The organism is Nonomuraea sp. NPDC049624, assembly GCF_040675255.1.
GTDB lineage: Bacteria > Actinomycetota > Actinomycetes > Streptosporangiales > Streptosporangiaceae > Nonomuraea.
In genome coordinates, this window is sequence record NZ_JBFAOR010000002.1 from 449,985 (window position 1) to 565,327 (window position 115,343).

Genomic DNA, 115,343 nt, shown 5'->3' on the forward strand with positions numbered 1-115,343 from the left:
CAGCGCGCCCCTGGACAGTGCGACCAGGATGTCGGCGCACTCGTCCAGGTCGGGGTAGCGGCCTTCGAGGTGGCCGATGGCCAGGGCGTTCGTGGCCGCGTTGACGCCCTCGGCGATCATCTCCAGGCGGCGCCGGTCCCGTTCGTCCCCCGCCGTGTAGCCGAGCGCGGCCAGGTCGGCCGCGTGGTGCTCGCGGTAGGCCGCGGCCGTACGGGCGGCGAAGTCGCGCAGCGAGGAGGACGGGTCGTGCCGCGCGCGCAGCTGGATGCGCAGCAGCTCGGGGTGGCGGCAGATCGCCTCCAGCGGGATGCGGAAGGTGTCGCGGTGGCGTTCGAGGTCGCCGGGCGCCTCGCGGGCCCTGCGCCGGGCCTCCCGCATCTCGCCGCGCAGCCGGTCGCCGCTCTCCTCGGCGAGCACCCGCAGCAGCTCCTGCATGTCCTTGAAGTGCACGTAGAAGCTCGACTGGGCGATGCCGGCGGCCTTGGCGACCTTGCCCGTGGTCAGGCCGGTCTCGCCCTCCTCGTCGAGGATGGTCAGGGCCGCCCCGAGCAGCCTGCGCCGGGTCAGGTCCTTCGCCTCGCTCCTGCTGAGCGGTGTGCTGGTCACGATCGCCTCACGGGACTTGTGCCTGATTTCACCGATAGTACTATCGGTGAAATCGCCGAAGGAGAGTCATGGCCATCGATTTCACTCTCGCCCCCGAGCACGAGGAGATCCGCAAGCGGGTCAGGTCCTTCGTCCAGGAGACCGTGATCCCCGCGATGTCCGGCGTGGAGGAGGGCGACCGGGACGCCTACCTCCGCACGATCTTCGAGCTGCGCCGCCGGGCCAGGGCCGAGGGCCTGTGGCTGCCGCACATGCCGAAGGAGTGGGGCGGCATGGGCCTCGGCCACGTCGAGCTGGCCATGGTGCAGTCGGAGGCGGCCAAGACCCGCATCGGCCCGTGGGTGCTCAACTGCCAGGCCCCCGACGAGGGCAACATGCACACGCTGCTCCACTGGGCGGACGACGAGCAGAAGGAGAAGTACCTGCGGCCGCTGCTGGACGGCGTCCAGATGTCGTGCTTCGCGATGACCGAGCCCGAGGTCGCCGGGTCCGACCCGACCCTGATCCGCACCGAGGCGGTCAAGGACGGCGACGAGTGGGTGATCAACGGCCACAAGTGGTTCATCTCCAACGCCCGCCGGGCGAGCTTCGCCATCCTCATCGCGCGCACCGAGCAGGACGTGCCCGAGGGCTCGCGCGGCGCGAACACGGCCTTCCTGGTGGACCTGCCCAACCCGGGCTGGAAGGACGTGCGCGAGGTCGAGACGATGCACGGCTCGACCGGCCACAGCGAGATCGTGATCGAGGACCTGCGGGTGCCCGACAGCGCGATCCTCGGCGGCCGGGGCAACGGCCACCGGCTGGGCCAGTACCGGCTGGGCCCGGCGCGGCTCGCCCACTGCATGCGGTGGATCTCGCAGGCCGAGACGGCGCTGGACATGATGGTGGACCGGGCGCTCAACCGCTACAGCCACGGCTCGCTGCTGGCCGAGAAGCAGGGCGTGCAGTGGCTGATCGCCGACTCGGCCATGGAGCTCTACCAGTGCAAGCTCATGGTCCTGCACGCCGCCTCCAAGATCGACCGGGGCGAGGACTTCCGTACGGAGGTGTCGATGGCCAAGCATTTCGTGGCCAACAGCCTCAACCGCATCGTCGACCGGGCGATCCAGGTGCACGGCGCGCTCGGCTACTCCACCGACACGCCGCTGGCGAGCATGTTCCAGCACGCCCGCTGGGCCCGCTTCGCCGACGGCGCCGACGAGATCCACCAGATGCGCATCGCCGAGCGCACGATCGCGGCCTACCAGGCGACCGGTTCGACGAGCGCGGCGACCGGCGGCCTGCCGCTATAGCGCAAGATATCCCCGCATGACGGGCTGCCAGCGGTTGGCCGGGACGCCCCGGAGCGCGGCCACCGCCAGGCAGTACTTGCTCACGCTGACCGGCCGCACCCCCAGCCCGCGCAGCACCCGGTCCACCAGCGCCCGCCCGTCGGCCGACTTCGACTCCAGCAGCACCCGGTCGCGGCGGGCGGGCACCCGGCGGCCGCCGTCGTGGCAGAGCAGGCCGGTGTCGCAGGTCAGCCGGGCCTGCCCGGCCCGGTCGACGAGCGTGACCCGCCGGTAGTCGGTGGACAGCACGGGCCCGAGCGCGTCGGGCACGACGACGCTCAGCTCGCTGCTCAGCGTGTCGCCGACGAACTCCATGGCCTCGCGGGTCAGCTCGCCGGCCGGTGCGGCGTCGTACGGGATGCGGTGTTTGTCGGTGTTGCCGCGGGTGCCGTTCAGTTTCAGCTCCAGCCACCGCCCGCCCCCGTCCAGGTACGTACGGGTGCGCAGCTTGAAACGGCGCCGCCGGTCCTGCCGGTGCTGGCGGAAGGTCAGCAGGTCGGGCGTGTCGAAGTAGGTCGAGGTGTAGCGGAACTGGCGCAACGCCCCGATCCGCAGCACCGACAACCGGTCACCGAGCACGGCCACCAGCTCGGCCATGGCCGGGACGCTGACCACGTACTTGCGGTCCACCCGCCTCATCAGCTCCGGCACGTCGTCCAGCCCGACCGGCGGCAGCCCGGCCGCGACGCCCGCCATCAGCGCGCCCGCGTCCCTCATGGGGCCACCTCGGCGATCTGGAAGCGCACGTCCACGACGGTCACGTCGCGCACGTAGTCCACCTGGGTGACGACGCAGTGCAGGACGCGGCCCCGCAACCGGCTCTCCAGGTCGGCCCTGAGGAGCTCGGGGTCGGCGTGCACGACGTCCAGCGTCACCACCTGCTGCCTGGTGCGGCCCAGCAGGCGGGGATGGTCGGCGACGTGCACGACGGCCAGCAGCACGCCGTCCAGGAGCAGCGCGGTCAGCGGCAGCTGGGAGGCGATGCCGTTCACCAGCCCGAGGACGATGGCCACGAAGTAGTAGGCGATCTCCTGCTGGGTGATCTCGCTGGACCGCAGCCGGATGATCGACAACACCCCGAACAGCCCGAACCCGACCGCCAGGTCCACCCGCTGGACCAGCAGCAGGGAGACCACCGCGAAGATGCCCACGTTCAGCGCCACGTAGGCGAACAGCAGGTCGCGCCGGTGGTGCCGCCGGTAGTACAGGCCGTAGGCGAGGACGGTGATCGCCGCCAGGTCCATCGCCAGTCCGGCCGTCACGGTGTCTTGCCCCTCGTTCTCATGTCCACCAGCCTGCGGCCCGCCGGTGAGGGAGCCGTGAGGCGCCCATTAGGCGGCTCTCATCCGGTAGCCGGTGCCGCGCACGGTCTCGATCCGGTCGGGGCCGATCTTCCTGCGCAGGTAGCGGACGTAGACGTCCACGACGTTCGAGCCGGGGTCGAAGTCGAAGCCCCAGACGTGGCTGAGCAGCTGCTCACGGGTCAGCACCTGGTCGGGGTGCCGGCAGAAGATCTCCGCCAGCGCGAACTCCCTGGTGGACAGGTCCACCACGCGGTCGCCGACGTGCGCCCGCCGGGTCCGCAGGTCGAGCGCCAGGTCCCCGACCCGCAACACGGTCGGCTCGGGCGTGCGGTCGGCCCGCAGCCGCAACCTGACCCGGGCGAGCAGTTCCTCGAAGGCGAAGGGCTTGGCGATGTAGTCGTCGGCGCCCCCTTCGAGCCCGGCGACCGTGTCGGTCACGCCGCCCCGGGCGGTCAGGATGATCACCGGGATGGCCACCTTCGCCTCCCGCAGCCGCCGCAGCACGGTGAACCCGTCGCTGAGCGGCAGCCCGATGTCCAGCAGTAACAGGTCGAACCCGCCCGAACCGGCCAGGTCGTAGGCCGCGACGCCGTCCGTGACCACGGCCGTGACGAAGCCGTTCCCGCGCAGGCCCTTCTCCAGGAAGGCCGCGATCCTGCTCTCGTCCTCGGCGATCAGGATCCGGTTCATGTCCTGGCCAGCGGCAACGTCATCACGAAACAAGCGCCCCCCGCCGGGACGTCCGCCACTCTCACTCCGCCTCCGTGCGCCTCGGCGATCGACCTGACGATCGCCAGCCCCAGTCCTGCCCCGTCGTGCCCGCCCGTACGTCCCGCCCCCCTGACGAACCGGCGGAAGATGCGCTCCCGGTCGGCGGGCGCGACGCCCGGCCCGCTGTCGCGCACCCACAACTCGGCCCGCCCGTCCCGCACGGCCGACCCGACCGCGATGAGGTCGTCGTCCATGGTGTGGCGGACGGCGTTCACCACCAGCTGCATGAGCGCCTGCGTGAGCCGTTGCCGGTCGGCCGGGATCCGGGCCTCGGCCACCTGGTCGACCCGCCACCGCCGGTCGCCCAGCGGCCGGGCCTTGGCCACCACGCTCACCGTCAGGTCGGCCAGCTCGACCTCCTCGACCGCGAGAAAGCCGGGCTGCTCGGCCTTGGCCAGGGTGAGGAGGTCGTCCACGATCCGGTTCATCCGGTCCAGCTCGTCGGTGACCAGGGCGAGGGTCTCCGCCCGTTCGGCCGGGTCGTCCCCCATCAGCTCCAGATGCCCGCGGATGACCGTGATGGGGGTGCGCAGCTCGTGCCCCGCGTCGTCCACGAACGTGCGCTGGACGGCGAAGGAACGTTCCAAACGGTCGAGCATGTGGTTGAACGTGGCGGCCAGCGCGGCCACGTCGTCGTCGCCGGTCACCTTGAGCCTGCGGGTGAGGTCGGCCGAGTCGCTGATCTGCTCGGCCGTCTGGCTCACCAGCCGCACCGGGGCCAGCACCCGCCCCGCCACGAACCATCCCGCCGCCCCCGCCAGAGCCAGCGCGGCCAGCGCCGACAGCCCGAGCACGCCGACCGCGTCCACGATCTCGCCCCGGTGGCGGTCGTAGAAGACGGCGGCGACGAAATGGCCGGGGCGGGGGTCGGCCGCCACCCTGACCGGGATGACGGCGTACCTGACCGTGCCCTCGACGCTCTCGGTGTCGCCGTAGGCGGGCCTGGTGGCCGCGGCCAGCGCCTTGACCAGCTTCTCGTCGGTGTCGAGCCGGGCCGGGGGCGTGACGGCGGTGATGCGGTCGGCCCGGCCGCCCACCATGGTGAAGAAGGTCTCCCAGCGGTCGGGCGCGTTGATCGCCAGGTAGCCGGTGAGCAGTTCCCGCACGTCGGAGACCGGCCGGCCGTTACGGGGATCGTGGGCGGTGGCGGCGTACCTGCGCAGTTTCTCGGCCTCGTTGGTGAACTCCAGGTTCATCCGGTCGTCGAGGCGGGCGAGCAGGACGGTCCAGGTCGCGAAGATCGAGACCGTCAGGGCCAGGCCGACGACGGCGAGCATCCAGCCCACGATCCGGGCGCGGGCACTCACCCGCATCCGGCTCCCCGCTCAGTCGTCGTCATCGTCGTCGTCGCGGTCGTCATCGTCATCGTCGTCTTCGCGATCGTCATCGTCGGCGTCTCCGCCCGCCCAGGCGCGATGGTGGTCGTCATCGCCATCATCATCGCCGCCTCCGGGCTTCGGCGCGGGCGGCTTGACGGGTTCCGCCTCGGTTCCCGGCGACGTGAACGGCCGTGCGTCGCCGGCCGACGTCCCCGGCGAGGTCGAGACCGTGACGGACTCCCCCAGATCGGGCCCGTCGCCGGCAGCCCGTACCCAGCCGGCCGAGAGGAACCCCGCCGCCGTCAGCGCTACGAGAATGAGCATCACGCGTTTCATGAGGTAGAGCGTCTGCCGCGCCGAGGAGACCACCCTGAGGCCAGGATGAGGAACTTCTCATCCCTTCCCATCCGGCCCGTCGTCATTAGAATCATGTTCTGATACCGGCTGGTCGGTCAGGAGGTTCTCATGCGGGTGCGGGACAAGGTGATCGTCGTGACGGGCGCCGCCGGCGGCATCGGACGGGCGATGGCCCTGCGCTTCGCCGCCGAGGGAGCCGCCGGCATCGTCCTGGCCGACCTGGACGAAGCCGGCGCGAGGGCCGTGGCCGACGAGATCGGCGAGCGGGCGGTGGCCGTCCGCGCGGACGTCTCCGTCGAGTCCGACGTGGCCGCGCTGGCCGAGCCCACCCCGTTCGGCCCGGTGGACGTCTTCTGCTCCAACGCCGGCATCATCGGCGGCTCCGGCCTCGACGCCCCCCTCCGGGAATGGACCTCCCTGTACGCGGTCAACGTCCTGGCCCACGTGCACGCCGCCCGCGCCGTCATCCCCGGCATGATCGCCCGCGGCGGCGGCTACCTGCTGAACACCTGCTCGGCGGCCGGCCTGGTGAGCTGCCCCGGCGACGCGCCGTACGCCGTCACCAAGGCCGCGGCCATCGCCTTCGCCGAGTGGGTGGCCATCCACTACGCCGCGCAGGGCATCAAGGTCAGCGTGCTGTGCCCGCAGGGCGTGCGCACCGGGATGCTGGAACGCGGCGTCGAGGAGGACCATCTGACCGCGCGCGCCGTGGGGGCGTCGGGCGCGATCCTCGACCCCGCCGACGTGGCGACCGCCGTGATCGACGGCCTGGCCGCCGAACGTTTCCACATCCTGCCCCACCCCGAGGTGGCCGACTTCTACCGCCGCAAGGCCGAAGCCCCGGACAGATGGCTAGCCGGAATGTCCGCCTTCATCACCACCCTCCAATCCCCTCCGACCACCTGACCACGGCCGAACTCCTCCACCTCCCGCACCCCGCACCCCGCACCCCGCACCCCGCACCCGGCAAGCGCTCCCACCAGGGGCTCCCCCTCGCCGTCGCCCTTCGCGAAAGGCCCGCCCGACCATGGACCAGCACCTCGCCCGGACCGCCCGCCAAGCCTGGCGCCGCCTGGAACCCGTCCACGGGATGATCTACTTCGTCCCCGAGGCCACCACCCGGTACGCCGCCCTCGGCCTCACCGGTATGTCCGGATATTTCACCTCACGCTCCGCCCCCTTGGGCCCCGCCCCCGCCGACCTCGTCATCGCCACGTTCTACAACTTCAACCCCGACCTCGTACGCCGCTCCCTCCCCTGGGACAAGGTCACCCCCGCCCAGGTCCTGCAGGCCCGCCTCGAAGCCGCCGGAGAAGCCCTCCGCCGGGCCGCCGTGCACGAACTGCCCGACCTCGTCCCCGTACTGACCCTGGCCAGGCGCGCCGCCGAGGCCGCCTGCGACCACCCCCAGGGCCGCCCCCTGTTCGCCGCCCACGCCGCCCTCCCCTGGCCCGACGACCCCGTCCTCCAGCTCTGGCACGCCCAGACCCTCCTGCGCGAGTTCCGCGGCGACGGCCACGTGGCGACACTGCTGGCCGAGGGCATCACCGGCCTCGAAGCCCTCGTCCTGCACGCGGCCAGCGGCGAGGTCGCCAAGCCGTTCCTCACCATGAGCCGCGCCTGGCCCCCGGACCAGTGGGCCCACGCCGAGACCGCCCTCCGCACCCGCGGCCTCCTGACCCCCGACAACGACCTGACCCCCGAAGGCAAGTCCCTGCGCCACCACCTCGAAACCCGCACCGACACCCTGGCCATGCCCGCGTACGGCGCCCTGGGTGAGCCCGGCTGCGAACGCCTCGCCGAACTCGCCCGCCCCTTCGGCCGCCGAGTGGTGGACGCCGGCCTCCTCAAGCTCACCTGATCACCTGCGCCCCGGCCGGCGCCCGATCTACGCTGATCCTCCCGATCCAGGATCCAAGGTCCAGGCGCCAGGAATCAGGAGGCAGCGACCCGTGCCCGACACCCCCGTCCCCGGCCTGTACGACTCGCTGCTCACCCGCGGACTCCAGGAGCGCGCGGCCGCGTGGCGGGACGCGGATCACCTCGTCGAGATCTCCCCCGTCGACAAGGAGGAGGTCAGCCACCTGCTGGGCCGGTTCCTGGGCGAGACGGCCACCCGGGCGTTCGCCGCGCTCAAGGACCCCGACGACCAGGTGCGGCTGGCCAACCGGCTGCTCGGCCTGCTCGCGGACGCCGAGGTGGAGGTCGTCTCCGACGGGCCCGCCCGCCTGCTGTCCGTCGTCAGGAACGAGCCCGGCGCGACCGCCCCCGCCAGGCCGCTGACGTCGCTCTCCGAGGCCGCCCTGCTCACCAACGCCCGCGAGGACCCCAACCTGGCCCACGAGCTGGCCACCGAGCTGGCCAGCGCCGACCGGGTCGACCTGCTGTGCGCGTTCGTCAAGTGGTCGGGGCTGCGCATCCTCGAACGTGCGCTGGCCGAGCTGGGGCGGCGCGGCGTGCCGGTGCGGGTCATCACCACGACCTACATGGGCGCGACCGAACGCCGGGCGCTCGACCGGCTGGTCCGCGACTTCGGCGCCGAGGTCCGTGTCAGTTACGAGCAGAACTCGACCCGGCTGCACGCCAAGGCGTGGCTGCTGCGCCGCCGTACGGGCTTCGACACCGCGTACGTCGGCAGCTCGAACCTGTCCCGCGCGGCCCTGCTGGACGGGCTGGAATGGAACGTGCGCCTGTCGTCGGTCACGACGCCCCGGCTGCTGGACAAGTTCGAGGCGACCTTCGACTCCTACTGGAACCGTCCCGAGTTCGAGCCGTACGACCCGGAGACGGACGGCGGCCGGCTGGCCGAGGCGCTGTCCCGGTCGCGGAGCGGTGAACGGATCTTCGACATCCCGGCCCTGGTCCCGCATCCCTTCCCGCACCAGCGGGAGATGCTGGAGGACCTCGACGTCGAACGGACCGTCCACGACCGGCACCGGAACCTGCTCGTGGCCGCGACCGGCACGGGCAAGACCGTCGTCGCCGCGTTCGACTACCGCAACCTGCAACGGCGTCTCGGCCGCCGGCCGAGCCTGCTGTTCGTGGCGCACCGCAGGGAGATCCTGGCCCAGGCCATGCACACCTACCGGCAGGTGCTGGCCGTCCCGGACTTCGGCGAGCTGCACGTCGGCGACGAACGATCCCGGCACTGGCAGCACGTCTTCGCCTCGGTCCAGTCCCTCAGCAGGATCATCGACACCTTCGCCCCCGACCGTTTCGACGTGGTCGTCATCGACGAGTTCCACCATGCGGCCGCCCGCACGTACCGCCAGATCATCGGCCGTCTCCGGCCCAGGGAGCTCCTCGGCCTGACCGCCACCCCCGAACGCGCGGACGGCACCTGGGTGCAGGACGAGTTCTTCGACGGCCGCATCGCCTCGGAGCTGCGCCTGTGGGACGCCCTCGACGCCGACCTGCTCTGCCCGTTCCACTATTTCGGCATCAACGACGAGACCGACCTCAGCACGGTGAAGTGGTCGCGCGGCTCCTACGACCTGGCGTCGCTGGACAACGTCCTCACCGGCGACACCGCGCGGGCGCGGCTGGTGTTCAACGCGCTCCTGGACAAGGTCAGCGACGTGGCGGCGGTGCGTGGGCTCGGATTCTGCGTCTCGGTGGGACACGCGCGTTTCATGGCCGACTTCTTCACCAAGGCGGGGCTGCCCTCCCGGGCGGTGGACAGCGGCACCGACGACCTGTCGCGCAAGGACGCGCTGAAGGCCCTGCGCGAGGGGAAGGTCACCTTCCTGTTCGCCGTGGACCTGTTCAACGAGGGCCTCGACGTGCCCGACGTCAACACCCTGCTCCTGCTGCGTCCGACCGAGAGCGCCACCGTCTTCCTGCAGCAGCTCGGCCGCGGCCTGCGCCGCACGCCCGACAAGGACGTGCTGACCGTCCTCGACTTCGTCGGCCAGCACCGCAAGGAGTACCGCTTCGGCAACCGCTTCCAGGCGCTCACCGGCTTCGTCCGAGGGCGGCTGGAGACGCAGGTCAGGAACGACTTCCCGCTGCTGCCGTCGGGCTCGCAGATCGTCCTGGACCGGGTCACCAAAGACCGCCTGCTCGACGAGCTGCGGATCCATCTGAGCGCGACGGTCACCATGGTCACGCAGGAGATCCGGTCGCTCGCCGAGACGTCGCTCGTGAAGTACCTGGAGGCGAGCGGCCGCGACATCGACGACCTGTACCGCAACCGCCGCTACTGGACCGACCTGCTGCGCCGGTCCGGCCTGCTCACCGCCCCCGCCTCCCCGCTGGAGAACGCCCTGGGCCGCCGGGTCCGCGCGCTGCTCCACGTCGACGACCGCCCGCGGGCCGCGGCCTACGCCGGCCTGCTGCGTCCCGACGGGCCCCGCTACGACGACTGCCCGCCGATCACGCAGGCGTTCGCCCGCATGTTGTTCTTCTCCTTCTGGCGGGACGGCGGCGGCTTCGCCACCTACGACGAGGGCCTGGACCGGTTGCGGGCCGAGCCGGACCTGTGCGCGGAGATCCTGGACGTCCTCGCCTACGGCGTGGAGCGCCCGCGCCACGTGACCAAGCCGCTCCCCGCGACGCTCGCCGGCGTGCCGCTGGTCCTCAACGGCCACTACTCGGCCGACGAGGTCCTGGCCGCTCTGGGCTGGGCGAGCCTCGGCGGTTCGGTGCCCGCCACCATGCGGGAGGGCGTGGCGTGGTGCCCGGCCACCCGCTGCGACGCCCTCTTCGTCACCCTGCGCAAGAACGAGAAGGAGTTCTCCCCGCAGACCATGTACCGCGACTACGCCCTGACCCCGGAGCTGTTCCACTGGGAGTCCCAGAACCGGACCGGGGCGGGGTCGGCCACCGGCCTGCGCTATCAGAGGCACGAGCAAACCGGCAGCCACGTCCTGCTGTTCACCAGGGAACGCACGGAGAACGACCACCGTCACCCCGAGCCGTACGTCTTCCACGGCACGGCCCGCTACGTCGAGCACAAGGGCGAACGCCCGATGGCCGTCACCTGGAGGCTGGACGAGGAGATGCCCGCGGACCTGTTCCGGCGCGCGGCCATCGCCGGCTGACCGCCCCAGCCCTTCCAGAAGGGGTGATCTGGGCAAAGCATGACGTTACCGATACCCCGTCGAGGGAAGATCGCCGGACATGTCGGAGACACCACCACCCCAGACCCAGCCGTACCCGGGCCGTACGGACGAGATGTCCCCCGAGCCGCGCGACGAGATGCGCGGCTACGAGGGCAGGAACCTGCTGGCGGGCAAGAAGGCGCTGATCACCGGCGGTGACTCGGGCATCGGCCGGGCGGTCGCGGTGGCGTTCGCCAAGGAGGGCGCGGACGTCGCCATCGCCTACCTCGACGAGCACGACGACGCCAACCACACCCGCGGCCTGGTCGAGCAGGAGGGACGGCGCTGCGTGCTGCTGCCCGGCGACCTGGGCGACCGCGACCACTGCGCGACGGTCGTGGAGCAGGCGGTCGCCGAGCTGGGCGGCCTGGACGTCCTGGTCAACAACGTGGCCTTCCAGGCGCCGGTCGACTCCCTGGAGGAGCTGACGGACGAGCAGTGGGAGCACACGTTCGCGGTCAACATCCACAGCTACTACCGCGTCACCAAGGCCGCGCTGCCGCACCTGCGGGAGGGCAGCGCGATCGTGAACACCTCCTCGATCAACGGCCTGCGCGGCAACAAGACCCTCATCGACTACGCCGCGACGAAGGGCGCGATCAACGCCTTCACCTACTCCATGGCCCAGAACCTGGTCGAGCGCGGCATCAGGATCAACGCCGTCGCCCCCGGCCCGGTCTGGACGCCGCTGATCCCGGCCACGATGCCGGAGGAGAAGGTGGAGAAGTTCGGCGCGCAGGTGCCCATGAAGCGGGCCGCCGACCCCGACGAGATCGCCCCTTCGTACGTGTTCTTCGCCGCCGACCGGCTGTCCTCGTACTACACGGGCGAGGTGCTGGCCCCGATCGGCGGCGAGACGCTCCCGGGCTGACCGCGCGGGCCGGCCCCCGGGCTTCACGAAAATCAGAGGTAGATCGAGCCGCCCTTCCCGAGGAACTCGGCCGCCTTGTCCGCCATGCCCGCCCGCACCTCGTGGCTGAGCTTCATCGAGCAGAACTTCGGGCCGCACATCGAGCAGAAGTGCGCGGTCTTGGCGGGTGCGGCCGGCAGGGTCTCGTCGTGGAAGGCGCGGGCGGTGTCCGGGTCGAGCGACAGGTCGAACTGGTCCTCCCAGCGGAACTCGAACCGGGCGTCCGACAGGGCGTCGTCCCACGCCTGGGCCTGCGGGTGCCCCTTGGCCAGGTCCGCCGCGTGCGCCGCGATCTTGTACGTGATCACGCCGGTCTTGACGTCGTCGCGGTTGGGCAGGCCGAGGTGCTCCTTGGGGGTGACGTAGCAGAGCATGGCGGTGCCGTACCAGGCGATCATGGCGGCGCCGATGCCCGAGGTGATGTGGTCGTAGCCGGGGGCGATGTCGGTGACGAGCGGGCCGAGGGTGTAGAAGGGCACGTCGTCGCAGAGCTCGCGCTGGAGGTCGACGTTCTCCTTGATCTTGTGCATGGGCACGTGGCCGGGGCCCTCGATCATCACCTGCACGTCGTGCGCATGTGCGATCTTGGTCAGCTCGCCCAAGGTGCGCAGTTCGGCGAACTGGGCCTCGTCGTTGGCGTCCGCGATCGACCCGGGGCGCAGCCCGTCGCCCAGCGAGAACGTCACGTCGTAGCGGGCCAGCAGGGCGCACATCTCGTCGAAGTGCTCGTACAGGAAGCTCTCGCGGTGGTGGGCCAGGCACCAGGCGGCCATGATCGAGCCCCCGCGCGAGACGATCCCGGTCTTGCGGCGGGCGGTCAGCGGGACGTGCGCCAGCCGCACGCCCGCGTGCACCGTCACGTAGTCGACGCCCTGCTCGCACTGCTCGATCAGGGTGTCGCGGTAGACCTCCCACGACAGCGCCTCCGGACGCCCGCCCACCTTCTCCAGCGCCTGGTAGACGGGCACGGTCCCGACCGGGACGGGCGAGCTGCGGATGATCTGCTCGCGGGTCTCGTGGATGTTCGGCCCGGTGGACAGGTCCATGACGGTGTCGGCGCCCCACCGGGTGGCCCACGTCATCTTCTCGACCTCCTCCTCGATCGAGGAGGTGACGGCGGAGTTGCCGATGTTGGCGTTGATCTTTACCAGGAAGTTCCGGCCGATCGCCATCGGCTCGGACTCGGGATGGTTGACGTTGGCGGGGATGACCGCCCGCCCGGCCGCGACCTCCTGCCGGACGAACTCGGGGGTCATACCCTCCCGGACGGCCACGAACTCCATCTCCTTGGTCACCAAGCCGCGCCGCGCGGCGCCGAGCTGGGTGACCGGCGACCCCCACGCCGAGCGGTCGGTGCGCGACGGCCCCGAGGTGTCGTAGAGCCGCACCGACGTGCCGTTCGACAGCCTGACCTCGCGCATCGGCACCTGAAGGTCACCGATGTGGATCTTGGAAAAGCGCGCGTCGCTCATCGCGCAAACTCCCTTCGCCGGCATTATCCGGAGCAGGTTCTGGCGGTCGGCGGCTGACAGCCGTCCTCTCAGCCCGGTCCGCACCGGGCTCCCGCGTTGGTCACCGCGATCATAACCCCGCGCGTGGCAGGATCAAGGGGATGTCTGATCCCATTGCGCACACGACCGCCACCTACGACCGCATCGCGCGCCAGTACGACGAGCAGGTCGCCGATCCGTCACCCTCCGTCGCGGGCTTCCGCGACCGGTTCGTCTCAGCCCTGCCCGCCGGAGCCACGGTCGCCGACCTGGGATGCGGCCCGGGGCGCGAGTCTGCCTGGTTCGCCGGACGCGGCCTGACCACCGTGGCCGTGGACCTGTCGCTCGAGATGGCCAGGCTCGCCACCGGGCGCGGCGTGCCCACCGTCCTGGGCGATCTGCGGCGGCCGCCGCTGTCGCCGGCGTCCCTGGACGGCGTCTGGTCGGCCGCGGCCCTCGTGCACGTGCCGTCCGAGCAGACCGAGGCGACGCTGCGCGCCTGGCACGCGGCGCTGCGCCCCGGCGGGGTGCTCGCGCTGATCACCGCCCTGGGCGACAACGAGGGCTGGGAGCCGGTGCCGTACCGGACGGAGTACGAGCGCTGGTTCGTCCACCGCGACGCGGGCGACCTGCTCGCGGTGCTGGACGCGGCCGGGTTCGCGGTCGCCTGGCACGAGACGAACGTCACCCACCGCACGTGGTTCAGCGTGCTGGCGACAGCGCGCAGCTCCCCGCTGCCCTAGTCCCCCCAGGTCGAGCTCTCCCCTGGTCTGGTCTCCAGGGCGCGCTCTCCCCTGCCCTGGCCTCCAGGGCGACCTTTCCTCTCGTCCTCTCGCCTGGTCTCCAGGCGAGCTTTCCTCTGGCCTGATCTCCAGGGCGAGTGCGAACCCGGGGCCGCGCAGCCGCGCGGTCCCGCCGCGCGCCGACACCGGCCTGACCTCGACCGGCACGCCGTCCGCCCAGGTCAGCCGTCCGGCCTCGGCCGTCATCTCGTCCTCACCGCCGTCATGCGCAATGCCAATGCGCAACATGAACCCCACCGGTCCCGGAAGTCGCGCCGTCAGCCTGCCGACGATGGCGTGCGCCGGGTAGGAGGCGAAATTCCCCGTGCTGTAGGACGGGTTTCCCAGGATCGCGGCCACCTCGCGGCCACCTCCTCCGGCGCCATCGAACCCCGCTCGTCGATGACCCGCCGCACGCCGCCCGGAGCGCCGGGACGGTCCGTCGGCCAGTTGCCGGATCCGCCGGGCTCCGCGCTGCCCGGACCGCCGGTCCGCAACGGCTTCTCGTCGAGCTGGACGCGCTCGGTCGCAAGCGCCCCGAACACGCACGCGCCGAGCGCTCCGTTGCCGATCGGCAGGACGTGTCCTTCCCAACCGGGGGCGGGCTCGTCGCACCGGAGCGTCAGCATGGCGATCACCCCAAGGTTTGGCGATCGCCCCTGGCGGTACGGACTCCCTCAGGGGAACTATGATGAAGATCGCCGCTGTGGCCGCGATCGTGGCTCTCACCACGATCGGACCGGCTGCCGCCTCTGGGGACGGCATCGAGCAGCAGGAAGTGAGCAAGCAGCAATACCGGACGCTGACCGCCCAGTGCCGCTACGCCGACACACAGGCCCTGCGCCAGAAGTGCAGGCAGGCGGTCAAGGACAACTACCGTATCGGCCGGCGCAACCGTTCACTCGACTGCCGGACGTACTCCGGCGTGACGGTCTGCGGCGAACTGCTCCTCAGCAAGGCCGAGCGCGCGTGCATCGACGAGTCCACCAGACAGGGCTTGGCCTATCGCCGCGCCGAAGTGGAATGTTACGTGGCCTGACCATGATCGTCGCAGGTGTCGACGGCTCGCCGACCGGACTGCTGTCCGTCGACTGGGCCGCCAAGGAGGCAGTGCTGCGCGGGGTGTCGCTGACCGTGGCCCACGTGGTGCCCGACTGGGTCTGCCGCCCCATCTCCGGCCGGTACGCGGAGGTGGGCAAGTGGATGCGCGACGGCGCCAAGGAGGTGCTCGCGGCCGCCGAACGGCGGGCCCGCGAACTGGGCGCCGAGGTGACCACGGAACTCGTGCCCGGCGATCCCCGCGCCGCGCTGATAAAGGCCGCCGAAGAGGCCGACCTGCTCGTCGTCGGCAGTCGTGGCCTGGGCGGCGTACGCGGGCTGCTGCTCGGCTCGGTCGCCCACGGGGTGGCCGCGCACGCCCAGATGGACGTCGTCCTGGTCCGCGACCCGCCGACCGTTCCGCGCGGTGAGCTGGTGGTCGGCGTCGACCGTTCCGAGGGCAGCCTGCGCGCGCTGAAGTTCGCCTTCGCCGAGGCCGAGCTGCGCGGCGCCAGGCTGCGCGCGGTGGAGGCCTTCGCCTGGCCGCGCCCCTCGGGTTTCGGGCCCGCCGATCCGGAGGCCGAACGCGAGACCCGCGAGGCCCTGCGGACCTTCCTCGCCATACCTCGGCAATGCCATCCCGGCGTGGAGGTGATCGAGGACGTCGTGCACGGCCACCCCGTCGAGGTGCTGCGCGAGGTGGCGGCCGGGGCCGACCTGCTGGTCGTCGGCAGCCGAGGCCACGGCACGCTGAAGGGCATGCTCATCGGCTCGGTCAGCCAGGCCATGCTGCACCACGCGCCCGGCCCGCTCGCGATCGTGAAGGCCACCTCCGCCTAGGGGACGTTCCCCCAGGTCACGGCCTTCGCCGTCTCCTCCGCCCGCTCCCGTCCTCCTGGACCGCCCCCCTCACCTGCACCTGCATGTGCCCCCCGGTCGCCCCGGGCGTCCGCCGGCGGCTAACCGGCGGATGGCACCGCCGCCGCCACGATGCCGGCCACGCGGGGCGCGGCCAGCCGTACGTAGTCGTCGGTGGCGAGCGCCAGGGAGCGGTCGAGGCGCGCGGCGTTGAAGTAGATCTCCGGCAGCTCCAGCAGCGAAGGATCGACCACCAGCTCAAGACGGGGGTCGTAGCTGAACGGCAACACCGTCCCGCTGACGCTGCCCGCCAGCTCCTCGGCCCGGTCCTTGTCGGCGAAGGCCACGTACGTGCCCTCCAGCAGCCCCTTGACCGCCTGCAGATCCAGCCGCGCGTCCCCCGGCACGACGGCCAGCACGTGCCGGGTGCGCTTCTTGCCGATCTTGACCATCACGATCAGGCACTTGGCCGCCTGCTCGACACCGTGCCCGCGCAGGGCGCTCACCTGCTCGGTACGCCCCTCCGCCGGATGGTCGATCACCCGGTACCGCGCCCCGCCGGCATCGAGCTCGGCGATCAGACGCTCATAGGCGTCCGGCCGCCGGTCGCCCTCAGGGCCTTCGGCGACCTCGAAACCTCTGGCGGCATCGGGACCTCCGTCGGCATCGGGACGTTCGTAGGCGTCAGCCGCGTCACCAGTCACTGCTCAACATCTCCTTGGCCTCGGCGATCCGGCCCTCGTCGCGCTGGTAGAACACCCACTGCTTGATCTTCGTGCCCCGGATCAGCCCCGCCTGGGCCAGCACCTTGAGATGCTCGCCGCACGTGGGCCGGCTCACGCCCAGCTTCTCGGCGATGAACAACGAACAGACGCCGTCGCGTACGAGATCGCCGTCACGCTGCGGGCCGAAGTGCCGCTCGGGGTCGCGCAGCCACTCAAGGATGAGCAGCCGTTTCTCACTGGCCAGCGCCTTGACCAGATCCACATCCACCGAGCCAGTATGGCAATAAGCTAATTACCTGTCCACGCCCGGCGAGCCCCCTGAGCCGTACGGCCTCAGGACGTCTGCACCACCGGCGCCCCTTCGCTGGCCTGCACCAGGACGAACCCCTGCCCCCGGAACGCCAGCTGCATGGCCTCGCCGCTCCCCCGCCCGATCAACGCCCCGACCTTCATCGTGCGGTTGACCCCGACCTGCAACCCCGTGCTCCAGCACACCGCCGCCTGCCCGTCCACGAACGTCGGCATCCGCGCCACGTCCAGCAGCACCGGCGTGCCGTGCGTGGTCACCGCCACCCAGCCCGTGCCCGTCACCGTGGTGTTGAACAGCCCGCCGGCCGCGACCCCGGCCCCCTGCACCCGCTGGATGTCCCATCTGAGCTCCGGCCCGAACGCCAGCAGGTTCCGCCCGTTGACCGTCAGCCCCTCGTTCTCCAGGTAGAAGAGGTGGATGTCGTCGGCGTTGTCGGCCAGATAGAGCTGCCCCTGGCCGCGTACCCGCATCAGGGAGGCCCCCTCCCCCGTCACGGCCTTCTTCAGCAGCCTGCCGAGCCCGCCGCCCTCGTAGTCGAAGTCCATCTGCCCCTGGAAGGCGACCATGGACCCCTGCTTGGCGAGCACCTCGTGCGGCAACTGGACCCGCAGCATCTTGTGGTTCTCCAGCGCGAACCCGCCGGGAAGCGGCTGGCCGGCCAGGTTGCCGAAGATCGAACTACGCACGTCGTGCCTCTCACGTCGATGGTCGTGGCCGCCGACGTGCATCCGGAGCCGGCCCGAGCGGCGTCACCTCCGCCGCTCCACCGCCACCTCCGGCACACCACCCCGGCGCCGTTCTACAAACCCATCAACTCTGCGCCCCGGAAGCGAGTTCCCGCACCACCTGTATGAGCTCGGCCGGATCGAACGGCTTTGTCAGGTACGCGTCGACCCCGATCCCCAGCCCCCGCCTCCGGTCGTCGTCCTGCGCCCGCGCCGTGATCAGGACGACCTTGATGTGACGGGTCGCCTCCTCCGTACGCAACTTCTCCGCCGTCGCCCACCCGTCCAGACAGGGCATCATCACGTCCAGCGTGATCACATCCGGCATGACGTCCATCACGCGATCCAGACAGTCCTGCCCATCGGTGGCGGTCGACACCTCGAACCCCTCAAGGTTCAGGTTGACCGCGATGAGCTGCCGGATGACCTCGTCGTCATCCACGACCAGTACTTTGCCAAGAACGTCGCTCACGGGCGCAAAGCTAGCCCGTAGCGGGCCGGTCACGTGGGGTTTTCGCGGGATGCGTTCAAGGAGCGTTATCTGGTGCCGAGTGGTCCCCGGATGCTGATAGCCTTATCACTCGTCGCCCCCTTAGCTCAGGGGATAGAGCACCGGCCTCCGGAGCCGGGTGCGTAGGTTCGAATCCTACAGGGGGCACAAGATCTTGATCAGCGGTTCAGGCCGCTGACCAGGGAAAAGAGCGTACGAACGGGCGGGCCTCCAGTCTCACGGAGTCCCGCCCGTTCTCGTTGAAGTTCACCGACCGTGAGTCGATCGGCGTCGGGAAGCGGTCGCGACCGCCCCGAGGAAGACCCCATGCCCTGCGGGTGAGCTTGGGCAGCCGCGGCCGCCACCAGGTGGCGGAGGCCGGCAGGCCGGGGCTCACTCTGACCCCCGGCCGCAGCGGCATCGCTTGGCGGCCCACGAACTCCGGCTCACCTGCAAATCTCACCTCATCTCGTGCCGAGGTCACCAAGGGCGCCGGAATTTCCGGGGGACGGAAACGGTGCCGCGAATTGGTTCACGTTTCCCGGGACGCGGATCCGGAAGACGCGTCGCTTCCCAGATTCCGCGCAATAAGCAGAAGGAGCGCCCGACGAGGACGTTCGCCGCGCTTTCTCTCCGGAGTACGACCCGGCACTCCATCGCCTTGCTTCTTGAGCGCATCATCACAGAAACCGAGCGCGGCCACAGAGTATGCCAGCTATTCCGGCGGACCTCGCCGATGAAGAGAGCCTTCCCAGGTGAGCAGGCACTGTCAGCCGTGGGGCCGTTTACTCCAGCCACAAGGAATGCAGTCTCGACGAGGCGCTGAAGCTGTACCACTTGCAGGACAACGGCAAGAAAATGGCCGACGTCGGCTACAATTGATCACCTTTGCCGCGAAACTCGTGCGGCGAGTTCTTCCAAGCGGCCGGAGACCCTGCCTGACAATGAGGTACGAGAAACAGGGGCCCATGCGGTACGCCGGCGCCGGTTCGACGGAGGCGCGGGCGCATTTTCGCCGGACCCTCGGTTGCGGGGGTGTTCTGGTGGCGGTCGTGCTGCTCGCCGCCGCGGTCGCGTGGGCGGACAGCCGGCTCGTCGACAGCGCGCTCTCGTACTGTTTCGGCGATCTCGACGGAGGCCAAGCGCTGGCCGGGCTGATTTTTCTCGGCGGCAGGTGGCTGCTTTTCATGGCCGTCTTCCTGTGCGGCGCGCTTCTCCTCGCCGGGTTCCGCTTGTGAGGCGGGCCGACGGCAGAGCCGCCGTCGTGGCCTTCCGGGTGGGCTTCTGGGTCACCGCCCCGCTGCTGGTGGTCGTCCCGGCCGGCCTGATCCTCTACGATTTCGCGACGACCGGCACGCCTACCGGCGCGACAGGGCTCAATTGCGGCGTGGGCAACGTGCCGCCCTGGTGGCCGGACTGGCTGCCGCCCTGAGGGCGGCCGGTGATTGCCGGGAAGCGCGGCGTGTTCTCAACTCGGAAGACGCCAGTGGCAGACCTCGCCGTTGATGCACAACTCAGTTGTCGTGTCGCGAGGGTTCGGCGGCTTGACGGACACCTTTTCACCCCACCCCTGGTACTGGGTGTCGGCGGAGAAGGTTCTGCCCACCAATTCATCAAGGCCGCCGGCGAGGGTGTACCTGCTCTGCACTCTGCTGATCGATCCCGTCGGGGTCAGCGTGAGGGTGTAGGAGACCTTCGTACCGACGAGGCCCCATGAACCCTGGGTGGAATGGCGGAACCAGACGGAGCGAGCCTTGCCGAGCTGCTTGAAGGTGATCACGCCGGTGACGCTGTTCCCGTTCCTGTGGCCGTTCTTCAGCAGGGCCGCCACGGTGGCCGGCTCTGTCGGATTGAGAAGCTGCTCATCGTATCCGAGCAGCTCGGTGTGCCAGAGGTACAACTGGTGAGAGTTCTCCCACCAGACCTTGCCGTCTTTCAGCCACTTCCCGATGAGCCCACCGGATTGGTAGCTGGTGCCGCCGGGCTCGTGATTGAAACCAATGCCGCGTTCGGTTCCATGAGCGCCTCCGGTCGTGGTGACGTCCAACGCCTTGACGCCTCCGTTGGGCGCGTTGAACTCGAAGGTGCCTTCACGTCGGCGTTCAGTGACTTTCTTCGTGCCCTTCGAGACGATGGCAGTTTCGGTGAAACGCACGCCGTCTCCGCTTGCCAGAACGCTTTTCAGTGCCTGGACAGGCTCTTGGGATACTTCTCGCTCCGAGGAAGCCTGGGCTGGAGCAATCCCTGCCAGCAGAGCACCGCAGGCCACCAACGTCATGAGCGTGTTTCTCATGATGAAGAGAATGCCTCCATCAGGACACGCGCGGAACACGGACCGGATGCGACTGCCGAAACACGACGGGGAGGCCGGTGGACGTGCTGGGTTCGGCGGGCCGATCGCCTTGAGGTCTTGCCCTTCTCCGCAAAGCGGGACACAGCGGGAGGTCCATGTCAGTATGACCATGGGTCCCCTCCGAGGAGTGTCCGATGTGTGACGATGCGTTGCTTCCTGGCCCTGTATCCGCTGCCCTGGCTGACTACCGCGCGCTCCGTGACGCGCACGGTCCCTGTTGGGGCGAACCGTCTCTGTCCTACGTCGTCCAGGCATGGGCGACCGTCTTCCTCGACCGCCGCTACGACTTCTACAACACCGGGCTGCGCCAGCTGGCCGGACGCCACCCCGACCTGCCCGCCGCCGAGCTGGAGGATCACCTCGGCGAGGTGGACCCCGACCGGGTGGTGCGTGACGCGCTCGCCGGCGACGTCGTGGACAACCTGCCCGTGCTGCGCCTGACGCCCGGCGGCTGCGCGGTGGAGGCCGTCACGCGCACCGTGCTGGAGGGCGAGCCGTTCCGTACGGCGTTGTTGCTCGACTCCAGCAGGGACGAACCGGTCACCGTGCTCGTGGACGGCACCTGGTGCACGGTGGAGGCGCGCGGGGCCAAGGTGGTCGAGGTCGCCGAGTCCGTCGTCGTCGACGGGCGGCCGGTCGACCTGGCGCCGCTGAGCAGGCGGGTGGCGGCGGCCGGCGTGCGGTTGCGCGCGGGGTTCCCGTGCCGGTGGAGCGTGACGAGCGCGAACGGCCAGGGATGGTACCCCGGCGGCGCGCCGCCCAAGCTGGACGCGCATCGCCGGCCGTTCTTCCACGGTGACGACCTCGTGGTCCCCGTCCCCGCCGAGCCCGTCACCGTGACCGTGGCCAGGGGGATGGAGTACGGCACCGCCGACGTGACCATCACTCCGCAGGCCGGTGCGGAGACGCTGGTGGAGCTGACGCCCGAACGGCTGTACGACGCGGCCGCCCGCGGCTGGTACGGCGGCGACCTGCACGTGCACCTCAACTGGATGGGCGAGGAGCCCGCCGCGCCCGAGCTGGCCGCCGCCGCGCAGCACGGCGAGGACCTCCACGTGCTCAACCTGGTGGCGGGCAACGTGGCGAGCGAGCGTGTCTACGACGCGGAGGCGCTGGAGCAGTGGGTGGGCAAGGACCTGCCGTGGTCCGACGCCCGGCACGTGGCCAGGATCGGCGTCGAGTACCGCAACGACGTGCTCGGCCACTGCACGGCGTTCGGGCTGCGCGGGCTGCCGGGCCGCTACCACACGGGGTTCGGCGGCACGGCCGACTGGCCGCCCAACGCGGCGGCGTGCGAGGAGCTGAGGGCGCTCGGCGGGATCGTGTCCTACGGTCACCCGTTCCACACCGCGTTCGGCGACGACGACCCGCCGGACGTCGTACTCGATCGCGGGCGGTCCTGCGCGGCCAGGGAGATCGTGGCCGACGCCGCGCTGGGCCTGATCGACTCCCTTGACGTGCTCAACCACTCCTCCGTCCTGGCCACGGCGGCCGTGTACCGCCGTCTCATCGGCGCGGGCAACAGGCTGGCGGTGACGGCGGGGACCGACGCCGTGCTGTCCTTCTGCCGCCGCGGCACCGCCTCCGCCCCGCCCGGCTGGGAGCGGGTGTACGCCAACGTCGCCGGCCCCCTCACCACCGAGTCCTACGCCGAGGCGATCCAGCTCGGGCGTACGTTCGCCACCACCGGGCCGTGGCTGGAGCTCACGGTGAACGGGCACGGCCCCGGCGACACGCTGGTGCTGCCGCCGGGCCAGGAGGTGGAGATCGTGGTCTCCACGATCGGGCCGGAGGTCGAGGAACTGGAGATCCGCACCGCTGCGGGCGTGCTCGCGCAGGGGCCACCCGGGCGGCTGGTGGCCACGCTGACGGCGGACGAACCGACGTACGTGGTGGCTGTGGCGACCGGCGGCCCGCATCCGCGCTCCCAGCACCGGCGCGGCGCCTACGCCCACACCAGCCCCGTGTACCTGGACGTCGCGGGCGGCCACGTGGCCAGGGAGGCGGACGTGCGCTGGTGCCTGGCCTGGCTGGACCGGCTGGAGTCGATCCTGCGCGAGTCCGGCCGCTTCGACACCCCCGCCCAGGTGGACGACCACCTGGCCCTGTACGAGCGAGCGAGGCAGGTCTACCGCAACCGCCTGCCCTGACCTCGCCCAGCCAGGTGTGCTAGCGGGATCAGGGCCTCCCCAGGCGGGCACGCAGGTTTGAATTGCCCCGGAGGCACAAGATCGTGACCGGCGGCTCTCTCACCAGCGGCCAGGGCAAACATCACAGGTACGGGCGGGCCCCAGTCTCACGAAGCCCCGCCCGTTCTCGTTGACACTCGCCGGTTGCGGGGCTCACAGCTGGAACATTCGTGGGGGAGCGGTTACCCCTGCCCCCGGACACCCTCGCTTTCCGAGGATGCCGGGCAGTACTGCCAGACGAATTCCAGCCACGGCGGGGCCACCCCCGTGAAGTGCGCCCAACTGCCCGGTTCCGCCCCCGGGTAGTCACCTCGGACCTCGGAAAGGAGCCTCAGCAGGAAGCCTTCCCGGATCAGGCTGTTGACTATCCGGCTCAGTGTCTGCCTGTACTCCAGGGGTTCGCGAATGTGGCGGCCGGCCGGCTTGCGGTCGTAGACCCAGTCCTGGTCGGGATAGCAGGTCGCGGCCTCGTCCGTGTAGGGGTGCTTCAGCGTGTAGCCCTCCCCGTTCCACGAGTGGTGAGTGAGCCCGGAGAAGAACGGGTTGGCGCACATCAGGTAGTAGTAGCCGCCTTCGTCGACGACCCTCGCGACCTCACGAAAAACGATCCGGGAGTCTGGGACGAAGGTCAGCGAGTACGGATGCCAGACCAGATCGAACGAGGAGTCGTCAAGGGCCGACAGGTCCCGCATGTCTCCCTGGATCGTGCGGATGTCGACGCTGTAGTGCTCGGCGGCCAGGCGGTCCCGCTCCAGCTGCCCGGACGAGATGTCGAGAACCGTCACGTCGGCCCCGAGCAGAGCGAAGGCCGCAGACTGCTGCCCGCCCCCTCCCGCCAGGCAGAGCACCTTCCGGCCCGCCAGGTCGCCGGGGATGCCCAGCCTCTCCAGACCCAGATAGGCCTGAGCCTTCTCCGCGTCCAGGTCGAGCATAGGACGGGTGAACAACGCCTCCGCCCCCGCAAGGGCTTCCCAGCGTTCCTTGTTGTAGTGGTAGACCTCGTCCTGCATGGCGGACACCCTAGCTGTCGTCCAACGGCCGGGACGAACCATATTCGGTCGGGCCTTGTTCCTCCGCCGTCCTCCTCCACCAGTCCATCCGCCATGAACTGCCACTTTCGGATGAAAAAGCCTCATTGAGGCATCGCGGTAACGACCAGAGAAACATAGCGGCCAACGCGAAAAAGGAGATGGCGAAACCAGAACGGTCGTCACTATCGTCACCATGCTGGAGTCGCGCCAGTCCGGCACGGCCGGATCCCAATCCTGATTAGCAGGCAAGAGGCTGGCCACACACGCAAGCAACCCAAGCATCCTGTGAACACACCCATGGCGATGCGCGTCACCCTGGAGCTTTCATGTGCCGCCACCAGGCGACGCCACTCTTCCAATTCCCAACGATCGGCCGAATCGGATAAGTCATCAAATGACGCCAAGCCTTCTCCTGGTATTTCGATCCGGCGCCTTGCAATAATCAGAGCCTCGACCGGCGGGTTTCAGGTCACCGACCAACATAAGCGACGTGCCTTCAAAGGTGTGAACAACCGCCGTAAAGGCCACTGAAGGGACCGAACGCCCGACTCCCTTGCCGACGTGGCCCAGCCGGCGTATGCGTGGGACATCGCCTACTGGAGGAAACTTGGCTTCCAACCGATGGCCGCTCGGCACCTTCATGCACCGGCTGACGGATGAGCTCCGCTCGGAGCTCATCGGGCTCGGGACCTTGTGCACGGTCCCTCCCGGACACGTGCTGATCAGGCAGGGAGATCGCGGCACATCGGTGTGGATTCTGCTGGATGCGCTGGTCAAGGTGACCGGAGGTGTTGAGAACGGTGTTGAGGCGACCCTGGCGATCCGGGTGTCGGGCGACGTCGTGGGCGACATGGCGGCCATGGACGGGTCGCCGCGGTCAGCGACCGTGACCACCTGCGGACGCGCAGTTCTCCAACAGGTCAAAGGCCCGGTCTTCCGCTCTTTCGTGACCCGGCGGCCGGCGGCGGCACTGGCGTTGACGCAGGTCGTGGCCGAGCGCCTACGTTGGGCCAATCAGCGCCGCCTCGACTTCGCCGGCTACGAAACGAAGATCTGCCTGGCACGGGTGCTGATCGCCTTGGTCGCGCGGCACGGCTGCACCACGGACGACGGCGTGAGCATCGGAGTACCGCTCACAAGAGCCGAGCTCGGCATGCTGGTGGGCGCCAAGGAGATCACGACGCAGAAGGCGCTGCGCGAGCTGGCCGCGGAAGGGGTCATCCGGCGAGGTCACCGTGACGTCGTGGTGAAAGATCTGGCGGGACTGACCGCGCTCGCCGACCTGCCGATCCTCGCCAAACCATATTTCTAAGGCTTCTCCCACCGGGTCGTGCCGCACTGTTGAGCGCACCCGCTCATTGGAGATGCCATGGTCACGCACGATTACCGCGTCCTGCTCACAGCCGACGTCGAGAACTACGGCGGCCGTACCGACGCCCAGCAGCGAAACCTTCAGTTCGGACTGATCAGCACCATCGAGACTGCGGCGGACCGCGTCCAGCTGGACCATGGGGCGTGGGAGCGTCAGGTGGGCGGCGATTCGCTGACTGTCCGTCTTCCCGCCGAGCCGGGCCCCTTCGTCACGATTCCTCTCCTCCTCGACCAGTTCCTGACCGAGCTGGATCTGGCCATCGCGGCCCACAACAGTCAACGCTCCGATCCCAGCTGGGCCCGGATGAGAATGAGGCTCGCCGTACATGTCGGACCGCTGCAGCTGGACGGCGCGGCCGGGTGGCCTGGGCAGCATGCGGTACAGCCCGCGAGGTTGCGTGACTCGGCACCGATCCGGACCGCTCTCGACACCTTCCGCGACGCCGATCTGGCGCTGATCGTCTCCCGTGAGGTCTTCCGCGACTACGTGTCACAGGGGCCGGGGCGGCCTAGACCGTCGGAGTTCCTGGAGGTCGCGGTGGCGGAGAAGAAGCAGGAGTACACGGCGTACGTGTACGTGCCGCACTTCGACGTCCACGCCATGGAGATTCCGGCGTCTCCGCCGTCCGGCAACAACACCCCGTCGTCACCGCCGCCGAGCACCGGGTCGATCAAGAACCGGGTCAAGAAGGGCGAGATCTTCTTCGCACAGGGAGACATGCACGTCACTCGTGAACCGAAGCGGAGGGAGAAATGAGCGACTCTCCACCTGAGGAATCGACGTCCAGCCCCTCGCAGCAGCAACTCCCGGCGATCGAGGCCGCCGTTCCAGATGGAGCAGACGAGGCATCGCAGGAGTCCGACAACCAATCGATCCGCACCGAGATGACCGCCTCTGGGCAGGAGTGGCTGGAACGTGAGCAGAGCCTGGACGACCTGTTCGCCGACGAGCGGCCCAGCGCCGGCACCCGGGATCTGTTCGGCCGCGTGCACAACCGCGTCAAGAAGGGGAACGTCTGGTTCGCCCAAGGCGACATCCACGTAAATCAGGGACGGGCCCAACCGACCGCGACGATTCACGAGCTGACGGAGAACGAGATCGAGGGCCTACGGCGAACGCTGGTACCGACCCGGTCGCAAGCCGAAACACGCAGGCTGCTGGACAGCGAACGCCTCGTCCTGCTCGGCGGCCCGGCGGAGACCGGAAAGGCGACCACGGCCGCGGCGGCGCTGCTCGACTGGTGCGGCAGGGCGAGCTGGATCAGTCCGCACGGAGCGAGCACGCCGGACCCCCGCGAGTGGAAACTGGAAGCGGGACACGGCTATTTGCTCGACCTGGTCGATTCGCCCGACGCCGTGGACAAGGTGACCACGACTCTCAAGCGGGCCGGCGTCAACGCGGACTGCAGGGTGATCGTCCTGGTGCCGGGGCACATCAGCTCCACCGTCGCGCCCGTGATCGAGCATGACGCCCCGCCGAACGCCCAGATCTTCGCCAGGCACCTGTCCGTTCAGACCTCAGGCACGCGGCTCGGCCCGGACGATCAGCGGCTTCTGGACGAGGAACTCCGCGCCCACTCCGCTCCCTGGCAGGTGGTCGAACTGGCCAAGCAGGTGGCCGCCACCTTGGAGGCCGGCACGTCCATCGAGGTCATGCTGAACCGGCGGTTCCACCGGATGCGCGCGAAGGTCGGCGAAGACCTGGAGAAGCGAAGGCCGACCTTGGGCCGGTGCTTCATGACGAGCATCGCCGTCCTCCATGGGCTGCCCGAGGCGGAGATCTCCGGCGCGGCGCTGGCTCTGGCCGAACGGCTCGACGAGAAGTGGCGCCGTGACCACTCTCCGAAACCGGTCCAGCTCTGGGAGAAGCTCCCTCTCTGGTTGCGTTACGTGGATGCCGAGGCCACACCCGCCGGGCCCGGTGGCGGACGGACCATCAGGCTGAGACGTCCCCAACTGGCGGCCGTCATGCTGCGGGTGATCTGGGAAGACCAGCCGACCATTCGCGACTCCCTGGTCGACTGGCTGCTCTGGCTCGGCGGCGAGGGCTCGTCGCACACCAGGATCAAGGTCGGGCACGCGGTCGGGAAACTTGCGACCTTCGACTTCGCCCTCGTGAACGAGCGGTTCCTCCAGGTGTGGAGCCGGTCCCGCCGCATGCGGGATCACCAGCTCGCTGCTCTGGCGCTGGAGGCCGCCGCCGAAGACCCGTCGATGACCCGCCGCGTTCACCTCCATCTCCGTTCGATGATCCAAGGCAACGACGTGACGAAGGCGATCGCCATCCGCGCCTATGCCTCCTCTGTCGGCCTCTCCGCCCCCGACCAGGCCCTCGCCGCGTTCAGAACCCTGGTCCTCACCAGGGGCGACAAGTTCCACCAAGACGTGGCTCAGTCCGTCGCCTATCTGTATCGCACGGACACCGCACACACCATCCTGAACAACCTCGCCGATTGGGTCGACGAAGGAGGACCCGCAGGTCATCGCAGCGCCGCCGTCGCCTTCGGACGGCTGACGGCGCTACCCGTCCCGAGCCCTGAACGGCCGCATCTGAGCCGGCTGGATCCTCATCCCTCGCTGGTGACGCTCTGGCGCAACGCGCTCAGCCATGAGGTCGATGGCCGCCTGGTCGTGCCCGAGTCCTGGGACCTGCTGCTGAGCGAATGGCTGCGTCACTACGACGAGCGGCGCACCGTACGGGAGATCACGGACCAGGTCTTCAGCCTGATCGACGGGCGGAACGCCAAGCGGGCCCTGCTCTACCTCCGGCTCTGGCGGCACCAGGGCGAGATCGCCGCCGATCTTTACCATCACCTGCGTCAACTCGTTCACAGGAGCTGATCCCATGCGCAAATGGCTGGCCCCCATGCTTTATCACGTCCAGCAGAACGAGCCCGAGCCCGAACCGCCCGTCAACATCGAGCCGTTCGTCCTGACCGCGCCCGCCAAGGGCGACGCCTACGACTTCTCCGTCACCCTGTTCCGGACCGCGGCCTCAGCCGGGAAACTGGCCCACGCTCTGCTCAACGACGAAGTGCCCGAAGCGGAAGCGGTTCTCCAGCGCGCCTGCCAGGAGATACGTGTGATCACCCGGCAGTTCGACATCACCGAGCCGGGTGCGGCAGAGCGGGCCGCGAACGAGAAATTCCGATCGATCTCCGGCGCGATGACGGGTGTCTTCAGATGGACGGTCCGCGCCGAGGTGGACGTGCCCGACGAGGTCCGCCAGCTCAACCGCGACAGCCACAGGAAGCTGCACGGCATCAGATCCGACGCCGACGCGGCTCTGCTGCATATCAGCAGCACCGACGAGGTCCGGCAGAAGTGGCAGGAGTTCCTCGCCGCCGTGGAGGGAAGCGCCCGCGTGGTGCACGCGATCCAACTGGCTGTCGCTCCAGAGCAACTGCCGCAGATCATCGCGAAGCTCGACGAGCAGCGGCAGCAGGGCGCGCAGAAACTGCTCGACACGGTCGACAAGATCATGCAGAGCTACGAGAAGGTGGACATGCTCGACTTCGTCGTCCGGAACGAATCGGTGCTCCGCAGCACTCTGGAACTCCTCGGCCTTCCCGTGCCTCCGCTGGAGGACAACACCCTGCTGGACGGCAGGGCGTGACCCACCGTGCAGGCGCTGTACTTACGCCTGCACGGTCACGACGGGAAACCGGTGAGCACCACGTCGATGAGCGCCGCGCTCACCGTGGCCGCCATTCCCCCCAAGAGCAGCCAGAACCCCCAGCGGATGAGACGATACTTCTGCCCCACAATGTGACTGACCCGATACAGCTGATCAGCGACTCGCTCCAGGTCGAGTGCCGATGACCGCATCAGAGCGCCGGCGACGGTCGCCGTGGAGTCGAGGTGAAGGACATCGGCGTAGTACATGACGGCGCGGCTTCCCTTCCGCCGATCCAGGCGCGGATAGACCGCACCGGCGAGCACGACCACGGACGCCACAGCTGCCGCTGCCCCTGCCCACCACAGCCACTCGACGGCGTTGGACATCTCGAAAGGTGACCAGCTACCCGCGAGCAGGCCGCCTGCGACAGCGCCGAGAGCGATGCCGACGATGCCGAGAAGGACCTGGGCCTTGGTGTCCGCCCGGTTGAGCTCCTCACGGGCTTCTGTGAGTAACTGTGTTCCGTAGGCACACGCGTCGTCCTCGGCTGTCTGCCGTTCGTCCGCGGGGGACTGGGTGAAGGCTCGCACGATCTTGCGGAACACGAGAAACCTCCTCGCCGGGGGCGATCACAACGCAGAGCATTCCACGACTGGCATCAGAGTTCGCAAGGGTTCTGTACGCTGACGCCCATGCCTGTCGGCCTGGCCGCGTGCCACTGCGTTCTCTGCAGCGACCGTGGCGACCTGGATCGTCGTACCCACGCCACGGTCGAGAAGGTTCAGCGGTACGGCTGGCAGGTCGTGATGGTCCCTCATGACGAGTCCGGGCCGGGCTGGGCCTTCACCATCGGGCTGTGGCACAACCATCGTTCGCCCGAGCTGGCCATGTTCTGCCTGGACATCCACGACATGCAGACCTGCCTCAACGCCCTCGGCGAGAAGGTGGTCGCCGGCCTGGCGCTGGAGGCCGACCAGGAGTGGGAGGACGTCATCGACCACCATTCCGTCGCTCTCAAGGCCGTCGACTATCGCTGGTACCGGGCCTTCTTCGGCACAGCCATCGGGTTCTACCGACAGCCTCCCTTCCCGTTCCTCCAGGTCGTCTGGCCTGACCGGGATGGCACGTTTCCCTGGCAGTCGGACGGCAATGATCACGGCCACCAGCCACAACTGTGGTTGAGGCCGGACGAACACCCTCCTGGCATATGGACACAGGACTTGTAAAGGCCGATGCGGGCAGCACCGACGCGCCTGGCGCTGGCGGCTCTGTCGACACCATCGTGTGGCGCTACGCCCAGAAAGCGTGCCGCGCGCCAACTGGTGTGGGCCTCGCCAACACTGCCTGGCTGGAATCGCTTCTCGGCCGGAGTGTCGCAAGGGTACGGCGGCGATGAAGTCCCTGGGTTCGCAGATGATCGCGGCGAGCGTTGTATGAGACGTTCGGCGTCACGCTGCCGCTGAACCAATGAAAGAACCCTGGCGTGCCGAGGAGCCTTCGGCTTCCGCGGACACCTCGCATGTTGCCTATGAAAGCCCCAGGATGGACTCGCAGACGGGGTAGGACTACGACCTGTGTAACCATGCGCCAAGGGAGGGTTAGCATGCCTAGCGCAGCGGAGTCGTCAGCCGGCGGAGCCCGAGCGGCCCGCGGCTTCGGCTTTCAGGCACAGGTCTTCGCCTGGTGGGCCGTACTGGCAGTCTGCGACCTGCCCCCGGGTCTTGGGCTGGATAGCCGCATACGGATCAGGTCAGTCGGCAGCGAGACAGCGTTGGCGCTGGACGATGTCACCGTGGAGCTCACCAGCGGCTTTCTCCTGCTGCAAGCGAAGAAGGGGATGCAAGCAGTCTCCCCCTCATGCAATCCCCTCGCACAGGCGATCGAACAGGTCGTCCAGGCCATGATCACCGGAATTCCTACACAGCATGGTCCACGGCCGGTCGATGCCGCCCTCGACCGACTGGTGATCGCAACCAGCGAGGACGGCAGCAAGAGTTTTGATGAATTAGGGACGGTTTGCAGACGACTGCAAGGACATCCCTTCTCCATTCCCTTGGAGTATGCAGCGAAGACAGTCGTCCAGAGACGAGCGTTGCGGACGATAATCGAGATGATCACACGCGAGTGGTCTCGAGCGACCGGGAGCCCGCCAACCGAGGTCGAACTGCGACAGCTTCTCAAGGTTCTCGAAGTCGTCCGGTACGACTTCGCCGAGGAAGGGGGAGCTGATCTTGCCAGGCTACGAATGATTCTCCGGAACTGCACCGATTTCCCCATGATCGATCGCCCCCTCGAGACCTTGACCCAGTTGGGGCATGCATCGCAGCAGAAACAAACATGGTTCCCTCTGGAAGACCTTCGGCGTGCCGTCCAAGCGACCCCGGCGGCAGGTAACAAATCTTACACAAATCACCTTCGCCCCATGCCGGATCCATACATTCCGCGCACCGAGTATGTTGCCGAGTTTCCGGACGGACAGGTCATCGTCTTCTCCGGCGGCGCCGGCTGCGGGAAGACGACTCTGGCCCTTCATCTCGCCCATCACTCCATCGAAGACTTTCCGGACGCGCAGCTTATGGTCGACATGCGCGGTTACGGGACCGGGATCCCGATGTCGTCAAAGGAGTGCGTGGATACTCTCCTGGCGCAGCTCGGAGAAGAACCGACCAATGACTGTACGGATATCCAGAAGCGTCAACTTCTCATCAACCTCCTGAACGACAAACGGTGCATCGTTGTTCTGGACAACGTCGCCGAATCTCCCGACATTGTTTTCCAATTGCTACGGAAAGGATCAAGCAAGATAATCCTCACCAGCCGAAGGGCGCTCGCCAACCTGTCCCGGGAGAGCGGAGTGAGAAGTGTTCAGGTGGATGCCCTTCAAGCGGTCGAGGCATACAGGTTGTTCGCCGCTTATGTCGATGAAGAACGTATCGCCAAAGAACCGGAAAGCGCACAGAGGATCCTCGACATCTGCGGCAACCTGCCCTTGGCGGTCGAGATCGCCGGCGCGCACGTCCGTAGCCTCGGTCACCAGAGCCTAGCTCGGATCGCTACAGGACTTACGGATTCAGAAGCCCGCCTCGACTTCCTGGACCTGGGCGAACCAGCCAGCTCGATCGGCACCATCTTCTCGTGGACCTACGACACCCTGAGTGATGCGCAAAAGACGACCTTCGTCATGGTCGGGAACGCGTTGGGACCCGATCTGCCCTCCGAAGCGGTTGCGGCGCTCCTTGGTACCGGCCGAGCCATCGGGCGCCTTCGCGAGCTTCGGCACCTCAACCTCGTGCAGGAGGATGCGGACGGCGTCTTTCACATGCACGATCTGTTACGAGACTATGCGTGCTCCCTGGCGCGGCAAGACCGCCAGCTTTTCGAGGCAAGCAGCAGAGCCAACCGCGAGCTGGTGCGGTGCTACACGGAGTACGTCAAGGAGTCGCTGCCCTCAGCAAGAGTCGAAGGCAAGGCTGAGATGTGGCTGGACAAGAATGTGGAGCGAGTCCTTTGCGCCATCATTCAGGGCGTGAAGCGTGATGGCCTCTTGGACTGCATGGCACTCGCGGACGCGCTCATCGAACACATGTGGCGCTGCGGCCGGTCGTCTGAGTACGTCGATATCCTCCGGGCCTGCGTGTCCCTGTCCCGGGAGGCCGGCGATATCAAGAGCGCAGAGTATTTCCTGCGGCAAGCCGCCATCACACTTCGCCGCATCGGCAGTCACGAGGAGTGTGTTGAGCATGCGGAAGCAGCGCTCGACCTGGTCGCCCCGCACACACTCGAGGCCGCGGACAGTCATGGAATCATCGCGGCCGCGCACTCCTACGCCGGGAATCACGAGGCAGCGCTGGCGAACTATTACAAAGCGCTGGCCCTCTTCGGTCAACTCGACCAGGACGAAGCCGCAGGCGACATTCACAATGGCCTGGGGTGGAGTCTCCTCCAACTCGGCCGCACAACGGAAGCCCTGTACCACTGCGATGAGGCACTGACCATTCATCGGGCTGTCGGAAACCTCAACAGCATGGCCGCCGACCTGGACAGTCTCGCTTTCATCCGGCGGGAGATGGGGGATCGGGAGGCAGCGCTCAGGCATTTCGAGGAGTGTCTGAGCATCTATCGACGGCTCCGGTACACCACAAATACGGTACGTACCCTTGACTCCATGGGCGACCTGCACGAAACAGCAGGTCACCTCCGGGAGGCCCGTGACCACTGGAGCGAGGCTTTGAAGATCACGAAAGACGCCGGGCTCGCGGAGCTCCCAGAGGCTGTCGCCCTCAGCCGAAAGCTGAAAGCCTTGGAAGGCAAGAATGTCACACCCTCTTGATATGCTCGTTGCGCAAACGAAGGAGGGAGAAACATGCCACATTTGCGACGCCCCACTAATCCGAAGCGTCCCCCGGCTTAGCTTGCGGGTGATTTGTTAATCGATTTCATGTCTCCAGCCGCCCGGGAGCGCGGAACGCGGGCCCGGGCGGCCGGAGAAATGTCAACCCTACCGGCTGCGACGGCGGCCAGACCCGTTGTTGTACGTTCTGAACGCTGCACGGGCCTCTTCGAGAAAGCTGTCATCTCTTGCGATTCCGTTTCCCCGGCACCTCGTGATCATGTCCTCCCACAACAGCTTCGCGTGATCAAAGTCATCGCTCTCCAAGAAGATCCTGATCCCACGGGCCAGCAGCCTGCGGACATCGGTACCGGCGACCCCCTGTGCCGCCTCCACCATGGCCAGCATCCGCTTGATCAGCCCCCATCCTTCTTCCTGCCGGCCCGCCTTCAAGAGATCGCTCACGTTGCGCAGATTCTCAATGAACGCCGTTGGTTCCACCCTGACCGCGCCGACGGTCACAGGCGGTAGCGTCCGGTCTCGGCTCGTGCCGGCGATGTCTTCCGGTGGACGGCACGGATCTCGGAACGGAAGGGTGAGATCGTAGGGCCGAACGCGTTCGATGCCTTCGGGCACGGGGCCTGGAAGCAGAGAGCGTAGGTGGGCGAAGACCTCGTGGGCGCTGCCGGGACGCTGCGCGGGCTGCTTTTCCAACAGTCGCATGACCAGCCGGTTGATCTCCTCGGGAACCGCAGAATTTCGGGCCTTCAATGAAGGAGGCTTCTCCTTGCGGTGGGCCTGGTCCAGGTCACTGTCGTTCTCGTAGACGAACACCGGGCCGGCCAGCGCCTCATAGATGATGCAGCCGAGAGCGTACAGGTCACTCAACGCCGCTGGGCCCGTTCTGCCTTCCAGGACCTCGGGGGCGGTGTAGCCACTAGTGCCAGGCGCGATCCTGCTGCGGGTAGTCACCCGAGGTTGATGTGGATCCATGATGAACGCCGACCCGAAGTCGATGAGGCTTACCCTGCCACCATCGGTGACCATGATGTTTCCGGGCTTGAGGTCGCGATGGAGAATACCGCCACCGGCGCCGTGCATCGCCGCCAGGCTCGAGCTGAGCTGTGCGCCCAGGCACACTGCCTCCACTACGGTAAGACGTCCGCCGACCTCCTCCTCCAGCACTGCCTGCAGCGTCTTTCCCACGACATACTGCATCGCGAGATAGGGCGGCTCGCCTGTTTCTGGGTCTCCGCTCGACCAGTCGTATACGGCGGGAATTCCGGGATGGTCGAGACCGGCGACCGCCCGGGCCTCGACCGCGAACCTTTTGAGTAGTTCGCCCTTTTTCCAGCGGTCCTCGTCCGAATCCTGGCCATCCAGATCAAGAAGCACCTTTACCGCCACCAAACGGTCAAGGCGCTTCTCTTGTGCGAGCCAGACACGCCCGATCCCCCCCTTGCCCAACTCCCGGACGAGGCGGAAACGGCCCCCGATGGTCTCTCCAGCCTTGAACTTCATCACTGCCCTCAAGTACGGAATCGCATCACTTGCACTGCGTATCAACAACTATCGGAAAAACTCACCGCGCCGTGGCATTCTCCTGTCGAAGGAGGGAGCCATGCCTGTGTCGTCCCACGATCACCCAACAAGGGCGGTCCGCATCTACAGCAGTGCGGTGCGCGGCGACTCCGAAGATCATGACGGTCCAGAGCAGGCCAAGGTTCTCGGATGCTCGATGTTCCACGTGTTGAAGGCCGACACCGCTCGTCCCCGTCCTCGATCGCGCCGAGCACGGCACGTGGAGATGCTCTTCGAGCCGTTCAACCAGGTTCTCGATCTGATGGAGTTCGGTCAGCGCATCAGCGAGGCCGAGGCACTGGACCAACTGTCACCACCGAACCGGATCGGCTCCGAGCTCGTGCACGAGGGTCTGGCGACCTGGGTCAGGCAGGCTGTATCCCGATACCACACCAGGCTGACCTCCGACATGGCAGAGATGAATGCCCGGAACGTGGTCGCCGTTCGGCCGTGGGTGCACCAGATCCTTGCTGACGACCCACGCTCCCGGACGCACGAACTGTGTGTGTGGGGGCGGGCCTACAGCTACCAGACGCCAGGCGGCGTCGTGCGCGAACTGCGTGTCCCGGTCGTGGGATCAGCAGGAGAGAGAACACGCAGTGACGCCGAGAAGTCCGTCATGGCCTATGTGGTGGCAGTCGGCGCGCTGATCGATTCGGTCAGGTTCGAGGAGGCCAGAGGGCTCTACTGGGGCGGCAGGCCCTTTCCGCTGGTGCCAGGCTCCACGAGCGAGCCGACCGACCAGGTGCGCGTCCTGGAAGTCGGTTGTTCCACCGGCAGGGCGGTCGCTCCTCTGTTCCAGGGCAGTGTCGAAGAGGCCACGGCATATTTCGCCGACCATGGACGACAGGCGATCCGCGAGTTGTTCCGGTCTCCCGAGCGGACGCCGGGCTATGACTGCCTTTCCTGCAAGGAGCGGGACGTGTGTGCCCGGTTGCCTCGAGGCACGGGGATGCTCGGTATCCGCGACAGGCGTCGCCCCCGGCGGATATTCACAGTCACCAGCGGGCGCTACCAGACTGAGTGCGCCGCCAAAGAACACTTTCGTGCTCTTCGGCTGCCCGTGGATCAGACCAGGGAGAACACGCCTGCCGTGCGGCTGGGAAAAGGGGTTCACGCCTGGCTGCAGCGCCTTCACGATCGTTCCCCCCGCCGCCCTTGCACAATCACCGACCTTCCGGAGGACTCAGGGCACTGGCAAGCGAGCCGATGGCATTTCGACGGCGACGAGGCGCGGGAAGGCGCTGCCATGCTCGCCGCCCACCTTGAAGTGTGCCCATACATCGGCGTCTCACCGGACACGCTCGCCCATACCGAGCAGGTAATCGTCGCGGATGACGCAGACTGCGACACACTGGTTGTCGCCCATGCGGACCTGGTCTACCAGCGGAATGGTTCATGGTGTTATCGCGAGGTCAAAACAACCTCCGCCGAAAAGATCATTGATGGCGAGCGATTGCTGAGCCGGTATCCACAAGCGGCGCTGGCGGTCCTGCTCTATAGGGCGGGCGCGATCCCACTCGGCCCGCTTTCTGCCATAGAGGTGGAGATCCTGACCCCGAACGGCGCCGATCTGCGCGTTCTCGACCCCAGATCACCCGCACTGCTCGACGTAGCTCGCCAGAAGATCCTTCCTATGGCGGTCGCCTGGCACGGGGATGCCGACCACCTTCCCAATCCCGGCAAGAATTGCCGGCGTTGCCCCTACCCCCAGTGGTGTCCGTCCGCTCAGAACGCCTCTGGGGAGACCAACGATGACCGATGAGGAGAACTTCTGGGAAGAGGAAACAGAGCCCCAACCTGCCAATCCGCTGGAGCAGTTGACAGGACCGGCGTTCAACCAAGACGAATCTCTTCGCATTCTCGGTCTGGTGGCCGTTACTGTGGTCCGGCTCGCGGAATGGCCGTCCGCCAAGGAGTTCACCGCTCCCTACGACTCGGTGGCCCAAATGGCGGTTGACCGCATTTCTCTGGCTGGGCTGCAGCGGTTTCCTGGCGACCAACCGGGCAGAGAGCAGCGGTATCCCCGCTCCCTGCCAGATCTGCTCGCGTGGTGCCGTGACCGCGAGGTTCAGACCTGGAACTTTCTTGACCTACCTGCCGGCCTCTCCATCCGCGGGAGACTGCTGGACCGGGACACCGCCGCGCCGACACGACTGTGCCAGGAGCTCGCGCTTCGATCGGAGGACCCGGATCCGGCCGGAAAGAGCGTCCAAGATCTCCTTTTGGCGAGAATCCGCGAGATATATGAACAGGCCGGCAATCCGGGAGGTCATGTGGCCTTCATTGGCAAACTCGTAGAGTCACCCGTCCTCTCCTCCGCCGACATCGCACGTCTCAAGATCAGCAGGATGCGCATCCCGGCTGATGCCGTTGCCACCTGCTATGTCGCAGTCCACGACCGGTACTTCGACAGGCAGGAACGTGCCAATATCTGCTGGTACTGCGGGCTCCTCCGGATCCCCATGGAGAAGGGGTGGCGATGCGAGATTCACAACTGTCCGGATCATCGCTGGCGCCGCGGCGGCAAGGAGTTGGACAGGGCCGATGGCCTGTACCACGTGGCCCGGCCGCTACGAGAGTTTCTCGTCGCACCACGACGGATCAAGTCATCGAATCAACGGTCACCGATGGCGCCTGACTCGCCGCGGGACGTAGAGTGGCGGTAAAACATGCGTAGCATGGGGGCTCACCTTACTCAGGCGCTCGGCAATGTGTCGAAGTCCGAGGCGGACGAGTTTCGGGAACTTACCCAAGCCGCCCTCGATTATCAGGTCGAACTGGGGCTCCGTCTCATCTCTCGAGTGGACGAGAAGCTGAGCCCGGTCGATGGATGGACGCTCTTCGGCGGTTATCCATTCGCCCGTGTCCACCGTTTGGAGCAGGACGTGCGGGGGGCCGAACTCGACGTCATGCTGCGCGCGGCCAGGTACCACCTGGAACCGATGCACAGACGCGCGGTTTGGGTGTCTGCCCTGCTCAACTACCTCCGCCGGGTTCCACGACGGCATCGCCTGTACGACTTCCCGGCCGGCCTAGGAGTGCCGGCCATCCAGGGGCAGCCTTCCATGGCCGCCAACCGAGTCGTCGTCTACGATCATCTGCTGAGCACCGACGCCCCTTTCGTCAAGAGCGACATGAAAATCGCCGAGCCGGGCGAGTACCGGTTCTTCGGACGTCGTATCGGTGTTCAGAGCGTCGTCGTTCCAGATCGGCTGGCGGAACTCGACGCGGAGGCACAGGTTCATATGAACCTGGGTTTGCGCCCTGATCGCGTCCCCTTCAACCAGCCCATTGAGGAACTCGAGGAAACCGCCCGCAGGATGGCCGAGCTTGACGAGATCGATCTGCCGGGCGAGTTCGAGCGAAAGCCCGACGATTGGGAGAGCCGCTTTCAGGCGATGGAGCTCTTCGTCCACCGTGACGGGAACGACCGGTTTGAGAAAGCCGACGGTCTAGTCATCGACGGGCTGCTCAATCTCATAGGCATCCCGGGAGTCGGCAAGAGCACCTTACGTGACATTGTCACCACGCATGCGGTGACAATGCTCAACCAGCATGTCGTTATCGTCGTCGGTGACGTCGCGGAGGCATTGCGCACCGTCCAGCGCTTCAACCGGCTTCGGGAAGCCGCCTCGCAACGTACGGGCGACTCCCGGTTCTCGGGATTCACCCGGATGCGAGCGGCACCGCTGATCGGAACCAGCACTCGCGAGCAACACCTGGGGCGTTTGCACCGTAGGGTGTCGCGACGATATCCGCTTCCCTTGCTGCAACACGACCCGGCCTTCGCCTTCCTGAGTACAGCTTGTCCTCTTAGTGCTTCACGTGGTTCGGAGGCCGACGAGCCGCTTCCCTATGAGGAGGCACCCTGCACGGACCTGCGACCGGTCAAGTTCCCCCTGGAGCAGGCCGCCACCTTGGAGGATCTGGTTCTCTCGACGGCGAAGGTGCATCGAGGCTGCCCGCTGTGGTCGTCCTGTCCTCGCCACGATATGGAGCGCGAACTGCTGAAGGCCGCCATCTGGGTGGCCACACCGGAGTCACTGGCCGCGACCTCCTTGCCACGGCATCTGAATCCCGAACGGCTCCGCTACCTGGAACTGGCCTGCCGACGCAGCGACCTGATCATCGTTGATGAGGCAGACCAGGTGCAAATCCGCTTGGATCAGGTGTTCGCGCCGACCGCGACGCTCTACAAAGCCGGCACCGACTCGTGGCTGGACGAGCTTCACCGACACAACGTGGCCGAGCTGGCCCGGGAAGGGCGAATCCAGCTGAGCGACACTGTAGTAAAGCAGTGGACTGCGGCGCTCGACATGGTGTCGGTCAGCGCGAACCGGATCTATTCCATGCTGGTGGATGACGCACAGCTCCGCGACTGGGTGGGAACGGATTTCTTCAGCGCGTGGACCCTTCAGCAGGAACTCCTCAGCAGATGGCCGGCCACTCTTGTCCCCAAGAAAGAAAGGCCACCCGCAGAGAACAACCCGAAACGCAAAAAGAAGAAGATCTCCCCACGCGCCCTGAGTGCACATCTGCTTGCCCTCCTGGACGCCCAGCCAGATCAGCCACCCGAGGCGAGATCCGAACGGCGCAAGACCGTGCAGGCAATCCTCGACGCCTTCCGCGACGATCCGCTCGATGACGACGGCGCAGAATCAACGGACGAAGTCATCCGGACGGAAGTCCGCCGGTTGACGGACCAGACCCGGAGGCTGATCACCAACACGCCTGGCAGTTCCCAGGTCGAACGTGGCGTGCGAGCCGTCCTCCAGTCCCTCTCCGGACTGCGTGACCCCTCGGCCGACAACGACGACTCGAAACCCACCGGCACTGAGGACGAGACGTCACATCAAGACCTGGTCGACGAGTTCGAGCGAGAACGGCGCCGGTTCGAGTTCACGCTGCTCCTGTCGGTCATGCATGACCAGCTGAACGTCCTGACCGGCCTATGGGGACGGGTCGAGACCGCACTGCGGCTGGCTCCCGCCGCGAATGCGCTGTACCACCGGACGCCACTCGACTATGCACCGGTCATCCCTGAGTCCCCCATGGGGAACGTGCTGGCATTTCAGTTCGCGCGTGACGGGCGTGCCGACTACACCCGCACCGGCGAGCTGCGCTTCGTCCGATGCCAGGGAGTTGGCAGGGAACTCCTCCGCGCCCTCCCCACCCTCCACTCGGTGGAGGGCAGCCGAGGCCCGAACATCCTGCTCATGTCCGGGACGAGCTGGGCCGGCTTGTCGACTCGCTACCACATCGCGGAGCCGGTGGGAGCTGTCCTGCGCGCCGCCGGAGGCGGCGCCGACCAGCGGGGTACCGAGGCGCCCTCCTCCATCACCATGATCGAGAACTATGTATACGACCTCGACGACGACACCGGGCAGCTGACGCCTCTCCAGGCATCCGGGGCAGGAGAGCGGCGGACGGACGTCGTACAGAGGATGGTCCGCAGGCTCGCCGAGCCGAAGCCCGACGGCATGGAGGCCCCGCTCCTGCAAGAACTCCACCATCTGAGGGAGCATCGGGTCGATCGTGCCAACCTCCTTCTGCTTACCGGGAGCTACGCTCAGGCGCGCCTCGCTGCACAGACCCTGCACGACTACCCGTTCTGGAAGGGACGCGTCTGCGTCCTCATTTCGGACGATATGGACATTACGTCGATGAGTGCGGCGCCGGGCACCGACGACGCCGTCCCAGTGCTACGGCGCGGAGACGTCGCCAGCCTGCGCGAAACCCCGTACACCGTCCTGGTGGCCCCGCTGCTGGCGGTCGAACGAGGGCACAATATTCTCAACACTCTAGACGAGGCGTTCTTCGGGTCGGTGTTCTTCCTCATGCGGCCATTTCCGGTCCCGTCCGACACGAATGTGCTCATCCACTCGCTCAACGACTGGACCGTTCGCGCGACTCGTCCCGGCGGCGACTTCGGGAAGATCGTCCACAGGAGCGAATCGCTGGACGCCGCAGGCTTGGAGTGGCGGCACGAAGCCCGACAACGCCTGCACACGCTGGCCAATCGCGAGATGTCATGGCGACGGTTGTCGCCGGCCGACCGTGAACGGCTGACATGGGATCTGCTCGTGGTGCTGTGGCAGGTGATCGGGCGGCTGACCCGGGGTGGTGTGGATGCTCGGGTTCACTTCGTGGACTCCGCCTTCGCGCCGAACCGGGCACTCGGACGAAGGAGAGAAACGGCCGGCAGCAGTCTTCTGGTCAGCATGCACGACGTACTCGCTCCGTACCTCGGCCAGCCGTGCATCTCCACAGTGAAGCCGGTTCCCGAGCGGCCTCCCGCAAATGTGTCCAACAGGTACCTTGTTGAGGCGCTCTACCGGCCGCTGTACAACGCGCTGCACGCACTGCTCACATCCCCTCCCCCTGTGCTGAAGAAGGCCTCATAACCGCGATGACCTACAACGCGATAAAGCTGGCGGCCTATCAGCCGACGGGCGAGATTCCCTGGCCGGTCCACATCATGCGTGTACCCGCCGAACTGCGGGCGGCCCTGGAAGAGCTGTATCGCTCCGGCCTTCCCGAACACCTCGCCAAGTCCACGCGAACGTTTCCGATCCGGTCGCTCAACGCCCTGCTTCCGCTCGCGGCGCCGGACGTCCTGTCGGTGGGCCGCCGAGTGTCGATCGAAGACGACGTGCCGTGGCTCTACTCTTTGCAGCCGGTGGATGCTGACCTGATACGTGACCTGATCGGGATCTGGTCTCTCGGCCTCAAGGGCGACGCCGCCTGCCGGGAAGAAGCCGACCGCGTTCTCGACGAAGTTCCCCTTGCTTGGGAGGAGAGACCACTCGATCTGGCGCAAGCAGCGGTTGGTCCCGGTGGAACGGCTGAACCGGCTGACCATGTCTATCCTCTGCTGACGGCATTCATCGCCCGGCAGATCAGGTTGAAGGCCGATCTGTCGTCGGGAAACGGTGACCGTCTCGCTTTCATGGAATCTCCTTGGCGGGGACGAGCGGCAGAACTGGTCTCCTGGCCGCCCAGGCAGGGCCTCCCCGAAGAACCTGACAGCTGGTTCTCCTACGTCATCGTCCTGAGCGTTCAGACCCTTCCCTTCCAACCGACGTTCCGTATCCACGTCCGAACGGGGGTCAGGCGATGGGTGACGAGTACCGGTTCGCAAGGATTGGTCTACACCGCCGGACGCTCGGTGTCGGTGTATCTGGCGACCACGACGGCGTGGCCTGGAATGGCCGACGTACGCAGCCGGTTGGCGGTTCATCGGCTTCGTTACGACGCCAAGGCCGCTCAGCATGTGTGGCACTCGATCGATCAGCACGAGTTGCTTCCGCACGCCAGTCTGATCCGTTCTCCTGTGGACGCGGCGGACCTCAGCGCTGACCCTCTCAAGCACCTGACCGGCTCGGGCGAGGTGCGCGCGGCCATCCCGTACAGCACCAGCATGGGGAGGCACACGGTGGGCGCAGGGCTCATGGCGGGCGACCGCGTGCCGTTCCTCGAAGGGATCGACCAAGTCGTCTCAGAAGTGTTGGAACGAGTGGGAGCCAGATGCCGGGTCGAGCTTCCCGACAGGCCTACGAACCACCAGTCTCGGCCGACCTTTTCCACGAAGCTCTCCAAGGAGGAGCGAGATCGCCGTTCGGAGGAAGAGAAGAGCAGGCGGAGGGCTGAGGCAGCTCAGACGCGACGAGCCGCGCTCCGATCCGTGCTCTCGAGCGGCACCTTCACAGCGCGGGTCCTCTGGCAGGACCCCGCCACCCGTGACGCCCTGGTCCAGGGGCTGTGCGACGTATTGGGCCTCATGCCCATGGATGCCTCGGAGGCCGAAACTCTACGGTGGAGCACATCGGAGATCGAGGTCGTCCTCGGCCTCGCGTGCAGCGGCGACCTCTGTGGCGGACTGGACGTGGATGTGAACCGCCCGTCGCGTGCCGACGTCGACCAGGCCGTCCAGGCACGCCGCACGGCGGCGGCACTGACCTTCCGGCACTCAGCTGCGGACGCGGCTGTCGTGGAGATCGACCGTGTCTTCAAGTCCGCGCATCTCGACCCCAAATTCGCCATCCGGCTGGGTTCGGCCGACGCCGGCGTACTGACGCAGTTCGTCCAGACGGCCGAGCAGGGAAGCGCTCTCGCCAAGAACCGGTCCCACCGGGCGCAGCAGGCATCGCTTGATCTGCTTAGGCAGCTTGGCGCGGCACGGCTGCCGCTTCCCTCTCTCTACGACAGGTTCGGGGGCGATATCCAGTTCATCGCTGTGTGGGCGGTCAACCGTCAGCGGCGGAGCCTGATCAACTCCCGGCTGTGGCGGCCAATCGCCATCAAATACCAGCCGCGTTCCACGCAACCCATCACAGGATGGCGTGATGACATCAGGCAATGGACGCCCTACCGGGAATTCTTGCTCTGGCTGGCCCAAGATGCCCAAGCAGGGACACCGGACGATGACCTTGAGGAGAGCGAAGGCGAGCCGGAGGGCCAGCGAACCGGCCGATGGCGGCTTGAGGACCGCCAGCGCGAGACGATGTCCTTCATCCGTCCCCTGCTCTCCGCCCAGAGAGGCCGGCCGACGGTATTGCTGGTACATGCACAGAACCTCCGTTCCGACTGGCCGTGGATCAGCAACACGAATCTCATCCCGGATCGCCTCGATGTCGGTGATGGCGAAGACGTTCCTGTGGCGCTCTGGGACGCTGGGCTTCGCGTCGTCCGGGTACGGGACAGTCAGAGAGACGAAACACCGCAACACTATGGAGCCGACGGCAATCACGGGTTGCCCATGGGGCTCTGGAGAGAGCTCTCGATTCCAGAGAATCGGCTCTACTACTCCACCGGTGAACGAGCAGCGACGGGAAGCAACGCTGCGATCGGAGCCCGGAGGGAAGGCGTGCGGGTCACCGCGAGCAAGCGGGAGATCATTGACACAGGCACACCGGCTTACAACCCTAATCTGCTGGAAATCTGCGTCACGGCCTGTCAGGAAGGCGACGAGCCCGCCGAGTTGGCGTCCTTGGCTCACCAGTTACGCTATGCGCCGGAGCTCGACAAGTGGCTGACCCTGCCCTACCCACTCCATTTGGCCATGAAGGCAGCTGAATACGCGACGCCAATCGCCGCCGATTAGCCCATATCGCGGAATGTGCGGACGCCATCCGTTGGCGCGGCGGCAACCGTGACCGCGGCTTGGTTGTATGGCAGCTCCTGTGGCGGCACATGGCCCAGGACCGACGTCACCACTGGGATGAGGGAGGCGAGGCGACCTCGGGTAGGAGCCAGGCCTCCCTCCGCGACACGGCGATCGTCGCCCGGTCCGGCATCGCCCTGCTGAATCTTTCCCGGCCGGCGGCCGTTCGTCAGGGCGTCATTCGCGCAGGAAGGTCAGCAGGGAGGCGGCGAGTTCGTCCGGGGCCTCTTCGGCCACGTGGTGGCCGCTGTCGATCGGGTGGCCGGTCACGTCGTCGGCCCAGGTGCGCCAGATCGCCAGCGGGTCGCCGTACAGGTCCTCCATGTCGTCCTTGGACGTCCAGAGGAACAGGGTGGGGCAGGTGAGGCGGCGGGAGGCGGCGCGGTCGGCGTCGTCGGCCGCGCGATCCACGGTCAGGCCGGCGCGGTAGTCCTCGCACATCGCGTGGACGGTCTCCGGGTCGTGGATGGCCCGGCGGTAGTCCTCGTACGCCTCCTGGCCCATCTGCTCGGCGCTGCCCTGGTACCAGGCGTCGGGGTCGGCGTTGATGACGCGTTCGGCGGGTTTGGCGGTCTGGCCGAGGAAGAACCAGTGCCACCAGGCCGCCGCGAAGCGGGCGTCGGCCCTGGCCAGCGCCTCGCCGATGGGGATGCCGTCCATCACGACCAGGCGGGTGACGGCGTCCGGGTGGTCGGCGGCCACGCGGTGGGCGACGTAGGCGCCGCGGTCGTGGCCGGCGACGGCGAAACGTTCGTGGCCCAGCGAACGCATGAGGGCGACCATGTCGCGGGCCATGGCGCGTTTGGAGTAGGGGGCGTGGTCGGGGGTGGTGGGCGGCTTGCCCGAGCGGCCGTACCCGCGCAGATCGGGGCAGACCACCGTGTGGTGGGGGGCCAGGAGGGGCGCGACGCGGTGCCAGGTCGCGTGGGTGCGGGGGTGGCCGTGGAGCAGCAGGAGGGGCGTGCCGGTGCCGCCGTACCGGACGAACAGCTCGGTCTCGCCTACGTCGATCATGCCGGCCGTGAAGTCGTCGAACATCGGCCCCCTCTACCCGGGACCGTCTTGGATCAACACCGGCGTTCCGCCGCATCAGGGGACGTTCTAGGATCGGGCCATGCCTTTGACCGTGGACGACGTCGACCGGTTCGTGGCCGCCAGACCCCGTCTGGAGGCCATCGCCTACCGCCTGCTCGGCTCGGCCGCGGAGGCCGAGGACGCCGTGCAGGAGACGTTCCTGCGCTGGCAGTCCGCCGACGCCGGCCACATCGAGGTGCCCGAGGCGTGGCTGACCAAGGTGCTCACCAACCTGTGCCTCAACCAGCTCGGCTCCGCGCGGGCCCGCCGCGAGACCTACGTCGGGGAGTGGCTGCCCGAGCCGCTGCTCGCCGGCGACCCGATGCTCGGCCCGGCCGAGACCGCCGAGCAGCGCGAGTCGGTCTCGTACGCCGTCCTCACGCTGATGGAACGCCTGTCTCCCAACGAGCGGGCGGTCTACGTGCTGCGGGCCGCCTTCGACCACTCCCACCGGGAGATCGCCGAGATCCTCGACATCACCGAGGCGGCCAGCCAGCAGATCTTCCACCGCGCCAAGAAGCACGTCGCCGACGGCCGGGCCCGCACCGAGGTCGACGAGGCCGCCGCCCGGCGGATCGTCGAGGAGTTCCTGGCCGCCGCCACCAGCGGGCAGACCGAGCCGCTGGTCCGCCTGCTCACCGAGGACGCCGTCGCGATCGGCGACGGCGGCGGGAAGGTCCCGGCCCGCGCCAAGGCGTTCGTGGGCGCCGTCGCGGTCGCGAAGTTCCTGTGGGGCCTGGTCAAGCCCGGAAAGGCCAAGCGGACCATCATCGGCGGCTCGCCCGAGATCTACCCCTGGACGGCCAACGGCGAGCCGGCCGTCGTCGCCGTCCTGGACGGCCGGGTCGTCTGCGTCATGTGCCTGGAGGTCACCGCGGAGGGCATCGCCGCGTTCCGCAACCAGATCAACCCCGACAAGCTGGACCGCGCGACCGCGCGCTGGGCGGCCAGCGACCACGGGGAGCCGGTGTTCAGAGCCTTCTGAGACACGGTGTGACGCGGTGTGACGCGCTTCACACCGTGATCCTGTCAGGAAAGCGCGGGCCGTCCGGTTCAGGTGGCGAACCCGCGTCAGACAGGAGCGAGGAAATGCAGCACCGCATCATCGTCCTCGGAGCCGGCTACACCGGAGCCGTCGCCGCCGGCCGCCTGGCCAGGCAGCTGAGCCGCGAGGACGTCGCCATCACCCTCGTCAACGCCGAGCCCGACTTCGTGGAGCGCGTCCGGCTGCACCAGGTGGCGACCGGGCAGGACCTCAGGCCCAGGCCGTTCCGCGAGATGTTCGCCGGCACCGGCGTCGAGCTGCGGCTCGGGACGGTCACCGGCCTCGACGCCGACCGCGGGACCGTCACCGTCGCCGGCGCGGACGGCGCCGAGGAGCTGGCCTACGACACGCTGGTCTACGCGCTCGGCAGCGGCTGGAACGCCGAGGGCGTGCCCGGGACCGCCGAGCACGCCTACGACATCGCCGGCCGGCCGGGGGCGCTGCGGCTGCGCGAGCGGCTGGCCCGGCTCGACGCCGGTCAGCGCGTGGTCGTCGTCGGCGGCGGGCTCACCGGGCTGGAGGCCGCGGCCGAGATCGCAGAGGCCCGTCCCGACCTCGACGTCGCCCTCGCCGCCCGCGGCGCTCTCGGCGACTGGCTCTCGCCGAAGGGCCGCGCGCACGTGCGCAAGGTCCTGGACGGGCTCGGGGTGAGCGTGCACGAGCACACGGTCGTCACCGGCGTCGAGGCCGACCGCGTCACCACCGACGGCGAGCCCATCCCGGCCGAGGTGACCGTCTGGACGGCCGGCTTCGCCGTGCACCCGATCGCGCGCGCGACCACCCTGGAGGTCGCCGGCACCGGCCAGATCGTGGTCGACGGGACCATGCGCTCGGTCTCGCACCCGAACGTGTACGCCGTCGGCGACGCCGCCATGGCGATGGGCCCTGGCGACAAGCCGCTGCGCATGTCGTGCGCGTCGGGCATCCCGACCGCCTGTCTGGCCGCCGACTCGATCGCGGCCCGGCTGACCGGCGGGAAACTGCCGAACACCACGCCGCACTACTTCAACCAGTGCGTCTCGCTGGGCCGGGGCAACGGCCTGATCCAGTTCGTCACCGCCGACGACCGCGCCCTGCCCAGGGTGCTGACCGGGCGGGTCGCCGCCGTCTACAAGGAGCTGATCTGCAAGAGCGCCGCCTGGGGCGTCGCCAACCCGATGATGGGCAAGCCGGCCCGGCGGCGCCGCGTCGTCCGCCCGAACGCCCCGGCCGGCCCCGCCGCCGCCAGGGCGCGTGCGTGACGACGGACGGCGCGGCGCACCCGGCGGCGGGCCCCCGTCAGGGGGTCGTGAGGACGACGAGCTGCCGGGTCGCCCGGGTCATCGCCACGTAACGGTCGACAGCGCCCTCGACGCCCTCGACGCCCTCGCCGAACCGGTCCGGATCGACCAGGACGACCAGGTCGAACTCCAGCCCCTTCGACAGCTCCGGCGTCAGCGACCGGACCCGGGGCCGCTCCCGGAAAGCCGGGTCCCCGATCACGCAGGCGATCCCCTCGGGGTTCGCGGCGAGCCAGGCGTCGAGGATCGCATCCAGCTCGGCGACCGGCCCGCGCGTGACCGGGATGCCGCTCTCCCGGATGGAGACCGGCACGTTGGCGTCCGGCAGGGCGGCCCTGATGACCGGCTCGGCCACGGCCATGATCTCCGCCGGGGTCCGGTAGTTGACGCTCAGGCCGGCCAGCTCGACGCGGTCGATGCCGACCCGGGCGAGCCGTTCCGCCCACGACTCGGTGAACCCGTGCCTGGCCTGGGCGCGGTCACCGACGATGGTGAAGCTCCTGGACGGGCAGCGCAGCAGCAACATCTGCCATTCCGCGTCGGTCAGCTCCTGGGCCTCGTCCACGACGACGTGCGCGAACGGCCCGGCGAGCAGGTCCGGCTCGACGGTGGGCAGCTCCGACTCGTCCACCAGGTTGCGCTGGAGGTCCGCCCGGCGGAGCTGGGTCACCAGGCCCTCGCCGTCGTCGTCGGCCTCGATCAGGTTGTCGACGACCTGGGCCATGCGCTCGCGCTGGACGGCCAGGGCGGCCTCCTGCCGGCGCTGCCGGCGGGACGCCTCCGGGTCGCCGAGGCGCTGGCGGGCCGCGTCCAGGAGCGGCAGGTCGGAGACCGTCCAGGACTGCGCGTCGGCGCGCTGGAGCCGCCGGATCTCCTCCGGGGCGAGCCAGGGGGCGCACAGCCGCAGGTAGGCGGGGACCGTCCACAGGTCGCCGACGAGGTCGGCGGGCTCGATCAGCGGCCAGGCGCGGTTGAAGGCGGCCAGCAGCTCCCGGTTCGCCCGCAGCGACCTGCGCAGCAGCTCCGGCGAGACGACGTCCTCGCCGTGCCGGTCGTGCGGGTCGTGCTTGTCGTGCTTGTCGTGCTTGTCGTGCTTGTCGTGCTTGTCGATGAGGATCGTGAGCAGTTCCTCCCAGATCTGGTCGCGGGCCTCGTTGTGCGGGGTGCCGGGGTCGGGGGCCTGGAACGCCTCGATCCAGTCCTCGACGCTCAGCCAGACGTCCGACCAGTGCGTGCTGACCGTCATGCCCTTGGCGGGCGGGTTCTCGTAGAACCGGACGGCCGGCTCGATCGCCTTCACCATGTCCGCGGACGCCTTCAGCCGCGCCACCTCCGGGTCCCGCTCGGGGCCCGCCGCCGCCCCCTCGGGCACGAGGTCGCGCAGGGTGCAGGTGCGCACGCCGTCCTCCCCCAGGCTGGGCAGCACGTCGGCGACGTAGGCCAGGTAGGGCTGGTGCGGGCCGACGAACAGCACGCCGCCCTTGTTGTGGCCGAGCCGGGGGTCGGAGTAGAGCAGGTAGGCCGAGCGGTGGAGGGCGACGACGGTCTTGCCGGTGCCGGGGCCGCCGTCCACGACGAGGGCGCCGCGGGAGCCGGCCCGGATGATGGCGTCCTGGTCGGCCTGGATGGTGCCGAGCACGTCGCGCATCCTGGGCGAACGGTTGCCGCCGAGGCTGGCGATGAAGGCGGACTGGTCGTCGAGCGCGGCGTGGCCGTCGAAGCCGTCGGGGGTGAACACCTCGTCCCAGTAGTCGCTGATCCGGCCGCGGGTCCAGCGGTACCGGCGGCGGCTGGCCAGGCCCATGGGGTTGGCGTGGGTGGCGCCGAAGAACGGCTCGGCCGCGGGCGAACGCCAGTCGAGCAGCAGGCGGCGGCCGTCCTTGTCGGTGAGGCCGAGCCGTCCGATGTACACCGGTTCGGGGTGGTCGGCGGTGACCATGTGGCCGAGGCACAGGTCCAGGCCGAACCGGCGCAGCGTCCGCAGGCGGGCGGACAGGCGGTGGATCTCCAGGTCGCGGTCGAGCGCCTGCCGGCCCTTGCCGCCGGGGGCCATGCGTTCGGCGTCGAGGCGGGCGGACAGGTCGGCGATCGACTGCTCCAGGCTCTCGGCGAGGGCCGCGAAGTGTCGCTCGTCGACGGCGATCAGCGCCGGGTCGGCCTTGGCGGCGAGGTTGCCGGGCAGGTCGAACACGCCGGTGGTCAGGGGATTCATGTATGTGGCTCCGCAACGAGGTCGGTCTTCGCGTGGCAAGGCTTCTGGCCTCGGCGGACGATTCTGCGCCACGACGGGGGTCTTGCCGCAAGCCCCCCGGTGCGCTATACGTTAAGAGTGGAAAGGAGTAGAAGCTCCTTTTTCTGCCACTTTGCTCCGCGACACAGGCCCTGCCCCGGCGATGCCGGCTTCGCTTCGCGGTCCAGGCTTCGTTTCCCGGCACGGCGGAACCGGGGTGACCCGCCCGTGACGGGCGGATCACCGGTCGAGCGTCACCAGTCGCCGTCGCCGCCCTCGTCCTCGTCGCCCTCGAAGATCTCTTCGACGATCTCACCCGCCACCAGGCCGCCGACCACGCCGGCGGCGCCGGCCGCGGCCACCGCGCCCCAGCCCGGCCCGCCGTGGTGCTGCTCGTGATGACCATAACCATGGTGACCGTGGTGGTCGCCGTACGCGTGGTGGTCGCCGTGGCCGAAGCCCGCGTGGGCGTGCGCGGCCAGGCCGGACAGCCAGCGGTCGAGCTCGGCGGCCCAGTCCGTCTGCAGGGCGTCGGCGTGGCTGACGGTGAAGCGGCCGATCGCGTCGCCGGAGTAGCGGCCGGCCCGCTTGTCGGCCTCCAGGACCACCTCCAGCCCCGCCGGGTCGGCCACGAAGGTCACTTCGAGCTCGCCGAGCACGCCGGCGTACCGGCCGGCCGGGTAGAACTCGATCTCCTGGTAGAACGGCAGCTCCTGGCGCACGCCGTACAGGCGGCCGGCCTCCAGGTCGGCGGACTTGAACGCGAAGCCGAGCTGCAGCAGCGCCTCCAGGATGCGCAGCTGGGAGGGCAGCGGCTCGACCGCGACCTCGTCGAGGTCACCCTTGTCGACCGCCTTGGCGATGGCGAGCTCGGTGCGCACGCCCAGCGCCATGCCGTGCAGCGGCTGCCCGCCGATCTGGCTGATCGGCGCCTCCCACGGCACGCCGACCTGGAACGGGATGGTGCGCTCCTCGCCCTGGCGCAGCACGAACGGCCCCGACACCTGGACGCGGGAGAACTCCCCGGCCCCCGCGTGCTCGCCGTCGCCGTGCTCGAACTCCACGCGGGCGACCAGGCCGAGGGTGACGTGCTCGATCTCGGCGTCGAAGTCGCCGCCCTTGAGCCGCACCTCGCCGGACAGCGTGCCGCCCGGCTGGACGCGCGGTGTCGCCAGAACGGTGTCCACCGAGGGCGCGCCGACGCCGAAGGCACCCAGCATGCGTTTGAAGACCACGGCTTGTTCTCCCTGTCGAAGATCGAATGTGTGCAGCCGACCCGCACAACGATCTCCGTCCGGCCCCGGTTCCGGCCATGCCGAAAACGTCATGCCGAAGACGTCTGCCGCGCAGGGGGCGGGAACGGCGGGATCCCGGAGTGCGGCGCGTTCGCCGCTCTCCGGGATCCCGGCGCGTTCCGCTCTACCGGACGCTGCGTCTGCCGTAGAGGCCCGCCGCCAGGGCCACCCCCAGACCGGCGAGGACCACCTGGATGACCAGTTCGATCCAGTCGATGCCGCGGGTGTCCGCGACGCCGACCGCGGCGGCGATCGCGGTGCCGATGAGGGCGGCGACGATGCCGATCACGATGGTGAGCCAGATGGGGATGCTCTGACGGCCCGGCACGACCAGCCGGCCGAGGACGCCGATGACGAGCCCGATGATGAGGGCGGAGATGATGCCGGTGACTTCCACGCTTCACACTCCCGTTCTGCCGCGCCGGGTGTCGCCACCCCTCGTGGGGGAGGAGTGCCCCCGGCCTGACAGGGCCATTGCTTCCCAGCAGCATCACGAAGAAACCGCACCACTCAGCCTGATATCGGTTCATGACGGACGGGTTCCATGGAGGTGTGCCGTTCGCGGTGGTGGCGCGGGCGGCCTCGCGGTGCCTACACTGCGGGCACACCCCACGAACAGCAGACGCGAACGAACGGCGCACCGAACCCCCCTCAGGAGCCCTTTGTGACCGTCAGACGAATCGTGCTGCACGCCCTGCTCGCCGCGACGACCGCCACTGCCGCCGCTGCCGTCACTGCCGTCACGACGACCGCCGCGACGCCGGCGAACGCCACGGCCTTCACCCTCACCAGCACCGCCTTCCCCCAGGGCGGGATCATCCCGAAGGTGCACGAGTGCACCAGCGGCGGCCAGACCGACCCCGGCCGGCGCAACGAGTCACCGCCCCTGACCTGGAGCGGCGGCCCGGCCGGGACCCGCGGCTACGCCCTGGTGATGCGGGACCTCGACAACAACAACCTCATCCACTGGGTGATCTACGACATCCCGGCGGACGTGACCTCGCTGCCGCAGAACGTCGAGCACGCCTACCGTCCCGCGGCCCCCGCCGGGGCCCGGCAGATCTACTACCGCGGCAGCGCCAGCCTGTACGGCTATCAGGGGCCGTGCTCCCCCTGGTCGGTCAACACCTACCAGTTCACCGTGCACGCCCTCGACCGGGCCGCCCTGACCGAACTGGGCTCCGGTTCGTCCACGACGACCGCGGCGAGGGTGATCTCCAGCGCGTCCCTGGGGACGGCCGTGCTGTCCGGCGAGTCCTGAACGTTCAGGAGCGCCAGGTCCAGCCCGGCAGACCCGGCACCGGCCCGGCCGGACGGCGAGGCCCGGCGGTGAGGCCCCGGGCGGGCGGCACCGCCGGGCAGTGGGCGCCGGGGGCGGGCAGGGCCAGCGTGGTCAGGTAACGGTCCACGGCCCCGGTCAGGCAGGGGCTGCGGCCGTAGGCGCCGTGGCCCCAGCCGTCGTACGTCAGCAGCCGGGCCTCCCGGCCGATCTGGCGGGCGGTGCTCAGCGCCCACGGGTAGCCGGTCGCCGGGTCGTGCAGGCCGTTGACGAGCAGCAGCGGCGGCGTGCCCGAGACGCGCAGCCGGTGTTGCGGGTCGGGGATCGGCGTGGGCTGGCCCAGGCAGGCGACGGTGAGCGAGACCGAGATCGGGCTCATCCGCATGTCGGGCGCGATGGCCGCCAGCCGCCGCAGGTGCCGCTCGAAGGCCCGCTGGTCGCGTACGGGGAGCAGGTAGTCCTCGCAGATCACCTGCGTGACGTCGTTGAACACCTCCTGGTCAGGGCCGGGCGGCGCGAGCGGCGGCACGGCGCCGGAGCCGGCGTCGAGGTCGCGCAGGAACGTGGCCAGGCCGGCCCAGTCGGGGGCGTAGAAGGTGCTGAACGTCAGGTAGAGCAGCGTCGACGGGGTGAGCGGGCCGTCGGGCAGGCGCAGCTCGCCGCGTCCGGCCCGGGCCAGCAGGTCTCCCAGCAGCGCCCGCACGTCACGTCCGCGCAGCACGCAGGCGGGGGCCGTCGCGCACCACGAGACGAACGCGTCGAAGGAGTCCTGGGTGGTCCAGGTGTCGGTGTCGAGCATCTCGGCGGTGCCGAGGCTGTGGTCCATGTTGCTGTCCAGGGCCAGCGCGCGGACCCGCCCGGGGAAACGTTCGGCGTAGAGCTGGCCGATGAGGGTGCCGTAGGAGATGCCGTAGAAGGTGAGGCGTTCCTCGCCGAGCGCCGCCCGCAGCGCCTCCAGGTCGCGGACGACGGACGCGCTGTCCACGTGGTCGTAGAGCGGCCCGGTACGGGCCCGGCAGTCCTGCCGGTAGCGGGCGTTGTACGCCAGCCGCCGGTCGAAGCCCGCCTGGTCGCGTGTCAGCGGGTCGGGGGCCTGCCGGGCCAGCGGCAGCGAGCAGAGCACCGGATGGCTGCGGGCGACGCCGCGCGGGTCGAAGCCGACCACGTCGAAGCGGGCCGTCAGCTCCGGGCTGAGCCGCAGGTCGTCGCGCAGGACGGCGTCCACGCCCGAGTTGCCGGGGCCGCCCGGATTGATCACCAGGGAGCCGATCCGGGCGGCGGGATGGGTGGCCGGACGCCGCGCCACGGCCAGGTCGAACGCCGGACCGCCGGGACGGGCCCAGTCGACCGGCAGGGTGAGCCGGGCGCACTGGGCGGCCGGATCCTCCGGGCACGGGGACCAGCCGGCGCCCGGGGTCGCGGCGACGGGCGGGGTGGCGGCGGCGGGCGGGGTGGCGGCGACGGGCGGGGTGGCGGCGACGGGCGGGGTGGCGGCGACGGGCGGGGTGGCGGCGGCGGGCGGGGTGGCGGCGGCGGGCGGTAACGGGACGAGCACGGCCACGAGGAGGGCCAGTGCCGCAAGGATCGGTCGCAGCATGAGATGTCCCATCGGGTCGGGGGGTGACACCGATCATGAGCTTCCGGCGGCTCCCCCGATACCCCCGGGTCACGCCTTGGGATCCCCGCGGTCAGCCGAGGGCGCGGTCCAGGTTGAAGGCGGCGCTGATCAAGGCCAGGTGGGTGAACGCCTGCGGGAAGTTGCCCTGCTGCTCGCCCGTACGGCCGATCTCCTCGGCGTACAGGCCGAGGTGGTTGGCGTAGGTCAGCATCTTCTCGAAGGCCAGGCGGGCCTCCTCCACCCGGCCGGCGCGGACCAGCGCCTCGACGTACCAGAAGGAGCAGATGGAGAACGTGCCCTCCTGGCCGCGCAGGCCGTCGGGGCTGGCGTCCGGGTCGTAGCGGTAGACCAGCGAGTCGGACACCAGGTCGGCGGTGAGCGCGTCGAGCGTGGACAGCCACTTCGGGTCGGTGGGCGAGACGAACTTGGCCAGCGGCATCATCAGCAGCGCCGCGTCGAGCACGTCGCCGTCCTCGTGCTGGACGAACGCCTGCCGCACGTCGGACCAGCCGTGGGCCATGATCTGCCGGTAGAGGTCGTCGCGCGCCCCGCGCCAGTGGGGGATGTCGGCGGGCAGGCCGCGGCGGGCGGCCATGCGCATGGCGCGTTCGATGGCGACCCAGCACATCAGCCGGGAGTACAGGAACTTCTTGCGCCCGCCCCTGGTCTCCCAGACGCCCTCGTCGGGCTGGTCCCAGTTGTCGCAGACCCAGTCGACCAGGGCGCAGACGGCGTCCCAGTGGTCGCTGGAGATGGGCTTGCCCCATTTGTCGTAGAGGTAGACGGAGTCGAGCAGGGCGCCGTAGATGTCGAGCTGGAGCTGGCCGGCGGCGGCGTTGCCGACGCGTACCGGGGCCGAGCCGCGGTAGCCCTCCAGGTGGTCGAGCTGCCGTTCGGGCAGGTCGGTACGGCCGTCGATGCCGTACATGATCTGGAGGGGGCCGTTGGGGCCGGCGGGGCACAGGCTGACGTGCCGGGTAAGGAACGACATGAACGCCTCGGCCTCGCCGGTGAAGCCCAGCCGGAGCAGGGCGTAGACGCAGAAGGCGGCGTCGCGGACCCAGAGGTAGCGGTAGTCCCAGTTGCGCTCGCCGCCGATCAGCTCGGGCAGGCTGGTGGTCGGGGCGGCGACGATCGCGCCGGTCGGCGCGTACGTCAGCAGCTTGAGCGTCAGGGCCGAGCGGTGGACCATCTCCCGCCACCTGCCCCGGTAGCGGGAGGCCGACAGCCACTTGCGCCAGAACGCGACCGTGGCGGTCAGCTCCTCCTCCGCCTCGACGTGCGGGCAGCCGCGGGGCGGGATCTCGGCCTCGACCCGGTCCAGCGCGAAGACCTCCGACTCGCCCTCCACGAGGGTGAAGCACGCCCGCACGTCCCTGCCGTCGCACTCGACCGGCACGGTGGCGCTCAGCGCGAGCGTCAGGTCGGCGGACTCGAAGACGGTCAGGCCGTCGGCCTCGCGCACGACGTGCGGCTGGGCCCCGTAGCCGAAGCGGGGGGCCACCCGCGCGTGGAACGGCAGCGAGCCGCGCACGCAGAGCACCCGGCGGATCAGCCGCTGCCGGCCGCTGCCGCCCTGCTCGCCGATGATCGGCATGAAGTCCTGGATCTCGCCCACCCCGCTCTCGGTGAAGAAGCGGGTGATGAGCACGTTGGTGTCGGGGAAGTAGAACTGCTTGGTGCGCGCCGGCACGTCGGTGGCCAGCTCGAACGCCCCGCCGCGGTCGGCGTCGAGGATCGCGGCGAACACGCTGGGCGAGTCGAAGGCCGGGCAGCAGTACCAGTCGATGGTGCCGTCGGTGCCGACCAGGGCCACGCTGCGCAGATCGCCGATGAGGCCGTGCTCGGCGATCGGCAGGTAGCGGTCACCGTCTGCTCCACCCATCGCAGCAGTTCTCCCTGGTCAGGGCGGTGCTCAAACCTCGTGCCCGGCCTCCTCCAGCGCGGCCAGGCGGCGGCGGACGTGGGCGCGCTCGGGCTCGCTCCCGGCCGTCCGGAGCGCGGCGCGGTACGCCTCGGCGGCCTCGGGCAGCCGGCCGAGCCGGTGCAGCAGGTCGGCGCGGGCCAGCAGGTACGGGTGGTAGTCGCGCAGCCGCCGGGCCCCGGCCGGCTCCTCCAGCAGCGCCAGCCCGGCCTCGGGCCCGTCGCGCATGGCCACGGCCGCCGCCCGGTTCAGCGCCACCACCGGGGAGGGGTCGAGCGCGAGCAGCACGTCGTACAGGGCCACGACCTGCGGCCAGTCGGTCGTGGCCAGGTCCGGGGCCTCGTCGTGCAGCGCCGCGATCGCGGCCTGGACGCCGTACGGGCCGGGCGGGCCGCCGCTGAGCGCGGTCACCACCAGCGCCGAGCCCTCCTCGATCATGGCCCGGTCCCAGAGGCCGCGGTCCTGCTCGCCGAGCAGCACCGGCTCCCCCTCGGGCCCGGTACGGGCGGCGCGCCGCGCGTGCACCAGCAGCAGCAGCGCCAGCAGCCCGGCGACCTCCCGCTCGGCGGGCAGCAGCCGGCGCAGGATCCGGGCCAGCCTGATCGCCTCCTCGGCCAGGTCGAGCCGCTGGAGGAAGGGCCCGGAGCTGGCCGCGTAGCCCTCGGTGAAGATCGAGTAGATCACCTGGAGCACGCCGGGCACCCGTTCCGGCAGCTCGTGGGCCTCCGGCACGCGGAACGGGACGCGGGCCTGCCTGATCTTCTTCTTGGCCCGGACGATGCGCTTGGCCATCGTCTGGGCCGGCACCAGGTAGGCCCGCGCCACCTCGGGGGTGGTCAGGCCGGCCAGGCAGCGCAACGTCAGCGCCCCGCGGTCCTCGGCCGGCAGCGCGGGGTGGGCGCAGGTGAAGAAGAGCCGCAGCCGTTCGTCGGGCAGGCCGCCGTCCTCGCCGGGGGGCGCTTCCGGAGCGGCCCGCTCGGCCTCCGCCGCCAGGACGGCCAGCCGGGTGGCGAGCGCCTGCTCGCGTCTGAGCCGGTCGACCGCCTTGCGCCGCGCGGTGGTCATCAGCCACGCGCCCGGGTTGGGCGGCACGCCCTCGGCGGGCCAGTGCCTCAGCGCCGCCTCGACGGCGTCGGAGGTGACCTCCTCGGCGAGGTCGAGGTCGCCGAAGCGGCGGACGAGCGCGGCCAGCAGCCGGCCGCGCTCCTCACGGAAGACGGCCTCGATCTCACGCATCGAAGTCGGCGACCGGGCGCACCACCACCGAGCCGCCGCCGCGCGCACCCGGGCAGCGCACGGCCCAGTCGAGGGCGGCGTCGAGGTCGGGCACGTCGATCACGTAGAAGCCGCCCAGGACCTCGCGCGTCTCGGCGTACGGGCCGTCGGTGACGGTGGGCGTGCCGTCGGCGCTCACCCGTACGGTGGTGGCGGTCACCAGGTCGGCCAGCGACTCGCCGGAGACCAGGATGCCCGCCTCCCGGACGGACTTGTCGTAGGCCATCCACTCCTGGAAGTCGCCCGGCTCCTGCTCGTCGGAGGTGCCGGCGTTGATCAGCAGCATGTACTTCACGGTGTTCCCCTTCACGGTCGGCGTACGGCGGGGCCGCCGTACGCCTTCACCACGAACGGGACCCGCCCGGATGGACACGCCACGACGATGAGTTTTCCGGGTCCGTCCGGTCATTGTCACGACACGTCACATCAGGTGGACCGACGAGCGTACTGCGAGCATGTCCGGACCGTGACGTACACCTCCATCGACCAGCACCTCAGCCCGTTTTCCGGCAGATAAGGTTGACATGCGGCGTTTCGGGGGTTTCGCCGCTCACGATGCTGAGGGGGACGGGTGGCGGAGTCGTTCGGCACGATGCTGCGGAGCCTGAGACACGCCGCCGGGCTGACCATCGAGGAGCTCTCCCACGCCTCCGGCGTCAGCGTGCGCGCCATCGGCGACATGGAGCGGGGGGCCAGCCGGGGCCCGCAGCGGCGCACCGTCGAGGCCCTGGCCGAGGCGCTGCGGCTGGACGAGCCGCGGCGCACGGCGCTGTCCGACGCCGCCCGCGCCGGCCGCCCCCGCCAGGACGCCGCGCCGGGCGCCTGCGAGCCGCCCCGCGGCGTGGGCGACTTCACCGGCCGCGAACGTGAGCTGCGCCTGCTGCGCGACCTGGCCGCCCGCACGACCGACCGCACCGCCGAGGACGCGCCCGCCGTCGTCGCCGCCGTCTCCGGAGCCGCCGGCATCGGCAAGACCGCCCTTGCCGTACGCGCCACCGCCCACCTGGCCGACCTGTTCCCCGACGGCCGCTTCTACCTGGACCTGCGCGGCATGGACCCGGTCCCGCTGGACCCCGGCACGGCGCTGTCCCGGCTGCTCAACGCCCTTGGCGTGGCCGAGCGGCGCATCCCGGCCGACGAGGAGGACCGCGCCGGCCAGTACCGCGCCCTGCTGCGCGGCCGGCGCTGCCTGGTCGTCCTGGACAACGCCGCGCACGAGGCCCAGGTGCGCCCGCTGCTGCCGGCCGAGGGCCCGGCGATGACGCTGGTCACCGGCCGCCGCCCGCTGGCCGGGCTGGAGGGCGTGCACCAGGTGCCGCTGGCGCACCTGGCGGCCGGGGAGTCGGCCGCGCTGCTGCGCGCGATCGTCGGCGCCGAGCGCGCCGACGCCGACCCGGACGGGGTCGCGCGGGTGGCCGACCTGTGCGGGAACCTGCCGCTGGCGCTGCGCATCGCCGGGAACCGGCTGCAGAGCAGGCCCGGCTGGACCGCCGGGCACCTGGCCGCCCGCCTCGGCGACGAGGGACGCCGGGTGGAGTCGCTGGCCGCCGGCGACCTGTCGGTGGCGGCGGCCTTCGCGCTGTCGTACCGGCAGCTCTCGGCGCCCGCGCGGCGCGGCTTCCGGCGGCTGGCGCTGGCCGCCGCGCCGGACTTCGGGGTGCCGATGACGGCCGTCCTCGCCGAGCTCGGCCCGGACGAGGCCGAGGACGCCCTGGAGGAACTGGTCGATCTCGGGCTGCTGCAGTCGCCGTACCCCGGCCGCTACCGCTTCCACGACCTGGTACGGCTGTTCGCCCGCGCCCGGCTGTCCGACGAGGAGCCCATGACGGCCCAGCGGCAGGCGCGGCGGCGGATGGACGACTGGCTGCTGGAGGTCGCGACCGTCGCCGGGCGCTGGTTCGAGCCGGGCTACGGCGCGCCGCCGTCCGGGTGGAGCTCGCTGGTCGAGCTGGACAGCGCGCGGCAGGCGCAGGAATGGCTCCAGGCCGAGGGCACGGCGTGGCTGGCCGCGCTGCGGCAGGCGGCCCGCGCCGGCGAGCACGCGCGGGTCGTCGAGGTGGCCGAGGCCATGCACTGGTTCTCCGACCTGTGGATGCACTGGGGGCACTGGCCCGAGGTGTTCGAGCTGTCGTCCGGCGCGGCCCGCGAAGCGGGCGACCGTGCGCAGGAGGCGGTTCATCTCAACTACCTGTCCTGGGCGCGCACGTACTGCCAGGGCCGCCACGACGAGGGCGAGCGGACCGCGCTGCGCGCGCTGGAGCTGGCCCGCGAGGTCGGGGACGTGCGCCAGCAGGGCTGGGCCCTGACCTACGCCACCTGGGCGCTGTGGGGACGCGACGAGCGGCGCGCCACGGAGACCGGCCTGGCGCACGCGCGGCGGGCGGCGGAGTGCTTCCGGCAGGCCGGCGACCCCGAGGGGTACGCCCAGGCCATGCTCAGCGTCGGCAACGGCCTGCGCCGGCTGGGCCGCATCGAGGAGGCCGTACGGCACGGGCTGGAGCTGCTGGAACGGCTGCGCGACCCGGCGTTCGGCGGCACGCCGGTCATCGTCGCCCACGCCGTCGGGACGGCGCTGGACCTGCTGAGCGACGGCTACTTCGCGCTCGGCCGCTGGCAGGAGGCCGCCGACCACTACCGCGAGGCCCTGGTCGAGCTGCGCAAACGCCCGATCAACCGGGCCACGGCCCAGACCCTGACGCACCTGGGCCGGGCGCTGGTCGAGCTGGGACGGCGGGAGGAGGCGCGCGAGGCGTTCCAGGAGGCCCTGGAGCTGTACGAAGCCTCCGCCGACGCCGTCCGGGCGGCCCGCGTGACCGCAGAACTCACCCGCCTGGCCCTGGCCGGGACCACGGTGACGACCCCGGAAGGCGCCCGCTGAGCGGGCCGGTCAGGGGTCCACGAACCGTTCGATGAAGGTCAGGGCGGTGCCGCAGACCTCGCGCCAGCCGCTGTCCACGGTCATCGAGTGCCCGCGCCCCGGCAGCTCGACGATCTCGGTCAGATGGTGCCGGTTGCGCGCCTGCCACAGGTAGGAGGCGTGCGCGGCGGCCCACGGGACCGTGCGGTCCAGCTCGCCGGCGACCAGCAGCAGCGGCCCCCGGTCCGGCGCGGCGCCGTCGAGGCCCCACGGATCGGCCGCCTGCGCCGCCTGGACGGCGTACGTCTCGTACAGCCGCCTGGCCTCCTCCTCGCCGACGGCGTTGGCCACGGCGTGCCGGAAGCGCCCGTACGTGAGCGCCCCGCGGAACGGCGCCGGGCTGATCGCCACGCAGGCGCAGGCCAGCCCGCGCCCGGCCAGGATCTGCGCGACCAGGCCGCCGGCGGCGTGGCCGACCAGGGCCGGCCGGCGCGCCAGCCCGCCGATCAGCCCGGCGAAGTGCCCTGCGGCAGGCCCGGCGAACTCGCCGTCCTCGGGCCAGGAAGGGACGACGGGGACGAACCCCGCCTGCCCGAACACCTCGGCCCAGGGCTCCCAGCTCTCGGCCAGCAACCACGGGTCGTGGACGAAGACGACCGGGACCCGCCCGGTGGCGTTGGCGTGCCGCACCTGGTCGAGGTCGTAGGCGGAGGGCATGGCGCGGGAGGTCAGCTCTCGTGCAGGGCCCGGCGCAGCGTGCCGGCGGCCAGCTCGATCGCCGACCCGGCCGCGTACGTGCCGCGCAGCGCGTTGAGCATGACGAAGTCGTGGATGATGCCCTGGTAGCGGACGGCGGTCACCGGCACCCCGGCCGCGCGCAGCTTGGCGGCGTACGCCTCGCCCTCGTCGCGCAGCACGTCCGCCTCGCCGGTGATGACCAGCGCCGGCGGCAGGCCGGCCAGTTCCTCGACGGTGGCCCGCAGCGGGGAGGCGGTGATCTCGGCGCGCTCGGCCTCCGAGGTCGTGTACTGGTCCCAGAACCACTGCATGCCGTCCCGGCGCAGGAAGTAGCCCTCGGCGAACTGCCGGTAGGACTCGGTGTCGAAGGACGCGTCGGTCACCGGGTAGAACAGCACCTGCCCGCGCAGCGACAGCCCGCCGCGCCGCTTGGCCATGATGGTCAGCGCGGCGGTCATGTTGCCGCCCACGGAGTCGCCAGCCACCGCGACGCGCGTGGCGTCCAGGCCCTTGGCTGCGCCGTCGGTGACGATCCAGCGGGCGACCGTCCAGTTCTGCTCGATGGCCACGGGGTAGCGGTGCTCGGGCGACAGGTCGTACTCGGGGAAGACCACGGCGGCGCCGGCGCCGGTCGCCAGCTCGCGGACCAGCCGGTCGTGGGTGTGGGCGTTGCCGAAGACCCAGCCGGCGCCGTGGATGTAGATGATCACCGGCAGGGCGCCGGTGCTGCCGGCGGGCCGCACGATGCGGGCCCTGACCTCGCCGGTGGGGCCGCCGGGGACCGTCACCCACTCCTCGTCCACAGCGGGCAGCTCGACCGGGCCGGACTGCACCTCGTTCACGGCCTTGCGGCCCTCCTCCGGCGGGAGCTGGAAGAGGTACGGCGGCTCGGCGGTGGCCTCGGCGAACGCCTGAGCGGCGGGTTCCAGGACGGGCTTGATCATGATCGCTCCAGGAAGGAAGGGGTGGGAAGCAGGGGGGCCGTTCCCCATCCAAGCGACCGGCCTGGGGATAGACGAGGCGGAACCACAGGCAGAAGTACGTTTCCGCCTCGTGCGCGCGAGCCGCACGGCGGTTGGATCGCCACCGGGGCCGACCGGTCCCTTTCGCCCCGAGAAGGAGTTTTTCCATGACGGAGAGCACCACCCCGACGGTCGTCCTCGTGCACGGCGCGTTCGCCGACGCGGCCAGCTGGTCCGGCGTCATCGCCGAGCTGCAGCGGGACGGCGTCCCCGTGGTGGCCCCGCCGAACCCGCTGCGCGGCCTGGCCTCGGACGCGGCGTACGTCGCCTCCGTGGTGGCCCAGATCGACGGCCCGGTCGTGCTGGCAGGCCACTCGTACGGCGGCGCGATCATCACCGTGGCCGGCGCGGCGGACAACGTCGTCGGCCTCGTCTACGTCGCCGCGTACGTCCTGGAGGAGGGCGAGAGCCTGGGCGAGCTCCAGGGACGCTTCTCCGAGCCGCCGCTCGGCGCGAGCCTGCGGCAGGCCGCCTACCCGCTGGCGGACGGCGGCGCCGCCGTCGAGTTCACCATCGCCGCCGACGCCTTCCCCCAGGTCTTCGCCGCCGACGTGCCGGCCGAGGTCACCCGGGTCCTCGCGGTGGCGCAGCGGCCCCTGGCGGCCGGGGCGTTCACCGAGACGGCGGCCACGGCGGCCTGGCGGACCAGGCCGTCGTGGGCCGTCATCGCCGACGCCGACCAGGCCATCAACCCCGACGTGCAGCGGTTCGGGGCCGAGCGGGCCGGCGCGACCGCCGTGGAGCTCGCCGGCGCCTCGCACGCGGTCGCGGTGTCGCGGCCGAAGGAGGTCGCCGACGTGATCCGCGCGGCCGTCCGGGCCAGCGCCTCCTGATCGCCTCCTGACGGCCTGCCCGGCCGCCAGGAGGCCGGGCGGTCAGGACTGCTTGCCGAGGCCCTGGAAGCGGCTGTCGATGAAGTCGCCCCAGGTGGCGTTCAGCGACATCAGCTCGCCGTCCACCATCTTCCACTGGCGGGCCTTGTGCTGCGGGTAGGCGAAGAGCACCGACGACAGGCGCTCGTAGCCGGCGGGCATCGGCTTGGTGTGCACCCGGTGCGTGGACGGCCGGAACCGCCCGTCGGAGGCGCTGGTGAGCATCCGGCCGATGTTGCACAGCACGACGTCGGTCCCGGCGATCACCGGCTCGACCCAGGTGCCGTCGTGCAGCACGTACTGCAGGCCCTGGTCGGACGGGGGAAGCTGGAGGCCGAGCATCTGGATGCCGGAGTGCTCGTGGGCCAGCACCTCGCGGTCGCCGACGTCCCGGTAGTGGATCACCCGCAGGTTCGTCGCGTCGTGCGAGAGGTCCAGCTCGGGCGTGCCGGGCGGCATCATGCCCCGGACGACCTCGCCGAAGAGCGAGATCAGCCGGAAGGCGATGTCGAACACCTCGGCGGCGCGGGCGCCGAACTCCGGGAAGGCCCGCAGCACGTCACCCGCCCCGGGCGGCTGGTCGCCGATCATGGCGCCGCTGACGTGGATGAACTCCTTCGGGTCGGGCACGCCGTTGGCCAGGCGCGGGATCTCCGAGTTGTACGGGAAGAACCCGTGCGTGCCGCCGACGGCGAGCTGCGGGACGACGTCGTAGGCGTAGTCGGACAGGCTCGGCCCGGTCGCCCGGCAGGCCGCGGCGAACTCGTTCATCATGGCCTCGACGCGCTCGCCGATGCCGGGCACCTCCGCGGCCATGAAGCCCCATCCGGTCAGCTGCGACCTGATGGCTTCGGTGGCGGCGGCCATGTCGGCCTCGATGTCATGCAGCCTGACGACGGGGGCGCGGCCGCTGAGTTCCATGAGAGGGACGTCCATTGTCACTCCGTTTCTCGATGACCGTTCGGGGATGGTTCGTCGTACGTGCTACGTGCCGGTGCTGCTCAGGTGGCGCGGGTTGCGGACGGCGGGGTCGAGGCCGAGACGCTGGGCGACCAGGGCGACCTCGGTGCGGTTGGAGCAGTTGAACTTGACGAGCAGGTTGGAGATGTGGCGCTTGACGCCGTGGATGGAGATGCCCATCGAGCGGGCGATCTGGTGGTTGCTCATGCCGCGCAGCAGCAGCGCCAGCACCATGTGCTCGCGCTCGGTCAGGCGGCCGAGCAGGTCGGGGCCGCCCCTGGACGGGACGGGCGCGTCGCCGCGCAGCAGCCGATCGAACATGCCCGACAAGCCGGCGACATTGATCTCCTCCCACGGCAGGCGACCGGCCAGCCCGTAGCGCTGGGCGACGCAGGGGGCCGGCTCCTCCCCCTGACGCACCATGGCCAGGATCTGCGGGCGGGCCCGGCGGGGGCGTCCGCCGAGCACGTCCGGCAGTACGGCGAGCGGGATCACCGCGACGTCGAAGTCCTCGCCGGCCAGCAGCAGCCGGGCCTCCGCGCAGCTGCGCACGACCGCGACCCCGGCCACGTTCGGCACCTTCATCAGCAGCGGCGGGAGCCCGTAGAAGGAGACCTCGTCCTCGGCGAGCCAGAAGACGGACAGCCTGGAGCACCTCGCCCGGAGGCTGGAAGGGGAGGCCGGGATCGGCTGGGCGGCCTCCAGCGTGATGGCACTCATCGCATGATCCTCTCTGCGTCGGCGAACGGCGGTCGGTCGGTACGCGGCGGCGGCTCACTCAGTCGCGGCGTCTCACCAGGTGGAAGGAGAAGTCGGTGCCCCTGTGGTAGTCCTGCGAATACAGCACCGGCCGTCCGGCGCTGTCGTGGTGGGTCTGGAGGAGCAGCAGCCAGGCGCCGCCGTCCTCGTGGGTGCCGATGCGCTCGGCCTGGGCGTGGCTGAGGGTCACCGCCCGGACCTGGGCGACGGCGTAGGCGATGGTGTGGCCGTGCTCGGTGAGGAGCTGGAACAGCGAGCCGGTCCAGTCCACCTCGTCCATGGGGCGGCCGATGAGCGAGCGCGGGAACAGGTCGATGGAGTACAGCAGCGCGTCGTCCCGGTGCCGGCGCAGGCGTTCCAGCCGGACGATGGCCTCGCCGGGCGGCAGTTGCAGCAGCTCGCGCTGGTGGCGGTCCGGCTCGGTGGCCACGACGTCGAGGACGGTGTTGTCGGCGGTGAACCCGCGGCTGGCCAGCATCTCGGTGACGCCTTCGAGGCGGGTCAGCGGCCGGTCCAGGCTGGGCTGCGAGGTGAGGTAGCGGCCGTCGCCGTGCCTGGCCTGGATGAGCCCTTCCTGCTCCAGGAGCTTGAACGCCTCTCTGATGCTGGTGCGCCCGACGTCGAACAGGGTCATGAGCTCGTTCTCCGACGGCAGCCTGTCACCGGGGCGCAGCCCCTGCTCGACGATCAGGGCGTGCAGCCGGTCACGGATCTGGATGGCCAGGGTGGGATGACGTCGTGTCACGCGGGTCTCTCCTGCACGGACGGACCGCGGAGCGGGGCGATGCCGAGCTCGGCGGCCGATGGGTAGCTGGGGGCACAGAACCGGCGCGTGACCGAGACGGTCGCCACCTGGCAGGCGAGCCGGACGCCGCGCTCCAGGCCCGTGCCGGCGCAGAGGGCGGCCGCCAGGGCGCCGGTGAAGGCGTCACCCGCGCCGGTGGTGTCCACAACGCGCACGCTGGGGACGCCGATCAGCATAGTGCCGCCGTCGTCGGCGATCTCGGCGCCGTGCTCGCCGCGGGTGACGACGACGGTGCGTCCCCTCGTCCGGCCGCGCAGGTCGTCCAGGTCGCCGGGGGTGTCGCCGGCCAGCGCGGTCAGCTCGCCCTCGTTGAGCACCAGCACGTCGGCGCGGGCCAGCAGCTCCTTCCCGGTGCTCTCCAGGAACGGTCCCGCCGGGCTCGGATTGAGCAGGACGCGCACGCCCGGCGGGGCCGCCGTCGCGGCGGCGTACGAGATCTCCAGCGGGATCTCCCCCTGCAGCACGAGCACGGCCCCGGCGGGCAGGCCGGCGGCGACGGCGGCCGCCTGGGCGGGCGGCAGCAGGTCGGCGGCCCCCGGCCAGGTCATCACCATCTGCCCGCCGCCCGCGTCGACGTAGACGAAGCTGCGCCCGGTCGCGACGCCGACGGCCGTGGTGCACTCGCCCACCTCGATGCCCTCGGCGCGCAGCTCGGCCAGCGCCACCGGCCGGGCGGCGTCGTCACCGAGGCAGCCGACGAAGCGGGCGGCCGCGCCCAGCCGGGCCGCGGCGACGGCCACGTTCGCGGCCTTGCCGCCGTGCGCGGTGGCGTAGTCGGCGGCGTTGACGCTCTCGCCCGGCTCCGGCAGGTGGTCGCCGAACATGTAGAGGTCGACGATGTAGGCCCCGACCGCGACGACGGTCACGAGCCCAGCCCCAGGGCGCAGGGCGCGATGCTGTCGGCGTCGACGGTCACCCGCACGTCGGGGTGGTGGTGCGCGAAGGTCACCGGGAGCAGCACGTCCGGCTCGGTGGTGAGCAGCAGCACCCGGACGATGTACCGCTTCCAGGCGCCCCCGTCGGTGATCAGGTGCAGCCGGCGGGCGGAGAGGATCTCCGACATGCCGACGGTGATCGCCATCCGCGGGATCGCCTGCGTGTAGCCGCCGGTCACCCGGTGGGAGTGGGCCACGATCGTGTCGTCGAGCAGGGGGACGACGCGCGTGGTCGAGGCGGCGAACTCCGCGGCGGTGTACTGGTGCCAGCGCGTGGACGGCGGCTCGTTGAAGGCCAGGTGCCCCCGGTAGCCGAAGCCCGCGTAGCAGGTGTCGGCGCCGCCCTCGGCGCGCAGGCGCTCGCCGAACGCGTCGGGGTCGAACACGTCGGGGAAGACGACGTTGCCGGGATGGGGCCGCAGGTCGGGGTCGAGGAGCTGGTAGAGGTTGCGGTCGCAGTAGCCGCGGAAGCTGAAGGGATGGGAGGGGTCCACCGGCCGGCCCTGCCAGTCGAGGAACTCGTCCATGTGGAAGGCGAAGACGTCGGCCCAGCTGATGCGCTCCTCGTTGCAGATGCGCGCCAGGATCGGGTACTGCGCCTTCGGGCCCACGGGCAGGATCCAGCGGGTGGGCTCGCCGCGCATGTTGCGGGCGCGTAACTCGTCGGCCATCTCCCGGGCCAGCCGGTAGTAGAGCTCGGTGGTGTCGGGGTAGACGGTCAGCGGGTGACGGGCGATGGCCGCCAGTTCCTCGGCCGGCATGGACAACATCTCGTCGGTCAGCTCGGCCGACGTGCGGGGATAGGGGTAGTCGAGGTGCCTCGCGCTCGCGGTGGTCACGTCACTCCTCCTCACAAGCTGCGGGTTGCAGGAATCGGGACAGGACGTTTCGGGTGATTCGCCTGATGTCACCGTCACAGCAGGCGAGGCTGGTCACCCAGTTGACGGATCCGGCGGCGAACACCGCGCCGCCGGATCCGAGCAGTCGCAGGGTCATGTCGGCGCGTACGGCCCCCGCGCCCGACCCGGCCTCCTCGGTGGGGGGCCGGTAGTGGTGGCTGTGGCCGCCCGCGGAGGTCGCGAGCACCAGGGTGTCCGGCGGGGTGCCGAGCTCGGGCGCGGCCCGGTCGATCTCGTCCCCCGCCGCACCGCCGAGCGCGAGGCCGCAGCAGCCCACCGGGTCGGTCCCGACGCCCTCGAACACCCAGGACGCCTCCTCCCGGCGGCTGTCGGGCAGGCGGGTGTAACCGGGGGCGGGCCCCCAGCCCTGGGCGGCGAAGCCGACGCCGAGCAGCTCCTGCGGCGCCAGGCCGCGGTGCCGCCAGAGGCCGCCGGGCTCGCCGGTGGAGGTCAGCACGTCCTCGCCGGGCTCGTCGTCCCACCAGTCGCCGACGTGGCCGCGGCGGACCTCGATGGCGTGCGGGTGCCGGGGGTCGACGCCGGTCACCCAGTAGAACCCGTTGCCGCCCAGGTACATGAGCCGGCCGCCGCCGGACACGTACGCGCCGAAGGCCGCGCGTTCGGGGGCGGTGACGTACTCGGGGTGGCTGCCGGTCAGGACGACGCGGTAGGCGGACAGCAGGTCGGCGCCGCCTTCGTGCACGTCCTCGTCGGCCAGCACGTCGAAGGCGAAGCCCGCCGAGCGCAGCCAGCGCAGCAGCAGCAGGTCGGCGGCGAAATGGCGCGGCGCGCCGGTCATCCACCAGCGGTAGTCCGGGGTGAGGTTGAGCACCGGGCGGCGTCTGGAGGAGTGGGTGACGTGGCCGCCCTCGCGCCGCTGGTCGTACAGGGACAGGCCGAGCTCGCGGTGCTCGTTGAGGTAGGCGTCCACCGGGGAGAGCGTGATCACGCGGTCGGTGACCTGCCGGTAGTCGCCGAAGTACTCGGCCTCGCTGGACTGCCGGTGGTTGGCGTAGGCGAGGTAGGTGAAGGTGGGCAGGACGACCGCGACCGGGTTCCTGCGCGTCGCGTCCGGGCGCAGCACCACCGGCAGCACGCACGACTGTCCCCGGGTCCGCAGGCGGACGCCGAGCACGGTGGAGCCGGCGTCCCGCGGGACGGTCAGCTCGCAGGTCACCGGCCAGCGGGCGTCGTCGAGGTCCTCCGGGCTGACCTGGAGCGCGGTTCGGGCGCCGCCGCCCGGCCCGAGGAGCCCGGCCAGCGGCCGGTTGACGGCGTTCGCGTGGCGCCCGTTGCCGCTGACGTCCGGGACGACGGGCGCGCCCGGACCGGCGGACGGGTCCCACAGGGCCAGCAGCTCCGGGCCGAGGTGTTTGACCAGTTCGGGACCGGTGGTCAGGTCGGTCAGCGGAACACGGCCGGGCATGGCGAGCGGGCCGTCGGTCAGCATGGGCAGGGCGATCCGGCCCGCGTACGGATGCTCGTCGCCCGCCCCGATCCGCAGCTCGCCCGACGGGGACGGCAGCGGCAGGCGGGCCCGCCCGGCGCTCACGCCCGTGGTGCGGAAGTCGTTCAGATGCAGCACGGTCATCAGCGGCGCCGCCTCCCACGCCACGGCCAGCAGCGACCACTCCCCCGCCGGCACGGCCGAGCGCAGCCGGCAGCCCATGCTCCCCGACGGCGTCAGCACGGTCGCCTCGGGCCGGCCCTCCTCGTCGAGCGCGAGCAGCAGCCGCCATCCTGCGGCGCCCAGCCGGGCCACGACCTGGCGCGGCCCGAGCCGCTTCGGCCGGATCCAGAGGGCGAGGCCGCCCCTGGCGGGCGTCGGCACCGAGGCCGCCTCCAGCCGGGAGCCGGGCCGCAGGGGCCGCGGCGCGACCGTCACCGGCACGGCCGGGGTCAGGTCGCTGTCCCGGACGAGGTCCACGAGCGCGGCGTCGGCGTCGCCGTCCGGGCCGGAGGCGTGCACGGCCAGCCGCTCGCCGGGCGCCGCGGACCAGCGGTCGGCGTACCCCATGAGGCGGGGTTCCCGGTCGACGGCCATCACGCGTCTCCTCGCCGGTAGGGGATGCCGACGTAGGCCGGCATGCGGAGCCGTTGGGCGACCGTGACCAGCACCAGCAGCGTGGTGAGGTACGGCGTGGCGTACACGAGCTGGGTGGGCACCGAGTCGGTGCCCTGGAAGACCGCGAAGGCGGCGGCGCCGAGCAGCGCCAGCGTCGCGGCCGCGCGCAGCCGCGTGCGGACGAGCGCGACCGCCGCGACCCAGGCCAGCACGGCCCCGAGCAGCAGCAGCACGTGCACCGCGCTCGCCTGGCGCAGTTGCAGCGCGTCGGCGTAACCGAACAGCAGCGCCCCCGCCGCCGTGCCGGACGGCCGCCAGTTGCCGAAGATCATGGCGGCCAGCCCGATGAAGCCCCGGCCGCCGGTCTGGCCCTCGCGGTAGACGGTCGAGGAGACGGTGACCAGGTAGGCCCCGCCGAGCCCGGCCAGCCCGCCGGAGACCAGCACGCCGTAGTACCGCATCCGCAGCACCGGGACCCCGAGCGAGTCCGCCGCCGCCGGGTGCTCGCCCGCCGACCGCAGCCGCAGCCCGAACGCGGTACGCCACAGCAGCACGAAGGTCAGCGGGACCAGCGCGACGGCGACCACGGTGAGCAGCGAGACCTCGTGCAGGAAGCCCCGCACGATCCCGGCGAGGTCGGACACCAGGAAGAACCGGCCGCGTTCCAGGGCGCCGAGCAGGTCGGCCGTGCCCCCGCCGCCCGCCAGGACGGGCACGCTGACCGTGCCGATCGACCCGCTCACCGGCGGCGACTGGGTGGCCCCCGCCCCCGGCAGGCCGCTGAAGGCGATGACCGACATGAACCGGGCCACGCCCACCGCCAGGATGTTGATCGCGATGCCGCACACCACCTGGTCGACCCCGAAGGTGACGGTGACGACCGCGTGCAGCAGCCCGGCCGCGACCCCGCCGAGCGTGCCGGCCAGCACCCCGGCCCAGACGCCGAACCCGTACCCGGCCCAGGCGCCGCAGACCGTGCCGATGATCATCATGCCCTCGATGCCGAGGTTGGCGACGCCCGCCCGCTCGCTCCACAGGCCGCTCAGCCCGGCGAGCCCGATCGGGACCGCCAGCCGCAGCGCCGCCCCGACGACGCCCGACCCGGTGAGCTCGTCGGCGCCGGTGAACACCCTGACCACCGACATCGCCAGCAGCAGGACGAGCGCGGCCCGCCACCACCGGTACCGTCCCGCGCTCATGCGGTCGGCTCCAGCGCCGGGGACGCCTGCTCCCGTACGAGCCGCTCGGCCCGCCGGCGTTCCATCCGCCGCGCCACCTCGTAGGCCACCACGACGCTGAGCACGATGACGCCCTGCATGATCGTGACGATTTCCTTGGGGATGCCCTCGATGTCGAGGATCAGCGCCGACCGTTCCAGGAACCCGAAGAGCAGCGCGGCCAGCGCGATGCCCGCGGGCGTGTTGCGGCCGAGCAGGGCCACGGCGATCCCGGTGAAGCCCGCGCCGGAGGGGAAGTCCATGCCGTAGCGGTAGGTCTGGCCCAGCAGGTCGGGCAGCCCGGCCAGGCCCGCCAGGCCGCCGGAGAGCAGCATCGTGACGAGGATCATCCGGCGCGGGTCGATGCCCTGGACGCGCGCCGCCACCGGGTTCAGGCCGCCGGCCCTCAGCTCGTAGCCGTAGCGGGTGCGGGTGAGCAGCACGTGCACCGCCACCCCCAGCACGACCGCGCCCAGCGTGGCCGAGCCGAGCTGGGCGCCCGACGGCAGCGTGAGCTGCGGCAGCCGGGCCGACGGCGGCAGCTCCCGGGTCGAGCCCGAGGTGCTGCCGGCGGCGAAGACCTCGGCCAGCAGGTAGGCGACGACGGCGGTGGCGACGTAGTTCAGCAGCAGCGTGGACAGCACCTCGGAGACCCCGCGCCACACCTTGAGCACCGCGGCGATCCCCGCCCACAGCGCTCCGGCCAGCACCGCGACCAGGCAGACGAACGCCAGGTGCAGCGGGCCGGGCAGCCGCACGGCCGCCCCGGCGACCGCCGCGAACAGCGCGGCCACGTGGTACTGGCCCTCGACCCCGATGTTGAACAGCTTCATCCGGAAGGTGACGGCCACGGCGAGGGCGGCGAAGAAGTAGACGGCCGCCCGGTTCACCGCCGAGACGAGCGAGTCCGGCCGGACCCCGAACTCCAGCATCGTCTGGTACGTCCGCCCCGGCGCGGCCCCCACCGCGGCCAGCAGCGCGGTGGCGACCGTGAGCGCGATCAGCAGCGCGAGCGCCGGGACGGCGAGCACGCCCAGCGCCTCCCGGCCCGCCGCCCGCGCCCGGCTCACCGGCTCTCCGCCGGCCTGGCGGGCACCTTGATCTCGCCCGAGACGATCCGCTTGCGCAGCTCCTCCAGCCGCGGCTGGATGTCGGCGAGCTCGCCGCCGCTGGTGGCGTAGCCGACGCCGCCCTCCTTGAGCCCGAACTCGCGCACCCCGGCGATCGGCCGCCCGGCCACCGCGTCCCGGACGATGCTCAGCACCGCGACGTCGAGCTGCTTGGTGGCGCTGGTCAGGATCACCCCGGCGAGCCCGGGATCGACCGTCTTGCGCTGGTCGACGTCGACGCCGATCGCCCACTTGCCGGCCGCCTTGGCCGCCTGGAAGACGCCGAGCCCGGACGCCCCGGCGGCGTGGTAGACGACGTCGGCGCCGCCGTCGTACATGCCGCGGGCCGCCTCCTGGGCCTTGTCGGGGGCGGAGAAGCCGCTGAAGTCGGGCGGCTGGGACATGAACACGCTGGACAGCTGGATGCCGGGTTTCACCGCGCGGGCGCCGGCCGCGTACCCGGCGAGGAACTTCTCCTGCGGCGGCGTCTGCACCCCGCCGACGAAGCCGATCTTCCCGCTGGCGGACTTGAGCGCGGCCGCCGCGCCGACCAGGTAGCTGGCCTGCTCCTCGCGGAACACCACGTTGGTGACGTTGGGCAGCTTCACGGTGGCGTCGTCGATGATGACGAACTGGGTGCGGGGGAAGGCGGGGGCGACCTTCGCCAGCGGCTGGGCGTAGAAGAAGCCGACGGCCAGCACCGGGTTGTGACCGGTCTGGGCCAGCAGCCGCAGGATCTCCTCCAGGTCGGACCCGGCGGCGTTGGGGCTGAGCTCCTTGGCCGAGACGCCCAGCTCGGCCTTCGCGCGGTCGACGCCGGCCCCCACCGAGTCGTTGAAGGATCTGTCGCCGCGCCCGCCGCGGCTGAAGGCCACGCCGACCGAGGTGGCGCCCTTCTTCTCGGCGGCGGGGCTGACGGCGGTGCAGGCGGCGAGCGAGCACAGCGCCGCGAAGAGTGCGAGGACACGGACGAGCACAGGGGCAACGGCTAATCGGGGCACTGGGGCACCTCTCAGACGGGACGCCCGCGCCCGGCGCGGGCCCTGGCGGCCTGCCTCCGCAGGCCGATCCTGGCCGGTGCGTTCCCGGCTCCAGCGACCATCATGAATAGTCGTCAGACAAGCGTCAATACTTCTCTGAGAAATCGGCCGTGGCGTGCCGTTCGAGCCACGCGGCCACCCCGTCCTCGTCGTTGGAGGCGGTCACCTCGCCCACCGCGCCGAGCACGGCGGGATGGGCGTTGGCCACCGCCACCGCGGTTCCGGCCCAGGTCAGCATGGGCAGGTCGTTCGGCATGTCGCCGAAGGCGATCACGTCCGCGCTGCCGATGCCGAGCCGGGACGCCATCGACTCCAGGGCCGCGGCCTTGGTCACGCCGGATCGCATGACCTCGCAGAACACGTCGGCCGAGATGGTGACCTCGCAGCCGGTCAGCAGGCCGCGCACGGTCTCGTAGTACTGGCGGGCGGCGCCTTCGAGCTGGACCATGAGCTTGCCGACGTCGTGCCGGTCGATCTCGTGCTCGAGGCGGGGCACCCGGCGCGCGTCGCGGGCCAGCGGCTCGGGCAGGTGGAAGGCGTCCTCCAGGAGCAGTTCGAGGCGGCACTCGGCGCCCAGGCGCACGCCGGGGAACCGGTCGCGCAGCAGCGCCAGCGTCGCGGCGAGCGGCTGCCGGTCCAGCGGGCGGTAGTCGACCACCTCCTCGCTGCCGAAGTCGAAGGTGATCGAGCCGTTGCCGCAGACGGCGACGGCCGCGTGGTCCAGGGCCGCGGCCACCGGGCGGGTGTCGCGGACCGGCCGCGCGGTCGCGATGACGAACACGTGCCCGGCGGCGCGGGCGCGGCGCACGGCGGTCCTGGTGCGCTCGGAGACCTGGCCGCGGGAGTCCAGGAGCGTCCCGTCGAGGTCGCACACGATCATCCGGCGGCTCACGGCGTGACGTCCTTCCCGACGCGCGACTCGATGACGTCGAGCGCCCCGGCGGCCAGGATGCCGCCGATGGTCTCGGCCAGGCCGCGCCGGGCCGCCAGCCCCTGCACGACCACCAGGCTCTCCGTCAGGCCGGTGCCGGCCCGCCAGGACCGCTGCGGCATCGACCCGGCCACCCGCGGCAGGTCGCGCGTGGTGGTGCGCACGGTCAGCAGCACGTGGGCCGCTCCCCCGTCGACCGAGGTCAGCAGCCGCGCGACCCGCTGGATCGCGGCGCGTCTGCGGGCGTCCCGCCAGGCGGCGGGGCTCGCGACGACCTGCGGGAAGCAGGTGCGCAAGGTGGCGACGACCCGCAGGTCGTGCTCGTCCAGGGCGGAGCCGGGGCCGTCGGTCTCGATGACGGCGTCGGCCAGCTCGGGCACCTTGGCCTCCGTGGCGCCGAACGACGGGACGATCCGCACCGGCAGCGGCACGCTCTGGAAGAACTGCCGGGAGATCTTCGGGAAGCCGGTCGCGATCCGGGCCCCGGCGGGCAGGCCGGCGGCGTCCACGGCCGGATGCCCGGAGGGGACGGCGAGCACCAGCCGCCAGGGCGGCACGCACCCGCTCGCCTCGACCTGCTCGACCTTCGCGCCGGTCTCCTCGATCCAGTCGGTGCCGGTCACGCCGAAGTCGAAGACGCCTCGCTCCACGGCGAGCGGGATCTCGCGCGGCTTGTGGAAGGCCACCTCGACGCCGCCGTCGTAGGCGATGCTCGCCCGGTAGCTGCGCTCGGACGGCCGGCGCACCTCCAGCCCGGCCGCGGCGAACAGGTCGAGGACGGGACGCTCCAGGAACGTGCCCTTGGGCAGCGCGAGCGAGACCATGCAGTCCTCCTCGGAACAGGGGGACCGGCCCCCGGCGGCTGGGCGTGCGGCGCGCACCGGCAAGCGTCCCCGTCCGGGCGGGCGGCGGCAAGTGAACCATGGTGGTGGCCGAAGGTTGACTTCGATTCCTGACCGGTGTTCGCGATGATGGAAAAGGGGGGTTCACGGGAGAGGAAACGACGAGTGTCCACATGCCTGACCCTCCTGCCCGCCGTCGACGTGCGCGGCGGCCGGGCCGTCCGCCTGCTGCGCGGCGAGTCCGGGTCCGAGACCTGGTACGGCGACCCGCTCGACGCGGCGCTGGCCTGGCAGGACGCGGGCGCCGACTGGGTGCACCTGGTGGACCTCGACGCCGCCTTCGGCACCGGCTCCAACCGGGCGCGGATCGCCGAGGTCGTCGGCGCCCTGGACATCCCGGTCGAGCTGTGCGGCGGCGTGCGCGACGACGCGAGCCTGGCGGCGGCGCTGGCCACCGGCTGCGGCCGGGTGGTGCTCGGCACCGGCGCGCTGGAACGTCCGGCGTGGGTGGCGCAGGTCATCGCCCGGCACGGCGACCGGGTGGCCGTCGAGCTGGACGTCTGGGGCACCACCGTGCGCAGCCACGGCTGGACCCGCGACGCCGGCGAGCTGTACGAGACCCTGGCCCGCCTCGACGCGGCCGGCTGCGCCCGGTACGTCGTCACCGACATCGCCAGGGACGGCACCCTCGGCGGCCCCAACCTGAAGCTGCTGCGCGACGTCTGCGCCGCCACCGAGCGGCCCGTCGTGGCCTCCGGCGGCGTCTCCAGCCTGGACGACCTGCGCGCCGTCTCCTCCCTGACCCCGCTGGGCGTCGAGGGCGTGGTCGTGGGCAAGGCGCTGTACGCCGGCCGGTTCACCCTGCGACAGGCCCTGGAGGCGGTACGCAAGCCGGAGCCCTAGACCGGCCGCATGGCCAGCGCGCGCAGGGCCAGCTCGACCATGCCCGAGCCGGGCGACTCGGCGGCCAGGCGGCGCAGGGCGTCGCCGTCCAGCCAGCGGGCCTCGTCGAACTTGTCGTGCTCGATCGCCGGCCGGGTCAGGTCGCCCTCGACCGTGGCCAGCACGTCGATCTCGCGTCGCAGGCGGCCGTCGCCGCCGGTCCAGTCGAAGACGTCCACCAGGCCGCCCACCCGCAGCAGCCGCCAGCCGGTCTCCTCCTCGATCTCCCTGGCCAGCGCCGCGCACAGCGTCTCGCCCCGCTCGACGTGCCCGCCGACGATGTCCCAGCAGCCGGGGAAGAGCCGCACCTGGGCCGACCGCCGTTGCAGGAACACCTCGCCGAGCGGGTTGAACAGCACGGCGCCGACCACGCAGGGCACGCCCGTGGCGGACGCCTCCCGCTGGATCGGCTCGAACTCCGCCGGATGGGGGGCGCAGGTCATGCGGTCTCCTGGTGCGCGTAGTAGGTGGCGTAGAGCGCCGCGAACGGGCCGTCGCGGCGCAGCAGCTCGTCGAACCGGCCCTGCTCGGCGATCTCGCCGTCGTGCAGCACGAGGACGCGGTCGGCGCGCCGGATGGTGGACAGCCGGTGGGCGATCACCACGACCGTGCGCCCGGCGCACAGCCGGGCCAGCGCGTCCTGGATGCCGCGCTCGGTCAGCGGGTCGACGCTGGCGGTCGGCTCGTCCAGCAGCAGGATGTCCGGCTCGCGGACGAACATCCTGGCCAGGGCGATGAGCTGCCGCTGCCCGACCGACACGCCCTGCCCGCCGGCGGCCAGGCGGTCGTCCAGGGACATCGGCATGCTGCGGTCCCACACGCGGCGGCCGATCCGCTCGACGGCCCGTACGACGTCGTCGCGGCCGGCGCCGGGGCGGCCGTAGGCGATGTTCTCGGCGAGCGTGCCGGCGAAGATGAACGGGTGCTGCGGGACGACGCCCACCCGCCGCCGGTAGGCCCGCAGGTCGAGGGCGCGGATGTCGCGGCCGTCGACCAGCAGCTCGCCGCCCTGGAAGTCGTAGGCGCGGGCGATCAGCTTGGCCAGCGTGGACTTGCCGCCGCCGGTGTGCCCGACGACCGCCACCGTCTCGCGGGCCGCGAGGCGCACGTCGAAGTCGCGGAACACGGCGGCGCCGGAGCCGTACCGGAAGTGCAGGCCGCGCGCCTCGATCGCGCCGGTCAGCGCGGTCACCGGCGCGTTCCCGCTCTGGACGACGGCGTGGTCGCTGTCGATCAGCGCGAACACCCGCTCGGCGGCGGCCAGCCCCTGCTGGAACAGGCTCCAGAACGAGGCCGCCTGGGTGACCGGCTGCCAGAGCATGCCGAGGGCCTGGAGGGCGAAGTACCACTCGCCCGCCGAGAGCCTGCCGATCGCCGCGAAGCGCCCGCCCTGGTACAGCACGACCGCCGTGGCCAGGCCCGCCAGCAGCGTCAGGACCGGCAGGATGACCGCGTAGATGAGGCCCTGCCGGACGTAGACGCGGTACGACAGCCGGTTGACCTCGTCGAAGTCCTCGTGGACGGCCCGCTCGCGGCCGAAGCTCTTGGCGACCGCGATGCCCAGCATGGTCTCGTGCACGTTGGCGTTGACCTTGGCCATCACCCGCCGCGTGGCGGCCGCCGCCGTGCGGGCCACCCGGCGGAAGGCCAGGGCGGTGCCCAGCAGGAACGGCAGCGCCGCCAGGATGACCAGGCCGAGGCCGGGGTCGATCCAGAACACCACGCCGCCGAGCAGCACCACCAGGAAGAGCTGGCTGATCAGGTTGAGGGTGAGGGTGAGCACCGAGCCGAAGCCCTCGGTGTCGCCGGTGACCCGGCTGAGCACCTTGCCGACCGAGTTCTCGTCGTAGAAGGCGACGTCCTTGGCGAGCGCGGCGTCGGCGGCCTCGCACTGCAGCTGGTAGACCATGCCGCCCACCAGCCGCGCGGTGATCGCCTGGCGGGCCCAGTTCATCGCCCAGGCCAGCACCGCCGCCGCCACCACGAACAGGCACAGCAGCAGGCCGGGGCCGCTGCCGCCGCCGGCCTGGTCGATCAGGCGGGAGACGACGATCGGCACGGAGGCGGTCAGCAGCACCGAGCCCGCGACGAGCAGCGCCGAACCGATCATGCCGGCGCGGTGGGCGCGCAACTGCCGCAGGATGCGGGCCAGCAGGCGGCGGTTGCCGTACACGCGGTCGTAGGCGTCGGCGTGCAGGCCCGCGAACAGGTCGCTCACGGGCGCCGCCGCTTCTGGGCGTCAGCCACTGTAGATCTCCCGGTAGAGCGCGCAGCGCGCCATCAGTTCGTCGTGCGAGCCCTGGTCGACGACCCGGCCGCCGTCCAGCAGCAGGATGAGGTCGGCGCGGCGGATCTGGCCGGGGCGGTGCGAGACCAGCACCGTCGTGCGGCCCGCCGTCGCGCGCTCGATCGCCTCGGTGATCGCCGATTCGGTACGGGCGTCCACGGCGCTGGTCGCGTCGTCGAGGGTGAGGATGCGCGGCTCGGTCAGCAGGGCCCTGGCGATGGCCAGCCGCTGCCGCTGCCCGCCGGACAGCGTCGTGCCGCCCTCGTTGAGCACGGTGGCGTAGCCGTCGGCCATGCCCTGGACGAACTCGTCCGCGCACGCCTGCTTGGCGACGCGCAGGACGTCCTCGTACCCGGCGGCGTGCGGGGCGCCGAAGGCGATGTTGTCCAGCACGCTCTTGGAGAACAGGAAGATCTCCTGGTCCACGTGGCCGATCTGGCGGCGCAGCGCGCCGGGCTCCCACTCGCGCACGTCCCGCCCGTCGATCAGCACCCGGCCCTCGGTGGCGTCGTACATGCGGTTGACCAGTTTGATCAGCATGCTCTTGCCGCTGCCGGTGGGGCCGACGACGGCGAGCGTGCGGCCCGCGGGCAGGTGGAAGGAGACCTCGCGCAGGATGTCGCGGCCCTCGTGGCGCAGCGACACCCGGTCGAAGGTGATCGTGCCCTCGACGGCGGCCGTGCTGCCGCGGGTGTCCTCGCGCTCGCCGGGGGCGCCGTCGATGATCTGCCGCATGCGCGCGGCGGCCGCGAAGCCCTCCTGGATGACCGGCACGGCCTGCTCGGACATGGTGACGGGCTGCGCGAACAGCAGCAGCCAGCCGAGGTAGGTCACCACCTGGGACAGCGCCAGCTCGCCCTGCGAGTAGAGGTAGAGGGAGTGCAGGGAGCCGGTCACCATGGCCAGGGCGAAGCTCAGCGCGGGCAGGTAGACCGCCTGCGCCCGGCCGCGCCGGACGAAGGCGTCCCGGTAGGCGCCGGCGGCCGATTCCAGGGCGTGCCGCTCGAAGTCCTCCTGCGTGGCGGCCTTGACGGTGGCGATGCCCGACAGCGTGGTGGAGAAGCGTTCGTTGAGGTCGGCGAAGGTCTCGCGGGTGCGCATGACCAGCGGGTAGAGCCGGCGCAGGTGGTAGCGCAGCGCGTAGGCGAACACCAGGACCAGCACGCCGGGGGCCAGCAGCAGCCGCGGGTCCAGCGAGGCGATGAACAGGATCGGCACCAGCAGGGCCAGCACGCCGTTGGCGGCGGTGGCCGCCCCCGGGCTGAGCATGTAGTCGACGAGCCTGGCGTCGTTGATGGCGCGGGCCAGGATGTCGCCGATGCGCTGCTGGTCGTGGAAGGCCATGCGCTTGGTCAGCAGGCTGCGGTACAGCTCGTCGCGCACGTCCCGTTTGACGCGCTGGGCGACGACCTCCATCGAGCCGTTCGACAGCAGGTCGGCGACGAACCGGCCGGCCGCCAGCAGCGCGGCCGCCAGCGCCGCCGCCCCGACCGCGCCGAGGTCGTGGCGCGGGCCGGTGGCCTCGGCGAACGCCGCGCCGATCTGCACGGGGACGAGCGTGGAGCACAGGCTCGCCGCCGCGGCGGCCACGGTGAACAGCAGCAGCGACAGCCGGTGCCGGCGCAGGTGACCGGCGATCCACCGGCCCACCCCGCGCGACGCGACCGGCCGCCCGCCCGCGGCCGGTCGCGCCCGCTCGGTCATTCCTCCCCCTCCTCGTCGGCGGCCCGGCCTAGGCCGAGGCCCGGACGGACCCGGTCAGCAGGCCGAAGCCGTTCGTCGCGGCGGTGTTGAGCTCGGCCATCACCCGGTCGCACAGGGCGGAGGCGGCCAGCGCGTCGGAGACCGACGGCACCCCCTTGACCGCGGGACGGCCGCCCGTCTGGGGCTCGGCCGACCGCTGCGCGCAGGCGTCCACGAACGCCTGCAACTCGGGCCCGAAGCCGCTGCGCCCCCAGCCGTGGTCCAGGTTGCGGGTGGCGTGCAGCTCCTGGCCGTACGGCACGCCGTCGGACAGTTCGAGCGTCACCCGTTCCAGCGACGGCGCGCAGTACCGGCTGCCGTCCATGCCCTGGACGGTGACGCCCACCATGAACCGCTTGACGTGGTTGCCCATGCGCAGCGTGGACAGCGAGCCGTCGTGGTGCCGCAGGAACAGGTTGATCTGGAACCGGTCGGCGTCACTGGCGATGGCGTGCGCGTCCACCTGGACGACCGGCGACGGCACGAACCAGCGGGCCAGGTCGAGGGCGTGCACCCCGTTGTGCCGGATCCACGCCTCCAGGGTGGTGTCCACCCCCCACTGCGGCGCGGACGGGTGGCGGCTGTAGAAGTCGATGGTCACCGAGCACGGCGTGGCTCGGATCTCCTCGCTCAGCTCGTGCAGCCGCTGCAGGGTCTCGGCGTAGCGGAAGTTGAAGCCCACCTGGACGTGCCGCCCGCTGCGGCGCACCACGTGCTCCAGGTCCTGGAGCGCGGGCGTGGACGGCCCGGCCGGCTTCTCGACGAAGCAGTCCACCCCGCGCTCGGCGAGCTGCCGGACCAGCAGGTAGGACGGCTCCGGCGGGACGGCCAGCACGGCGGCGTCCACCATCTCCAGGTCGAGCTCGTCCACCGAGGAGACGCAGGTCGCGCCGCCGGCCAGCGACTGCACGTCGGCGGCCAGCGACAGGTCGGGGTCGACGCAGGCCACGACCTGGTGGCCGCGGATGCGTTGCAGGAACGGGAACAGGTTCTGCTGCATCTGGCGGCCGCAGCCGACCAGGGCGAGGCGCAGGAGGTCAGCCACGGCCGGCCCCCGCGGACGCGCTCCACGCCTCGAACGCCTGCCGCACCCGGTCGCGCAGGTCGTCCCAGACGATGTCGCGGTGGGCCAGGCACACGAAGGACGGGTGCCCTTCGAGCAGCAGGATGCCGACCCCGGCCAGCTCGGCCAGCAGCGCCTCGCGACGCTCCTTGTCGCCCAGCAGCCCCACGTCGTGGTAGACGAGCTCGAACATGCCGCCGCCGAGCACCGGGCGGGCGCCCACCAGGGCCTCGACCCCGGCGTCCGCGGCGGCCGCGGTGAAGGCGGCGGCGACCTGCGTGCCGATCCGGCCGAGCTCGGTCCAGCCGTCCGGCGAGTCGCCGACGGGCTTCTCCAGGATGTCGCGGGTGGCCAGGGCCGCGTAGACGGCGATCATCTCCTTGGAGAAGGTGCCGCTCAGCCGGGCCTTCTCGGCCAGCGCGAGCAGGTCGGCGTCGCCGGCCAGGATGCTCAGGGGGGCGCCGTTGGCCAGCGCCTTGCCGATCACGATCAAGTCGGAGCCGAGGGCGTTGTCGTGGTCGTAGCCGAGGGCCGAGATCCGGCCGCCGGTCTTGGTCTCGTCGAAGACGGTGAGCAGGCCGGCCTCGCGGCACATGGCCACGGCCTGGCGCAGCACGTCGGCCGTGGTGAAGGAGGCCAGGTAGGCGTCGAAGACGAAGCAGCCCAGCCGGCCGCGGTGCCGTTCCAGCAGCTCGGCGAGCGATTCCAGGCGCAGGTCCACCCAGTTGGCCACCGGCTCGGACTCGCCGACGCCGCGCATGCCGTCGGTGTAGCGCAGCTTCTCCCGCAGCGGGGAGTGCAGCGGCTCGTGCCACTTGAGCGAGTCGGCGATCTGGGAGTCGTGCCAGCCGACGTAGCCGCTGCGGATGATGCCGAGCCGGCCGGTGCGCATCGCGGCCAGCCGGAAGGCGGCGGTGACCGCCTCGGAGGCGGTCTTGAAGAACGCGCCGCGGTCGCCGGGCCGCTCGCCGAGCAGCCGGTCGAGGTATTCCTGGTGGAACGTGGTGTAGCCCGGCAGCATGACCCCATTGCCGAGATAACCGCAGAGAATTTCGTTGAACTGGGCGTCCGCGTGACCGATTATCACTGGGCCATAACCCATGACGAAATCGATGTACGGCACGCCGTTCGCGTCGGACACCTCGCCCCGCCGCCCCCGCGAGAACAAGAGCTGCTGCCCCGCGGACCTGAACTTACGGGTGATCTTCGAGTGAGCTATGCGCTCATATTCCGACAACGATCCTCCCCCCATTGGGATTCTAATTAGGCTCGGGAATTTCAATTTCTGAAGACAGTACCGTCCGGTCGCCGGGCCCCGTCAAGTACTCTTTCTTCCAGTGCTCCAGGCACGGACGGACGACATATCAAGACCGCGAGAGCCCCGTCAAGTGCACCTTTTTCCAGGGTCACGCCGCCTTGACAGCGAGGTGCCCGCAATATCAAGTTGTGTGGGCCATTGTCGGCGGATGGAGGCGGCGTGGATAACGGATCAGCTCCGGGAACTCCGGCCGGCCGGGGAGAGCCGGATATCGTCGGGCGCAGTAAGCGTCTGTGGCTGCTGCCCGAGGGGCGGTGCCTGGTGCAGATAATCCCCAGCCTGCGCAGTTTCACGTACCACCGTGATGAAATCGTCGAGCGCACCGGGCCGCTCCGGCTCGATTTCTACGAAAGGGCGGCGGCCCGGCTGGCCGACGCCGGCGTGCCGTGCGCGTTCCGGGAACGGGTCTCGGCCGACTCGTACGTGGCCGACTACTGCCCGGCGCCGCCGTTCGAGGTGATCGTGAAGAACCGGGCCACCGGATCGACCACCCGCAAGTACCCCGGCCTGTTCGAGGACGGCGCCCCGCTGCCGCGCCCGGTCGTGAAGTTCGACTACCGGACCGACCCCGAGGACCAGCCGATCGGCGAGGACTACCTGCGGGCGCTCGACCTGCCGGTGGAGGAGATGCGCGAGTTGTCCCTCGCGGTCAACGACGTGCTGCGGTCCTGGCTGCGCCCGCTGGAGGTGTGGGACTTCTGCCTCATCTTCGGCCGGACCGCCGACGGCGGGCTGACCGTCATCTCCGAGATCTCCCAGGACTGCATGCGCCTGCGCCACCAGGACGGCTCCCCGCTGGACAAGGACCTGTTCCGGGACGGCGTGGCGGGCGAGGAGATCGTGAACCAGTGGAGCCGCGTCCTCGATGTCATCACATGAGACCCCCGTCGCGCTGGTCACCGGCAGCAACCGGGGCAGCGGGCGGGCCATCGCCGAGGAGCTGCGCGAGCGCGGCTACCGCGTCTACTCCCTGAACCGCTCGCTCGCGGGCGAGGACTGGCTCGGCGAGCACAGGTGCGACCTGGCGGACCCGGCGCAGATCGCGGAGGCGACCGCCCAGGTGCTCGGCGCGGCCGGCCGGCTCGACGTCTGCGTGTCCAACGCAGTGGACCGGGTGCTCGACCCGATCGCCGACCTGCGCGCGGAGGACTGGGAGCGGCTGGTCGCGATCAACCTGAGCGCCTGCTTCCACCTGCTCAAAGCCGTCCTGCCGGCGTTGCGGGCCGCCGGCGGGATGTTCGTCGCCATGGGCAGCCACGCCGGGACGCGGTACTTCGAGGGCGGGGCCGCCTACAGCGCCACCAAGGCCGGGCTGAAGGCACTGGTCGAGACACTGCTGCTGGAGGAGCGCCGCAACGGGGTGCGCGCCTGCCTGGTCTCGCCCGGCGCCATCGCCAACCTCGACGGCGACGGCTCGCCGCACAAGATGAGCACCCGGTCGGTGGCCCGCTGCGTGGCCACCATCGTCGACTCCTGGCCGGACGACCTCGTGGTGGGCGAGATCGAGGTGCGGCCGTCGTGCCTGCCCGAGCCGCCCGTCGTCGGCATCGACCGGCTGCTGCACGTGTGACCCCCACGCCCCCGCCCGCCCCCTCGCGCCCGTCAGGAGGAACCATGATCTCGCTCGCCCTGCCGAAGGGCTCGCTGGAGCGGCGGGCCCTGGAGCTGTTCGCGACCGCGGGGCTGCCCGTACGGCGGCGCTCGGAGCGCTCCTACCGCGGCACGGTGGACCACTCGGGCGTGTCGCACGTGGCCTTCTACAAGCCGCGCGAGATCCCCCTGGTGGTCGGTGACGGCACCTTCGACCTCGGGCTGACCGGCGCCGACTGGGTGGAGGAGACCGGGGCCGAGGTCGAGGTGGTGGAGTCGTTCGACTACTCCAGGAACACCGAGCGGCCGTGGCGGCTGGTGCTCGCGGTGCCGTCCGGCCACCCCGCCCGCAGCGCCGCCGACCTCGACGACGGCGTCAGGGTGGCCACCGAGTACCCGAACATCGGCCGCCGCTTCTTCCGCGAGGCGGGACGGCGGGCCGAGGTGATCGTCTCCTACGGCGCGACCGAGGCCAAGATCCCCGAGCTGGCCGACGCCATGATGGACGTCGTGGAGACCGGCCACTCGCTGCGCCAGAACGACCTGCGCGTCATCGAGACCGTCCGGACCTGCGGCGCGCAGCTCGTCGCCAACCCGGCCGCCTACGCCGACCCGGCCAGGCGCGGCGTGATCAGGAACGTCGCCCTGCTGCTGCGCGCCGCCTGGGTGGGCCCGGCCCACGTGCTGCTGACCGTGCGCGCCCCCGCCGACCGGCTGGCCGAGGTGGTGCCCGCGATGCCGGGCCAGTCGTGGCGCGCGGGCGCCGACCTCGCGGACGGGACCATGGTCGTGCTCCAGGGCGTCCTGCCCAGACGGGAGGTGCCCGAGACGATCGACGCACTGCTGTCGGCCGGGGCGGTCAACGTCACCGAGTCGGGCATCGGCATCTTCGCCACCGGGGAAGCGGGTTGATCGGCGCCGCCGGCATGGCGAAGATCGGACGTGGGAAGCCTGACCCGCGGAGCGCAGTGCGAAGGAGACTCATGGACCCCCGGCCGGCGGCAAAGATCACGGAGGCGTCCCCCCGGCGCTCCCCCTGGCTGACGATCCTGCTCGTCTACGTCGGCGGGGTGGTCGGCGCGATGAGCCTCGGCAAGTTCTCCTCGGTCGGGCCCGCGATGGCGGCCCAGCTCGGGCTGACCCTGTCGGAGCTGGGCTGGGTGATCTCGGCGGTGGTCGGCGTCGGGGCCGCGGTCGGCCTGCCGGCGGGCTATCTCGTCCGCCGGTTCGGCACCGGGCGGTCGCTGGTCACCGGGCTGGTCCTGATCGCGGCCGCAGGTGCGGCGAGCATGGCGGCGAACGACTTCGCCTGGCTGCTCGTCGCCCGCGGCGTCGAGGGCGTCGGCTACGTCCTGGTCACCATCTCCTGCCCGGCGCTGATCCTGCGCCTGGCCCACGAGCGCGACCGGGGCACCGCCCTGTCGGTCTGGGCGACGTTCGTCCCGGTCGGGCTGGGGGCCAGCACGCTGGCCGGCGGCGCGGCCGGCGACGCGCTGGGGTGGCGCGGCTGGACCGGCCTGATCGCCGGGCTGACGCTGCTGATCGCCGTGGTCACGTGGGCGCGGCTGCCGCGCGGCGGCGCGGCGCAGGCGGCCGGGCCCGTGCCGCGGGCGCGGGCGCTGGCCTGGCCGGGCGTGCTGGCGGCGGCCTTCTGCCTGACCGCGCTGGTGACCATCCCGGTGATCGTGCTGCTGCCCACGCTGCTCATCGAGCAGTACGGCCGCTCGGCCGCCGGCGCGGGCGCGCTCACCTCGGTGATCTCGCTGCTCGGCGTGGCCGGCGGGCTGGCGGTGGGCGTCCTGCTGCGCAGGGGCGTACGGGTCGGTGTGCTGGCCCTGTCGGGCCTCCTCGTCGTGCCGGCCGCCTGGATCCTGTACGCCGGCGGCTCCGCCGGGGGCGCGCTCACCGGCGCGGGCGTCATCTCCATGGAGAACGGCTTCCTCGGCGCCCTCGTCTTCGCCGCGCTCCCCCTGGTCCTGGAGCGCCTCGACCACGCCGACGTCGGCAACGGCGTCATCGCCCAGGCCGGCAGCCTCGGCTCCCTGCTCGGCCCCCCGCTGTTCGGCCTGGTGGCCGGCGAGATCGGCTACCGGGCCCTGATCCCCGTCATAGCCGTCGGCATCGTCGCCGCCGTCGGCGCCCTGCTGCTGATCGGCCGGCGGGCGGCCCGGCCGCTCCCAGCCGCCGACTGACCCGGCGAACGGGCCGGGAGCCCGTCGCGGAGTACGCAGGAAGGTGCGACCATGCGCGGACACGACCCGCTCGACGACACCGAACAGGCCCTGCTGCCCGCCCCGGCCCGGGGCCTGGCGGTCGCGCTGCTGCTGATCGCCGTGGCGGGCGTGTCGATGGTGCTGGTGTTCGGGCCGGGCGCGCAGCAGCCGGGGCATCCGGCGGCGCCGGCCGCGCCGGTCGCGCCCGCCGGGATGCCGCCCGTCCAGTCGATCCTGCGGCTGTTCCTCGCGGTGGCGGTCATCGGCGGGCTGGCCTCGCTGGGCGGCGTCCTGGCGCGCCGGGCGGGGCAGCCGTCCGTGGTGGGGCAGATGGTGGCCGGGCTGCTGCTCGGGCCGTCCGCGCTGGGCTCGCTGGCGCCGGGGGTGTCCGCGCTGATCCTGCCGGGCTGGGTCGCGCCGCAGCTCGAACTGCTGGCCCAGGCCGGGCTGGCGATCTTCATGTTCACGGTGGGCCGGGAGTTCGACCCGGCCGCCCTCGGCCGGCAGCGCGTGGTCGTGGGGGTCGCCGCGCTGGCGATGACGGCCGTGCCGTTCGCCTTGGGGGCGGTCGCGGCGGTCCCGTTCGCCGGCGCGCTCGCCGGGCCGTCGGCCTCGGGCACGGCGTTCGTCCTGTTCGCCGGGACGGCGTTGAGCGTCACCGCGTTCCCCGTGCTGGCCAGGATCCTCCAGGAGGCCGGGCTGACCGTCACCCGGCTGGGCTCGCTGGCGATCCTGTGCGCGGGGCTGGCCGACGTGCTGGCCTGGTGCGCGCTGGCCGCGGTGATCGCCCTCGCGCACGCCGGTTCCCCGGCCGGCGTGCTGACCTCGCTCGGGCTGGCCGCCGCCCTGGTCCTCGCCGTGACCCTCGTCGTACGCCCCGCGCTCGCCGCGCTGGCGGCCCGGCACGCCGCCCGCCGGCTGCCCGCTCCGGCCGCGCTCGCGCTGGTCCTGGGCCTGATCTTCGCTCTGGCGGCGGCGACCGACGCCATCGGCGTGCACGCCATCTTCGGCGCCCTGCTGGCCGGGGTGGCCTTCCCGCGCGAGGCCCCCGTGCTCTGCGCGGTGCCCGAACGTCTCGGCTCGCTCAACCGCGCGATGTTGCTGCCGGTGTTCTTCGCCTCGATCGGGCTGCGCACCGACGTGCACCTGGCGTTCGGCCATCCGGTGGTGCTGCTGGGCGGGGCGGTGCTGCTGGTGGCCGCCGTGCTGGGCAAGCTGGGCGCGGCCGGGGTGATCGCCTGGGCGGGCGGCATGCCGGGGCGCCTGGCGCTCGGGCTCGGCGTGCTGATGAACGCCCGGGGCGTCACCGAGATCGTCGTGCTCAGCACCGGGCTCGGCATGGGGCTGATCGCGCCCGGCACGTTCACGGTGCTCGTGCTGATGGCCCTGATCACCACCATGATGACCGCGCCGGCCCTGCGCCGCCTCGGCCTCTACGCCCCCGCGCGGGCCGAGCCGCGGACGCCGCAACCGGCCTGAGCCGACCGCGGCGTCCTCATGACTGGGCCCTGATGACTGGGCCCTCATGGCGGGGTCAGTAGACCTCGCTCCGGTTGTTCACGATCTCGTCGAGCATCGAGGTGGTGTCGGAGTAGCGCCCGGCCGCCGCGCCGCCGGGCGGCAGGGCGAGGGTGGCGAAGGCGTACCTGACCGCCTCGCCGACCGTGCGCACCCCGAGCCGCCGGACGAGCGGCGAGTCGAGCCGGGTGCTCGCGTTGATCTGCCTGGCCGCCAGGTCGAGCAGCGTGGCCAGGAGCTGGAACCGGGCCGGCCCCGGTTGCGGGCCGCCGGCCGACAGGGCGGCGACGGCCTCGGCGTCGGCCAGCTCGCCGTCCCCCTGGCTGTCGAAGCGCTGGTCGGTGGCCTGGACGCGGGCCAGGAACTCGGCGGTGCGCGCCTCCTGGTGGGTCTTCCAGTAGCCGTGCGAGCGCGGGTCGCGGGTGGGGGCGACCTCGGTGACGGTCGTCGTGGCGGACGCCGTGGCCGGCTCGTAGACGCAGCCGTTGGCGTTGCGGTACGCGGCGGCCGCCGTGTCGGGCAGCTCGGCGCCCTTCGTGAACAGCAGGCCGGGCCGGGCCGTGAACCCCACGGACACGTCCGCGCCGGGGTCGAGGGGGCCGAGCGTCCAGGTCAGGGTGGTGGTGCCGTCCGGGTTGCGGGTGACCGTGCCGGGCCGGGGGCCGGTGCCGCGGTCCAGCGCCTTGCTGTAGTAGACCTCCTTGGGCAGCGTGTCGGTGAGGACGACGCCGGTGGCCCTGCCGCTGCCGACGTTGGCCGCCCGCAGCCCGACGGTCATCGCCTCTCCGGCGTTCACCGTGGCCGGTGCGGTCTTGGTCAGGGTGAGCCGCGGCGCGTGCACGGTGGTGGCGGCCTTGGCGGTGTTGTTGCCCGTCTCGGCCTCGGGGCCGCCGGCGGTGTCCGTCGCGGTGGCGGTGGCCGTGTTGGTCAGGACGGCCGTGTCGGCCGTGTCGCACGGCACCTGGTACGTGAACGTCTCGGTCGTGGACCGCCCGGCGCCCAGGTAGGGAACCTGGCGGGCCTGGGCCGGCCCGGTGGGCGGGGTGTCGGTGACGCCGACGGACGCCGCCGGGCCGGTGCCGACGTTGTCCAGCTTCACCTGGTAGGTGAGGGTGTCGCCGGGTTCGGCGTCGGGCTTGTCGACGCTCTTGGCGGTGACGATGTCAGGGTCGTAGAGGTTGAAGAACGACATCTCCTGCCGTACGACGGCGGCGAAGCCGAGCTCCTTGTCCGGCTCGCCGCCCGAGCCGCTGCAGGTGGGCGCGGAGACGGGGAAGCTGCTGCAGGCCGAGCCCTTGGCGTCGGGTGAGAGCGCGGCCCGGTACTTGACGGCGGCCCAGTCGTCGTGGTCGCGCAGGGTCGTGCTGCCGCCGCTGGCGTTGACGTCCACGTTCACCGTCCCCGTGTCGATGAGCGGGGCGCCGGTGCCGGGGGCAGTGTTGTCGTTCCAGTTGATCGGCGCGTTGCCGGCGGCCGAGCGCAGCGGCCGGAACGTGCTGGCGGGGTTGGCGAGGTTGTCGGTCCACCAGAAGGTGTGGTCGGTGCCGTCACCGATGCCGGCGGACTCGTTCAGCGTGCCCTCGGTGAGCGGGGGCAGGCCGCCGCTGGAGTAGCCGACCCGGACCGCGCCGATCTTCCAGTCCCTGAGCTGGTTGACCAGCAGCGGCGGCGGGCCCGTGGGGATGCCCGACTGGAAGAAGTAGTTCATGACGCTGAGGTAGTTGGGCTTCCACTGGTCGTTGACGTCGCCGCCGTGCCGCAGGCCCAGGGCGTGCCCGAGCTCGTGCATGATGGTCCCGGCCTGGTCCTGGACGGTGCCGACCTCGGCGTCGTCCCGGCCGGTGCCGACGGTGAGCACCTGCCGGTCGGTCGGGTCCGCGCTGGTGGTGTCGCACGTACGGTCCGGGCCCACGTGGATCTGGGTGCCGATCACCACGTCGTCGCCCGCCGGGGTGGTCTGGAGCCGGCCGTCGCCACCGTAGTCCACGCCGAAGTCGGCCACGCACATCGTCCGCCACGAGCCGAAGGTGACGATGAAGTCCTTGTTGTTGTCCCTGGTGGGCTCGCAGCACTGCCCCGACGTGCCCGGCGACGTCGAGCTGCCGGTCGCGGTGGTGACGACGAGGTCGTGGGCGAAGATCGTGTAGTGCGCGTACCGGGCCAGCTCGGCGGGGAAGTCGGCGGTGCGCGCGTCGCGGAAGTCGCTGTCGTCGGCCAGGCCCATGGCAGGCTGCTCGGGCAGTTGCGTGCCCTGGAGGTAGACGAAGTCGACGCCGTCCCGGTGCGTCCCCGGGTAAGGGCACGGGTTCTCCGCCTTGACCGGCGCGGCGTCGAAGGCGTTCCTGACCAGGGTGATCGCGTCCGGCTTGGGCCGGTGGGAGTGCCTGGTGTCGGCCATGTAGTCGGCCTGCAGCACGATCGTCTTGCGGCAGGGGTCCGCGCCGAGCGCCGGGAGGTCGGCGAGGACCCCGCCGTTCCGGTCGCGGATCCCGGACAGCTCGACGAGGTCGGGGATGCCGTCGTGGTCGGTGTCGGGCATCACGGTGGAGACGGTGAAGCCGATCCTGGTCTTTCTGCCGTCGTTGTCCCTGGGGAAGCCGTGGTCGCCGTCGCCCTCGGCGCACGTCTGGCCCTTCTGCCGCCCCTGGGAGTCGACGCACGGCGTGCCGAACTGCACGCCGTCGCCCGACAGTGTGCCCGAGCGCACGTCGTAGACGAGGTCGAGGTCGAGGTCGTCGTTCTGGGGGCTGATGTCCATGCGGTCGTCGTTGGTGTTGAGGCCGCCGTCATAGTCCCAGAGGGCGACGGTGATGTTCACCGTCGGCTGGTCGCCGGGCAGGTCGGACTTGGTGAAGACCCAGCCGTTGGGCGCCTCGGGCAGGCCGAGGGGCTCGAACTCGTCGTCCTCGATGCGCGGGCCCGTTTCGAGCGGGCCGTCGGCGATCCTGACCTTCGGGTAGTAGTCGCCGTCGCCGACGCCTCCGCTGTCCGGGTCCTCGATCTGGCGGAGATAGTCGATGGAGAAGGTCAGCGAGAAGCCGGGGACCGCCGCCGACGCCGGCGTGGCCAGCGCCGGTATCAGGGCGGCGACCAGCACGCCGATCGCGGCGAACGAGAGCCGCCCGCGCCACCGCGTCGGCCCTTTCCGCCCGGTATTCATGCCATGTGTGACGCTCACGGTGGTTCCTCCTGGAGTGTCGCTCTGAGGAGGATCGTCCGCGCGCGTTCCCATGACCGCATGAGTAACGGCTACTCAGCCCGCCGGACGGCGGTGAGCACCAGGACGTCGTAGTGGACGGTGAAGGCGCCGCCCACCGCGTCGATCGCGGCCCCGATGCCGGCCAGCAGCTCGCGGCGTCGCTCCGGCGGCAACCCGGTGACCGGACCGTGCGTCGGCACCTGCGCCAGCCACTCGTCGCGGGTGTAGCGGCGCTCCCACGCGTAATCCCAGCGCTCGGGCTCGCCGAACGCGCCCGCCGCCCGGACGCCGTCGGCGATCTTGTCGAGCAGCGACGTGTACATGCCCACGGCCGGGCCGGCCTGGCCGAGCGCCGGCAGGTCGGGCAGCACGCGGCGGTAGACCTCGGCGAACGGCTCGGCCAGGGCGTCCGGCGTCTGGAAGACGTTCCAGAACAGCGCCAGCCTGCCTCCGGGCCGCAGCACCTGGGCCGCCTTGGCCGCGCCCGCGACCGGGTCGATCCAGTGCCAGGTCTGGCCGGCGACGACCGCGTCGAACGTGCGCCCGGCCGGGTCCCAGGACTCGAAGGCGGACACGTCCACCTCGATGCCGTCGCGCCGGGCCAGGCCGGCCATGCGCGGGTCCACGTCCACGCCGGACACCCTGCAGCCGGCCGCCTGGAACTGGCGGGCCGCGATGCCGGTGCCGATGCCGACGTCGAGCACGTCGGGGCCGGGGCTCGCCTCGACGATGCGGGTCACCATCTCGTCGGGGTAGCGGGGGCGGGTGCGGTCGTAGCGGTCGGCGTCGGCGCCGAAGGACTCGGCCATCCGCCGGTGCAGGTGCGGTTCGTTCCCCGAGGTGTTAGTGGGCATGCGCCCACTCTAATGGGCACGTGCCCACTCGTCTACTCTGAACGGGATTCACCAAGGAAGGAGACCGGCCCGGTGCCCACCGGCATAGCCCTCCGCGACGTGCGCGAACAGCTCTTCGACGCCGCCGAGCGCATCCTGCTGCGCGACGGGCCCAACGCCCTGACCAGCCGGGCGGTCACCACCGAGGCGGGCTGCGCCAAGGGCGTGCTCCACCGCCACTTCGCCGACTTCGACGCCTTCCTCGCCGAGCTGGTGACCGACCGCATCCGCCGCGTCGAGGCCCAGTCCGCCGCCCTCATGGCCGTCGCCGGCACCGGCACCGTCGCGGGGAACCTCACCCTCGCGCTGCTGGAGCTGTTCGGCTCGGTCGCCGTGGCCGTCGTCGGCCTCGTCATCTCCCGCGACGGCCTGCGCGCGCGCCTGCGCCAGGCCGGGTCCACGGGCCTCCCGCTCCTCGGCGAGGCCACGACCATGATCGCCGCCTACCTGACCGCCGAGCGCGAGATGGGCCGCATCGCGGTCGACGCCGACGTCGACGCCCTCGCGCTCACCCTGATCGGCAGCGCCCACCTGCTGTTCGCCGGCCGCGAGGACGACCCGCCCGACGCCGCCGTCGTCGAGTGGATCGTCACCACGGCCATCGCCGACGCCGTCCAGCGCCGCCTTCTGTGAGCCGCCCTCCAGACCGGTGACGGACGGCGAACCCTGACGTGGCCCGTTTGGGGGATCTTGGGGCTACGATCTCCCCCGTAGCCCCTTTCGTCCGGAAGGCGTCGCGATGAGCGAACGTTCGCTGAACACCGATGTTCCGAGCCCCGCCCGCATCTACGACCTGTGGCTGGGCGGCAAGGACAACTACGAGATCGACCGGATGGTGAGCGAGCAGATCCTCGCCGCCGTGCCCGACCTGCCGGTGCTGGCCCGTACGAACAGGGAGTTCCTCGGCCGCGCGGTGCGGTACATGGCCGGGGAGGCGGGCATCCGGCAGTTCCTGGACATCGGCACCGGCATCCCCACGGCGGACAACACCCACCAGGTCGCCCAGGCGGTCGCCCCGGACAGCCACGTCGTGTACGTCGACAACGACCCCATGGTCCTGGCCCACGCGCGGGCACTGCTGCGGGCCGCCCCCGCGGGGACGACCACCTTCGTCGACGCCGACCTGCGCGAGCCCGGCAAGATCCTGGCCGCCGCCGCCGAGCACCTCGACTTCGACCGGCCGATCGGGCTGACGCTGCTCGGCGTCGTGGACTTCCTCCCCGACACCGGCCAGGCCCGCTCGATCATCGCCGAGCTGCTGGAGCCGATGGCGCCGGGCAGCCATCTCGCCATCTCCCACGGCGTGGTCGGCAGGCAGCTCGAAGAGGGCGTCCGCCACTGGAACGAGAGCGGCGGGGCGCCCATGACGCTGCGCAGCCTTGAGGAGGTCACGAGCTTCTTCGACGGGCTGGAGCTGCTGGAGCCGGGCGTGGTGCCGCTGCCGCGCTGGCGTCCCGTCCCCGGGACGCTGTACGCCGACCGCGAGGCCGTCTACTACGCGGGCGTCGGCCGCAAGCGCTGACCGTCCCCGGCTCCGCGCCGATCTCGCGCGATGCCGCCTTCCCGACCGGCGTACGCCGCCTGGCGGGCCCGCGTACCCTGAGTCCCCGATCGACTTCGCGGAGTGACGGGAGCGGGATGGACGACGGGTTCGGCGCGGGGCTGGGGAGCGAGCGGGACCGGTGCGCGCGGGATCCGTGCCCCTGGCCGCCGGGTCCGTTCACGACCGGGGACGCCAGGTGGTTCTTCGGCCGCGAGCGGGTCGTGTCCGAGCTGGTGGGGCTGCTCGCGGAGCCGCGCGCCGCCCGTCCCGTGATGCTGGCCGGGGCGGCGGGGGCGGGCAAGACGTCGGTGCTGGCCGCCGGGGTGGTGCCGGCCGTCCTGGCGGGTTCGCCGGCGGGTCGCGCCGGGGTGTTGTGGCGGACGCCCGGCTCGCCGGTCCGGGGCGGGGGGCGGCCGGTGGAGCAGTGCGCGCTGCTGGTGGTCGACCGGTTCGAGGAGTTGTTCACGGCTCGGGCGGGGTCCGGGCGCAGGGCGTACGTCGAGGAGCTGTGCGGGCTCGCGGCGGGCGGGCTGCCGGTCGTGATCGGGATGCGGGCCGGCTGCTACGAGCGGTGCCTGGGGTTTCCGCCGCTGGTCGAGGCGCTGCGGACGCGGTCGCTGCCGCTCGGGCCGATGACCGGCGACGAGCTGCGCCGCGCGATCACCGAACCGGCCCGGGTCGCCGGGCTGTCCCTGGAGCCGGGCCTGGCCGAGACGATCCTGCACGACCTGGGCGTCCGCGACGACGGCCCGGCGGCGGCCGACGCGCTGCCGCGCCTGTCCCGCGCGATGCGCGCCCTCTGGCACCACCGCGACGGCGACACGCTCACCCACGCCGCCTACCGGCACGCCACCGCACCACCCCCCGGCCCCGCGCCCGCTCCCCCACCTCCCGCCCCGGAGAAACCCGGCCTCCTCTCCCCCGACCCGGAGAAACCCGGGCTTCTCTCCCCCGACCTGGAGGAAGTCCCTCTTCCGGAGGGGCCCGTTGGGTCCTTTCCTGATTCGGAGGCCGCGGCGCCCTCCCTCGGCGGAGGGCGCGCGGCTCGTGCTTCCGGCGCCGGTGTGGGCGCCAGGGGATGTCCGGTCGGGCGGAGGGTGCGGGCGCTGGTCGTGGCGCTGGTGGTGCTGGTGGTGGTCGCCGGGGCGGGCGCGGGGCTGGCGTGGCAGAAGAGCGGCCGGGCGAGCGCCGCCCGTGTCACCGCGCTCGCCGAGCGGGCCGCCGTCCAGGCGCGGGCGCTGCGGGCCACGGACCCGGCGCTGGCGATGCAGGTGGCGGTGGCCGCCCAGGGCCTGGCCGACACCCCGGGCACCCGCGGCACGCTGCTCGACACCGCCGAGCCGTACGCCACCCGCCTGCGCTCGGCCGGCGACCGGCTGCGGGCGATCGCCTACAGCCAGGACCACGCCCTGCTCGCCACCGGCGCCGACAACGGCGTGGTCGAGCTGTGGGACGCCACCGACACGCGCCGCCGCACCCCGCTGGCCACCCTGCCGCGCGCCGCCGGGCCGGTCGGGGCGCTCGCCTTCCGCCCGTCCGGCGGGGACCGGGTCCTGCTCGCGGCCACCCGGCACGGCGTCGAGGTGTGGAACGTCGTGGACCCCGCCCGCCCCCGGCACGTCGCCGCCCTGCCCGGCGCTGTGACGGCGGCGTTCACGCCGGACGGCCGCACGGTGCTCGCCGCCGCCGCGCACGGCGTCCGGCGTTGGCGGCTCGCCGGCCGCCCGGTCGCCCTGCCCCCGGTACGGACCTCCGCCCAGGTCACCCGCTTCGCCGTCGGCGACGACACGGTGGTCACCGGCCACGACGACGGCAGCGTGCGCCTGTGGGACCCGGCGCGGCCCGCCTCCCCTGCGGACACGATCGCGACCGGCCTCCAGGACGGCCCCGCCGCGCTCGCGATCAGCCCCGACGGCGGCGCGCTGGCCTGGTCGGCGCCCGCCCGCGGCACCTGGCTCTGCCTCCTGCGCGCCCGCCGCTGCGACCGGCCCGTCCGGTACGGCGACCCCGCCGGCGCCCTGGCCTTCAGCCCGGACGGCACCGTCCTGGCCGCCGCCGGCGACGACCGCGCGGTCCGGCTGTGGAGCGTGGCCGGCCGCGCGGTCCGGTTGTGGAACGTGGCCGGACGCGCCGAGGTCGCCTCGTTCCCGCACCCCGACCGCGTGCTCGGCCTGGCCTTCACCGCCGACGGCCAGGCGCTGGCCACCGGTTCGGCGGCCGGCGCCTTCTACCAGTGGCGCCACCCGGTCCGCGTGCCCGACCCGGTGACCGGGCTGGTCCTGAGCCGGGACCGGACGCTGATGGCCACGACCGGCCCGCGCGGCGGCGCGCTGTGGGACGTCCGCGACCCCCGACACCGCGTGCTGCTGTCGCGCTGGAACGTTCCAGCAGCCGCCGATCCGGCGCTGAGCGGCGACGGCCGCCGCCTGGCCACCGTCGAACGCGGCGTGGCCGTGACCGTGTGGGACATCCGCGACCCCTACCGCCCGGCCCGGCACGTCCGGCTGCCGGTGCGCGGCCTCGCGGTCGCCGCACTCAGCCCGGACGGACGCGTCCTGGCCACCGGCGACCACGGCGGCCGGCTGCTGCTCTGGGACGTCACCGGTCGCCCACGCCGCCTGGCCGCCCGCGACGGCTTCGGCGACGTCGGCGCGCTCGACTTCAGCCCCGGCGGCGGCCTGCTGGCCAGCGGCGGCGCCGACCGCGGCGTTCGGCTCTGGGACGTGCGCCGCCGCGCCCTCGACCAGGTCGCCCACCACGAGGAGCACGCCGACGCGGTGGCCGGCGTGCGCTTCGGCCCGAAGGGCGACGTGCTGGTCAGCACCGGCCACGACCGGACCGCCCGCGTCTGGCGGATCGCCGACCCCGGCCGCGCCCCCCGTCCGGCGGCCCTGCGCGGGCACGGCGACACCGTCCTGATCGCCGGGTTCAGCCCCGACGGCGCCGCCCTGGCCACCACGGACGCCTCCCGCACCACCCTCCTGTGGGACCTGCGCTCCCGCCGGCCGATCGCCGAGCTGTCCCATCGCGACCTCGGGACCGTCCTGTACGCCGACGAGCACACCCTCGTCTCGGCCGCCGGGCGCGACCTGCGGCTGTGGGACCTGCGGCCGGAGTCGGTGGCCGCGCGCGTCTGCGAGGCCGCCGGGATGCCGCTCACCCGGGCCGAGTGGCGGCGCTGGTTCGACGACCTGCCCTACCGTCCGCCCTGCTCGTGACCGTCGGCAGGGCGCTGACAGCGATCCGGCAGCGGCTCCTGGCACGGTCGCCCCATGACGGACAAGACGGACGTGCTCATCGTCGGCGCCGGGCCCACCGGCCTCACCCTCGCCGTGGAGCTGGCCCGGCGCGGGATCGCCCACCGCGTCGTCGAGCGGGCGGCGGCGCCCTCGGCGGGCTCGAAGGGCAAGGGCCTCCAGCCGCGGACGCTGGAGATCTTCGACGACCTCGGGATCGTCGACCGGGTCCTGGCCGGGACGACGCCCTACCCGCCGATCCGGGTCAGGATCGGGCGGCTGCCGGTCTACCAGGGCCGCATGCACCGGCCGGCGGCGGCGAGCGAGCAGGTGCCGTACCCGATGGTGCGGATGCACCCGCAGTGGCGCACCGAGGCGGTGCTGCGGGAGCGGTTGGCCGAGCTGGGCGGCGCGGTCGAGCACGGCGTGACGGCCCGGCTCGGCACCGGCACGACGCTGCGGGCCCGCTACCTGGTCGCCGCCGACGGCGGCAGGAGCACGGTGCGCAAGGCGCTCGGCATCGGGTTCACCGGCCAGACCCGCGAGGAGGAGCGCATGGCCCTCGGGGACGTGCGCGTCGAGGGGCTGGACCGCGAGCACATCCACGCCTGGGTGCGGCCGGGCAGGGGGATGGTCGCGCTCTACCCCATGGCCGGCACCGACGCCTTCCAGTTCATGGCCCCGCTCCGGCCGGGCGCGACGCCGGACCTGACGCTGGCCGGCTTCCAGCGGCTCTTCGCCGAACGCTCGATGCTGCGCGCGGCCCGCCTCACCGAGCTGCTGTGGTCCTCGCTCTACCGGGTCAACATCCGGCTCGCCGACGCCTACCGCGCCGGGCGCGTGCTGCTGGCCGGGGACGCCGCCCACGTGCACTCCCCGGCGGGCGGCCAGGGGCTCAACACCGGCGTCCAGGACGCCTACAACCTGGGCTGGAAGCTCGCCCGCGCGCTGACCGGCGGGCCGGCGTCGCTGCTGGACACCTACGAGGAGGAGCGCCGCCCGGTCGCCGCCCGGGTGCTCGGCCTCAGCACGGACCTGCACGACCGGCGGTCGTACCGGCGGGACGAGGAGACCTATCAGCTCCGGGTCGGCTACCGGGGCGGCTCGCTGGCCCGCGCGGGCGGCGAGCGGGTGCCCGACGGGCCGCTGCGGCTGGCCGACGGCTCCCGGGCGCGCCTGTTCGACCTGCTGCGCGGCCCGCACTTCACGCTGCTGTCCCCGGACCCCGCGCCCCGCGTGCCGGGTGGCCCGCAGGTGCGGGCGTACGCGCCGGCCGAGCCGTACGGCGGGGTGCGGCACACGCTCGTGCGCCCGGACGGCCACGTCGGGATCGCCACGGACTCCGCCGCCGAGCTGGCCCACTACCTGACGCTGGTGTGAGGCCCTTTGTAGTGGACCTGTAGTGGCTCTCTTGCGCCCCCGCACATCCTTGGATCTCAGCGGGCGCCACCCGTGCGCCCCGAGCAACCAGGGAGATCCTCATGGTCAAGACCGCTCGCCGTTACGCCAAGTACGCCGTCAGCGCCCTGTCCACCGCCATTTTCGTGCTGAACGGCTGATCACCCTCGCGTGCACCCCCGGGGGACCGCGTCTCCCGGGGGGCCACCCCCCACACGAGCGAAAGGACGAGGCGTGTTCGGCACCGCGGTACGCCAGCTCGGTTATGCCTGGTCGATGATGTCGGGCCGCAGGTTCCGCCTGCGGGACGTGAACGCGCTGGCCGACGACATGCGCGTGACCCTGGAGACGTTCGGGTCCCCGGGCGAGGGCGCCGACGACATGCTCGCGGGCAGCGACCCCGAGCTCCAGGAGGACCTGACCCGGCGGCGGCTGCGGCGCACGGTCCGCCACGCGGCCGCCGAGAGCCCCTACTACCGGCGCTGGTTCGAGGCGAACGGCGTGGACCCCGGCTCCATCACGCCCGCGACGCTGTCCACGATCCCGCCCACCACCAAGGCCGACCTGCGCGGCATGCCCGCCGCCTTCGTCTCCGACCGCGCCCGCCCGGTCGTGCTCGCGCACACGACGGGGACGACCGGGACGCCCACCATGGTGTGGTTCTCGGCGTACGAGATCGAGCTGATGTCCTCGATGTCGGCGCTGGCGCTCATGCTCGCCGGCAACCTGCGCTCCGCCGACCTGTGGGCCAACGCGATCAGTTCGCGGTCCATCGCCCAGATCCTCACCGAGCGGGCCGTCACGCGGACCGGGGCCGCGTTCGTGCACCTGGGCGCCGTCGATCCGGCCGTCGCGCTCGACCGGCTGGCCACCCCGATGCACGTGCCCGGCAAACACCCGCAGATCACCCAGCTGAACGTGACCGCCTCCTACCTGGCGGCGCTGGTCCAGGAGGCCGAGCGGGGCGGCTGGCAGGCCGGCGACTTCGGCCTGAGCACGATCTGGTCCGGCGGCGAGGTGCTGACCGACGCGCTGCGCGTGCGCGCGGAGCACACGTTCGGCGCGCAGGTCCGCGACGGCTACTCCATGACCGAGATCGCCCCCGTGGGCGGCCGGGTCTGCGCCGACGGCCACCTGCACCTGCCGGCCGACCAGGGGCTGGTCGAGATCCTGGACCCCGTCACCCTGCGGCCCGCCGAGCCGGGGGCCGTCGGCACGATCGTGGTCACCCCGTACTCCACCTACCGCGACACCACCCTGCTGCTCCGGTACGTCACCGGCGACCTGGTCAGGGTCCTGCGCGCGGACGAGCAGCCGTCGTGCGCGCTGGCCGCGCTGCCCGCGACCTCGCGCGTGCTCGGGCGGGTGTCGCCCGGCGGGCTCACCACGCGCGACGTCCTGGACGTGCTGCAGGCCGAGCACGCGCTGCCGCTGCCCACGCGCTGGTCGCTGGAGGGCTCCCTGCTGTACGTCGTGGCCGGCAAGTCCGACGCGGGCCTGCTCGGCCGCCTGGAGGAGCGGGCGCACGGGCTGCCCCTGGACGGCATCGTCCTGGTCGAGACCGCCGAGGACCTGCCCACCCCCTGCCGGCTCCGCGCCGACCTGCTGGAGCTCAGCTTCGAGCGAGGACTGTGATGACCCCGTACGTGCCGGCGCTGTACGCGCTCGTCGCCCTGACCGTCGCGCTGACCGCCGCCTATCTGGGCCGCTACGTCATGGCCAGGCCGCCGGTGGGCCGGATGGTGGGCGCCGACATTGCGGTCATGGTCGCCGCGCTGGTGGTGATGCCGTTCGCGTACCTGCACCTGCCGACCGGCGTCGTGGTGTCGGTCTTCGGGCTGGTGGTGCTGACGCTGGGGCAGCTCACGCTCGCCCCCGTGCTGGGCGGCCGGTGGGCGACGGCGGCGGTGCTGCTGCTGTGCGCCGCCGACGTGGCCGTCTATCTCGCCGGATGGCCGGCCGGGGTGCTGGTGGTCAACGACGTGCTGCTGATGCTGCTCGTCGTCGGCGCGGTGAACCTGTGGGTGCAGGCGGCGGTCACGCCCGGCCAGGTGGCCGCGCTGGCGGTGGCGCTCACCGTCTACGACACGCTGGCCACCGGGCTGTCCTCACTGACCCTCGACTTCGTGCAGCGCATGCAGGGGCTGCCGTTCGCTCCCGTGCTGGCCGCCTCCTACGGGGAGGACCCCTCGCTGATCGGCCTCGGGGACTGCCTGATGTTGTCGCTCTGGCCGGCGGTGGCGGTCCGGGCGTACGGGAAGGCGGCGGCGTGGTGGGCGGCAGGGCTGGAGGCGGTGCTGCTGGCGGTCTCCATCGCCGTCGTGCTGGGCGGCGGGCGGCCCATCCCGTTGCTGACCGCGCTCGGCCCGCTGATCTTCGTCCAGTGGCTGTACTGGCGGCGGTGGTCGGCCCGGCGCACGCCCGCGCCGGTCCGGCCCGCGGTGAACCGGGCGCTGGACGTCCCGGCCGGCGCGCCCGAGGGGGTGTGGGCCGCGCTGGACGGCGGCGCGCTCGTCGGCGAGGGCGCCACCCCGGGCCAGGCCCGCCGCGCGGCCCGGCTGGCGGGCGCGACCGGCACCCCGGTCGTCCGGTGGCTCCAGAACTGAGCCGAAGGCCCGCGCCGGCTCCGCCGGTGATCCCTCACGACTCGCCGGGAGCCGGTCGTCACGGCTCGTCGCGGGGGCGGTCCTCCAGGCAGGCGGCGAGCTGGCGGCCTTCCGGGGTGTCGCCGAACAGGGTCAGGGCCTGCCGCCACGCCGCGGCCGCCTCCTCGTGCCGTGCGAGGCGGGCGTGGGCGCGGCCCAGCTCCGTGAGCGTGCGGGCCCGCCACACCTGCGGGCCGTCGCGGCCGAGCCGGTCCAGCGCGGCGGCCAGGTGCCGCAGCGCCTCGCCCGGGTCGCCCTGGCGCAGCCGGACGACGCCGAGCGCGTGCCCGCTCAGCGCCTCGCCCAGGACGTCGCCACACTCCACGAACAGCCGCAGGCTCGCTGCCAGCGTCTCGGCCGCCTCCTCGAACCGGCCGAGCGCGCCCAGCGCCTCGCCCAGCCTGCGCAGCACCTTGCTCGTCTCGACCCGGTCGCCGAGGGCCTGGGCGGTCAGCAGGCTCTCGCGGTAGCACGCGACCGCCTCGGCCGTCTCGCCCGCCTGGTAGCAGGCGGTGCCGAGGGCGCGCAGCAGGTTGCCGCGGGTGCCGTGGTCCTCCTCGCCGGTCTCCGCCAGCCGGGCACGGGCGATCTTGACGGCCTGGTCGTACTCGCCGCGTTCGATGTGGATCCAGATCGGCCACGTCCAGGCGTAGGCCAGGCCGGCGGCGTCGTCGTGCGCGGCCAGCAGCTCGATCGCCGCGTACGCGTCGGACAGCGCCTCCTCCAGCCGGCCCGAGCCGTGGCGGTCGGCGGCCCGGCTGATCAGCGCGTACGCGGCCCCGTGCCGGTCGCCGACCCGTTCGAAGGCGGCCAGCAGCTCTCCGCAGGCCGCGTCGGCGGCCGGGAAGCGGCCCCGCTCGATGTCCATGTTGACCAGCAGCAGCCTGGACCGCAGGGCCGTGCGCTCGTCGCCCGCCGCGGTGGCCGCCGCGATCACCGCGTGCTGGACGCGCTCGGCGTCGGCCAGGAATCGTTCCATCGTCAGGTAGCCGGTCAGGTGGTGGGCCAGCTCGGCGGCGGTGGCGACCTGTCCCAGCTCGGCGGCGGTGGTGACGGCGAGCACCAGCGTGCGCCGCTCGGCCGACAACCACGCCGTGCCGGAAGCCGTGCCGGAAGCCGGGCCGGCGGACGCGTCGGGGCCGGGCTGCCCGCGTTCGTAGGGCGGGGACAGCGGGATGGGCAGCCCGCGGGCGGCGGCCCTGGTCCTGCGGAGGCTTTCCAGCGCGAGCCGGGTCAGCGCGGCGCGCCGCTGCCCGGCGGGCTCCTCCGCCTCGGCGCGTTCCCTGGCGTAGACGCGCAGCAGGTCGTGCAGCCGGTAGCGGGGCTGGCCGGCGGCGTCGATCTCGGTGGAGGTGAGCATGCCGCGCGCGACCAGCGTCTCCAGGACGGCGTCGGCCTCCCGCGCGGGCAGGCCGAGCAGGGCGGCGGTGGTCCACTCGGCGACGCTGTCCAGCCCGGCCAGCCCGAGCAGGCGGAAGGCGTGCCTGGCCCACTCCGGCAGCGCCGCGTAGCCGGGCTCGAACGTCGCCCGCACGTCGAGGCCGCCGACGACCAGCTCGTCCAGGTCGTGGCCGGCCAGGCGGGTGGCCAGCTCGCGGACCGGCCAGACCGGGCGGATGGCCAGGCGGGCGCCGGCGACCCTGAGCGCCAGCGGCAGCCGGCCGCAGGAACGCAGGATCTCCTCGGCGGCGTCCGGCGCGGCGCCGATCCGGTCGCGGCCGGCCACGCGTTCGAGCAGCAGCCGGGCGTCCCGCTCGCCGGGGAGGTCGAGCGGGAGCCGGACGGCCCCCTCCAGCGCGGGCAGCGGCGAGCGGGAGGTCACCAGGACCGCGCCGCGCGGCGTGCCCGGCAGCAGGTGGCGGAGCTGCGCCTCGTCCACGGCGTCGTCGAGCACGACCAGCACCGCCCGGTCGGCCAGCCGCTGGCGGAGCAGCCCGGCGCGTTCCTCGGCCGAGGCGGGGATCATGGCGCCGTCCAGGCCGAGCGAGCGCAGCAGCACGTCGAGCAGTTCGCCGGGGTCGCGCGGGCCACGGGCGTCCTGGCCGAGCCGGACGAACAGCTGCCCGTCCGGGTAGTCGGCGCGCAGCAGGTGGGCCAGGTGCACGGCGAGCGTGGTCTTGCCGATGCCGGGCAGCCCCGACAGGATCGCGATCGGCGGGCTGAGCCGGTCCGGCCGCGCCCGTAACAGCGGCAGCAGCTCGGCGATCTCCGGCTCCCGGCCGACGAAGTCGGCGGTGTCGGCGGGAAGCTGGCACAACGCCTGGAGCGGGACGGCCGCCGCGGGCCACTGATCGGCCGCCCCGGTCGTTCCCGGCCGACGGTCGAGGTCGGGATCGCCGGCGAGCAGCGCGGCGTGCAGACGGCGCAGCTCGGGGCCGGGTTCCAGGCCCAGCTCGGCCACCAGCAGCTCGCGGGCCTCGCGGAACGCCTCCAGCGCCTCGTCCCGGCGGCCGCCGCGGTGCAGGGCGATCACGAGCTGCTCCCACAGCCGCTCGCGCAGCGGGTGGGCGGCGATGAGGGCGCGCAGCTCGGCGACGAGGTCGTCCTGCCGCAGGGCGAGCCGGGCGTCGATCCACTCCGACCGGGCGACCGCGAGACGTTCCTCCAGTTCCAGCAGCCGGGGGGCCATCGCGCCGGTGAGCGGCACGTCCTCGGCGGGCGCGCCGCGCCACAGGGCGACGGCTTCGGCGTAGGCGCGCTCGGCCGCGGCCAGGTCGCCCGCCGCCCGCTCGCGCCGGGCCAGCCGCAGGGTGTCCTCGAACACCAGCAGGTCCAGGCTGCCCGGCGGGACCTCGCAGACGTAGCCCGACCCCTCGGTGCGCACCCGCAGGCCGCCGCCCTCCAGGGAGCGCCGGAGCTGGTGGACGTAGGTCTGGATGTTGGCCAGCGCCGAGCGCGGCGGATGGTCCCAGACGGCGGAGATCAGGCGCTCCCTGGAGACGGTCGCGTTCGGGTGGAGCAGCAGGACGGCGAGCACGGCCCGCTGCTTGCGGCTCAGGTGCACCCGCCCGCCGGGGCCGTTGACCCGGATCGTGCCGAGGATCGCGAAGTCCACCGTGCCTCCCTCGTGGCCGAACGGAAAGATCGGCTTTCCGGACGGCAGTACATCCCCCGCGACGGCGTTTTGACAATCCCGGGTGAGGGACCCTGACCCGGGCCCGCCCGGTCAGCCGCAGACGGGCCGGTACGGCAGGGCGGGCACGTACGTCCGCCACTCCCGCTCGGTCAGCGCCCGCCCGGCGCGCGCGCAGACCGTCTTCGCCACCAGTTCGGCGGCGGCCGGGACGCGCCCGACGGTCCCGCCGGCGTCCACCGTCAGGACGTGCGAGCCGTCGGGGGCGAAGGCGATCGACAGCAGCTCGCCCTCGTCACGGTCGAGGCCGCCGCCCGGGTCGGCGGACAGGCCGAGGTCGCCGCCCGTCCTCGGGTCGATCAGGCGGACGCGGCCCTGCCCCGCGTTGACCGCGACGAGGTCCTCGACCGGCGAGTACGCCGGCGTGCCGATGACGGGGAAGCTCTGAGTCTCCTCGGTCAGCCGCCGGCCGCCCGCGTCCCAGGTGCTCAGCCGGCCGCGCGAGTCGAACACGACCACCCCGTCCCCCGCGTGGGTGAAGCGCACCCAAGAGCCCAGGACGTCCTGGCCGAAGACGCTGAACGGCGAGCCCGCGACCCGGCCGTCGGCCGCCCGCAACACGCGCACGTCCAGGCCGGTCACCGCCAGCCGCCCGCCGTCGGGCGCGAACGCCAGGTCCACGACCTGGCTCAGCGGCGTGCTCCACAGGCGGCGGCGCGCCCGCCAGTCCCACAGCTCGACCGCGTCCTTGCCGCTTCCCGGGGCGTCGAGCACGAGCGCGAGCCGGCCGCCGTCCGGGCTGAAGCGGACGAGCTCAGGTTGCGCCCGCCCGGCGCCCACGGTGAACCCGCCCGCGGGCTTCCTGGTCGCGGTGTCCAGGACGCTGACGTCCTGGCCGGACAGCAGCGCGAGGCTCCGGCCGTCACGGCTGAAGGCGAGCGCGCGCCCGGCGGGCAGGCGGCCGGACGTCCCGCCCCCGACCTGGCGGAGCGCGCCGTCCACGACGAGGTGCAGGCCGTCCTCGCCGAGGTCGGCCCGCTCGTGCGGCGGGTCCTCGACCGGCTCGTTCACCAGGTCGGCGACGTCCACGGCGAACACCTGGTCGCCGACGAGATAACGGAAGGTCGTGCCGTCGAAGGCGGCGGCCGGGCGGGTGCCGGCCTCCACGTCCCCGCGCACCGGCACGGCGCTCAGCAGGTGGCTGTCGGGCAGCCGCCAGAACTGGACGGTGGCGTCGGTGACGGTGGCCAGCAGCCGGCCCGCGTGGTCGAAGACGGGATCGCCCTTGTTCCAGACGCCTTCCGTGCCCTCGCCGACCTCCTCGGTCCAGCCTTCCTCCGTCTGCCTCAGGGTCAGGGTGCCGTCGCCGGAGGTGGCCAGCCACCGGCCGTCGGGGCTCAGCGTGCCGCGCCGGGCGGCGGGGTCGGTGACGTCCCACTGCTCGCTGTCGTCCGGCTTGACGATCACCTTGCGGCCCTCGTGCCGGCGGACGGCGTCCTGCCAGCCCTCGACCAGGTCCCTGATCCGGCGGACCGGCCAGGCGCCGACCAGGCGGCCGGTGCCGGCGTCCCAGGCGCGGGCGCGGCGCCCGGTGGCGGCGACCAGCGTGCGGCCCGAGGGGGACAGCCCGATGTCGGACACCCGGTCGCGGCCGAGGCCCAGGCCGGAGATCAGCGTGAGGCGCCGGCCGGTGCGCAGGTCCCACAGCCGCGCCTGGTCCTGGCCGACGCTGAGCAGCGTGCGGCCGTCGGCGCCCAGCGCCCGCATCGTGCTGCGGGCGGCGGCCGGGTCGCGGAACATGCCGCGCTCGCGCTGCGCGAGCGCCGCGGTCAGCGCCGCCCTGGCCTGCGGCGTGGGCCGCAGCCGCCAGGCGGCCACGGCGAGCAGCCCGGCGAGCACCGGATCGCTGCGCCTGGTCGCCTCGGCGCGCGCGGCCAGGCGCGTGGACTCCGACGTCGTCAGGCGGTCCTGCAGCTCGTCGGCACGGGCGGCGGCCAGCCTGCTCTGCTGGACCGCCAGACCGCCCGCGGCCAGCGCGGCGACCAGCAGCCCCGCCAGGCTCAGCGTCAGCAGCCGGGCGCGGCGGGCCCGGCGTTTGGCCAGCCGCGCCGAGGACTCCAGGAAGTCGCGCTCGGCCTGGGACAGCCTGATGTCGCGGCGGGCGGTCGCCGCCCAGCTCAGGGCCTCGTCCAGCATCGTGCCGTGGAACAGGCCGCCGTCCCTGCGGCCGCCGTCGTCCCAGCGCCGGACGGCGGCCAGGATCGAGCCGTGCACGGCCAGCCCCTCCCTGTTGGCCTCGACCCAGCGGCGCAGCCGCGGCCAGGCGTGCGGCAGGGCCGGACGGGCCAGCCAGACCTCGCGGCCGTCGCGGCCCAGCAGGTACGCGAACACCTCCAGGATCCTGGTGACCGCCGGAATCTCGGCCGCCGGCCGGCCGGCCACCAGCTCGTCCAGGGCGGCCTTCCTGGTGGCCAGCTCGCCCATGCCGTCCACGGTGAACAGGCGCAGGAACACCTCGGGCGCCAGCTCCCGCTCCGCGGGGGCCAGCAGGGTGTAGGAGTCCTCGGCCAGCGTGCCGAGCGCCGGGTCGGCGACCGTCCCGGCGACGTGGGCGGCCTGCCGCCCGCGTTCGAGCAGCCGCGCGGTGTCGAGCCCGCCGTCCCCGCTGACCAGCGCGAGCAGCAACTGGCGGGCCTCGGGACGCCGGCCCGGCTCCTTGCTCAGCGCCGCCGACACCAGCGGGCGCAGCGAGTCGGGCAGCGCGGCCAGGTCGGGCGTGGCCGACAACACCCGGTGCATCACCCCGCCCAGGCTCTCGGCCTCGAACGGGTCGGCGCCCGTGGCCGCGTACAGCACGACGCAGCCCCAGGCGAACACGTCCGCGGGCGCGCCGGCCCGCTGGCCGCCGAACACCTCGGGCGCCATGTACGTCGGCGTGCCGGTGACCAGGCCGGTCGCGGTCAGCGACATCTCGGCGGTCCGCGCGATGCCGAAGTCGATGACCCGCGGGCCGTCCGGGCCGAGCAGCACGTTGTCCGGTTTGAGGTCGCGGTGCACCACGCCGGCCTCGTGGATGGCGGTGAGCGCCGTCGCCACCGCCGTGGCCAGGCGGTGCAGGTCGCCGCCGGAGAAGCGGCGTCCGCCGGCGACCGCCTGGCGCAGGCTCGGCCCGGCGACGTACTCGCTGACGATGTAGGGGCGCGGGCCGTCCAGCTCGGCGGCGAGCACGCGGGCGGTGCAGAACGAGGCGACCCGCCGCGCCGCCTCGGCCTCTCTGGCCAGCCGGCCGGCCTCGTCGCCGTGCAGCACCTTGATCGCCACCCGGGCGCCGTCCTCGGCGTAGGCCTCGTAGACGACGCCCTGACCGCCGGCGCCCAGCCGTCCGGCGAGCCAGTAGCCGCCCAGGCGTTGCGGGTCGTCGGGGGTCAACGCGTTCACGGCTGGTTGGATGCGGTGATCGTCGGCAAAGTTGCGGGGATTTTTGTCGATTTATCGGTGCTTGACATTCCAGCGGCGTCAGGACCTAGGATCGCCGCCGTGCTCATGACCTTGACGCTCAGCGCGGCGCTCGTCCTGACCGGAACGCCCGCGCAGGCCACCAAACCCGTGTCGTTCCGGGGGTTCACCCTCCAGATACCGGTCTCCTGGAAGGTGAAGAAGGACCCGATCGGCGGGCTCGACGTGGTCACCGGGACCTGCTCCAAGCGGGCGACGGAATGCCCCGGCTTCTCCCTCGGCGGGCCGCGGGCCATCGCCTACGCGTCCGAGGGCGGCACGTACCGGCCGGGCCAGCCGTACCACCCCAGCAGCGGGGTCGTGGAGTGCGTCCCGGACCGGCGCTACCTGGAGGGCGTGCCGCCCCTCCGGCCGTCCCGCGCCGCGACCGTGCAGGTGGGGGCGGGGCACCCGGCCCGCTTCACCGAGTGGAGGCTGGGCTGCCAGACGAAGACCAGCAAGCCGGCCCCGGTGTCCTTCACCCAGCGCATCTGGTACCTGCGCAAGGAGAAGGTGCTGGTCGTCGACCAGTGGAAGACCCCCGGGCTGGGCGACATCCTGGCCAGGGCCGTCTGGAAGTGACCGGGTTGCCCGCGCGCCCTGCGGGCAGGAGATCGTCATGCGCAGCAAGCGGCTCTCCACCGTCGAGGAGCAGACGTACGCGGTGGTCCTCGACCCCGGTGACGAGGTGGTCGAGAGCCTGACGCAGTGGGCGGCCGACAACGGCGTCCGCGCCGCCCGGCTGACCGGCATCGGCGGGTTCCGGCAGGTCACGCTGGGCTTCTTCGACCCGGAGGCGCTCCGCTACGACCCGATCCCGGTCGACCGCCAGACCGAGGTGCTCTCCCTGATCGGCGACTTCGCCATGCCCGACGACGACGTACGGCCCCACCTGCACGCCCATGTGGTCGTGGGCCTGCCCGACGGCACGACCCGCGGCGGCCACCTGCTGGCCGGGCAGGTGTGGCCGACGCTCGAAGTGATCGTCACGCAGTCCCCCCGCTACCTGCGGCGCCGCCACGACCCCGCCACCGGCCTGGCCCTCATCGACCTGCGCTGACCTCGCGGCCTGTCCTGGCCTCTCGACCCGCGCTGACCTCGCGGCCCGTACTGGCCTCTCGACCTGCGCCGGCCTCTCACCCTGCGCCGCAGCCGGCCTTTCCCCGTGTGCCGGCGGTCACTCGAAGTCGTCCGGGTTCAGTTCCTTCATGTGTTCGAAGCGCTCGCGCTCCTCGTCGTACTCTTCCTCGCCTCCGGGGCCTTCGAGGTCGGCCGCGGGCGTCTCTTCGTCCTCGGGCTCTTTGCGTCGCATGGTCATCCCCTCCCGGCGGACCGGGCACGGGCTCCCCCGCGCCCATCGCTCCGGCTACCCCTCTGACCTGCGGGCAAACGATCGCGGGCGGCGGATGTTGACCGGCTCTTGTGCGGGCTCGTGGGGGCGCTTGGCGCGCCGGAGGGGAGGTTTCCGGGCGATTGTTCCGACTATCTGAGGAGATGTACGTGCCCACCAAACGGTCCGCCAAGCCGACCCGGTCGAAGCCTGACAGCCAGCCGTGGCTGCACGTGAACGGCGTGGAGATCCAGGAGTACGGCACCGTGCGGATGTTCCCGCTCGGCCTCTCCCGCGACGCCCGCGAGTACTCCTGCCAGCGCCTGAACCAGATCCTGGCCGACACCCAGATCCTCTACAGCCTGTACAAGAAGCACCACTGGCTGATGCGCGGCCCGACCTTCTACCAGCTGCACCTGCTGCTGGACAAGCACGCCTCGGAGCAGATCGCGCTGGTGGACGCGATGGCCGAGCGTGTGCAGACGCTCGGCGGCGTCGCGGTGGGCGACCCGCGGCACGTGGCCGAGATCACCGTGATCCCGCGCCCGCCGAACGGCTGCGAGGAGGTGCCCGCCATGCTCTCCCGCCTGATCGAGGCGCACGAGACCATCCTCGTGGCCGCCCACGACGCGGCCGGCCGGGCGCAGGAGATGGGCGACGACGGCACCAACGACCTGCTGGTCTCCGACGTCATCAGGACGAACGAGCTCCAGACCTGGTTCCTGATCGAGCACCTGGTGGACACCCCGCTGGTGGAGAAGCCGGACAGCTGACCGGCCCGCCCGATGTCCGGTAAGCCGGAAATCGACGCCAGGTGAAGGAAATGTCTGGATTTAGGCGGACATCGCACACCGGGCGTAACGGTTCATACCGGGCGCGGTAAGGCACCGCATCGAGCCCGCACCGCCGGGTACGGAGGGATCGCGGGCCTTCGGGGCCGCCGGCGACCCGCCAGAGCGCGCCGCCACGAAGGCGTGCCTCACCAGCGGGACGCCCTCTGACCAGGGCCGGCCCCGACCGGGCCGCCCTGACGGGGGCTACTTCTGACCGGGAGCGACGGAGAACGACATGACCGAACCGCTGACCTCACCGCCCGCCCCCGCCCACGGCGTCGCGGGACGGGAGCGGCGGCCATGAGCCTGTCGGACCGCGAACGCCGCATCCTGGCCGAGATCGAGCAGGATCTGCGCTGGCAGGACCGCGACTTCGCCTGCCGCATCGACGCGCTCAACGCCAAACCCGCCCGGCGCCGCCGCTGCCCGGTGACCCGCAGGGAGATGGCGTTCATCCTGGTCATCGTGGTCGCGATGACCCTGCTGTCGGCCGTCGTGTTCGTGGCGGCGGGCCGTCCGCGCACCCCGCCCGCGCCGCGCCCCTCCCGCGAGGTGGTGACCACCTCGCCCCAGGTCACCCATCCCTGACCGTCCCCCTGACCGCCGGCCGCCCGATCAGGACGGCGGCGGGGCGACCGAGGCGCGGGTGACCAGGCGCGAGCGCAGCGTGTGCACGTCGTGCCGCGGCTCGGCGCCGTCGAGCACGTCGAGCAGCACCTCCGCGGCCTTCGCGCCGAGCTGGTGGACCGGCTGCTCGATCATGGTCAGCGGCGGGTCCATGACGGCCGCCCAGGCGCTGTCGTCGAAGCCGATGAGCGAGATGTCGGCCGGGTAGGACAGCCCGGCGGCGCGGACGGCCCGCAGCGCCCCGGTCACGGCGTCGGTCTCCGTGCAGAACAGGGCGGTGGTGCGGTCGGGCAGCGCCAGCATGCGGGCCACCTCCTGGGTGGCCCACTCCTCGGTCTTCGGGCCGGTCATGACCAGCTCGGGGTCGAAGGGGATGCGGGCGTCGTCGAGCGCGTCGAGGTAGCCGCGCAGGCGCTCGCCGTCGGTCCACACGTTGCGGGCCTTCTCCAGCAGCGCCCGCCTGGTCACGGGCGGATCGACCGAGGACGGCCCCCACACGAACCCGATGCGGCGGTGACCGGCCGCGATCATCACCTCGACCGCCTCGCGGGCCGCGCCGCGGTTGTCGATGACGACGGTGTCGAGGTCGAGCGGCGCGACCGCGCGGTCGACCAGCACGATGGGCATGCCCCGGCCCATGGCCGCCCTGATGTGCTTGACCTCGTCGCGCCCCACGGCCGCCGAGGCGATGATGACGCCGTCGACCCGCTTGTCGATGAGCACGTCGGTGGCCGCCACCTCCTCGTCGAGCCGCTCGTACGTGCTCAGCACGATCGTGTCGAACCCGCGGGCGCGCGAGGCGTCGGAGATGCCGCGCATGACGCCCGCGAAGAACGGGTTGCCGATGTCGGCCAGGATCACGCCGAGGGTGTGGCTGACCCCCGTGGACATGCTGCGGGCCAGGGCGTTGGTGCGGTAGCCGAGCTTCTCGGCCGCCGCCAGCACCCGTTCGCGCAGCTCCGGGCTGACATAGCCGTAGCCGCCGAGGGTGCGGGCCGCGGTGGCGCGGCCGACGCCGGCCTCGGCGGCCACCTCCGAGATCGTCGGCCGGCCCGACTGGCTCCGGTCGGCTGCCATCGAACGGGTTCCTCGTTTCTGGGGGGTCGCGGGCACGCCCATGCTAGCCGCGCGGGGCGGGCCTGCCGAAGCCGAAGGCGCCTTCGACGAAGCACTGGTCGTAGGCGGTCTCCGCGCCGGCCAGCAGCGCCCGCAGGACCGGCCCGCGGCCGGGCGCGGCGCCCTTGCGCCAGCCGTCGCGCAGCAGGGAGACGGCGAACCCGGCGAGGAACGCGTCCCCGCAGCCCATGGTGTCGACGATCTTGCCCGGGTCCTCGACCAGCCGGGCGGGGGCGGTGACCAGGTCGTGGCCGTCGTAGGCCATCGCGCCGTCCACGCCCCTGGTGCCGAGCGCCAGGCGGGCGCCGCTCGCCACGGCGCGGGCCAGCAGGTCGCGGGTGCCCGCCTCGTCCAGGTGGGAGCAGGACAGGAGCACCAGGTCGGCGTGCGGGCAGACGCGGTCCAGGTAGGCGGGGGTGCGGTAGTCGTCCTCGCTGGACAGGTCGAAGCTGACCAGGGGACGCAGGCCGGCGAGCCGGGGCAGCTCATCCTCAGTGCCGGAGTAGACGCTGGAGTGCACCAGGTCGAACGAGCCGGCGTAGGCGAGCAGGTCGCCGGTCAGCGCCAGCGGCTCCCGCACGGTGACGCCGCCGCCGTTCCAGCCCAGGAAGACCCGGTCGCCGTCGTCCACGCGCAGCCGGGACACGCCGCTCTCGCCGGGACGCACCACGCAGCGGTCGACCGCGACGCCCTGCGCGGCGACGGCCTCGCGCAGGAAGCCGCCGAGGTCGTCGTCGCCGAAGACCCCGAGGTAGGCGGCCTCGACGCCGAGGCGGCCCGCGTAGACGGCGACGTTCACGCTGTTGCCGCCCGGATAGTCGATGCCCCGATCGACGAACCGGTCGACGATGTTGTCGCCGAAGCCGAGGACTCTCATTGTTCTCCTGAGTCGGGGGTGGGCCGCTCCCGCCGCCGGGGACGGGAGCGGAGGCGGTGGCCTAGTAGTCCATGACCCGGTAGTAGCGGCGCAGGTCGAGCGAGTGGTCGCGGACCCGCTCCAGGTGCTTGCTGACCCGGCCCATCACGGTGTCGAGGACGATTGGGGCGAGCAGGCCGCGGAACTCGGGGCTGATGCCGTCGAGCGGGTAGTCGCGGGTGTCGAAGACGGTGACGTCCTTGGAGATGCGCTTGGCGAACGCCTCGGCGCGGTCGGTGAGCGCGCGGGTCTCGTCCTCGCCCTGGAAGATGATCACGCTCGTGTCCTCCTCCAGCAGCTCAAGTGAGCCGTGGAAGAACTCGGCGCTGTGCACGCGGGTGGTGCGCAGCCACTGCATCTCCTCGAGGATGCACATCGAGTACAGGTACGTGAATCCCCACAGGTTCCCGCCGCCGATGAGGAAGTGGTAGTCGGTGTCCTTGTGGGCCTCGGCGAACGCGGCGGCCACCGGCTCGGCCTGCTCGGCGACCTTGAGCATGACCTCGGGCAGCTTGGCGAGCTCGTCCGCGAGCTTGCCGTAGCCCTCGAACTCGCCGCGGCGGGACAGCAGGCGGCCCATGAACAGCAACATCTGCTGGTCGAACGGCCACGCCTTCGGCTCCGAGACCAGCACGGCGTCCACGGCCTTGGCGATCGGCGAGTCGGGGTAGCCGGTGAAGCCGATCGTGTAGGCGCCCCTGTCCTTGACGTACTCGATCGCGCGCAGGCTGTCCTCGGTGGTGCCGGAGACCGAGGTGAAGATCGCGACCGTGCGCTCGCCGAGCCGGGCGTCGCCCGAGACGACCAGCTCGGCCGCGATCGCGGCGCGCACGTCGAGCGTCGAGTTGCGCCTGGCCAGGTGCTCGTAGGGCCACATCTGGGCGTACGTGCCGCCGGCGCCGACGAGCAGGAGGGTGTCGAACCCCTGGTCCACGAGCCGATCGACGAGCTCCTCGATCTGGGGGCGCAGGGCCACGGTGCTGGCCAGCTGCGACAGGAATTCCGGCTCGTTGAATCCGAGCATCTTCGCGTCCTTTCGGGAAAGCTTGCGGGCCGGCGGCGTCCAGCGGCCTGATACCGGTATCACGCGGAGGTCACGCTGACACAGGATCCGGCCGCGCGTCAACACCCGACCTGCGAGAACTAGCCGCATGCTGCTGTTTCATCGTAGGAAAAACCCCACTGGAAGGCGCCGGGAAAGAAAATCTTGCTTCCCGCTCTGGTACCGGTATCAGTTCATCTGTACAGTCAGCCAACACCCCCACCGCGGACCGGCAGGTCCCCCTCTCCCTCCGAGAGAAAGGAAGCCCATGCGCCCTCGCGCAATGACGTCGTTCGCGGCGCTCCTCGGGACGCTCGCCCTGGCCGGCTGTTCCGGCGGCGGCGACGGAGCGGCCAAGGCCCCCGCCGCCGACCTGTCCGCCAAGCCCGACTTCTCCGGCACGCTGAGCATCCTCACCAAGTTCGCCGGCGACCCGCTGCAGCCGTACTTCGAGGACCTGGCCGCGGCGTACCAGAAGCAGCACCCGGGCGTGAAGGTCGAGCTCATCCAGGAGACCGACCAGAGCATCAAGGACAAGACCAAGACGCTGACCGCCTCCGACGCGCTGCCCGACGTCTTCTTCACCTGGAGCGGCAACTGGGCGGAGAACTTCGTGCGCGGCGGCCGGGCCGCCGACCTGAGCAAGGTGATCGGCCCGGACACCGAGTGGGGCAAGACGTTCAGCCCCGGCTCGCTGTCGGCCTTCGCCTACGACGGCAAGTACTACGGCATCCCGCTGTACGGCAACGGCAAGTTCATGGGCTACAACAAGACCGCCTTCGACAAGGCCGGCGTCAAGGTGCCCGGCACGTTCGAGGAGCTGGTCGGGAGCTGCGCGGCGCTGCGCAAGGCGGGCTACGAGCCGATCGCCTTCGGCAACAAGGACGGCTGGCCCGCCCTGCACTACCTCCAGCAGCTCTTCGCCTACGACGTGCCGGCCGACGTCCTGCAGGCCGACTTCAGCCCGAAGACGGCCAAGCTCGACAACCCGGGCTACGTGACCGCGCTCAACCGGTTCAAGACCCTGGTCGACACCTGCACCGACACCGGCAAGGGCACCAACGGCGTGCTCTACAGCTCGGCGCAGCAGGCCTTCCACGACGGCAAGGCGGCCATGTACTACCAGGAGGTCCTGGAGTTCGACAACGCCACCGACAAGAACGGCCTCAAGCCGGACGACTTCGGCATCTTCCAGCTCCCCGTCCCCCAGAACGCGGCCGGCGACCCCAAGACCATCGAGGGCGCGCCCGAGGGCTACCTGATCAACGCCAGGTCTCCGCGGGCCGCGCTGGCCGTCGACTTCATGAAGTTCGTGACCTCCACGCAGAACGCCAAGACCCTGTCGGCGCCCCCGTACGGGCAGCCCAGCACGGTCGTCGGCGCGGTCAGCCCCGAGACCTCCAGCAAGGCCGTCTACGAGGGCATGGAGCAGGTCAACAAGGCGCCGCGGCTGGCCGCGTGGCTCGACACCGTCACCGTGCCCGAGGTCGCCGACGCCTGGCTGGCCGGCGGCGAGGCGCTGATCAGCGGCGGCTCGACCCCCGACAAGGTGCTGGCGAGCGTCCGCGCGGCGTCGGAGTCGGCGAAGTAGGCCGGGCGGGCCGGAGGGAGGGCATGCCGGTGCGTGCCATACGTCAACGGGCGCTCGGCCTGGCGTGGGTGGCCCCCGCGCTCGCGCTGGTCGTGGTGTTCGTCTACCTGCCGCTGGTGCAGAACTTCCAGTTCAGCACCCTCAAATGGGACATCTACAGCGGCACCCAGGAGTACGTCGGGCTCGACAACTACCGCAAGCTGATCGACGACCCGGTCTTCTGGTCCGCGCTGGGCAACAACGTCCTGTACGCGGTGGTCTCGATCGTCTTCCAGGTGTTCGGCGCGCTGCTGCTGGCCGCGCTGATCGAGGGCGTACGCAGTGAGCGGTGGCAGCGCGGCCTGCGGGCGGTGTACTTCATCCCGTCGGCGATCTCGATGACCGTCGCCGGTCTGCTCTTCTACTTCATCTACGAGCCCAACCTGGGCCCGCTCAACCACCTGCTCAGGGCGGTCGGCCTGGACGGCCTGGCCCAGGCGTGGCTGGGCCAGGAGAGCACCGCCATGTCGGCGATCATCGCGATGAGCCAGTGGCAGGGCTTCGGCTACTCGACGCTGCTGTTCGCGGTCGCGATCCAGCGCATCCCCCGGGAGATCTACGGCGCCGCCGCCATCGACGGCACCGGCCCGGTCCGGCGGTTCTTCCACGTCACGGTTCCGCTCGTCCGGGAGATGACCGGGCTGATGATGATGGTCACGATCTCGGGCGCCTTCCAGGTGTTCAACGAGGTCATGGTGATGACCAGCGGCGGCCCCGACAACTCCAGCCAGGTCCTGGGCACCTGGCTCTACCGCAGCGGCTTCGTGCGCAACAACTTCGGCTACGCCGCCGCCATCGCGACGGTGATCTTCGTCATCACGCTCGGCATCGCCGTGGGACAGATGTGGGTCACCCGTAAGAGAAGGGTGGAATGGTGAGTCGCCGCGGCTTCCTCGGCGTGATCGCGCGCGTGTTCCTCTGGGCGTTCCTGCTCTGCCTCGCGGTGGTCGTGCTCTATCCCCTGCTGTGGATGGTGCTCAACGGGTTCAAGTCCAACAGCGAGCTGTTCGGCAACCCGTTCGCGCTGCCGTCGAGCTGGAGCTTCGAGAGCTACCAGAAGGCGTGGAACCGGGGGGTGAGCGACTACCTGACGACGAGCGTGCTGGTCACGCTCACCTCCACGGTCGCCACCGTGTTCGTCAGCGCGTGGGCGGCCTACGGGCTGACCCGGGTGGACATCCCGCTCAACCGGTTCGTCACGATGGGCATCCTGGGCGGGCTCATGCTCGCGCCGACCGTGGCGCTCGTGCCGCTGGTCAAGATGTTCCAGGCCATGGGGTTGTACAACAGCTTCTGGGCGCTGCTGATCCTCTACACCGCGTTCCGCATCCCGTTCACCACGTTCCTCATCCGGGCGTACATGATCGACCTGCCGCGCGAGGTGGACGAGGCCGCCGAGATGGACGGGTGCAGCCGCTGGACCGCGTTCTGGCGGATCATCCTGCCGATGTGCAAGCCGATCCTCACCTCCACCGTGCTGCTGCACATCCTGTTCGCCTGGAACGAGTACCTGTTCGCGATGGTCTTCACCAGCGGCGCCGGCGTGCAGACGCTGCCGGTCGGCCTGACCAGCCTGATGAGCAAGCACGGCACGGACTTCCCCGTCGTCTTCGCCGGGATGGTCATCGCGGCGCTGCCCGTGGTGCTGCTGTTCTTCCTCGGCCAGCGCTACATCGTCAAGGGCCTCGCCGACGGGGTCGGGAAGTGAGTCTGATGTCGTTGTCACTGCGGCAGGTCACCGGTTCGAACTTCGCCTACCAGCACCTGCCCCTCGACCGTTTCCTCGACGACGCCGCCGCGCTCGGGCGCGAGCACCTGGAGCTGTGGGGCGTCGCGCCGCAGCTGCACGTGCCGTGGCTGAGCG

Annotated in this window: 95 protein-coding genes, 1 tRNA gene, 1 pseudogene and 1 riboswitch (1 of these 98 only partly in view); of the genes and pseudogenes, 47 read left to right on the plus strand and 50 right to left on the minus strand. The window is 71.5% G+C overall.

Annotated features, from left to right (window positions below; all coding sequences use genetic code 11):
- Positions 1 to 429 precede the first annotated feature (429 nt).
- Positions 430 to 606: pseudogene (locus tag AB0J76_RS08395) on the minus strand (TetR family transcriptional regulator); the annotation flags it as partial.
- Positions 607 to 674: 68 nt separating this feature from the next.
- On the opposite strand from AB0J76_RS08395, the gene AB0J76_RS08400 reads away from it, so the two are divergent.
- A complete protein-coding gene (locus AB0J76_RS08400; protein ID WP_352319665.1) occupies positions 675 to 1,898 on the plus strand; it encodes an acyl-CoA dehydrogenase family protein in 1,224 nt (407 codons plus the stop codon).
- Here the strand turns inward: AB0J76_RS08400 and AB0J76_RS08405 are convergent.
- From AB0J76_RS08405 to AB0J76_RS08425, 5 genes are all read right to left on the minus strand, one after another.
- On the minus strand, positions 1,893 to 2,654 hold the full coding sequence (locus AB0J76_RS08405) for a polyphosphate polymerase domain-containing protein (RefSeq protein ID WP_352319663.1): 762 nt from the start codon (positions 2,652 to 2,654) through the stop codon (positions 1,893 to 1,895). The two genes, AB0J76_RS08400 and AB0J76_RS08405, sit on opposite strands and share 6 nt — an antisense overlap.
- Complete coding sequence (locus AB0J76_RS08410) at positions 2,651 to 3,181, minus strand: DUF4956 domain-containing protein (RefSeq protein ID WP_352319689.1); 531 nt, start codon at positions 3,179 to 3,181, stop codon at positions 2,651 to 2,653. Before AB0J76_RS08410 ends, AB0J76_RS08405 begins: the two co-directional genes overlap by 4 nt.
- Positions 3,182 to 3,268: 87 nt before the next feature.
- Entirely contained in the window at positions 3,269 to 3,931 is a 663-nt protein-coding gene (locus AB0J76_RS08415; RefSeq protein ID WP_352319662.1) for a response regulator transcription factor, read from the minus strand.
- Positions 3,928 to 5,325: a HAMP domain-containing sensor histidine kinase gene (locus AB0J76_RS08420; RefSeq protein ID WP_352319660.1), complete on the minus strand. Its 1,398-nt coding sequence runs from the start codon at positions 5,323 to 5,325 to the stop codon at positions 3,928 to 3,930. The genes AB0J76_RS08415 and AB0J76_RS08420 overlap by 4 nt, the downstream gene beginning before the upstream one ends.
- Before the next feature lie 12 nt (positions 5,326 to 5,337).
- Positions 5,338 to 5,667, minus strand: coding sequence for a hypothetical protein (locus AB0J76_RS08425; RefSeq protein WP_352319658.1), 330 nt, complete (start codon positions 5,665 to 5,667; stop codon positions 5,338 to 5,340).
- Between the two features lie 129 nt (positions 5,668 to 5,796).
- On the opposite strand from AB0J76_RS08425, the gene AB0J76_RS08430 reads away from it, so the two are divergent.
- From AB0J76_RS08430 to AB0J76_RS08445, 4 genes are all read left to right on the plus strand, one after another.
- Positions 5,797 to 6,594: an SDR family oxidoreductase gene (locus tag AB0J76_RS08430; RefSeq protein ID WP_352319656.1), complete on the plus strand. Its 798-nt coding sequence runs from the start codon at positions 5,797 to 5,799 to the stop codon at positions 6,592 to 6,594.
- Positions 6,595 to 6,715: 121 nt separating this feature from the next.
- Positions 6,716 to 7,549: a hypothetical protein gene (locus AB0J76_RS08435; RefSeq protein ID WP_352319654.1), complete on the plus strand. Its 834-nt coding sequence runs from the start codon at positions 6,716 to 6,718 to the stop codon at positions 7,547 to 7,549.
- Positions 7,550 to 7,640: 91 nt separating this feature from the next.
- Positions 7,641 to 10,730, plus strand: coding sequence for a DUF3427 domain-containing protein (locus AB0J76_RS08440; protein ID WP_352319652.1), 3,090 nt, complete (start codon positions 7,641 to 7,643; stop codon positions 10,728 to 10,730).
- 79 nt (positions 10,731 to 10,809) lie between these two features.
- The gene (locus AB0J76_RS08445) at positions 10,810 to 11,661 is read left to right on the plus strand and encodes an SDR family oxidoreductase (protein WP_352319651.1); all 852 of its coding nucleotides are present in this window, start codon (positions 10,810 to 10,812) and stop codon (positions 11,659 to 11,661) included.
- A 32-nt stretch (positions 11,662 to 11,693) separates the two neighbouring features.
- On the opposite strand, the gene thiC is transcribed toward AB0J76_RS08445, so the two are convergent.
- Positions 11,694 to 13,172, minus strand: a complete 1,479-nt coding sequence (gene thiC, locus AB0J76_RS08450) for a phosphomethylpyrimidine synthase ThiC (RefSeq protein ID WP_352319650.1) — start codon at positions 13,170 to 13,172, stop codon at positions 11,694 to 11,696.
- Positions 13,165 to 13,277, minus strand: a riboswitch (TPP riboswitch). (Overlaps the previous gene by 8 nt.)
- 35 nt (positions 13,278 to 13,312) lie before the next feature.
- Between thiC and AB0J76_RS08455 the strand changes: the two genes are divergently transcribed.
- Positions 13,313 to 13,933 (plus strand): class I SAM-dependent methyltransferase, encoded by a 621-nt coding sequence (locus tag AB0J76_RS08455; RefSeq protein WP_352319648.1) that lies wholly within the window; start codon positions 13,313 to 13,315, stop codon positions 13,931 to 13,933.
- 317 nt (positions 13,934 to 14,250) lie between these two features.
- Here AB0J76_RS08455 and AB0J76_RS08460 read toward each other — a convergent pair whose 3' ends face one another.
- The gene (locus AB0J76_RS08460; protein ID WP_352319647.1) at positions 14,251 to 14,601 is read right to left on the minus strand and encodes a glycoside hydrolase N-terminal domain-containing protein; all 351 of its coding nucleotides are present in this window, start codon (positions 14,599 to 14,601) and stop codon (positions 14,251 to 14,253) included.
- Positions 14,602 to 14,660: 59 nt separating this feature from the next.
- Between AB0J76_RS08460 and AB0J76_RS08465 the strand changes: the two genes are divergently transcribed.
- A complete protein-coding gene (locus AB0J76_RS08465) occupies positions 14,661 to 15,011 on the plus strand; it encodes a hypothetical protein (protein WP_352319645.1) in 351 nt (116 codons plus the stop codon).
- A gap of 2 nt (positions 15,012 to 15,013) precedes the next feature.
- Complete coding sequence (locus AB0J76_RS08470) at positions 15,014 to 15,850, plus strand: universal stress protein (RefSeq protein ID WP_352319644.1); 837 nt, start codon at positions 15,014 to 15,016, stop codon at positions 15,848 to 15,850.
- A 119-nt stretch (positions 15,851 to 15,969) separates the two neighbouring features.
- Here AB0J76_RS08470 and AB0J76_RS08475 read toward each other — a convergent pair whose 3' ends face one another.
- The 4 genes from AB0J76_RS08475 to AB0J76_RS08490 form a co-directional block, all read right to left on the minus strand.
- On the minus strand, positions 15,970 to 16,572 hold the full coding sequence (locus AB0J76_RS08475) for a YbaK/prolyl-tRNA synthetase associated domain-containing protein (protein ID WP_352319642.1): 603 nt from the start codon (positions 16,570 to 16,572) through the stop codon (positions 15,970 to 15,972).
- Positions 16,562 to 16,861 (minus strand): winged helix-turn-helix domain-containing protein, encoded by a 300-nt coding sequence (locus tag AB0J76_RS08480; RefSeq protein WP_352319640.1) that lies wholly within the window; start codon positions 16,859 to 16,861, stop codon positions 16,562 to 16,564. Before AB0J76_RS08480 ends, AB0J76_RS08475 begins: the two co-directional genes overlap by 11 nt.
- Positions 16,862 to 16,926: 65 nt before the next feature.
- On the minus strand, positions 16,927 to 17,589 hold the full coding sequence (locus AB0J76_RS08485) for an AIM24 family protein (protein ID WP_352319638.1): 663 nt from the start codon (positions 17,587 to 17,589) through the stop codon (positions 16,927 to 16,929).
- Positions 17,590 to 17,713: 124 nt separating this feature from the next.
- Positions 17,714 to 18,100, minus strand: coding sequence for a response regulator (locus tag AB0J76_RS08490; protein ID WP_352319636.1), 387 nt, complete (start codon positions 18,098 to 18,100; stop codon positions 17,714 to 17,716).
- Between the two features lie 114 nt (positions 18,101 to 18,214).
- Here AB0J76_RS08490 and AB0J76_RS08495 point away from each other — a divergent pair.
- From AB0J76_RS08495 to AB0J76_RS08505, 3 genes are all read left to right on the plus strand, one after another.
- Positions 18,215 to 18,286, plus strand: a tRNA-Arg gene (locus AB0J76_RS08495).
- 875 nt (positions 18,287 to 19,161) lie between these two features.
- Entirely contained in the window at positions 19,162 to 19,356 is a 195-nt protein-coding gene (locus tag AB0J76_RS08500) for a hypothetical protein (protein ID WP_352319634.1), read from the plus strand.
- The gene (locus tag AB0J76_RS08505) at positions 19,353 to 19,550 is read left to right on the plus strand and encodes a hypothetical protein (protein ID WP_352319632.1); all 198 of its coding nucleotides are present in this window, start codon (positions 19,353 to 19,355) and stop codon (positions 19,548 to 19,550) included. The genes AB0J76_RS08500 and AB0J76_RS08505 overlap by 4 nt, the downstream gene beginning before the upstream one ends.
- A 36-nt stretch (positions 19,551 to 19,586) precedes the next feature.
- Here AB0J76_RS08505 and AB0J76_RS08510 read toward each other — a convergent pair whose 3' ends face one another.
- Positions 19,587 to 20,411, minus strand: a complete 825-nt coding sequence (locus AB0J76_RS08510) for a hypothetical protein (protein WP_352319631.1) — start codon at positions 20,409 to 20,411, stop codon at positions 19,587 to 19,589.
- Between the two features lie 194 nt (positions 20,412 to 20,605).
- Here AB0J76_RS08510 and AB0J76_RS08515 point away from each other — a divergent pair, with 194 nt between their 5' ends.
- Positions 20,606 to 22,621, plus strand: coding sequence for a CehA/McbA family metallohydrolase (locus AB0J76_RS08515; protein WP_352319629.1), 2,016 nt, complete (start codon positions 20,606 to 20,608; stop codon positions 22,619 to 22,621).
- A 221-nt stretch (positions 22,622 to 22,842) separates the two neighbouring features.
- Here AB0J76_RS08515 and AB0J76_RS08520 read toward each other — a convergent pair whose 3' ends face one another.
- The gene (locus AB0J76_RS08520; RefSeq protein ID WP_352319628.1) at positions 22,843 to 23,670 is read right to left on the minus strand and encodes a class I SAM-dependent methyltransferase; all 828 of its coding nucleotides are present in this window, start codon (positions 23,668 to 23,670) and stop codon (positions 22,843 to 22,845) included.
- 628 nt (positions 23,671 to 24,298) lie between these two features.
- On the opposite strand from AB0J76_RS08520, the gene AB0J76_RS08525 reads away from it, so the two are divergent.
- Genes AB0J76_RS08525 through AB0J76_RS08540 form a run of 4 tightly spaced genes read left to right on the plus strand, consistent with a single transcriptional unit; the run spans position 24,299 to position 28,678 of the window.
- Entirely contained in the window at positions 24,299 to 25,003 is a 705-nt protein-coding gene (locus AB0J76_RS08525; protein WP_352319627.1) for a Crp/Fnr family transcriptional regulator, read from the plus strand.
- Positions 25,004 to 25,060: 57 nt separating this feature from the next.
- Positions 25,061 to 25,819: a hypothetical protein gene (locus AB0J76_RS08530; protein WP_352319625.1), complete on the plus strand. Its 759-nt coding sequence runs from the start codon at positions 25,061 to 25,063 to the stop codon at positions 25,817 to 25,819.
- Positions 25,816 to 27,903, plus strand: coding sequence for a hypothetical protein (locus AB0J76_RS08535; protein ID WP_352319624.1), 2,088 nt, complete (start codon positions 25,816 to 25,818; stop codon positions 27,901 to 27,903). The genes AB0J76_RS08530 and AB0J76_RS08535 overlap by 4 nt, the downstream gene beginning before the upstream one ends.
- 4 nt (positions 27,904 to 27,907) lie before the next feature.
- On the plus strand, positions 27,908 to 28,678 hold the full coding sequence (locus AB0J76_RS08540; RefSeq protein ID WP_352319622.1) for a hypothetical protein: 771 nt from the start codon (positions 27,908 to 27,910) through the stop codon (positions 28,676 to 28,678).
- A 35-nt stretch (positions 28,679 to 28,713) separates the two neighbouring features.
- Here the strand turns inward: AB0J76_RS08540 and AB0J76_RS08545 are convergent, their stop codons facing one another.
- Positions 28,714 to 29,286: a Pycsar system effector family protein gene (locus tag AB0J76_RS08545; RefSeq protein WP_352319621.1), complete on the minus strand. Its 573-nt coding sequence runs from the start codon at positions 29,284 to 29,286 to the stop codon at positions 28,714 to 28,716.
- Between the two features lie 87 nt (positions 29,287 to 29,373).
- Here AB0J76_RS08545 and AB0J76_RS08550 point away from each other — a divergent pair, with 87 nt between their 5' ends.
- Positions 29,374 to 29,907, plus strand: coding sequence for a DUF4262 domain-containing protein (locus AB0J76_RS08550; protein ID WP_352319619.1), 534 nt, complete (start codon positions 29,374 to 29,376; stop codon positions 29,905 to 29,907).
- A gap of 377 nt (positions 29,908 to 30,284) precedes the next feature.
- Positions 30,285 to 33,011 (plus strand): tetratricopeptide repeat protein, encoded by a 2,727-nt coding sequence (locus AB0J76_RS08555; RefSeq protein ID WP_364389149.1) that lies wholly within the window; start codon positions 30,285 to 30,287, stop codon positions 33,009 to 33,011.
- Between the two features lie 168 nt (positions 33,012 to 33,179).
- Here AB0J76_RS08555 and AB0J76_RS08560 read toward each other — a convergent pair whose 3' ends face one another.
- Entirely contained in the window at positions 33,180 to 34,532 is a 1,353-nt protein-coding gene (locus AB0J76_RS08560; protein ID WP_352319615.1) for a serine/threonine-protein kinase, read from the minus strand.
- Between AB0J76_RS08560 and AB0J76_RS08565 the strand changes: the two genes are divergently transcribed.
- Genes AB0J76_RS08565 through AB0J76_RS08580 form a run of 4 tightly spaced genes read left to right on the plus strand, consistent with a single transcriptional unit; the run spans position 34,522 to position 43,698 of the window.
- Positions 34,522 to 36,357 (plus strand): PD-(D/E)XK nuclease family protein, encoded by a 1,836-nt coding sequence (locus tag AB0J76_RS08565; protein WP_352319613.1) that lies wholly within the window; start codon positions 34,522 to 34,524, stop codon positions 36,355 to 36,357. The two genes, AB0J76_RS08560 and AB0J76_RS08565, sit on opposite strands and share 11 nt — an antisense overlap.
- Complete coding sequence (locus AB0J76_RS08570; RefSeq protein ID WP_352319611.1) at positions 36,347 to 37,261, plus strand: hypothetical protein; 915 nt, start codon at positions 36,347 to 36,349, stop codon at positions 37,259 to 37,261. Before AB0J76_RS08565 ends, AB0J76_RS08570 begins: the two co-directional genes overlap by 11 nt.
- Before the next feature lie 12 nt (positions 37,262 to 37,273).
- A complete protein-coding gene (locus AB0J76_RS08575; protein ID WP_364389152.1) occupies positions 37,274 to 40,999 on the plus strand; it encodes a hypothetical protein in 3,726 nt (1,241 codons plus the stop codon).
- Between the two features lie 5 nt (positions 41,000 to 41,004).
- The gene (locus AB0J76_RS08580; protein WP_352319609.1) at positions 41,005 to 43,698 is read left to right on the plus strand and encodes a DUF3962 domain-containing protein; all 2,694 of its coding nucleotides are present in this window, start codon (positions 41,005 to 41,007) and stop codon (positions 43,696 to 43,698) included.
- A 237-nt stretch (positions 43,699 to 43,935) separates the two neighbouring features.
- Here AB0J76_RS08580 and AB0J76_RS08585 read toward each other — a convergent pair whose 3' ends face one another.
- Positions 43,936 to 44,796, minus strand: coding sequence for an alpha/beta hydrolase (locus tag AB0J76_RS08585; protein WP_352319607.1), 861 nt, complete (start codon positions 44,794 to 44,796; stop codon positions 43,936 to 43,938).
- Positions 44,797 to 44,872: 76 nt separating this feature from the next.
- Between AB0J76_RS08585 and AB0J76_RS08590 the strand changes: the two genes are divergently transcribed.
- Complete coding sequence (locus AB0J76_RS08590; protein WP_352319606.1) at positions 44,873 to 45,817, plus strand: RNA polymerase sigma-70 factor; 945 nt, start codon at positions 44,873 to 44,875, stop codon at positions 45,815 to 45,817.
- A gap of 104 nt (positions 45,818 to 45,921) precedes the next feature.
- Positions 45,922 to 47,118 carry an FAD-dependent oxidoreductase gene (locus tag AB0J76_RS08595; protein ID WP_352319604.1) on the plus strand — a complete coding sequence of 399 codons (1,197 nt, stop codon included), beginning with the start codon at positions 45,922 to 45,924 and terminating at the stop codon, positions 47,116 to 47,118.
- A gap of 37 nt (positions 47,119 to 47,155) precedes the next feature.
- On the opposite strand, the gene helR is transcribed toward AB0J76_RS08595, so the two are convergent.
- The 3 genes from helR to AB0J76_RS08610 all read right to left on the minus strand — a co-directional run bounded on the left by helR (position 47,156) and on the right by AB0J76_RS08610 (position 51,079).
- Entirely contained in the window at positions 47,156 to 49,369 is a 2,214-nt protein-coding gene (helR, locus tag AB0J76_RS08600) for an RNA polymerase recycling motor ATPase HelR (protein ID WP_352319602.1), read from the minus strand.
- A gap of 272 nt (positions 49,370 to 49,641) precedes the next feature.
- Positions 49,642 to 50,622 (minus strand): sporulation protein, encoded by a 981-nt coding sequence (locus AB0J76_RS08605; RefSeq protein WP_352319600.1) that lies wholly within the window; start codon positions 50,620 to 50,622, stop codon positions 49,642 to 49,644.
- A gap of 184 nt (positions 50,623 to 50,806) precedes the next feature.
- Positions 50,807 to 51,079: a GlsB/YeaQ/YmgE family stress response membrane protein gene (locus AB0J76_RS08610; protein WP_352319599.1), complete on the minus strand. Its 273-nt coding sequence runs from the start codon at positions 51,077 to 51,079 to the stop codon at positions 50,807 to 50,809.
- 267 nt (positions 51,080 to 51,346) lie between these two features.
- Between AB0J76_RS08610 and AB0J76_RS08615 the strand changes: the two genes are divergently transcribed.
- Complete coding sequence (locus tag AB0J76_RS08615; RefSeq protein ID WP_352319597.1) at positions 51,347 to 51,943, plus strand: YbhB/YbcL family Raf kinase inhibitor-like protein; 597 nt, start codon at positions 51,347 to 51,349, stop codon at positions 51,941 to 51,943.
- A 4-nt stretch (positions 51,944 to 51,947) separates the two neighbouring features.
- Here AB0J76_RS08615 and AB0J76_RS08620 read toward each other — a convergent pair whose 3' ends face one another.
- From AB0J76_RS08620 to AB0J76_RS08635, 4 genes are all read right to left on the minus strand, one after another.
- Positions 51,948 to 53,558, minus strand: a complete 1,611-nt coding sequence (locus AB0J76_RS08620) for an alpha/beta hydrolase (protein WP_352319595.1) — start codon at positions 53,556 to 53,558, stop codon at positions 51,948 to 51,950.
- 91 nt (positions 53,559 to 53,649) lie between these two features.
- The gene (locus AB0J76_RS08625; protein WP_352319593.1) at positions 53,650 to 55,464 is read right to left on the minus strand and encodes a glycoside hydrolase family 15 protein; all 1,815 of its coding nucleotides are present in this window, start codon (positions 55,462 to 55,464) and stop codon (positions 53,650 to 53,652) included.
- 30 nt (positions 55,465 to 55,494) lie between these two features.
- Positions 55,495 to 56,739: a DUF6596 domain-containing protein gene (locus AB0J76_RS08630; protein WP_352319591.1), complete on the minus strand. Its 1,245-nt coding sequence runs from the start codon at positions 56,737 to 56,739 to the stop codon at positions 55,495 to 55,497.
- Positions 56,732 to 57,073, minus strand: coding sequence for a YciI family protein (locus AB0J76_RS08635; protein WP_352319589.1), 342 nt, complete (start codon positions 57,071 to 57,073; stop codon positions 56,732 to 56,734). The genes AB0J76_RS08630 and AB0J76_RS08635 overlap by 8 nt, the downstream gene beginning before the upstream one ends.
- Positions 57,074 to 57,349: 276 nt before the next feature.
- Between AB0J76_RS08635 and AB0J76_RS08640 the strand changes: the two genes are divergently transcribed.
- A complete protein-coding gene (locus tag AB0J76_RS08640; RefSeq protein WP_364389157.1) occupies positions 57,350 to 59,656 on the plus strand; it encodes a tetratricopeptide repeat protein in 2,307 nt (768 codons plus the stop codon).
- Between the two features lie 9 nt (positions 59,657 to 59,665).
- Here the strand turns inward: AB0J76_RS08640 and AB0J76_RS08645 are convergent, their stop codons facing one another.
- Complete coding sequence (locus AB0J76_RS08645) at positions 59,666 to 60,352, minus strand: alpha/beta fold hydrolase (protein WP_352323220.1); 687 nt, start codon at positions 60,350 to 60,352, stop codon at positions 59,666 to 59,668.
- 11 nt (positions 60,353 to 60,363) lie between these two features.
- Positions 60,364 to 61,317, minus strand: coding sequence for an alpha/beta hydrolase (locus AB0J76_RS08650; protein WP_352323221.1), 954 nt, complete (start codon positions 61,315 to 61,317; stop codon positions 60,364 to 60,366).
- Between the two features lie 185 nt (positions 61,318 to 61,502).
- Between AB0J76_RS08650 and AB0J76_RS08655 the strand changes: the two genes are divergently transcribed.
- Positions 61,503 to 62,228: an alpha/beta hydrolase gene (locus tag AB0J76_RS08655; protein ID WP_352323222.1), complete on the plus strand. Its 726-nt coding sequence runs from the start codon at positions 61,503 to 61,505 to the stop codon at positions 62,226 to 62,228.
- Positions 62,229 to 62,270: 42 nt separating this feature from the next.
- On the opposite strand, the gene AB0J76_RS08660 is transcribed toward AB0J76_RS08655, so the two are convergent.
- The 11 genes from AB0J76_RS08660 to hisG (AB0J76_RS08710) form a co-directional block, all read right to left on the minus strand.
- Positions 62,271 to 63,203: a 2OG-Fe(II) oxygenase family protein gene (locus AB0J76_RS08660; protein WP_352323223.1), complete on the minus strand. Its 933-nt coding sequence runs from the start codon at positions 63,201 to 63,203 to the stop codon at positions 62,271 to 62,273.
- A gap of 48 nt (positions 63,204 to 63,251) precedes the next feature.
- Positions 63,252 to 63,947 carry a LuxR C-terminal-related transcriptional regulator gene (locus AB0J76_RS08665; protein WP_352323224.1) on the minus strand — a complete coding sequence of 232 codons (696 nt, stop codon included), beginning with the start codon at positions 63,945 to 63,947 and terminating at the stop codon, positions 63,252 to 63,254.
- A gap of 58 nt (positions 63,948 to 64,005) precedes the next feature.
- Positions 64,006 to 64,731 (minus strand): GntR family transcriptional regulator, encoded by a 726-nt coding sequence (locus tag AB0J76_RS08670; protein ID WP_352323225.1) that lies wholly within the window; start codon positions 64,729 to 64,731, stop codon positions 64,006 to 64,008.
- Positions 64,728 to 65,657, minus strand: a complete 930-nt coding sequence (locus AB0J76_RS08675) for a PfkB family carbohydrate kinase (RefSeq protein ID WP_352323226.1) — start codon at positions 65,655 to 65,657, stop codon at positions 64,728 to 64,730. Before AB0J76_RS08675 ends, AB0J76_RS08670 begins: the two co-directional genes overlap by 4 nt.
- A complete protein-coding gene (locus AB0J76_RS08680) occupies positions 65,654 to 66,565 on the minus strand; it encodes a hypothetical protein (RefSeq protein ID WP_352323227.1) in 912 nt (303 codons plus the stop codon). The genes AB0J76_RS08675 and AB0J76_RS08680 overlap by 4 nt, the downstream gene beginning before the upstream one ends.
- Position 66,566: 1 nt before the next feature.
- Positions 66,567 to 68,669, minus strand: a complete 2,103-nt coding sequence (locus tag AB0J76_RS08685; RefSeq protein ID WP_352323228.1) for a N,N-dimethylformamidase beta subunit family domain-containing protein — start codon at positions 68,667 to 68,669, stop codon at positions 66,567 to 66,569.
- Positions 68,669 to 69,889 carry an ABC transporter permease gene (locus AB0J76_RS08690; protein ID WP_352323229.1) on the minus strand — a complete coding sequence of 407 codons (1,221 nt, stop codon included), beginning with the start codon at positions 69,887 to 69,889 and terminating at the stop codon, positions 68,669 to 68,671. Before AB0J76_RS08690 ends, AB0J76_RS08685 begins: the two co-directional genes overlap by 1 nt.
- The gene (locus tag AB0J76_RS08695; protein WP_352323230.1) at positions 69,886 to 70,977 is read right to left on the minus strand and encodes an ABC transporter permease; all 1,092 of its coding nucleotides are present in this window, start codon (positions 70,975 to 70,977) and stop codon (positions 69,886 to 69,888) included. The genes AB0J76_RS08690 and AB0J76_RS08695 overlap by 4 nt, the downstream gene beginning before the upstream one ends.
- The gene (locus AB0J76_RS08700; protein WP_352323231.1) at positions 70,974 to 71,993 is read right to left on the minus strand and encodes a BMP family ABC transporter substrate-binding protein; all 1,020 of its coding nucleotides are present in this window, start codon (positions 71,991 to 71,993) and stop codon (positions 70,974 to 70,976) included. Before AB0J76_RS08700 ends, AB0J76_RS08695 begins: the two co-directional genes overlap by 4 nt.
- Before the next feature lie 148 nt (positions 71,994 to 72,141).
- On the minus strand, positions 72,142 to 72,948 hold the full coding sequence (locus AB0J76_RS08705) for an HAD family hydrolase (protein WP_352323232.1): 807 nt from the start codon (positions 72,946 to 72,948) through the stop codon (positions 72,142 to 72,144).
- Entirely contained in the window at positions 72,945 to 73,811 is an 867-nt protein-coding gene (gene hisG, locus AB0J76_RS08710; protein ID WP_352323233.1) for an ATP phosphoribosyltransferase, read from the minus strand. Before hisG (AB0J76_RS08710) ends, AB0J76_RS08705 begins: the two co-directional genes overlap by 4 nt.
- Positions 73,812 to 73,994: 183 nt before the next feature.
- Between hisG (AB0J76_RS08710) and priA the strand changes: the two genes are divergently transcribed.
- Positions 73,995 to 74,732, plus strand: a complete 738-nt coding sequence (gene priA / locus AB0J76_RS08715) for a bifunctional 1-(5-phosphoribosyl)-5-((5-phosphoribosylamino)methylideneamino)imidazole-4-carboxamide isomerase/phosphoribosylanthranilate isomerase PriA (protein ID WP_352323234.1) — start codon at positions 73,995 to 73,997, stop codon at positions 74,730 to 74,732.
- Here the strand turns inward: priA and AB0J76_RS08720 are convergent.
- The 5 genes from AB0J76_RS08720 to AB0J76_RS08740 are packed head-to-tail and all read right to left on the minus strand — an operon-like array spanning position 74,729 to position 81,005.
- Positions 74,729 to 75,214, minus strand: a complete 486-nt coding sequence (locus tag AB0J76_RS08720) for an NUDIX domain-containing protein (protein WP_352323235.1) — start codon at positions 75,212 to 75,214, stop codon at positions 74,729 to 74,731. The genes priA and AB0J76_RS08720 overlap by 4 nt on opposite strands.
- Entirely contained in the window at positions 75,211 to 76,989 is a 1,779-nt protein-coding gene (locus tag AB0J76_RS08725; RefSeq protein ID WP_352323236.1) for an ABC transporter ATP-binding protein, read from the minus strand. The genes AB0J76_RS08720 and AB0J76_RS08725 overlap by 4 nt, the downstream gene beginning before the upstream one ends.
- Positions 76,990 to 77,010: 21 nt before the next feature.
- Positions 77,011 to 78,762 carry an ABC transporter ATP-binding protein gene (locus AB0J76_RS08730; RefSeq protein WP_352323237.1) on the minus strand — a complete coding sequence of 584 codons (1,752 nt, stop codon included), beginning with the start codon at positions 78,760 to 78,762 and terminating at the stop codon, positions 77,011 to 77,013.
- 28 nt (positions 78,763 to 78,790) lie between these two features.
- Entirely contained in the window at positions 78,791 to 79,846 is a 1,056-nt protein-coding gene (locus AB0J76_RS08735; protein ID WP_352323238.1) for a Gfo/Idh/MocA family oxidoreductase, read from the minus strand.
- Positions 79,839 to 81,005, minus strand: coding sequence for an aminotransferase class III-fold pyridoxal phosphate-dependent enzyme (locus tag AB0J76_RS08740; RefSeq protein ID WP_352323239.1), 1,167 nt, complete (start codon positions 81,003 to 81,005; stop codon positions 79,839 to 79,841). Before AB0J76_RS08740 ends, AB0J76_RS08735 begins: the two co-directional genes overlap by 8 nt.
- A gap of 336 nt (positions 81,006 to 81,341) precedes the next feature.
- Here AB0J76_RS08740 and AB0J76_RS08745 point away from each other — a divergent pair, with 336 nt between their 5' ends.
- From AB0J76_RS08745 to AB0J76_RS08765, 5 genes are all read left to right on the plus strand, one after another.
- On the plus strand, positions 81,342 to 82,061 hold the full coding sequence (locus AB0J76_RS08745) for a phosphoribosylaminoimidazolesuccinocarboxamide synthase (RefSeq protein ID WP_352323240.1): 720 nt from the start codon (positions 81,342 to 81,344) through the stop codon (positions 82,059 to 82,061).
- Positions 82,048 to 82,752 (plus strand): SDR family NAD(P)-dependent oxidoreductase, encoded by a 705-nt coding sequence (locus AB0J76_RS08750; protein ID WP_352323241.1) that lies wholly within the window; start codon positions 82,048 to 82,050, stop codon positions 82,750 to 82,752. The genes AB0J76_RS08745 and AB0J76_RS08750 overlap by 14 nt, the downstream gene beginning before the upstream one ends.
- Before the next feature lie 44 nt (positions 82,753 to 82,796).
- Positions 82,797 to 83,684, plus strand: coding sequence for an ATP phosphoribosyltransferase (hisG, locus tag AB0J76_RS08755; RefSeq protein ID WP_352323242.1), 888 nt, complete (start codon positions 82,797 to 82,799; stop codon positions 83,682 to 83,684).
- A gap of 71 nt (positions 83,685 to 83,755) precedes the next feature.
- Positions 83,756 to 84,964, plus strand: coding sequence for an MFS transporter (locus tag AB0J76_RS08760; RefSeq protein WP_352323243.1), 1,209 nt, complete (start codon positions 83,756 to 83,758; stop codon positions 84,962 to 84,964).
- Positions 84,965 to 85,015: 51 nt separating this feature from the next.
- Positions 85,016 to 86,464, plus strand: coding sequence for a cation:proton antiporter (locus AB0J76_RS08765; protein ID WP_352323244.1), 1,449 nt, complete (start codon positions 85,016 to 85,018; stop codon positions 86,462 to 86,464).
- Positions 86,465 to 86,519: 55 nt separating this feature from the next.
- Here the strand turns inward: AB0J76_RS08765 and AB0J76_RS08770 are convergent, their stop codons facing one another.
- Together AB0J76_RS08770 and AB0J76_RS08775 are read right to left on the minus strand one after the other, a co-directional pair.
- On the minus strand, positions 86,520 to 89,681 hold the full coding sequence (locus AB0J76_RS08770; RefSeq protein ID WP_352323245.1) for a hypothetical protein: 3,162 nt from the start codon (positions 89,679 to 89,681) through the stop codon (positions 86,520 to 86,522).
- A 71-nt stretch (positions 89,682 to 89,752) separates the two neighbouring features.
- Entirely contained in the window at positions 89,753 to 90,556 is an 804-nt protein-coding gene (locus AB0J76_RS08775; protein WP_352323246.1) for a class I SAM-dependent methyltransferase, read from the minus strand.
- Between the two features lie 72 nt (positions 90,557 to 90,628).
- On the opposite strand from AB0J76_RS08775, the gene AB0J76_RS08780 reads away from it, so the two are divergent.
- The 6 genes from AB0J76_RS08780 (at position 90,629) to AB0J76_RS08805 (ending at position 99,378) form a co-directional block, all read left to right on the plus strand.
- The gene (locus AB0J76_RS08780) at positions 90,629 to 91,228 is read left to right on the plus strand and encodes a TetR family transcriptional regulator (protein WP_352323247.1); all 600 of its coding nucleotides are present in this window, start codon (positions 90,629 to 90,631) and stop codon (positions 91,226 to 91,228) included.
- Between the two features lie 106 nt (positions 91,229 to 91,334).
- Positions 91,335 to 92,117 carry an SAM-dependent methyltransferase gene (locus tag AB0J76_RS08785; protein ID WP_352323248.1) on the plus strand — a complete coding sequence of 261 codons (783 nt, stop codon included), beginning with the start codon at positions 91,335 to 91,337 and terminating at the stop codon, positions 92,115 to 92,117.
- Between the two features lie 116 nt (positions 92,118 to 92,233).
- Entirely contained in the window at positions 92,234 to 95,356 is a 3,123-nt protein-coding gene (locus tag AB0J76_RS08790) for a WD40 repeat domain-containing protein (RefSeq protein ID WP_364389167.1), read from the plus strand.
- Positions 95,357 to 95,410: 54 nt separating this feature from the next.
- A complete protein-coding gene (locus tag AB0J76_RS08795; protein ID WP_352329579.1) occupies positions 95,411 to 96,754 on the plus strand; it encodes an FAD-dependent monooxygenase in 1,344 nt (447 codons plus the stop codon).
- Between the two features lie 252 nt (positions 96,755 to 97,006).
- Entirely contained in the window at positions 97,007 to 98,407 is a 1,401-nt protein-coding gene (locus tag AB0J76_RS08800; protein WP_352329577.1) for an AMP-binding protein, read from the plus strand.
- Positions 98,407 to 99,378: a hypothetical protein gene (locus tag AB0J76_RS08805; protein WP_364389170.1), complete on the plus strand. Its 972-nt coding sequence runs from the start codon at positions 98,407 to 98,409 to the stop codon at positions 99,376 to 99,378. Before AB0J76_RS08800 ends, AB0J76_RS08805 begins: the two co-directional genes overlap by 1 nt.
- A gap of 58 nt (positions 99,379 to 99,436) precedes the next feature.
- On the opposite strand, the gene AB0J76_RS08810 is transcribed toward AB0J76_RS08805, so the two are convergent.
- Together AB0J76_RS08810 and AB0J76_RS08815 are read right to left on the minus strand one after the other, a co-directional pair.
- The gene (locus tag AB0J76_RS08810; protein ID WP_364389172.1) at positions 99,437 to 102,472 is read right to left on the minus strand and encodes a BTAD domain-containing putative transcriptional regulator; all 3,036 of its coding nucleotides are present in this window, start codon (positions 102,470 to 102,472) and stop codon (positions 99,437 to 99,439) included.
- Between the two features lie 111 nt (positions 102,473 to 102,583).
- Positions 102,584 to 105,928: a serine/threonine-protein kinase gene (locus AB0J76_RS08815; RefSeq protein ID WP_352324811.1), complete on the minus strand. Its 3,345-nt coding sequence runs from the start codon at positions 105,926 to 105,928 to the stop codon at positions 102,584 to 102,586.
- Between the two features lie 99 nt (positions 105,929 to 106,027).
- Between AB0J76_RS08815 and AB0J76_RS08820 the strand changes: the two genes are divergently transcribed.
- The gene (locus AB0J76_RS08820) at positions 106,028 to 106,567 is read left to right on the plus strand and encodes a hypothetical protein (protein WP_352324810.1); all 540 of its coding nucleotides are present in this window, start codon (positions 106,028 to 106,030) and stop codon (positions 106,565 to 106,567) included.
- Positions 106,568 to 106,604: 37 nt separating this feature from the next.
- The gene (locus tag AB0J76_RS08825) at positions 106,605 to 107,045 is read left to right on the plus strand and encodes a PPC domain-containing DNA-binding protein (RefSeq protein WP_352324809.1); all 441 of its coding nucleotides are present in this window, start codon (positions 106,605 to 106,607) and stop codon (positions 107,043 to 107,045) included.
- Positions 107,046 to 107,162: 117 nt separating this feature from the next.
- Here AB0J76_RS08825 and AB0J76_RS08830 read toward each other — a convergent pair whose 3' ends face one another.
- A complete protein-coding gene (locus AB0J76_RS08830) occupies positions 107,163 to 107,297 on the minus strand; it encodes a hypothetical protein (protein WP_352324808.1) in 135 nt (44 codons plus the stop codon).
- A gap of 182 nt (positions 107,298 to 107,479) precedes the next feature.
- Between AB0J76_RS08830 and AB0J76_RS08835 the strand changes: the two genes are divergently transcribed.
- On the plus strand, positions 107,480 to 108,088 hold the full coding sequence (locus tag AB0J76_RS08835) for a DNA starvation/stationary phase protection protein (protein ID WP_364389175.1): 609 nt from the start codon (positions 107,480 to 107,482) through the stop codon (positions 108,086 to 108,088).
- A gap of 360 nt (positions 108,089 to 108,448) precedes the next feature.
- Complete coding sequence (locus AB0J76_RS08840; protein WP_352324805.1) at positions 108,449 to 108,736, plus strand: DUF3040 domain-containing protein; 288 nt, start codon at positions 108,449 to 108,451, stop codon at positions 108,734 to 108,736.
- A 27-nt stretch (positions 108,737 to 108,763) separates the two neighbouring features.
- Here AB0J76_RS08840 and AB0J76_RS08845 read toward each other — a convergent pair whose 3' ends face one another.
- The 3 genes from AB0J76_RS08845 to AB0J76_RS08855 all read right to left on the minus strand — a co-directional run bounded on the left by AB0J76_RS08845 (position 108,764) and on the right by AB0J76_RS08855 (position 111,831).
- Positions 108,764 to 109,852 (minus strand): LacI family DNA-binding transcriptional regulator, encoded by a 1,089-nt coding sequence (locus AB0J76_RS08845; protein ID WP_352324804.1) that lies wholly within the window; start codon positions 109,850 to 109,852, stop codon positions 108,764 to 108,766.
- A gap of 43 nt (positions 109,853 to 109,895) precedes the next feature.
- Positions 109,896 to 110,768: a PfkB family carbohydrate kinase gene (locus tag AB0J76_RS08850; RefSeq protein ID WP_352324803.1), complete on the minus strand. Its 873-nt coding sequence runs from the start codon at positions 110,766 to 110,768 to the stop codon at positions 109,896 to 109,898.
- A gap of 61 nt (positions 110,769 to 110,829) precedes the next feature.
- Positions 110,830 to 111,831: an SIS domain-containing protein gene (locus AB0J76_RS08855; protein WP_352324802.1), complete on the minus strand. Its 1,002-nt coding sequence runs from the start codon at positions 111,829 to 111,831 to the stop codon at positions 110,830 to 110,832.
- 286 nt (positions 111,832 to 112,117) lie between these two features.
- Here AB0J76_RS08855 and AB0J76_RS08860 point away from each other — a divergent pair, with 286 nt between their 5' ends.
- The 4 genes in view from AB0J76_RS08860 to AB0J76_RS08875 are tightly spaced (at most 29 nt apart) and all read left to right on the plus strand, a layout consistent with a single transcriptional unit that may run on beyond the window.
- Positions 112,118 to 113,440, plus strand: a complete 1,323-nt coding sequence (locus AB0J76_RS08860; protein WP_352324801.1) for an extracellular solute-binding protein — start codon at positions 112,118 to 112,120, stop codon at positions 113,438 to 113,440.
- A 29-nt stretch (positions 113,441 to 113,469) separates the two neighbouring features.
- Entirely contained in the window at positions 113,470 to 114,357 is an 888-nt protein-coding gene (locus AB0J76_RS08865; RefSeq protein WP_352324800.1) for a sugar ABC transporter permease, read from the plus strand.
- A complete protein-coding gene (locus AB0J76_RS08870) occupies positions 114,351 to 115,187 on the plus strand; it encodes a carbohydrate ABC transporter permease (RefSeq protein WP_352324799.1) in 837 nt (278 codons plus the stop codon). Before AB0J76_RS08865 ends, AB0J76_RS08870 begins: the two co-directional genes overlap by 7 nt.
- Positions 115,188 to 115,192: 5 nt before the next feature.
- Positions 115,193 to 115,343 carry the 5' portion of a TIM barrel protein gene (locus AB0J76_RS08875; protein ID WP_352324798.1) on the plus strand. 692 nt of this gene lie beyond the right edge of the window, so the window shows 151 of its 843 coding nt (coding positions 1–151); the start codon lies at positions 115,193 to 115,195; the stop codon falls past the right edge of the window.

Bases quoted from the DNA above. Each gene is read 5' to 3' on its own strand.
- AB0J76_RS08595 (WP_352319604.1), top strand. From the start codon at position 45,922: ATGCAGCACCGCATCATCGTCCTCGGAGCCGGCTACACCGGAGCCGTC.
- AB0J76_RS08660 (WP_352323223.1), bottom strand. From the start codon at position 63,203: ATGGACGTCCCTCTCATGGAACTCAGCGGCCGCGCCCCCGTCGTCAGG.
- AB0J76_RS08465 (WP_352319645.1), top strand. From the start codon at position 14,661: ATGATGAAGATCGCCGCTGTGGCCGCGATCGTGGCTCTCACCACGATC.
- AB0J76_RS08860 (WP_352324801.1), top strand. From the start codon at position 112,118: ATGCGCCCTCGCGCAATGACGTCGTTCGCGGCGCTCCTCGGGACGCTC.
- AB0J76_RS08550 (WP_352319619.1), top strand. From the start codon at position 29,374: ATGCCTGTCGGCCTGGCCGCGTGCCACTGCGTTCTCTGCAGCGACCGT.
- AB0J76_RS08665 (WP_352323224.1), bottom strand. From the start codon at position 63,947: ATGAGTGCCATCACGCTGGAGGCCGCCCAGCCGATCCCGGCCTCCCCT.
- AB0J76_RS08750 (WP_352323241.1), top strand. From the start codon at position 82,048: ATGTCATCACATGAGACCCCCGTCGCGCTGGTCACCGGCAGCAACCGG.
- AB0J76_RS08855 (WP_352324802.1), bottom strand. From the start codon at position 111,831: ATGCTCGGATTCAACGAGCCGGAATTCCTGTCGCAGCTGGCCAGCACC.
- thiC (WP_352319650.1), bottom strand. From the start codon at position 13,172: ATGAGCGACGCGCGCTTTTCCAAGATCCACATCGGTGACCTTCAGGTG.
- AB0J76_RS08580 (WP_352319609.1), top strand. From the start codon at position 41,005: ATGACCTACAACGCGATAAAGCTGGCGGCCTATCAGCCGACGGGCGAG.
- AB0J76_RS08655 (WP_352323222.1), top strand. From the start codon at position 61,503: ATGACGGAGAGCACCACCCCGACGGTCGTCCTCGTGCACGGCGCGTTC.
- AB0J76_RS08515 (WP_352319629.1), top strand. From the start codon at position 20,606: ATGTGTGACGATGCGTTGCTTCCTGGCCCTGTATCCGCTGCCCTGGCT.
- AB0J76_RS08835 (WP_364389175.1), top strand. From the start codon at position 107,480: ATGTACGTGCCCACCAAACGGTCCGCCAAGCCGACCCGGTCGAAGCCT.
- AB0J76_RS08425 (WP_352319658.1), bottom strand. From the start codon at position 5,667: ATGAAACGCGTGATGCTCATTCTCGTAGCGCTGACGGCGGCGGGGTTC.
- AB0J76_RS08590 (WP_352319606.1), top strand. From the start codon at position 44,873: ATGCCTTTGACCGTGGACGACGTCGACCGGTTCGTGGCCGCCAGACCC.
- AB0J76_RS08555 (WP_364389149.1), top strand. From the start codon at position 30,285: ATGCCTAGCGCAGCGGAGTCGTCAGCCGGCGGAGCCCGAGCGGCCCGC.
- AB0J76_RS08795 (WP_352329579.1), top strand. From the start codon at position 95,411: ATGACGGACAAGACGGACGTGCTCATCGTCGGCGCCGGGCCCACCGGC.
- AB0J76_RS08420 (WP_352319660.1), bottom strand. From the start codon at position 5,325: ATGCGGGTGAGTGCCCGCGCCCGGATCGTGGGCTGGATGCTCGCCGTC.
- AB0J76_RS08470 (WP_352319644.1), top strand. From the start codon at position 15,014: ATGATCGTCGCAGGTGTCGACGGCTCGCCGACCGGACTGCTGTCCGTC.
- helR (WP_352319602.1), bottom strand. From the start codon at position 49,369: ATGAATCCCCTGACCACCGGCGTGTTCGACCTGCCCGGCAACCTCGCC.
- AB0J76_RS08585 (WP_352319607.1), bottom strand. From the start codon at position 44,796: ATGTTCGACGACTTCACGGCCGGCATGATCGACGTAGGCGAGACCGAG.
- AB0J76_RS08405 (WP_352319663.1), bottom strand. From the start codon at position 2,654: ATGAGGGACGCGGGCGCGCTGATGGCGGGCGTCGCGGCCGGGCTGCCG.
- AB0J76_RS08560 (WP_352319615.1), bottom strand. From the start codon at position 34,532: ATGAAGTTCAAGGCTGGAGAGACCATCGGGGGCCGTTTCCGCCTCGTC.
- AB0J76_RS08455 (WP_352319648.1), top strand. From the start codon at position 13,313: ATGTCTGATCCCATTGCGCACACGACCGCCACCTACGACCGCATCGCG.
- AB0J76_RS08785 (WP_352323248.1), top strand. From the start codon at position 91,335: ATGAGCGAACGTTCGCTGAACACCGATGTTCCGAGCCCCGCCCGCATC.
- AB0J76_RS08400 (WP_352319665.1), top strand. From the start codon at position 675: ATGGCCATCGATTTCACTCTCGCCCCCGAGCACGAGGAGATCCGCAAG.
- AB0J76_RS08620 (WP_352319595.1), bottom strand. From the start codon at position 53,558: ATGCTGCGACCGATCCTTGCGGCACTGGCCCTCCTCGTGGCCGTGCTC.
- AB0J76_RS08845 (WP_352324804.1), bottom strand. From the start codon at position 109,852: ATGGCAGCCGACCGGAGCCAGTCGGGCCGGCCGACGATCTCGGAGGTG.
- AB0J76_RS08790 (WP_364389167.1), top strand. From the start codon at position 92,234: ATGGACGACGGGTTCGGCGCGGGGCTGGGGAGCGAGCGGGACCGGTGC.
- AB0J76_RS08625 (WP_352319593.1), bottom strand. From the start codon at position 55,464: ATGGGTGGAGCAGACGGTGACCGCTACCTGCCGATCGCCGAGCACGGC.
- AB0J76_RS08415 (WP_352319662.1), bottom strand. From the start codon at position 3,931: ATGAACCGGATCCTGATCGCCGAGGACGAGAGCAGGATCGCGGCCTTC.
- AB0J76_RS08530 (WP_352319625.1), top strand. From the start codon at position 25,061: ATGGTCACGCACGATTACCGCGTCCTGCTCACAGCCGACGTCGAGAAC.
- AB0J76_RS08830 (WP_352324808.1), bottom strand. From the start codon at position 107,297: ATGCGACGCAAAGAGCCCGAGGACGAAGAGACGCCCGCGGCCGACCTC.
- hisG (WP_352323233.1), bottom strand. From the start codon at position 73,811: ATGGTCTCGCTCGCGCTGCCCAAGGGCACGTTCCTGGAGCGTCCCGTC.
- AB0J76_RS08760 (WP_352323243.1), top strand. From the start codon at position 83,756: ATGGACCCCCGGCCGGCGGCAAAGATCACGGAGGCGTCCCCCCGGCGC.
- AB0J76_RS08520 (WP_352319628.1), bottom strand. From the start codon at position 23,670: ATGCAGGACGAGGTCTACCACTACAACAAGGAACGCTGGGAAGCCCTT.
- AB0J76_RS08685 (WP_352323228.1), bottom strand. From the start codon at position 68,669: ATGGCCGTCGACCGGGAACCCCGCCTCATGGGGTACGCCGACCGCTGG.
- AB0J76_RS08510 (WP_352319631.1), bottom strand. From the start codon at position 20,411: ATGAGAAACACGCTCATGACGTTGGTGGCCTGCGGTGCTCTGCTGGCA.
- AB0J76_RS08840 (WP_352324805.1), top strand. From the start codon at position 108,449: ATGAGCCTGTCGGACCGCGAACGCCGCATCCTGGCCGAGATCGAGCAG.
- AB0J76_RS08775 (WP_352323246.1), bottom strand. From the start codon at position 90,556: ATGCCCACTAACACCTCGGGGAACGAACCGCACCTGCACCGGCGGATG.
- hisG (WP_352323242.1), top strand. From the start codon at position 82,797: ATGATCTCGCTCGCCCTGCCGAAGGGCTCGCTGGAGCGGCGGGCCCTG.
- AB0J76_RS08435 (WP_352319654.1), top strand. From the start codon at position 6,716: ATGGACCAGCACCTCGCCCGGACCGCCCGCCAAGCCTGGCGCCGCCTG.
- AB0J76_RS08730 (WP_352323237.1), bottom strand. From the start codon at position 78,762: ATGACCGAGCGGGCGCGACCGGCCGCGGGCGGGCGGCCGGTCGCGTCG.
- AB0J76_RS08870 (WP_352324799.1), top strand. From the start codon at position 114,351: ATGGTGAGTCGCCGCGGCTTCCTCGGCGTGATCGCGCGCGTGTTCCTC.
- AB0J76_RS08460 (WP_352319647.1), bottom strand. From the start codon at position 14,601: ATGCTGACGCTCCGGTGCGACGAGCCCGCCCCCGGTTGGGAAGGACAC.
- AB0J76_RS08570 (WP_352319611.1), top strand. From the start codon at position 36,347: ATGACCGATGAGGAGAACTTCTGGGAAGAGGAAACAGAGCCCCAACCT.
- AB0J76_RS08540 (WP_352319622.1), top strand. From the start codon at position 27,908: ATGCGCAAATGGCTGGCCCCCATGCTTTATCACGTCCAGCAGAACGAG.
- AB0J76_RS08690 (WP_352323229.1), bottom strand. From the start codon at position 69,889: ATGAGCGCGGGACGGTACCGGTGGTGGCGGGCCGCGCTCGTCCTGCTG.
- AB0J76_RS08720 (WP_352323235.1), bottom strand. From the start codon at position 75,214: ATGACCTGCGCCCCCCATCCGGCGGAGTTCGAGCCGATCCAGCGGGAG.
- AB0J76_RS08535 (WP_352319624.1), top strand. From the start codon at position 25,816: ATGAGCGACTCTCCACCTGAGGAATCGACGTCCAGCCCCTCGCAGCAG.
- AB0J76_RS08825 (WP_352324809.1), top strand. From the start codon at position 106,605: ATGCGCAGCAAGCGGCTCTCCACCGTCGAGGAGCAGACGTACGCGGTG.
- AB0J76_RS08805 (WP_364389170.1), top strand. From the start codon at position 98,407: ATGACCCCGTACGTGCCGGCGCTGTACGCGCTCGTCGCCCTGACCGTC.
- AB0J76_RS08410 (WP_352319689.1), bottom strand. From the start codon at position 3,181: ATGGACCTGGCGGCGATCACCGTCCTCGCCTACGGCCTGTACTACCGG.
- AB0J76_RS08650 (WP_352323221.1), bottom strand. From the start codon at position 61,317: ATGATCAAGCCCGTCCTGGAACCCGCCGCTCAGGCGTTCGCCGAGGCC.
- AB0J76_RS08630 (WP_352319591.1), bottom strand. From the start codon at position 56,739: ATGCGTGAGATCGAGGCCGTCTTCCGTGAGGAGCGCGGCCGGCTGCTG.
- AB0J76_RS08645 (WP_352323220.1), bottom strand. From the start codon at position 60,352: ATGCCCTCCGCCTACGACCTCGACCAGGTGCGGCACGCCAACGCCACC.
- AB0J76_RS08765 (WP_352323244.1), top strand. From the start codon at position 85,016: ATGCGCGGACACGACCCGCTCGACGACACCGAACAGGCCCTGCTGCCC.
- AB0J76_RS08850 (WP_352324803.1), bottom strand. From the start codon at position 110,768: ATGAGAGTCCTCGGCTTCGGCGACAACATCGTCGACCGGTTCGTCGAT.
- AB0J76_RS08445 (WP_352319651.1), top strand. From the start codon at position 10,810: ATGTCGGAGACACCACCACCCCAGACCCAGCCGTACCCGGGCCGTACG.
- AB0J76_RS08575 (WP_364389152.1), top strand. From the start codon at position 37,274: ATGGGGGCTCACCTTACTCAGGCGCTCGGCAATGTGTCGAAGTCCGAG.
- AB0J76_RS08430 (WP_352319656.1), top strand. From the start codon at position 5,797: ATGCGGGTGCGGGACAAGGTGATCGTCGTGACGGGCGCCGCCGGCGGC.